Below are 95,187 nucleotides of genomic sequence, written 5' to 3'. Positions count from 1 at the left end.
TGCGGCGCCCGCCAAGGCCGCGCCCGCCGCCGCTGCTCCGGCACCCAAGGCCGCTCCGGCGCAGGCCGCCCCGGCTCCGGCCGCCGCGAAGCTGCCGGGCCGTCCGAAGGCCGGTGAGGTCACGGCGGCTCCCGAGGGCCCCGAGATGATCACGCTGCGCGGCCCCGCCGCCGCGGTCGCGAAGAACATGAACGCCTCGCTGGAGCTGCCCACGGCCACGTCCGTGCGCGCGGTCCCGGTGAAGCTGCTCTTCGACAACCGCATCGTCATCAACAACCATCTGAAGCGTGCCCGGGGCGGGAAGATCTCCTTCACCCACCTCATCGGCTACGCGATGGTGCAGGCCATCAAGGCCATGCCGTCGATGAACTGGCACTACGCGGAGAAGGACGGGAAGCCCACCCTCGTCAAGCCGCCGCACATCAACTTCGGCCTCGCCATCGACCTGGTGAAGCCCAACGGCGACCGCCAGCTGGTCGTCGCGGGCATCAAGAAGGCCGAGACGCTGAACTTCTTCGAGTTCTGGCAGGCCTACGAGGACATCGTCCGCCGCGCCCGCGACGGCAAGCTGACGATGGACGACTTCTCGGGCGTCACGGTCTCCCTGACGAACCCGGGCGGCCTCGGTACGGTCCACTCCGTGCCGCGCCTCATGCCCGGCCAGTCGGTCATCATGGGCGTCGGCTCCATGGACTACCCCGCGGAGTTCCAGGGCACCTCCCAGGACACCCTGAACAAGCTCGGCATCTCGAAGGTCATGACGCTCACGTCGACCTACGACCACCGGGTCATCCAGGGCGCCGCCTCCGGCGAGTTCCTGCGGATCGTCGCGAACCTCCTGCTCGGCGAGAACGACTTCTTCGACGAGATCTTCGAGGCGCTGCGCATCCCCTACGAGCCGGTCCGCTGGCTCAAGGACATCGACGCCTCCCACGACGACGACGTCACTAAGGCCGCCCGCGTCTTCGAGCTGATCCACTCCTACCGGGTCCGCGGCCACGTCATGGCCGACACCGACCCGCTGGAGTACCAGCAGCGCAAGCACCCCGACCTGGACATCACCGAGCACGGCCTCACCCTGTGGGACCTGGAGCGGGAGTTCGCGGTCGGCGGCTTCGCCGGCAAGTCGATGATGAAGCTGCGCGACATCCTCGGCGTGCTGCGCGACTCGTACTGCCGCACCACCGGCATCGAGTTCATGCACATCCAGGACCCGAAGCAGCGCAAGTGGATCCAGGACCGCATCGAGCGCCCGCACTCCAAGCCGGAGCGCGAGGAGCAGCTGCGCATCCTGCGCCGGCTGAACGCCGCGGAGGCCTTCGAGACCTTCCTCCAGACGAAGTACGTCGGCCAGAAGCGCTTCTCCCTGGAGGGCGGCGAGTCCGTCATCCCGCTGCTCGACGCGGTGCTCGACTCGGCGGCGGAGTCCCGTCTCGACGAGGTCGTCATCGGCATGGCCCACCGCGGCCGCCTGAACGTCCTGGCCAACATCGTCGGCAAGTCGTACGCCCAGATCTTCCGCGAGTTCGAGGGCAACCTCGACCCGAAGTCGATGCACGGCTCCGGCGACGTGAAGTACCACCTGGGCGCCCAGGGCACCTTCACGGGCCTGGACGGCGAGCAGATCACCGTCTCGCTGGCCGCGAACCCGTCCCACCTGGAGACGGTCGACCCGGTCATCGAGGGCATCGCCCGCGCCAAGCAGGACATCATCAACAAGGGCGGCACGGACTTCACCGTCCTGCCGGTCGCCCTGCACGGTGACGCGGCCTTCGCGGGCCAGGGCGTGGTGGCCGAGACGCTGAACATGTCGCAGCTGCGCGGCTACCGCACCGGCGGCACCGTCCACATCGTCATCAACAACCAGGTCGGCTTCACGGCGGCGCCCGAGTCCTCGCGCTCCTCCATGTACGCCACCGACGTGGCCCGCATGATCGAGGCCCCGATCTTCCACGTGAACGGCGACGACCCGGAGGCCGTGGTCCGCGTGGCCCGCCTGGCCTTCGAGTTCCGTCAGGCGTTCAACAAGGACGTGGTGATCGACCTCATCTGCTACCGCCGCCGCGGTCACAACGAGTCGGACAACCCGGCCTTCACCCAGCCCCTGATGTACGACCTGATCGACAAGAAGCGCTCGGTGCGCAAGCTGTACACCGAGTCCCTCATCGGTCGCGGCGACATCACCCTGGAAGAGGCCGAGCAGGCCCTCCAGGACTACCAGGGCCAGCTGGAGAAGGTCTTCACCGAGGTCCGCGAGGCCGTCACGGCCCAGCCGGCCGCCGGTCCCGTCTCCGACCCGCAGGCCGAGTTCCCGGTCGCCGTCTCCACCGCGATCTCCTCGGAGACCGTGAAGCGGATCGCCGAGTCCCAGGTCAACATCCCCGACACCTTCCACGTCCACCCGCGTCTGCTGCCCCAGCTGCAGCGCCGGGCGGCGATGGTCGAGGACGGGACGATCGACTGGGGCATGGGCGAGACGCTGGCCGTCGGCTCCCTGCTGCTCGAAGGCACCCCGGTGCGCCTCTCCGGCCAGGACTCCCAGCGCGGCACCTTCGGCCAGCGCCACGCGGTCCTCATCAACCGCGAGACGGGCGAGGAGCACACCCCGCTCCAGTACCTCGCCGAGGACCAGGCCCGCTACAACGTCTACAACTCCCTGCTCTCCGAGTACGCGGTCATGGGCTTCGAGTACGGCTACTCGCTGGCCCGCCCCGACGCGCTCGTGATGTGGGAGGCGCAGTTCGGCGACTTCGTCAACGGCGCGCAGACGGTGGTCGACGAGTACATCTCGGCGGCGGAGCAGAAGTGGGGCCAGACGTCCGGCGTCACCCTGCTGCTCCCCCACGGCTACGAGGGCCAGGGCCCGGACCACTCGTCCGCGCGCGTGGAGCGCTTCCTCCAGCTCTGCGCCCAGAACAACATGACGGTCGCGATGCCGACGCTCCCGTCGAACTACTTCCACCTTCTCCGCTGGCAGGTGCACAACCCGCACCACAAGCCGCTGGTGGTCTTCACCCCGAAGTCGATGCTGCGCCTCAAGGCCGCCGCGTCGAAGACGGAGGAGTTCACGTCGGGTCAGTTCCGCCCGGTCATCGGCGACTCGACGGTGGAGGCGAACGCGGTCAAGAAGGTCGTCTTCTGCGCCGGCAAGGTCTACTACGACCTTGAGGCCGAGCGTCAGAAGCGCGGTGTCACGGACACGGCGATCATCCGCCTGGAGCGCCTGTACCCCCTGCCGGGTGCCGAGGTCCAGGCCGAGATCGCCAAGTACCCGAACGCCGAGAAGTACCTCTGGGCCCAGGAGGAGCCGGCGAACCAGGGCGCCTGGCCGTTCATCGCCCTCAACCTGATCGACCACCTCGACCTGGCGGTCGGCGCGGACGTCCCGCACGGCGAGCGCCTGCGTCGGATCTCCCGCCCGCACGGCTCCTCGCCTGCGGTGGGGTCGGCGAAGCGGCACCAGGCTGAGCAGGAGCAGTTGGTCCGGGAGGTGTTCGAGGCGTAACCGCTCACGCGGATCACGCTCGGCGGCCGGGCCGCACCCCTCTCAGGGGTGCGGCCCGGCCGTTTTCCCCCACATATCCTTGAGGCATGTACTTCACCGACCGAGGCATCGAAGAGCTGGAGAAGCGACGCGGCGAGGAGGAGGTCAGCTTCGAGTGGCTGGCCGAGCAGCTGCGTACGTTCGTCGATCTGAATCCGGACTTCGAGGTGCCGGTGGAGCGGCTGGCCACGTGGCTGGCCCGGCTGGACGACGAGGACGACGACGAGTAGGACGGCGTGACGCGGGGCGCCTCTTCGGGGGCGCCTTTTTGGGTTTCAGTCGCGCGGGCGGGTCGGTCAGTCGTGCGGGCGCGTCGGTCAGTCGGGCAGTCAGTCGCGCAGGCTGGTCTGTCAGTCGCGCGGGCGCGTGAGGTCGTACGCCAGTCCCAGCGCGCCGTGCGCGAGCAGCAGCGCCCCCGCCGTGAGCCAGCCACCGCTGCGGTGTCGTAGGGCCCAGGCGGTCAGGGGGAGGCCGGTCGCCACCTGGGCCAGGGACAGGGTGCGGGCCCTGGGGTCGCCGGACCAGGGGAGCCAGGGGGTCAGGCGGCGGCCTGCCACGGCCTCGAACTCGCCCTGTACGACGTCCCGCCAGCCGTCCGCCTCGACGGACCGGGCGTTCGGCTGGACGCGGGCGACTTCGCGGAGGCGGTCGGCGGGTTCGCCGGGGGTGAGGCCGGCGGGGAGGGTCAGGCCCGCGCGCGTGAGGACCGCCAGCAGGCCGCGGAGGCGGGCCCGGGCGTCGGATGCCGGGTCCGGTTTCGTCAGGTGGTCGAGGGACTGGACGTCCAGCACGGGGTCGAGGGACAGACGGGCGGCGAAGGTGCGCATGGCCTCGTCCTCGCCGGCCGGGGTGCCGTTGGTGAGCCAGACATAGCCGACCGGGCGGCGGAAGCCGGACGCGAGGGTGTAGCCGCCGCGGTCGGCGTCCCACCACAGCGCGAGAACGGGCCAGGGAGCGCCCACGGCCAGGGCGGTGGCCCAGCCGGTGAGGACGCGGTCGACCGGCTCCTCACCGCCCAGCCAGGGCTTCCCCTCCGGTACGAGAACGCTCCACTCGTCACCCGCGCCCGTGAGCAGCATGCGCTCGCGCAGCAGCCGGGCGGCGGGGGCGACGGCGTCCGGTGCGGCCCGGCAGAGCAGCAGGGCACCAGGGGCGGGACCTGCGCGGCCCGAGGGGCCGGTACGGGAGGAGCGTGCCGTGGACATGGTCACACGCTAGGGGCATTTGCCATGCTTCGTCATATTTCCAGCCCCGAGTATCCCTGGAAAGAGTGTCTTGACTTTCGACGTCCACGATATATCGTGAATTGCAGGAGACGCGATATGGCGCGTTGCTACGGGGAGGTCTGCACCATGTCCGAGTGGTCCGTCACTGAGCCCAGGAAGCTCACCTTCGACGAGCCCGTACGCGAACTCCACGTACGCATCGTCAACGGAACGGTGAACGTGGTGGGCACGGACGAAGGTTCCGCGCGCCTGGAGGTCTCCGAGATCGAGGGACCGCCCCTGGTCGTCACCCAGGAGGGCGGCACCCTCACCGTCGCCTACGAGGACCTGCCCTGGAAGGGCTTCCTCAAGTGGCTCGACCGCAAGGGCTGGCGGCGCAGCGCGGTCGTCTCCCTGGCCGTGCCGGCCGAGACCCGCGTCGAGGTGGGCGTGGTCAGCGCCGGGGCCGTCGTGTCGGGGCTGCGCGGCCCGTCGGTGGTGAAGGGGGTCAACGGCGACACGACCCTGGTCGGCGTCTCCGGCACCGTCCGCGCGGACACCGTCTCGGGGAACCTGGAGGCCCAGGCCGTCACCGGCGACCTCCGTTTCAACTCCGTCTCCGGGGATCTCACCGTCGTGGAGGGCTCCGGCCCCTCCGTGCGGGCCGACTCTGTCAGCGGCTCGATGATCGTCGACCTCGACCCGGACGGCCCCACCGACGTACGCCTCACCAGCGTCTCCGGCGAGATCGCCATCCGCCTCCCCCAGCCCGCGGACGCGGAGGTGGAGGCCAACACCGCCAGCGGGACGATCTCCAACGCCTTCGACGGCCTACGGGTACACGGCCAGTGGGGCGCCCACAAGGTCACCGGCCGCCTCGGCGCAGGCACCGGAAAGCTCCGCGCGACCACGGTCTCGGGCTCGATCGCCCTTCTCCGGCGGCCACCTCGGGAGGACGACGAGGAGGAGCCGTGGGAGACGGATCCGTTCGTGAAGGACGGCGGGGCGGACGCGGGTGCGGCTGGCACGAGCGCGGCTAGGGACGCGGGCGCGGGCAGGCCCGCTGGAACGGGGGCTTCCGACCCGGTCGACCCTGTTGATCCGGCAGACCCCGCAGACCCTGTTGATCCCGCAGACCCTGTTGATCCCGCTGACCCGGTCGACTCCCCCGCCCCCTCCGACCCGGCAGACGGCGAGCACCGCACCTCGCGAGACAATCCCGTTTCCGGCCCGACCCCCACCCCGGCCGACGGCACGACCGACAAGAAGGTGCTCTGACATGCCCCCCGTCTTCGCCCACGGCCGCCTCCGCCTCTACCTGCTGAAGCTGCTGGACGAGGCCCCGCGCCACGGCTACGAGGTGATCCGGCTCCTGGAGGAGCGCTTCCAGGGCCTGTACGCCCCCTCGGCGGGCACCGTCTACCCCCGCCTGGCCAAGCTGGAGGCGGAAGGCCTGGTCACCCATACCACTGAGGGTGGCCGGAAGGTGTACGCCATCACCGACGCGGGCCGTGCCGAGCTGGCCGACCGCAGCGGCGAACTGGCCGACCTGGAGCTGGAGATCCGCGAGTCGGTCGCCGAGCTGGCCGCCGAGATCCGGGCCGACGTACGCGGCGCGGCGGGCGACCTGCGGCGCGAGATGCGGGCCGCCGCGACCGAGGCCCGCCGCGGCACCGGCGGCGGCACCAAGGGCACCGGCGGCGGACACGAGGGCCCCTTCGGGGACTTCACGGAGTACGCCGACAACGAGTCCTGGCGCGCCGCCAAGGAGGAGATGCGCCGCGTCAAGCAGGAGTGGAAGGAACAGGCCCGGCGCGCCAAGGACGAGAGCCGCCGCGCCCGCGAGGAGGCCCAGCGGGCCCGCCGCCAGGCCAAGGAGGCCCAGGACCGGGCGAGGGAGCAGGCCCAGGAGGAGGTGCAGCGCATCGCCCGGCGGGTCCAGGAGCAGGTGCAGGACCACTTCGCACGCGGCGACTGGCCTACGGGGGTGCGCGAGGGGCTGACCGAACTGGCCAAGGAGTTCGGCGAGTTCGGGAAGGACTACGGCAAGGAGTTCGGGAAGGACTTCGGCTTCGGCCGGGGCGGCGTGCGGACCGAGGGCAAGACAGGCAAGACGCCACCGGCCCCCGAGTACGCGGACACCCCCGAGGACTTCCCCGGCGAGTACGAACCGTCCTGGGCCCACGAGTACCCGACCGGAAACCCGTCCCGCGACCTGGACCGCCTGCTCGACCGTTTCCGGGACGACATCCGCGACGCGGCCCGCGACCACGGCATCACGGCCGACCAGCTCCGCGACGCCCGCCGCCACCTGTCGACGGCGGCGGCCCACATAGGAGCACTGCTGAGGACACCGAAGGCGTGAGACGACGGGGCGTGGGCAGTACGGCCGGCCCGAGAGCCGGCGATGCCGTACTGCCCCCCCCGGGGGGGAGTGTCCCCCTCCCGTCTCCCGTCCCCTCAGCCCGCCTTCACCTCCCCGCCACCCCCGTAGAGAACACGCATGACCGACTCGTAAGTCACGCCGTGATCCGCGAGCACCTCTCCCGCCACCCCGGGCCTGACCGTCAGGGCGAGCAGGATGTGCTCGTCGCCGACATGGCGGTCGCGCCGGGCCACGGTGATCCGCAGGGCCTTCTCCAGGATCTCCTTGGCGCCCCGCCCGAAGGTGCGCCTCCCGGACCACCACGCCTTGCCCTCGGTGCCACCGGACATCGCACCGACTCCGTGGACCTCCTCCACGCGGGCGACGATCTCCGAGACATCGATACCGAGCCCGGCGAGTGCCTCGGCGTCGGCCTGGGACAGCCCGGCCCGCCGTCGCGCCTCCCCCAGGGCCTCCCGTACAGCGTCCCCTCGCTCGGTGAGCCCGAGGGCGGCGAGTGCGAAGGAGGCGCGGCTGCCCTCGCGTTCGAGGAGGGCGAGGAGCAGATGCTCGGCGTCGACGGACCCGGCCCCCGTAGCCTCCGCGTGCTCGACCGCGCTCATGACCACCGCACGGGCGTCTTTCGTGAACCGCTCGAACATCAATGCCTCCCGTACTTCTTGTGCACGGCCTGCCTGCTCACCCCGAGTTCGGCGGCGATCTCCTGCCACGACCAGCCCTGATGGCGCGCACTGCGCACCTGCACCGCCTCCAACTGCTCCAGCAGCCGGCGCAGCGCGGCGACGGCGCGCAGTCCGATCCGGGGATCGCGATCGCCCGCGCGCTCGGCGAGATCCGTTGCTTCGGTCATGGCGTCAACCTACGTTGACACCCCACCTCCCGTCAACCATAGTTGACAAACGCGGACGGCCGACCCGTACCCGGATCGGCCGTCGACAAGAACAATCAAGACAAGAAGGGCGGAAGATCAATCGTTGGAAAGCACGATCTTCCCGAACAGCTCACCGGACTCGACCCGCTGGAAGCCCTCACGGGCCCGGTCCATCGGCAGGATCTCGTCGATGACGGGACGCACACCCGTGGCCGCGCAGAACGCGAGCAGATCCTCCAGCTCGTCCTTGGTCCCCATGGTCGACCCCACGACCTTGAGCTCCAGGAAGAAGATCCGGGTCAGTTCGGCGTGCGAGGGGCGGTCACCGCTCGTGGCACCCGAGATGACCAACGTTCCACCGGGCTTCAGCGACTTCACCGAGTGCGACCAGGTGGCCGCGCCGACGGTCTCGATGACGGCGTCCACCCGCTGCGAGAGCCGCGCCCCCGACTCCACCGCCTCCACGGCACCCAGCTCCACGGCACGCTTCCGCTTGGCCTCGTCCCGGCTGGTGGCGAAGACCCTCAGCCCGGCGGCCTTCCCGAGCACGATGGCCGCGGTGGCGACCCCACCGCCGGCGCCCTGCACCAGCACGGAGTCCCCGGGCCGTACGCCCGCGTTCGTGAACAGCATCCGGTACGCCGTCAGCCAGGCCGTCGGCAGACAGGCGGCCTCGGCGAAGGACAGCTCCTTCGGCTTGGGCAGGACGTTCCAGGTCGGCACGGTCACCTGCTCGGCGAACGTCCCCTGATAACGCTCGGTCAGGATGGACCGGGGCTCCTTGGGACCCACCCCGTGCCCGCTCTGCCCGATGACGGAGTGCAGGACGACCTCATTGCCGTCCGCATCGACACCGGCGGCGTCACAGCCGAGGATCATCGGCAGGGTGTCCTCCGCGAGGCCGACGCCCCGCAAGGACCAGAGGTCGTGGTGATTGAGAGAAGCGGCCTTGACATCGACGACACTCCAACCCGGCCGGACCTCAGGGGCCGGGCGCTCCCCCAATTCCAGTCCCGAGAGGGGGTTGTCGCGGTCGATTCGGGCGGCGTAGACAGCGAACATGACCTTGACGATAGGGTCCGTCGGCGACACGGGGAACGGGAACGCGTTGTGACACACGCCCTGTTGCGGAGTACGCCTGTTGGGGTGCCGGGTTCGGTTGTGGGGCGGCTGCGGGCGAGTGGGGGCTTGTCGCGCAGTTCCCCGCGCCCCTGAGGAGTTGCAGCCGGCCTGCGCCGATACCCGCCCCCCCCCTCGACCGCGGCGCCCCACGCGCGCCACCACGGGCCGTTGGCCGCCGACGGTGCGCAGGGGACGGGGTGGGGGGTGTCCGCCCGCAGCGGCCGGCGTCCGTTACCGAGACCTGCTCAAGTGGCCGAGCCGCCGGACCGAGGACGGATACCCCCCACCCCGGCCCCGACCCACAACACACCCGCACGCGCTACACACGCCCCCACCGAAGCCGAGCAGGCCGCCGCAGGCACCCCAGGGGCGCGGGGAACTGCGCAAAAACGCCAGCCCCCACGCACCCGCAGACAACCACCCAACGGCCCAAAAACCTCAGCGCCGAGCAACCCCCTCCGCCCGAGCCGCCGCAGCCACCGCCGCAGTAACCGCAGGCGCCACCCGCTCATCGAACGGCGAAGGAATCACATAGTCGGCCGCGAGATCGTCCCCGACCACAGCAGCCAACGCCTCCGCCGCCGCGATCTTCATCCCCTCCGTGATCCGAGAGGCCCGCACCTGAAGCGCCCCCGCGAAGATCCCCGGAAACGCCAGCACGTTGTTGATCTGGTTCGGGAAGTCGGACCGCCCGGTAGCCACCACGGCCGCGTACTTGTGCGCGACATCGGGGTGGACCTCGGGGTTCGGGTTGGCCATGGCGAAGACGAACGCCCCGTCCGCCATGGACGCGACGGCAGCCTCCGGCACCGTCCCGCCGGAGACGCCGATGAAGACGTCCGCCCCGGCCAGCGCGTCCTCCAGGGACCCGGTCAGCCCAGCCTTGTTGGTGAACCCGGCGAGCTCCCGCTTCACGGACGTGAGGTCGTCCCGGTCCCCGGACACGACACCCCGCCGGTCGGCGACGGCGACGTCCCCGATCCCCGCCTCGACGAGCATCTTGGCGATGGCGACCCCGGCCGCCCCCGCCCCGGAGATCACCGCACGAAGATCTCCGATGGTCCGCCCGCTCAGCCGCGCCGCGTTCCGCAGGGCCGCCAGCGTCACGACGGCCGTACCGTGCTGGTCGTCGTGGAAGACGGGAATGTCGAGCCGCTCCTGGAGCCGCTTCTCAATCTCGAAGCACCGGGGAGCCGAGATGTCCTCGAGGTTCACACCGCCGAAGGACGGGGCGAGCCGGACCACGGTCTCGATGATCTCGTCGACGTCGGTGCAGGCCAGCGCGAGCGGAACCGCGTCCACCCCGCCGAACTGCTTGAACAGGATCGCCTTGCCCTCCATGACCGGGAGGGAGGCCTCTGGCCCGATGTCACCGAGCCCCAGCACGGCCGTACCGTCGGTCACGACGGCGACCACGGACGACTTCCACGTGTAGTCGTGGACGAGTTCCGGCTGCTCGGCGATGGCGCTGCACACCTTCGCCACGCCGGGCGTGTACGCGAGGGACAGGTCGTCCTTGTCGCGGACCGGCACGGTGGCCTGCACAGCCATCTTGCCGCCGCGGTGCAGCGCGAACGCGGGGTCGAAGGAGTCGAGGGGCTCCGCCCCGCCGTCCTGGCCCGTATCGCTGTCGCTGCGAGGATTGACGATCTCCGCTGCCACTTTGTCTTACCCCTTAGGTCTTCATGGTTTGAGGGTGGCCGCTCCTGGTTGAGGAGCGGGCGGGCACCGCGCACAGCCCCGGTCGTGGACACATACGTCGTAGACGCGTACGTCGTGGACACATACGCCGTGGACCTATACGGATACGTACGGGCCGATGCGCGACGGGCGCGCCGCACACGCGCCCTGAGCCCCGGATGAGGGGTGTAAAGAACCTTCTTACCGGACGACCGGCTTCGAGGACGAGTCCAATACGTGCAAGGTCACATGCCGGAGCCCAAATCGATCATCGATCACCGGATGCAGGTGACATGAATCATGGGGTCGGTATACGGCCACGTCCTCGCGGCCCCTCGGCAAGGAGTCGACACCGAAGATCTTCCGGCCGGAATGTCAGATTCCCGCAGATGATCCGGTCAGGATGTACGGACATCGGGCGGTTCGGGGGTCACCCGTTATCCGATTTTGACATGACCGTCTCCCTGAATGGTCCAGTCCGAATGGCAAGATGCCGTAATCACACGAGGTCGCGGCGCTCGAAGACGTGTGCTCTCGTCGACCCGAGGACCCACCAGGATCCAAGGCCCCCGCCGAAGCCGTCGGCGACGCCTCCCGCCCATCGGCAACTCCACCCATCCGCCGGAGGAACCCACCATGACCGCACGCTCCACCCGTCGTACGACCGTCGCGCGCACCAGGACAGCCGCGGTAGGTGCGATCGCGGTCGCAGGCGCCCTGCTTCTCACCGGTTGCGGTGACCAGACCAACGACAGCGGCTCGGACAGCTCCAGCTCCGCCGGCACGTCCTCCGCCCCGCTGGCCGACAAGCTGCCCAAGGAGATCCGCGACAAGGGCGTCATCAAGGTCGGCTCGGACATCGCGTACGCGCCGGTCGAGTTCAAGGACGACGCCGGCAAGACGGCCGGTATCGACCCGGACCTCGCCGACGCCATGGGCAAGCAGCTCGGCGTGAAGTTCGAGTTCGAGAACGGCACCTTCGACACCCTGATCACGGGTCTGCGCTCCGACCGGTACGACATCGCCATGTCGGCCATGACGGACACGAAGGACCGCCAGGAGGGCGTCGACTCCGAGACCGGCAAGAAGGTCGGCGAGGGCGTCGACTTCGTGGACTACTTCACCGCCGGTGTCTCGATCTACACCCAGAAGGGCAAGAACACCGACATCAAGTCGTGGTCGGACCTGTGCGGCCGGAAGATCGTGGTGCAGCGCGGCTCGGTCTCCGAGGACCTCGCCAAGGCCGAGGCCAAGAAGTGCACGGGCGGCAAGAAGCTGGCCATCGAGCCCTTCGACACCGACCAGCAGGCCCAGACCCGCCTGCGCGCGGGCGGCGCGGACGCCGGTTCGTCCGACTTCCCGGTCGCCGCGTACGCGGTCGCGCACTCCGGCGGCGGCAAGGACTTCCAGATCGTCGGCGAGCAGGTCGAGGCGGCCCCGTACGGCATCGCGGTCGCCAAGAACGACACCCAGCTGCGCGACGCCCTCCAGGCCGCCCTGGACGCGATCATCGCGAACGGCGACTACGGCAAGGTCCTGAAGAAGTGGGGCGTCGAGGACGGCGCCGTGACCAAGGCCGCCGTCAACGGCGGCAAGTGACCGCGGACCGCGGCACTGAAAGGCAATACCCGTGACTGCTGACATCGACAAGACGGACGGGCCGGCGGACACCCCGCCGGCCGGCCCGGAGGCCATCAAGGCCATCCCGGTCCGTCACTACGGGCGGTACGTCTCCGCCGTGATCGCGCTCGCCCTGCTGGGCGCGATCGTCTACGCGTTCTCCCAGGGCAAGATCAACTGGGGCGCGATCCCGGACTACTTCTTCAATGACCGCGTCCTCAGCGGTGTGGGCAAGACCCTGCTGCTCACGGTGCTGTGCATGCTCATCGGCATCGTCGGCGGCATCCTGCTGGCCGTGATGCGGCTGTCGAAGAACCCGGTGACCTCGTCCATCGCGTGGTTCTACATCTGGTTCTTCCGCGGCACCCCGGTCCTGGTCCAGCTCATCGTCTGGTTCAACCTGGGCCTGGTCTTCGAGTACATCAACCTCGGGCCGATCTACAAGGACGAGTGGTCGCAGTTCATGACCCCGTTCCTGACGGCGCTGCTGGGCCTCGGGCTCAACGAGGCGGCGTACATGGCGGAGATCTGCCGGGCCGGCCTGCTCTCGGTCGACGAGGGCCAGACCGAGGCGTCGCACGCGCTGGGCATGAGCCACGGCAGGACGCTGCGCCGGATCGTCATCCCGCAGGCGATGCGCGTGATCGTGCCGCCCACGGGCAACGAGGTCATCAACATGCTGAAGACGACCTCGCTGGTGTCCGTGGTCCAGTACTCGGAGCTGCTCCGGGTCGCCCAGGACATCGGGCAGACCTCCGGCGCACCGGCCGAGATGCTGTTCCTCGCCGCCGCCTGGTACCTGGTGCTGACCTCGGTCTTCAGCGTCGGCCAGTACTACCTTGAGCGGTACTACGCCCGCGGCTCCAGCCGTATGCTCCCGGACACGCCGTTCCAGAAGATCAAGGCGAACCTGCTGTCCCTGTCGAACCGTTCGTCGGCGGGAGGCACCGCATGACAGCCATGGTGAAGGCCGAAGGCGTCCACAAGTCCTTCGGACTCGTCGAGGTCCTCAAGGGCATCGACCTGGAGGTGAAGTCCGGCGAGGTGTTCTGCCTCATCGGCCCCTCCGGCTCGGGCAAGTCCACCTTCCTCAGGTGCATCAACCACCTGGAGAAGATCAACGCCGGCCGGCTCTACGTCGACGGCGAGCTGGTCGGCTACCGCCAGAAGGGCGACAAGCTCTACGAGCTCAAGGACAGCGAGGTCGCGCTGAAGCGCCGGGACATCGGCATGGTCTTCCAGCGCTTCAACCTGTTCCCGCACATGACGGCGCTGGAGAACGTCATGGAGGCTCCGGTGCAGGTCAAGGGCGTGGCCAAGAGCCAGGCCAGGGACCGTGCGCGGGAGCTCCTGGAGCGGGTCGGGCTGGCCGACAAGGCCGGGAACTACCCCTCCCAGCTCTCCGGTGGCCAGCAGCAGCGGGTGGCCATCGCGCGGGCCCTGGCGATGGACCCGAAGCTGATGCTCTTCGACGAGCCGACCTCGGCGCTCGACCCGGAGCTGGTCGGTGACGTCCTCGACGTCATGCGCGACCTCGCCGAGTCCGGCATGACGATGGTCGTCGTCACCCACGAGATGGGCTTCGCCCGCGAGGTCGGCGACAGCCTCGTCTTCATGGACGGCGGTGTGGTCGTCGAGTCCGGCGACCCTCGCGAGGTCCTGACGAACCCTCAGCACGAACGCACGAGGTCGTTCCTGTCGAAGGTGCTCTGACCCCAGCGAGGACGAGGGGCGGTACGGATCCTGGATCCGTACCGCCCCTCGTTCATGCACGGCCATGTGCCCCTGACTCGCTCCCAGGGTCAGCGCCGCTTCAGGCCGAGCAGCAGTGTGTCCGACGGTGAGCACCACACCGGCCTGGCCTCGTCGAAGCCGTGCTCGCGCAGCACGCGCGCGTGCCACTGGACCGAGGGGGTCTCGCCCTCGGCGTGCTCGCCGTAGATCTCGAAGCGGCGGGCGGTCGGCTCGGCGAGGACCGGGTCCTCGGCGGCGAGCTGCCACCAGTCGGCCCAGTCGAGGGCGCCGTCGCCGCGGGCCCGCTCCATGAGCGCGTGCCGCTGGGCCCGCTCGGCCGCGTTGATGCGGGGCGTGCTGTCGTCGGTCATGTGGTCGGCGTTCATGAACACACCGCCGGGCCGGGCCAGTTCGGAGATCCGGCCGTAGAGTGCGGCGAGGGGGTCACGGCGCAGCCAGTGAAGGGCGGTCGCGGTGAGAATCGCGTCGTACGACTCGTGCGGCAGCCGCGTGGGCCAGTGCGGGTCCGTCAGGTCGGCCTCGACGAAGGTCACCCGGTCGTCGCCCGCGAAGGTGCCGCGCGCGATGGTGAGCAGCGCGGGGTCCAGGTCGACGCCGGTGCTGGTGGCCCCCGGGAAGCGGGCGAGCAGCCGGGCGGTGATGGTGCCGGTGCCGCACGCGAGGTCGAGGACGCGCGGTGCGGGTCCGACGAGGGCCTCCACCATGTCGAGCATGACCCGGAACCGCTCCTCGCGGTCCGGCATGTACCACTCCTGCTGCCGGTCCCAGCTCTCCTGCCAGGCCTGCCAGTCGGTGCCGACACCCGTCGCCATCAAAGCCCCCTGTCCACCCACTGTCGTAATACCCTGGAAGCACGATCAGCTGTTACCCGACCGCACCACGACGATAGAACGCCTCCGTAAGGACTACAAGTGGAACTGGCCTATTACTCGGACTACGCCGTACGTCTGGTCAACAGCGAGGACCCGGCCCGGGGCAAGGACTCCCTGACCTCGGTCGAGGCCGTCCGCGATCTGTTCGGGGTCAGTCAGGAGGCGGGCCGGCGGGCCACCGACGCCGACGTCACCCGCTTCCGCTCGGTGCGGGCGCGGCTGCGGGCGGTCTTCGAGGCGGCGGACGAGGGCGACGAGGAGTCGGCGGTGAACCTGCTGAACTCACTGCTCCTGGAGTTCCCGGTGAGCCCGCAGATCTCCGGGCACGACTTCCGCGACGACGACGGCCGCCCGCTGTGGCACATGCACCTCGCGGACCACCCGTCCAACGCCACCGCCGGGTACGCGGCCATCGCGGCGATGGGCCTGGCCTTCCACCTCACCGAGTACGGCGTGGACCGCCTCGGCCTGTGCGAGGCGGCCCCGTGCCGCAACGCCTACCTCGACACCTCCACCAACCGCTCCCGGCGCTACTGCTCCGACCGCTGCGCCACCCGCGCCAACGTGGCCGCCTACCGGGCCCGCAAGCGCCTGGAGGCCGACCGGTCGGGGAAGACGGGCCGCAGCGCGGACAGCGCCCAGCGCGCGGCGGCCAGCGGCGAGCGCTGATCCGAGGTGAACGGCCGGTACCGCAGCCGGGCCTTCCCCAGCACGAGATCCTCCGGTACGACGCCGTAGTCCGTGCTGTCGCCGCCGGCGAAGGCGTTGTCGCCGAGGACCCACCAGCCGCCCTCGCGCCGCTCCACGGCCCGCTTCACGACGAGCAGGTCCTGCTGGAAGGGATGGCGCAGGATCACGATATCGCCGGGGCCGACCCTGGCCCCCCAGTGCACGACGAGCCGGTCGCCGTGCCGGAGGGTGGGCACCATCGACGGACCGGTCACCTCGGCCACTCCCACGAAGGCCAGCAAGGACCTCCCCCGCTCGGTCTCCTGCGACAGCTCCGGCATCCCCGGCACCTCCCCGGTACGTTCATCCACCAGTCTCAGTCTGACCCCGGACTTTTGTCCTAAGCCCATGGGGGCACTCGCGAATTCGCCTCTCCCAGGGAGTAATGTCGCACCTGAGAAGACGATCACGAGGAAGGAATGCTCCATGCTTTCCCGCCTGTTTGCCCCCAAGGTCAAGGTCAGCGCACACTGCGACCTGCCCTGCGGTGTGTACGACCCGGCCCAGGCCCGCATCGAGGCGGAGTCGGTGAAGGCCGTGCAGGACAAGATGGCCGCCAACGACGACCCGCACTTCCAGGCCCGTGCCACGGTCATCAAGGAGCAGCGCGCCGAGCTCGCGAAGCACCACGTTTCCGTGCTCTGGAGCGACTACTTCAAGCCCCCGCACTTCGAGAAGTACCCGGAGCTGCACCAGCTGGTCAACGACGCCCTCAAGGCCCTCTCGGCCGCCAAGGCCTCGACCGACCCGGCCACGGGCCAGAAGGCCCTGGACTACATCGCCCAGATCGACAAGATCTTCTGGGAGACCAAGAAGGCCTGACTCCCCCGTCAGCCTCCGCCGACCCGCGATCGGTGCACCATCGCAGGTCAACGGGAACCCCGAAGGGGCCCGGTCGCACCGACCGGGCCCCTTCGCCGTGGCGGTGGGCTAGCGGCGGCCCTCGTGGTCGTCCTCGCCCGCCTCCAGCAGGCCCGCCGCCGCGCCCACGATGCGCGGGTCCGGTGTACCGACGACCTCGTCGTCCTTGTCGTGGTAGTCGAAGCGGGCCAGGACGCTGCGCATGGCCTCGACGCGGGCGCGCTTCTTGTCGTTGCTCTTGACCACCGTCCACGGGGCGTGGTCGGTGTCGGTGTCGCGGAACATGGCGACCTTGGCGGCGGTGTAGTCGTCCCAGCGGTCCAGGGACGCGAGGTCCATGGGGCTGAGCTTCCACTGCCGTACCGGGTCGACCTGACGGATCGTGAAGCGGGTGCGCTGCTCGCCCTGCGAGACCGAGAACCAGAACTTCAGCAGGTCCACGCCGTCGTCCACGAGCATCCGCTCGAACGCCGGCGTCTGGCGCATGAAGCGCCGGTACTGGTCGTCGGAGCAGAAGCCCATGACCCGCTCGACGCCCGCCCGGTTGTACCAGGACCGGTCGAACAGCACGATCTCACCGGCCGTCGGCAGATGCTCGACGTACCGCTGGAAGTACCACTGCCCCTGCTCGCGCTCGGTCGGCTTCTCCAGCGCCACCACCCGCGCGCCACGGGGGTTCAGGTGCTCCGTGAAGCGCTTGATGGTGCCGCCCTTGCCGGCCGCGTCCCGCCCTTCGAAGACGATGACGAGCCGACGGCCGGTCTCCTTGATCCAGCTCTGCAGCTTCAGCAGCTCGATCTGCTGGAGCCGCTTGTGCCAGTCGTACTCCTTGCGCTCCATGCGGTGCGCGTAGGGGTAGTTCTCCCGCCAGGTGTCGATCGGGCTGCCGTCCGGACGGATGAGCACGGGATCGTCCGGGTCGGTGTAGTCGACCTTCAGGTCGGTCATCAGGGGCGTCATCCCTGCTCCCCTCTCAGTGGAACTGCGGCACGATCAGATAGATGCCGTACGCCACCACCGCCGCGCAGGCGAGGAAGCACAGGCCGGCCTGGGCGATGCCGAACGTGGACGTGCCACCTCCGCCATCCTCCCTCGCGCCCTCGAATCGGGCGAGACCGAGTACGCCGAGGGCGAAGACGACGACCACGGCGATGGTGACGCCGATGCTCACCGCGGTGACCTGGCCGAGTGCGGTCCAGTCGATGCTCATGACAGGAACTCCTGGGGAGGACTCAGGCGGCCGTACCGACGGGCGTCGGCGGCTCGGTGCGGATGGTGACCTCGTGGGCGTCGTTCACGTTGTGGTGGCTCACCGGGTTGCGGCGGGAGATCAGCACGATGCCCGCGGCCACGGCCGCCCCGATCAGGGCGACGACGACGGTGCCGAAGTTGCCGCCGTGCTTGACCGCGCTCGCGGAGACGCCGCCGACCAGCGCGGCGGCGGGCAGGGTGATCAGCCAGGCGAGCACCATCTTGCCCGCGATGCCCCAGCGGACCTCCGCGAGCCGCCGGCCGAGGCCCGCGCCGAGGATGGAGCCGGAGGCGACCTGCGTGGTGGACAGCGCGAAGCCGAGGTGCGCTGAGGTCAGGATGACCGTCGTGGACGCGGTCTCCGCGGCGAAGCCCTGCGGGGACTGGATCTCCGTGAGCCCCTTGCCCATGGTGCGGATGATCCGCCAGCCGCCGAGGTAGGTGCCGAGACCGATCGCGAGACCCGCGCAGGCGATCACCCAGACCGGCGGACCGGCTTCGTGGCCGAGCGCGCCGGCGGAGATGAGGGTCAGTGTGATGACGCCCATGGTCTTCTGGGCGTCGTTGGTGCCGTGCGCGAGGGAGACGAGGGACGCGGAGGCGATCTGGCCGAGCCGGAAGCCCTTCGTCACCGAGTCCTTGCGGCCGCGGGCGGTGAGCTTGTAGGCGAGGTAGGTGGCGATCAGGGCGGCGACACCGGCCACCAGGGGGGAGGCCACGGCGGGGATCAGGATCTTCTCGACGACCTTGTCGAAGTGCACGCCGTGCTCACCCGCACCGACCCAGACCGCGCCGATGAGCCCGCCGAAGAGGGCGTGCGAGGAGCTGGAGGGCAGACCGATCAGCCAGGTCAGCAGGTTCCACAGAATCGCTCCGACCAGCCCCGCGAAGATCATCCCCGGTGTGACCAGGGTGTCGTCCACGATGCCGCCGGAGATCGTCTTGGCGACCTCGGTCGACAGGAAGGCGCCCACGATGTTCAGGACACCGCTCACCAGAACCGCGGTACGGGGTTTCAGGGCGCCGGTCGCGATGGACGTGGCCATCGCGTTGGCCGTGTCGTGGAATCCGTTGGTGAAGTCGAAGGCCAGGGCTGTGACGATGACGACCGCCACGAGGAACGTGATGTGGTCCATGCCTCTCATGGGAACAAGCGCTTCCATACGGCAGGCGAACGTGAGGCAAAGCCCGTTCCAGGTCCGCGCGCCCAGCTCGTGAGCATCGTGCGATCCTGGCGTGATGGTGAGCATCGAGGACCTCGTACGGCTGCGGCAGGCCCGCGACCGGATGGACCGCGAGTACACCGAGCCCCTCGACGTCACCGCGCTCGCCCGCACCGCGCTGATGTCACCCGGCCACTTCCAGCGCAGCTTCCGCACGGCCTTCGGCGAGACGCCGTACGGCTATCTCATGACCCGGCGCATCGAGCGCGCGAAGGCCCTGCTGCGGCGGGGCGACCTGTCCGTCACCGAGGTCTGCATGGCCGTGGGGTGCACCTCCCTCGGCTCCTTCAGCTCCCGCTTCACCGAGCTGGTCGGGGAGACGCCCAGCGCGTACCGGGCCCGGCCGCACGAGGAGATCGCGGGGATCCCGCCGTGCGTGGTCCGCAGGCACACCCGGCCCCGGCGGGCCTAACGTGAGTCCATGGACATCAAGCTCAAGAACTGTTTCATCGCCGTCGACGACCACGACAAGGCGATCGCGTTCTACCGGGACGTCCTGGGCATGGAGGTGCGGGGCGACGTCGGGTACGAGGGGATGCGCTGGGTGACGGTCGGCTCGCCGCTCCAGCCGGACGTGGACATCGTCCTGGAGCCGCCGGCCGCGGATCCGGACGCTTCGCCCGCGGACAAGGAGGCCATGGCCCGGCTCCTGGCGAAGGGGCTGCTGCGGGGGGTCAACTTCACGACGACCGACTGCGACGCGTTGTTCGCGCGCGTGCGGGAGTCCGGGGCCGACGTGATCCAGGAGCCGATGGACATGCCGTACGGGGTGCGGGACTGCGCTTTCCGGGATCCGGCGGGCAACATGCTGCGGTTCATGGAGGTATCGGAGTAGCGGCGCCTACGATCACCGCATGACTACCCGCTGGACGTACGCCTTCGTCGACCGGCCCGTTCCCCGGTTCGCCCCGGCCTGCGACTTCTGGACCGCTGTCACCGGCTCCCGGCTCTCCGAATTCCGGGGCGAGCGGCGGGAGTTCGTGACACTGCTGCCCTCCGGCGGGGCCGACGCCTGCGTGAAGGTGCAGGCCGTCGCGTCCGGGCCCGGGGGCGCTCATCTCGACTTCTGCGTGGACGACGTACGGAAGTTCGCGAAGGCGGCACAGGCGCTCGGCGCTCATGTGGTCGCCGATCAGGGCACGTTGGTCGTGCTCCGCTCCCCCGCGGGCCAGCTGTTCTGCACCGATCCCTGGCGCGGACAGTCCGAGCGCCCGCCGGTGTTCCGCGGCAGCCGTCTCGACCAGGTCTGCCTCGACGTGCCGCCTTCCCTCTACGACGCCGAAGTCGCCTTCTGGGCCGCCCTGTTGCCCGACTGGGAGTCACTGTCCGGCTCACTCCCCGAGTTCCACGTCCTCAAGCCCCCGCCCGGGCTCCCGGTCCGCATCCTCCTCCAACGACTCGACGAGGAACGCCCCACCGCCGCCCATCTGGACCTCGCCTGCACGGACATCGAGGCGACCCGAGCCGAACACGAGCACCTGGGCGCCGAGTTCGTCGCCCAGCACCCACACTGGACGGTCATGCACGACCCGACGGGCGGCCTGTACTGCCTGACGGGACGCGACCCGGAGACGGGTGGGGTGCCTGGGCGGGGGGGGAGACGGTGAGCGGTGGGGGGCCTGGTCGGGGGTGAGACGGTGAGGGGTGGGGGGCCTGGTCGGGGGTGAGCCGGAGAGCGGTGGGGTGCCTGGTCGGGCGTGCCTCGGAGAACCGTGGGCTACCTGGCCGGGGGGGTGAGCCGGAGAACCGGTGGGGGGTCTGGCCCTGTGCGACCCGGAGACCAGTGGTCTGCCTGGCCGGGCGTGCCCCGGAAGCCGGTGCCCAGCCCAGCCTGGCGCGACCCGAAAACGACGGGCTCCCCAGCCCGGTACACCCCGGAGACGGGCGGGCTGCTTAGCCTGGCGTGCCCCAGAACCCGGTGGGTTCCCTAGCCCGGCGCGATCCGAAAACGGCCGGCTCCCCAGCCCGGTACACCCCGGAGACGGGCGGGCTGCCCAGCCGGGCGCGCCCCGGAAACCGGTGCCCAGCCCACCCCGGCACGCCCCCGAGACCCATGATCTGCCCAGCCGGGCGCGACCCGAAAACCAGTGCCCAGCCCACCCCGGCGCGCCCCGGAACCCGGTGCGCCCCTTACCCCCGCGTGACCCCGCAGACGATGATCACCCGTGTGGTGTCCGGGTCGAGGGACGGTCCCGGGCACGCCGTGGCCCAGCCCTCGGGAAGCGTCGGCTGTGGACCGCTGCGCTGCCAGAGCGCCGGCCCCGGTGGCTCCGAGGAGTCCTGGAGCCAGAGCGTGAGACCGCCCGCGACGGCCACGAGAGCCACCCAGACCGCCGCGGCCCACAGCCAGACCCGGCGACGTCCGCTCACCCCCACGCCTCCACGTCCACCACCGCGTCCACCGGGATCGGCCCGTAGACGTGCGGGAACTCCTCGCCGCCGGGTCGCGCGGCCTCGTACTTCAGCGGTACGCCGAGCCGGTCGGGGTCGATGACGAGGACCACCAGGTCGGCCACCCCGGCGAAGAAACGCCGTGCCGTGCCCGGGAGTTGCGCACGCGTCGAGCAGTGGATGAACCCCTCCTCCTGGAGCGTGCGGCCGCGCGTCGAGATCTCGTACGTGCCCCGGGCCCGGGCCTCCTCCCAGAGGGAGCGCTCGGTGAGGTGCACGATCCGGTTCGGTGTGGACATGCCGACACGCTAACGCCTCAGCCGGGCCGCCCGCGCCTGGAGATACCGCTGCTCGGGACGGCTCAGGGTCTTCCCGGCCGCCGACTCGTAGGCGGCGCGGGCGTCGTCGTAGGACCCGGACCGCTCCAGCAGATGCCCGCGCACGGCGTCCAGGCGGTGCCCCAACTCCTCGGGGAGCGTGTCCAGTTCCGCGAGCCCCGCCGCCGGGCCCGCCACCATCGCGACCGCGACGGCCCGGTTCAGCCGCTCCACGGGCCCGGGAACGAGCCGTACGAGAACGTCGTAGAGCCCGAGGATCTCCCGCCAGTCGGTCTCCGCCGCGGACGGCGCCTCGTCGTGCACGGCGGCGATGGCCGCGCGGATCTGGTACGGCCCGGCACGGCGGCGGGCCAGCGCCCGGGTGACCAGGGCGACGCCCTCGTCGATCGCGGCCTTGTCCCAGCGGGCGCGGTCCTGCTCGTCGAGGGGCACGAGGTCCCCGTCCGGGCGGGTGCGGGCGTCCCGGCGGGCGTCGGTGAGCAGCATCAGGGCGAGCAGGCCCGTGACCTCGCAGTCGTCGGGCAGCAGCCGGTGGACCGTGCGGGTCAGCCGGATCGCCTCGCCGGCGAGGTCGCGCCGCTGGAGGGACGGGCCCGAGGTCGCCGTATGGCCCTCGTTGAAGATCAGGTAGAGGGTGTGCAGGACGGCCGGGAGCCGTTCCGCCCAGTTCTCCGGTCGGCCGAAGCTCACGCCCCGCACCTTCTGCTTGGCCCGGCTGATGCGCTGCGCCATGGTCGCCTCGGGGACGAGATACGCCCGCGCGATCTCCGCCGTGGTCAGACCGCCGACCGCGCGCAGGGTGAGCGCGATCTGCGCGGGCGCCGGGAGTTCCGGATGGCAGCACAGGAACAGCAGGGACAGGGTGTCGTCCGCGCGCGGCGCACGGTCCGCGACGGCCGTGTCCCGCACACTCAGCGCCGCCGCCCGCTCCTCCCGCGCCCGCCGCGCCTCGTCCGCCCGCAGCGCGTCGGTCAGCCGCCGCGAGGCCACCCTGATCAGCCAGCCGCGCGGGTTGTCGGGCAGCCCCTCCGACGGCCACCGCCCGGCCGCGGCGAGCAGCGCCTCCTGTACGGCGTCCTCGGCGAGGTCGAAACGGCCGTACCGCCGGACCAGCGCGCCGAGGACCTGCGGCGCGTGCAGGCGCAGCAGGTCCTCGGTCTCGCTCGTGGGCCGCACGGTCCTCAGATGTCCCCGGCGCCGTCCAGGATGGGCCGGATCACCACCGGGTACTCGGGGGCGCCGGCGGGCTGGGGGCACTGGGCGATGCGTTCGGCGATCTCCGTGACGCGCTCCAGGCTCTCGCACTCCAGCACCCAGTAGCCGCACAGCAGTTCCTTGGTCTCGCTGTACGGCCCGTCGGTGATCACGGCCTTGCCGTCCGCGCCCCGGCTGACGTGCCGGACCTTCGCGGGCTCGGCGAGGCCCTGGCCGTCGACGTACTCGCCGGTCTCGGACAGGTCGTCGTTGACGGCGCCCATGAAGGCGTACATCGCCTGGATCTCCTGCTCGCTCCAGGCGGGCGAGTGCTCGGAAGCCTTGCCGCGCATGGCCTCGTAGTCGACCTGCGCTCCCTGCACCATGACCAGGTACTTCATGATTCCGCTCCTTCGTCGTCTCGTGCTTCTCACAGGGGACGTCGGAGCCGGGACCGGGTTCTCGACATGGTTCTCAGGATTCTTCTCGTGACGGTTCCCAGGATTCCCTCGTGGCCGGTTCACCACCGTGGCCCTCGCCGGACTCGGCCTGCCCGTCCGCACAGGCCGCACACTCCTGATTGCGGCACGGACCGGCCACCCACACCGGCACCCACGCACCGAGCGTCTTGTGACGCCGTACGACCGTCTCGACCGGCTGTCCGCAGGAGGGACAGACGTGTTCGTCGCTGCCCATGTCCTCAGGGTAGGACGAAGGAGCCGCCGGCGCTTCCCCCGGCGCTTGCCTCAGCGCTCCCCTCAGCGCTTCCTGGTGTACGTCCGCACCACCACGCCGTTGTCGAACGCGCGGGTCGCGCCGAGCGTGAACTCGGTGACCGCGAAGCCGGAGCCGAACATCGGCATGCCGGTGCCGAGGACGATCGGGTACGTCTTGACCACCAGTTCGTCGATCTCGTCGCGGAGTTCGCCCGCGATCCCGGCGCCGCCGCACAGGTAGATGCCGAACTCGCCGTCCTCCGCCTTCAGTTCGCGCACCTTGTCGACCAGTCCGGCGCCGATGATCTCGACGTGCGGGTCGGGCGACCCGGTGAGCGTGCGGGAGGCGACGTACTCCCGGAGGTGGGCGAACGGGCTGGTCACGCCCTCCTTCAGCGCCACCTCGTAGCTGCCGCGCCCCTGGACGACGGTGTCGAACTCCTTGAGCGGGACGTCCTCGGTGCCGATGAGCCGGCGCACATGGGTCGGGTTGACGTCGGGGTGCTCCGTCTTGAGGTACTCGGCGAAGTCCCCGACCACGAAGGGGTACATGAACGACGCGTCGCCGCTCTCGTCCCCGATGAAGCCGTCGATCGAGCAGGCGATGAGGTAGGTGAGCTTACGCAAGCGGGTCTCTTCTCGTAGGCTGCGCTCTGTCCGGTGAACCACGTCAGTTGTAGTGCTTCGTTTGTAGTGCTTCAGTTGTAGTGCTTCGTTTGTAGTGGTCGCAAGGGTGTTTTCGGCACCGGACCCAACTGGGAGGGGAGATTCCGCATGGCCAGCAATCCGGAGCGCCGGGCCGCGCTCGTGGACGCGGGGGTCGAGGTGCTCGCCCGCGAGGGGGCCCGGGGGCTGACGTTCCGCGCGGTGGACGCGGAGGCGGGGGTCCCGGTGGGCACGGCCTCGAACTACTTCACCGGCCGCGACGACCTGCTCCGCCAGATCGACACCCGCCTCCACGTACGGCTCGCGCCGGACCCCGAGGTGGTGGCCGACCTGCTGACACGGCCGAAGGACCGCTCCCTGGTCAAGGCCCTCATGCACGACCTGACATCCCGCGCGACCCGTGACCGCACGGGCTACCTGGCCCTCCTGGAGATGCGCCTGGAGGCGACCCGCCGCCCCGAACTCCGCGCCTCCTACACCAAGTCGGTCCGGGCAGACCTGGAGGAGGGCATGCGCTTCCACCGGGAGGCGGGCCTACCGGGCGACGACGGGACGGTCACGGTGCTCTATCTGGCCATGCTGGGGCTGCTGTTGGAGCACTTGACGTTGCCGGGTGTGCTGGAGGGGGTGCTGCCGGGGGTGGGGGTGCCGGACGGTTTGGTGGAGCGGGTGGTGGAGACGGTGGTGCCTCTGGACTGACGGCCGTGGCAACGCCCTTGGGGGGCTGTGTCGATGCGCGGCTCTGTCGTGCAGGCACGTCCAACCCCCGCTCAGGCTCAGCCGCGAGACGCACCCCGTCCCGGCACTATCGCGAAGCGCGCGGTTCGCGCCACATGGGCCACATCAAAGGCCCGTCCGGCAACGCGAGCGGCCCCTCCGCCACGACCTCGAACCCGAGCCGCTCGTACAACTCCCGGCTCCGGTCACTGCTCGCCTCCAGATACGCGGCCACTCCCTCCCGGTCACACCGCTCAAGGACCGCCCCCATGAGGGCCGTCCCCAACCCCTCCCCCTGCCTCCCGGGATGGACGCCGATCAGCCACAGGTACTCGTGCGCCCGCCCCGAGGGGTGCACCTCCGCGGTGAGCCGCCCGATCAACTCGATCCGCTCATTGCCCGGGTCGAGCGCCTCCCGAAGCTGAGCGAACCCATCCTCGTCACCGCCCTCACCGCCCTCGTCGTCCTCGCCGCCCTCGTCGTCGGCAGGCACCGGCAGCCACAGCGCACAGGCGGTTCCGTCCTCGGTGACGTCCACCCGGCCCTCGTCGAGCACGATGTCGAAGAAGGCCGCCATCAGCAGCGGGTGAGTCGTACGCCGCTCCTCCGCCCCCGGAAAGATCCACCCGCTGACCGGATCGTCCTGGAACGCCGCGTCCAACAGCCGCGCGACCAGCTCACGGTCGCCTCTGTCGGCCGTCCGTATCGCCACGCCCATGCCCCACCCCTCGTCTCAACAGCCTCTGATCGCAAGGGCGTTGAGCCTATCCGGTGAACACATGGAAAAGGGCCCCGCACACCGTGGGGATGTGCGGGACCCACCGATACCGGAACCATCGAGGGCCGCGCGGGGTCAGGAACCGCACGATCCAGGCTGCTCCGGCGTCCTCACACGGCGCTCGGCGTCACGCGACGCGCCATGTCACTCGCCACGCCGTGTCACGCGACGCGCCATGTCACACGCCACGCCATGTCACACACCGCACGGCGTCACACACCGCACCGCACCAAGCGCCGCCGGCATCACGCACTGCGCCGCGTCACGAACTCGGCGAGGGAGAGCAGCCCGCCCGCCGCCTCCGGCTCCGGCACGGCCCTGGCCAGCTGTCCCACCGCCCGGGCCATCCGGTCGGCCGCCTGCCCCTGTGCCCAGTCGCGCCCGCCGGCCTGCTCGACGGCGAGGGCCGTACGCGCCAGGTCCTCCCCTTCGTACGGCATCGCGTACAACTCGGCCAGCTCCGCCGCCGCCGGTGTGCCGGAGGCGAGCGCGGCGACCACCGGGAGCGACTTCTTGCGGGCGGCGAGGTCCGCGCCGGCCGGTTTGCCGGTGCGGCTCGGGTCGCCCCATATGCCGATCACGTCGTCGATGAGCTGGAAGGCGAGCCCGGCCTCCCGGCCGAACGCGTCCATCGCCTCGACGTCCTCGCCGGACGCTCCCGCGTACAGCGCGCCGAGTGCGCAGGCGCACCCCAGCAGGGCTCCCGTCTTGGCCTCGGCCATGACGAGCACCCGGTCGAGGGTGACCTCGGCGGGGCCGAGCCCTTCCATGGCGGTGTCCTCGTGCTGGCCCTCGCACAGTTCGACGACACAGGCCGTGAGCCGGGCGGCGGCCGCTGCCGCCGCCGGGTGCGGGTCCTCGGCGAGCAGTTTGAGGGCCAGCGCCTGGAGGGCGTCCCCGGCGAGGATCGCGTCGGCGTCGCCGAACACGGTCCACGCGGTGGGCCGGTGACGGCGGGTGGTGTCCCGGTCCATCACGTCGTCGTGCAGCAACGTGAAGTTGTGGACCAGCTCCACCGCCGCGGCCGCTCGTACGGCCGCCGCGCGGGCCGCAGGTCCGCCCAGGGCGGCGGCCGCGGTGAGGACGAGCGCGGGCCTTATCGCCTTGCCCGCGTTGCCCGCGGCCGGGGTGCCGTCGGCGTGCTCCCAGCCGAAGTGGTAGAGCGCGATCCTGCGCAGGGAGCCGGGCAGCGACTCCAGGGCGGAGCGCAGCTCGGGGTCGACCGACGCCCGGGCCCGCTCCAGGATCACCCCCGCCTCGTGCCCGTCGAGCGGCCGGGCCTCGGCCCCGTGCGGGGGCCGTGCGGGCCCCTCCGTCCCCCCGGCCGCCGGGGCCCGCACCTCCCCTCGCCCGTCGGCCACCCTCGACTCCGTCGCCGTCGCCGTCTCCGTCGCGGTGTCCGTCTCCGTCGTGAACTCGGCCATGGGATCCCCCTCGGTCAGTCCGCGGACGGTGGCGGTTCCGCTGCTGTGGGTGGGCGCGGTCGACCGGAGTGCCCGCACCCCGGCGTCCGAACGGGGAGTCTCCGCCCCGGTGTCCGACCGGGGTCTCTCCGCCCCGGCGTCCGACCGGGGTGTACCCGCCACGGAGGGCGGGGACACGGCTCCCAGGTGCAGAAACGTCACCTCCACCGGCCGATCTCGACGTTCTCCAGGACTCCGAGCGCGTCCGGCACCAGCACGGCCGCCGAGTAGTACGCCGTCACGAGGTACTTGATGATCGACTGTTCGTTGATGCCCATGAACCGCACGGACAGGCTCGGCTCGATCTCGTCCGGGATGCCGGCCTGGCGCAGGCCGATGACACCCTGGTCGTCCTCGCCGGTACGCATGGCGATGATCGAGGTCGTACGGGCCTCGCTGACCGGGATCTTGTTGCACGGGTAGATCGGCACCCCGCGCCAGGTGGGGATGCGGTTGCCGCCGATGTCGAGGGTCTCGGGGACCAGACCGCGCTTGTTGAGCTCACGGCCGATCGCGGAGATCGCGCGCGGGTGGGCGAGCAGCAGCTTGGTGCCCCGGCGGCGGCTGAGCAGCTCGTCGAGGTCGTCCGGGCTGGGCACGCCGTCGTGCGGCTGGAGCCGCTGGTCGTACTCGCAGTTGTTGAGCAGGCCGAACTCGCGGTTGTTGATGAGCTCGTGCTCCTGGCGCTCCTTGAGCGCCTCGACGGTCAGCCGGATCTGCTGTTCCGTCTGGTTCATGGGCTGGTTGTAGAGATCGGCCACGCGCGTGTGGATGCGCAGGACGGTCTGGGCGATGCTCAGTTCGTACTCGCGCGGGCTGGCGTCGTAGTCCACGAAGGTGTGCGGGATGTCGGGCTCGCCGTCATGGCCCGCGGCGAGGTCGATCGCCTTCTCGCCGTATTTGTTGGTGCGCTGCGAGGGAATCGCGCGCTGCTCCTGGAGGTGCTCGCGCAGGGCGTCGGTGCGCTCCGCGATCTGGTCGAGCTCCTGGCGGGGCAGCACGAGGACCGTACAGGCGGTGGCCGCGCGGGCGGTGTACTCCCAGATGGCGTCCGGGTCGAGGAGCGCCTGGTCGCCGAAGTAGGCGCCGTCGGCGAGGACTCCGAGCACCGCGTCGTCGCCGTAGGGGCCGGTGCCGACCTTCTCCACCCTGCCGTGCGCCAGCAGATAGACCTCGTCGGCCTGGGCGCCGAAGGAGGCGATCACCGCGCCGGGCGCGAACTCCCGCTGCTGGCAGCGCCGGGCGAGCTCGGAGAGCACGTCGTCATCGTCGTAGGACCGCAGCGCCGGCAGCTCGCGGAGCTCGGCGGGGATCACCTCGACCCGGTCGCCGGTCTTCACGAACGTCACCCGGCCGTCGCCGACGGCGTAGCTCAGACGTCGGTTCACCCGGTACGTACCACCCTGGACGTTCACCCAGGGCAGCGTGCGCAGCAGCCAGCGGGAGCTGATCTCCTGCATCTGGGGTGCGGACTTGGTGGTGGTGGCCAGGTTCCGCGCGGCCGCCGTGCCAAGGCTCTGCTGCGGCCGGTCCTGCTCGGTGCGGACCTCTTCGCCTACCGACATAAGGAATTGCCCTCCCGATACATGCCCGGCCACGATCTGCGCCCGGGCATCGATGTGCACGCGGCCAGCCTTCCTCACGGAACGTGCCGGTGCTATTACCCGAAAGAGGGGGAATGGATCACTGCGGGACTGGGCATATGAGCGATTCCTGTCCACTCGTGCCCGCTCAAGTCCGTTTCAGCGAGCGGAATTTGACTGTCCGAATCGACTCGCACGCTGTGCGAACGAGGAGTCGGGACCCTCCTCCTTCGGTACTAGCACCGGTACCAGCCGGACGCGCCCCGCGGCCGGCGCGCGAGCACGAAGGAGGCGGCCATGGCCACACCCATGTCCGCGGGCAGGTTCCTGGCCCTTCTGCGGGCGGAGGGCGCCACCGTCGTCGAGGTCGGCGACTGGGAGCACCACAACCGCAATCACGTCGGCGCCTGGGGACCCGTGCACGGCGTGATGATCCACCACACGGTGACCAAGGGCAGCGCGGCGACGGTCGAGCTGTGCCGCAAGGGCTACACCGGTCTGCCGGGCCCGCTGTGCCACGGTGTCATCACCAAGAACGGCACCGTCCACCTCGTCGGCTACGGCCGCGCCAACCACGCCGGTCTCGGCGACGACGACGTCCTGCGCGCGGTGATCGCCGAGAAGGCGCTGCCCCTGGACAACGAGGCCAACACCGACGGCAACCGGCACTTCTACGGCTTCGAGTGCGAGAACCTCGGCGACGGCGAGGACCCCTGGCCGGCAGCCCAGCTGACGGCGATCGAGCAGGTCTCCGCGGCGGTGTGCCGCCATCACGGCTGGACGGAACGGTCGGTCATCGGCCATCTGGAGTGGCAGCCGGGGAAGGTGGATCCGCGGGGGTTCACGATGGCGTGGCTGCGCGGCCGGATCAAGGAGCGCCTGAAGTGACCCCGCGGGTCACAATGGGGACGTGACCGGCCCCGACACCCTGCGCCCCCGTCTCCCCTCGCCCGTGCAGGAGCTGTCGGACCCCCGCTTCACCCGTCACGGCCTGCGTCTCCTGCTCAAGCGCGACGACCTCATCCACCCCGAGCTCATCGGCAACAAGTGGCGCAAACTCGCGCCGAACCTCACCGCGGCCGCCGGCCGTACCGTCGTCACCTTCGGCGGTGCCTACTCCAACCACCTCCGCGCCACGGCCGCCGCGGGCCGTCTGCTCGGCCTGCCCACGGTGGGCGTCGTCCGGGGCGACGAACTGGCCGACCGCCCCCTGAACCCGTCCCTGGCCCGGTGCGCGGCCGACGGCATGCGCCTGCACTTCGTCGACAGGTCGACGTACCGCCGCAAGACCGAACCGGCCACCCTCGCGCGCGTGCTGCACGCCGCGGACGCGGATTCCGCATACGTCGTCCCGGAGGGCGGCAGCAACGCGCTCGCCGTACGAGGGTGCCGGGCGCTCGGCGAGGAACTGTCCGGTCACGCCGACGTCGTCGCCGTTGCCTGCGGCACCGGCGGCACCTTGGCAGGCCTGGCCGCGGGCCTCTCACCGGGCCGACGGGCCCTCGGCGTACCGGTCCTCAAAGGCGGCTTCCTGACAGCCGGCATAGAGACCCTGCAACACGAGGCCTTCGGCGGCCGACGCGGCGACTGGCACCTCGACGACCGGTTCCACTTCGGCGGCTACGCCCGCACCACCCCGGAACTCGACGCCTTCGCCGAGGACTTCGAGCACCGCCACGGCGTGCCCGTGGAGCGTCTCTATGTCGCCAAGTTGCTGTACGGACTCGTCGCGCTGGCGGAAGAGGGCGCCTTCACGCGCGGGACGACCTTGGCGGCGGTCGTCACCGGCCGCCCCTTCCCATAGGCCCCGCGCCCCGATCGGGTCCTCAGCCGGCCGCCTCCCGATAGGCCGCCGCCTCCTCCAGATCCAGCCGTCGCAGCAGTGTCCGCAGCATCTCGTCGTCGATGTAGCGCAGGTCCCGCAGCTTCACGAAGACCGTGCGTTCGGCGCCGATCATCTCGCGGGACAGACGGCGGTAGGTGTCGTCGACCGTCTCACCCGTCAGGGGGTTGGCCTGGCCGAGGCGTTCCCAGACGGCGTTGCGGCGGCGCTCCAGGACCGTGCGCAGGCGGTCGGCGAGGGGTGGCGGGAGGGCGTTGCGCTCGTCGGAGAGGAGTTCGTCCAGGCGCCGTTCGGCGGCCCGGGAGGCCTGGGCCTGGGCGTTGGCCTCGGCGAGGGTCTCGGCCTGCTCGTCGCGGCCCGGCAGCTTCAGCATGCGGATCAGCGGGGGCAGGGTGACGCCCTGGACGACCAGGGTGCCGATGACCGTCGTGAAGGTGAGGAACAGGATCAGGTTGCGGCCCGGGAAGGGCTCGCCGCCGTGCAGGTGCTCGGGGATCGAGAAGGCGATCGCCAGCGAGACCACACCGCGCATCCCGGCCCAGGCGATGACGAACGGCGCCTTCCAGGTGGGGTTGTCCTCGCGTTTGCGGATCCGCGCGGACAGCATGCGCGGCAGGAAGGTCGCCGGATAGACCCACACGAACCGGGAGGCGACGACCACGAGGAAGACGGCCACCGCGTACCAGGCGGCGCGGCCGCCCTCGTACTCCCCGAGGCCCTTCAGTACGACGGGCAGCTGGAGTCCGATGAGCGCGAACACGGCCGACTCCAGAACGAAGGCAACCATTTTCCACACGGCGTCCTCCTGGAGGCGCGTCGCGAAGTCGACCTCCCACGCGCGGTGTCCGAGGAAGAGGGCGACCACGACCACCGCGAGCACCCCGGAGGCGTGGAACTGCTCGGCCGCCGCGTACGCGACGAACGGGATCAGCAGCGAGAGCGTGTTCTGGAGCAGCGGTTCCTTGAGGTGGGTGCGCAGCCAGTGGATCGGCACCATCAGCACCAGGCCGACCGCGACCCCGCCGACCGCCGCGAGCAGGAACTCCCCGATGCCGCCCGCCCAGGTGGCGCCCTCGCCGACCGCCGCGGCGAGCGCGACCCGGTAGGCGGTGATCGCGGTGGCGTCGTTCACCAGGGACTCGCCCTGGAGGATGGTGGTGATCCGCGAGGGCAGGCCCACCCTGCGGGCCACGGCCGTCGCCGCGACCGCGTCCGGCGGCGCCACCACCGCGCCCAGCACGAGCGCCCCGGTCAGCGAGAGGCCCGGCACGATCCGGTACGCCGCCCAGCCGACGACGAAGGTTGCGAAGAGGACGTATCCCACCGACAGCAGCGCCACGGGCCGCAGTTGCGCCCTGAGGTCGAGGTAGGAGCTGTCGGTCGCGGCGGAGTGCAGCAGCGGCGGCAGGATGATCGGCAGCACCACGTCCGGGTCGAGCGTGTACTCCGGGACCCCCGGGACGTACGAGATCACCAGCCCGGCCGCGACCAGCAGCAGCGGTGCCGGCACCGGGGTGCGCCGGGCCGCCGCGGCGATCGCCGCGCTCCCCGCCACCAGCAACAGCAGTGGCATCACGTCCATGACCCTCGCCCGCCCTCGTCCATCGTCAGGTGCCCGCCCTCGATTTTTCCGCGCGGCCGTCCGCGCGGCCGTCGTAACCTGGCAATCATGAAACAGTGCACGCACTCCGACGCGCTGCCGCACCCGGAACCCGAGCCGCTCAGCGACACGTGTCCGGAGTGCCTGAGGGACGGCACCCACCCGGTGCAACTGCGGCTGTGCCTGTCCTGCGGTCACGTCGGCTGCTGCGACTCCTCGCCGGGACAGCACGCGACGAAGCACCACAAGGACTCCGACCACCCGGTCATGCGGACCCACGAACCGGGTGAGAACTGGCGTTGGTGCTTCGTGGACCATGTCCTTGTGTGACCCTGGAGCCCCGGGTTCCCAGGACGGTTCGACCGTCTGACGTCTGGGTACGTCAACCCGGCGCGCGTTCTTCCCAATTGGAGCCGCAAACCCCTAGACACGGAGCGTGTTCACAGTTTTACTGTGAGTAACGGCAAGGGGTTGGGGTCCCGGGGACAGGAAAGTCGAGAGCGCGGTAGCGTCACCGCTGAACCACACGTCGCGTTACCCCGGGGGGCGACCCTCGGCCCCGAAAAGCTTGTACCACCTTGGAGGTGAGGGTGTCCCAGATCGCAGGCGAGCCCGCGACCCAGGACTTCGTGGAAGTCCGGCTGCCGGCCGCGGGTGCCTACCTGTCGGTGCTGCGGACGGCCACGGCCGGCCTCGCGGCCCGTTTGGACTTCACCCTCGACGAGATCGAGGACCTGCGCATCGCGGTGGACGAGGCCTGCGCGATCCTGCTCCAGCAGGCCGTGCCCGGCTCGGTGCTCAGCTGTGTCTTCCGCCTCGTCGACGACTCGCTGGAGGTCACCGTCTCGGCCCCGACCACGGACGGTCACGCACCCTCGCGGGACACCTTCGCCTGGACCGTGCTCTCGGCCCTCGCGGGCAAGGTCTCGTCGGCCGTGGACGAGGACAAGACCGTTTCGATCAGCCTCTACAAACAGCGCGGCGCGGGACCCGGGCCGGCGTGAGGAACGGGGACGGGCCGGTGCGGGACGAAGAGCGCGGCACACGGGAGCTGCCGGCCGAGGGTGGTCACCGCCCTCCCTGCCCGAGCGACGCCGACCGCCTGGACGGCGACGGCCTCGACGGTTCCCGACGCATGGCGGACGGCATCGACGGCATCCCCGAGCAGGCCCGGCCGCACCCGGAGGAGGACGCCGGCGACACGACGGCGGCCGGCTTCCTGGACGACGGACGGCATGATCGGAAAGGTGCCGTGCAGGGCGCGCCTCCGGCAGGGCGGACCGGGGTCTTCCCGGCCCGGACGGAGGCGAGGGCTCGTGGAAGGGCGACGGGCGGGACGATGAGCGAGCACGAGCGAAACGCAGAGGACGGCGCGGCGGGCGCGAACAACACGCCTGCCCCGCAGCACGATCCACAGGACCGCAGCGGGGCACGCGCGCTGTTCGTCGAACTGCGCGCGCTGAAGGACGGCAGCCCGGAGTACGCGGAGCTGCGCAACCGGCTGGTGCGGATGCACCTGCCGCTCGTCGAGCACCTCGCGCGCCGCTTCCGCAACCGCGGCGAGCCGCTCGACGACCTCACCCAGGTCGCCACCATCGGCCTGATCAAGTCGGTCGACCGCTTCGACCCGGACCGCGGCGTCGAGTTCTCGACGTACGCGACCCCGACGGTCGTCGGCGAGATCAAGCGCCACTTCCGCGACAAGGGCTGGGCGGTCCGTGTCCCGCGCAGGCTCCAGGAGCTGCGCCTCGCGCTCACCACGGCGACGGCGGAGCTCTCCCAGCTGCACGGCCGCTCCCCCACGGTCCATGAACTCGCCGAGAAGCTGGGCATCTCGGAGGAGGAGGTCCTGGAGGGCCTGGAGTCCGCCAACGCGTACTCCACGCTGTCCCTGGACGTCCCCGACACCGACGACGAGTCCCCGGCGGTGGCGGACACCCTGGGCGCGGAGGACGAGGCGCTGGAGGGCGTCGAGTACCGCGAGTCCCTCAAGCCCCTGCTCGAGGACCTGCCCCCGCGCGAGAAGCGGATCCTGCTGCTGCGCTTCTTCGGCAACATGACCCAGTCGCAGATCGCGCAGGAGGTCGGCATCTCCCAGATGCACGTCTCCCGCCTGCTGGCCCGCACCCTCGCCCAGCTGCGGGAGAAGCTCCTCGTCGAGGAGTAGGCCCCGGACAGCGGCGGGCCCGGAATCCCGACCGCCGCTTCGGTCCTACGACGGCTGCGGCCGCCCTACGACGACTGCAGCCGCCCTACGGCCACCGCCGCGCCCCCGGGACTGCGGTCGGCCACGGCTACTGTTTGCCGTCCTGGGCCCGGCCCGGTCCCCTGATGCCGAGGGCCTGGGTCGTCGCCGGGTTGACCAGCAGGATCAGCGCGGCCACCGCGACGACCGCGAGGGCGATGCCCGCCGGGATCGCCACACTGTCGGCCTGGAGCAGGTTGTAGGCCACGGGCAGCGCCATGATCTGCGTGATGACGGCCGGGCCCCGGCTCCAGCTGCGCCGGCCGAGCAGCCCGCGCGCGGCGAGCAGCGGCAGCAGCGCGAGGACGATCAGGGTGATGCCGCCGGTGACGGCGGACTGCCGGTCGTCGGGGTCGCCCGCGAAACCCTCCACGAGCATCCAGACGCCCCCGGCGACGAGCGCGAGCCCTTCCAGTCCGGCAAGGGCGGCGGCGTACGTCAGGCGCCGCGGGCGCGGGCCGGCGGTCTCGGAGGTGGTGGGAGTCTGCTCGCTGCTCACCCCTGAAGGGTAGCCCTCGCCCCCGGCGCCCCCGCGGCGAGGAGCGGGCAACGCACGGCACTGCTCACGGGTTGACCCACGCCCCCGTGGCAAGGTTCACGTGCCGAAGTCTTACGTGATCCCTACCTCGGCCTGTGCCCGGTACCACCCAGTAGGTACGCTGCAACCCATGCGTGCACTTCTCGTGGTCAATCCGGCGGCAACCACCACAAGCGCACGTACGCGCGATGTCCTGATCCACGCGCTCGCGAGCGAGATGAAGCTCGAGGCGGTCACCACCGAGTACCGCGGCCACGCGCGCGACCTGGGCCGGCAGGCCGCGGAGAGCAAGGACATCGACCTGGTCGTGGCCCTCGGCGGCGACGGCACGGTCAACGAGGTGGTCAACGGCCTGCTGCACGCCGGTCCCGACCCGGACAACCTCCCCGGTCTGGCCGTGGTCCCCGGCGGCTCCACCAACGTCTTCGCCCGCGCCCTCGGTCTGCCCAACGACGCCGTCGAGGCGACCGGCGCCCTCCTCGACGCCCTGCGCGAGGGCAGCGTGCGCACGGTCGGCCTGGGCATGGCCTCCGGGACACCCGGCACCGAGGACGAAGCCGTGCCGGGACGGTGGTTCACCTTCAACGCGGGGCTCGGATTCGACGCCGGTGTGGTCGGCCGGGTCGAGCAGCAGCGCGAACGCGGCAGGAAATCCACACACGCTCTCTACGTCCGCCAGGCTTTGCGCCAGTTCTTCGGAGAAGCGCACCGCCGGCACGGCACGATCACCCTGGAACGTCCGGACGCGGAGCCGGTGACCGATCTGGTCCTTTCCATAGTCTCGAACACCTCTCCGTGGACCTTCCTGGGCAATCACCCGATGTACGCGTCGCCTAAGGCCTCGTTCGATAAAGGCCTCGACGTACTCGGTCTCAGCCGTATGACGACGACCGCGATCGCCCGATATGGCACGCAGTTGCTCACTTCGTCCCCCGAACGCGGCCCCCAGGGCAAGCACGCGGTGTCCCTGCATGACCTGGACCAGTTCACCTTGCATTCGAAGGTGCCCCTACCCCTCCAGATGGACGGCGACCACCTCGGACTGCGTACGAGCGTGACGTTCACAGGCGTACGCCGTGCACTGCGTGTGATTGTGTGAGCAGAAAGGGCGTAAGTCCTTTCACTCGAACGTTTAGGCCAGGGTCCACCCCATGGAAGTACGGCTGTGACCTAGTCGACACCGAGGAATCAAAAAAAACTTTCCGGAAGGGGTTGTATCCGCCGCTGAGGTTTGCGAGTCTCTACGTGGCGGTCGGGACAGCCCGCAACACCAGCGTCCACCGACCACCGGAACCCCTCTTCAATCCACAGGACCACGCCGGGGAAGACTCGGCGATCGGCCCTTCACTTGTTGAGGGATTCGTGAAAGCGTTCACATTCACAAGCAACTTGCACGTAATACCAAGGAGAGGTAGCAGCCATGGACTGGCGTCACAACGCCGTTTGCCGCGAGGAAGACCCCGAGCTCTTCTTCCCCATCGGCAACACCGGTCCTGCGCTGCTGCAGATCGAGGAAGCCAAGGCCGTCTGCCGTCGCTGCCCCGTTATGGATCAGTGTCTGCAGTGGGCGCTCGAGTCCGGCCAGGACTCCGGCGTCTGGGGTGGTCTCAGCGAGGACGAGCGTCGCGCCATGAAGCGCCGTGCCGCCCGCAACCGGGCCCGTCAGGCTTCTGCCTGACACACCCGCCCCGCAAAACAGCCTGAGCTTGGCGGCGCGTACACCGCGTACGCTTCTCCCGCCCCCGAGCCGCAGCGCGCAGTACCCCCGATGCGCAGCACACGCTGGCAACGAGCATTTGAGCCCCGGACCCCTGAACGGTCCGGGGCTTTTTGCTGCCCACCGGCCTTGGGTACGGCGCCACTTGTCGCCCTACGGCCTTACATGTGGGCCTGCACCGGCTTACTTGCTCGCCCGCACAGGCTCACTCGTGAGCTTGCACCGGCTTACTTGTGAGCCTGCACCGGCACGTCCAGGATCACCCGGGTCCCACCCTCCGGCGCCGGGACCATGTCGAACGTGCCGCCCAACTCCCCCTCCACCAGCGTCCGTACGATCTGAAGGCCCAGGTTGCCCGCGGTGTGCGGGTCGAAGCCCTCGGGCAGGCCGACTCCGTCGTCCTGGACGGTGACGAGGAGGCGGGCCTCCTTCGTCGTACCGCCGCGGACAGCCGAGACCTCGACGGTGCCGGTCTCGCCCTCGCGGAAGCCGTGCTCCAGGGCGTTCTGGAGGACCTCGGTCAGGACCATCGACAGCGGGGTGGCGACCTCGGCGTCGAGGATGCCGAAGCGTCCGCTGCGCCGGCCGGTCACCTTGCCCGGCGAGATCTCGGCGACCATGGCGAGGACCCGGTCGGCGATCTCGTCGAACTCCACGCGCTCGTCCAGGTTCTGGGACAGCGTCTCGTGCACGATCGCGATCGAGCCGACGCGACGGACCGCCTCCTCCAGCGCCTCGCGGCCACGGTCGGACTCGATGCGCCGGGCCTGGAGGCGGAGCAGGGCGGCGACCGTCTGGAGGTTGTTCTTCACCCGGTGATGGATCTCCCGGATGGTCGCGTCCTTGGTGATCAACTCGCGCTCACGGCGGCGCAGTTCGGTGACGTCCCGGAGCAGGACCAGCGAACCGATGCGGGTGCCCTTGGGCTTGAGCGGGATCGCGCGGAACTGGATGACCCCGTCGTGGGCCTCGATCTCGAACTCCCGGGGCGCCCAGCCACTGGCCACCTTGGCGAGCGCCTCGTCCACCGGGCCACGGGTGGGGGCGAGTTCGGCGGTGGTCCGGCCGAGGTGCTGGCCGACGAGGTCGGAGGCGAGACCCATGCGGTGGTAGGCGGACAGGGCGTTCGGGGAGGCGTACTGGACGATGCCGTCGCCGTCGAGGCGGATCAGGCCGTCGCCGCCGCGCGGGGCCGCGTCCATGTCCATCTGCTGGTTGGGGAACGGGAAGGAGCCGGCCGCGATCATCTGCGCCAGGTCCGACGCGCTCTGGAGATAGGTCAGTTCGAGCCGACTCGGGGTGCGGACGGTCAGCAGGTTGGTGTTGCGCGCGATGACACCGAGGACGCGCCCCTCCCGTCGTACCGGAATCGACTCGACGCGGACTGGGACCTCCTCGCGCCACTCCGGGTCGCCCTCGCGCACGATCCGACCCTCGTCGAGCGCCGCGTCCAGCAGGGGGCGGCGGCCGCGCGGGACGAGGTGGCCGACCATGTCGTCCTGGTAGGAGGTGGGGCCGGTGTTGGGGCGCATCTGCGCCACCGAGACATAGCGAGTGCCGTCGCGGGTGGGGACCCACAGGACGAGGTCGGCGAAGGAGAGGTCGGAGAGCAGCTGCCACTCCGAGACCAGCAGATGGAGCCACTCGAGGTCGGAGTCGTCGAGGGCGGTGTGCTGGCGGACCAGTTCGTTCATGGAGGGCACGGATGCGAGCGTACCTGGCGGTATGTGAGTGACCTAAAAACACCGGTCCAGAAAACACCCGCGGGCCGCGGCGCCTGGGAAGGACCCTCAACCTTCCCGGCACCGCAGCCCGGAGCAGCATCGGCCGTGGGGTGTGCGGTCCCGGTCGGCCGAAGGATGAGGACCCGGGGCAGTCAGGGCAGAGAGCTCCGGTTCCTCGGTCCGTCCTCCTGTGCGGGGAGGGCGGAAGTCGCGCTTCAATTGTGGACTAGACCACTAGGTGTGTCCATGCGTTGGAGCCTGTTTGTTGTTGGAGCTTTCCCTCGCGGGAGCCAACTACTCGGACGCCCTAGCAACCATCACGCAGCCTAACGCGTGTGGGTTCATGTGCGGGGCCAGATGGCCATGGCAATTTCGGCGACCGCCTCCAGCTCGGACCGGCTCGCGCCGTCGCGCGCCTGCTGGGACATGCCGTGCACGATCGCACCGCTGTGCCGGGCGAGGGCACCGGCGTCGGTGCCGACGGGCAGGGCACCGGCGGCGATGTCGGCCCGGATACGGCTCTCGAAGGCGGCGATCGTGGCGTTGCGCCGGTCCCGCAGCAGGTCCGCGACCTCAGGGGTCGTGCAGTTGATGGCCGCGTGGGCGAAGAGGCAGCCGTGCGGGCGGTCGGGGTCGGTGTACGCCCGGGCGGCCTCGCGCAGGGTGCGGGCGACGGGGGCGCGGGCGGTGGGCTCCTCGGTGAGCGCGCGGTCGGCGAAGGCGGCGTACCGGGTGCCGTAGACGCTGACGGCCTCCTCGAAGAGGGAGCGCTTGTCGCCGAAGGCCGCGTAGAGGCTCGGGGCGCCGATGTCCATCACACGGGTGAGGTCCGAGACGGAGGTGGCTTCGTACCCACGCTCCCAGAAGGCCAGGATCGCCTTCTCCAGCGCGGTCTCACGATCGAAGGAACGGGGACGGCCGCGCGGCCTGGAGCCCCGGGACCCGGAGTCGACCTGCGCTTTCGTCTCCTCGCTGCTCACCATGGAGTGAATTATATAGCGGGTACTAGAGAAACGCCGGAGGGGTGTTGTACGTTCTTTGTGTAGCGACCGCTAGGAAATTCGAGGGGGGCGTCGACATGGGTGTGCTTGCGGGCAGGACCGCACTGGTCACGGGGGCGAGCAGGGGAATCGGGCGGGCCGTCGCCGAGCGGCTGGCGCGCGACGGGGCGCGGGTCGCCGTGCACTACGGCAGCAATGAGGCGGCGGCGAAGGAGACGGTCACCGCGATCGAGGCGGCGGGCGGCAGCGCGTTCACGATCCGCGCGGAGCTGGGTGTGCCCGGGGACGCGGAGGCGTTGTGGGAAGCCTTCGACCGGCATGCGCAGGGGCTGGACATCCTGGTGAGCAACGCGGGCATGGCGATCTTCGCGTCCATCGGCGAGACGGACGAGGAGATGTACGACCGGACGCAGGCGGTCAACGCCAGGGCACCGTTCTTCATCGTCAAGCACGGCCTGCGCCGGCTGCGCGACGGGGGCCGGATCATCAACGTCACGGCGGCCACGGACGCGGCCATCGCCCCCATCGCCGCCACTCACATGGCCAAGGGCGCGGTCACGACCCTGACCCGCTCCCTGGCGGCCGAGCTGGCGCCGCGCGGCATCACCGCCAACTCGGTCGGCCCCGGCTTCATAGACACCGATCTGACCAGCGCGGCGCTCTCCGACCCGGCGATACGCGCGCACGCCGAGTCCGTGTCGGTCTTCCGACGCGTCGGCACCCCGTCCGAGGTCGCGGACGTGGTCGCGTTCCTGGCATCACCGGACTCCCGCTGGGTCACGGGGCAGCACATCGACGCGACGGGGGGATCGCTGCTGAGCCTGCACTAGCGCGTCGGGGGCTGGAGACCCTGGGGGCGGAGACGGAGGCCTGTGGGGCGCAAGGGCTCCCGAACACCGGCACGGGCACCGGCACCGGTACCGGCACGGTCATCGGCACCGACACCGACACCGGCGCTCAGTGCGTCTCCGTCACCTTCGCCAGTGCGCGTGGGGCGTCCGGGTCCTGGCCGCGGGCGATGGTGACCTCGTAGGCCAGGAGCTGGAGGGGGATGATCTCCAGGAGGGGCTGGACCTCCTCGGCGACGTTCTCGGTGGGCAGCACGAAGCCGGCCGACGCCCGCTCGACCTGGCTCGCGGGGCCGACCACGACGAGGTCGGCGCCCCGGCCGCGCAGTCGGTCGAGGACGGGCTGGAGGGCCTCGCCGCCCTTGCCGTCGGTGACGACCGCGATGACCGGGGAGACGTTGTCGACCATGGCGAGGGGGCCGTGCAGCAGGTCGGCGCCCGAGTAGGCGAGCGCGGGGATGTAGCTGGTCTCCATCAGCTTGAGGGCGGCTTCCTTGGCGGTGGGGTAGCCGTAGCCGCGGGAGGTGATGACCATCCGCTCGGCGAACCGGTAGCGGGCGGCGAGGGTGCGGACCTCGTCCTGGCGGGCGAGGAGGGAGGCGGCCAGCTCCGGCAGCACCTGGGCGGGGGCTCCGTCACCGCCGCGCAGGCCCTCGACGAAGAGATACAGCGCGAGGAGGGAGGCCGTGTAGGTCTTGGTCGCGGGGAGGGCCTTCTCCGGTCCGGCCATGATGTCGACGTGGTACTCGGAGACACCGGCCAGCGGGGAGTCGGGGTTGTTGGTCACCGCGAGGGTGATGGCGCCGGCCTCGCGGGCGGCGCGGGTCGAGGCCACCAGGTCCGGGGAGCCGCCGGACTGGCTGACCGTGACGACCAGGACGTCGGTGAGGTCGGGGCGGGCACCGTAGGCAGTGGTCGTCGACATGGAGGTGAGGCCGCAGGGCAGGCCGAGGCGGACTTCGAGGAGGTACTTGGCGTAGAGGGCCGCGTTGTCGGAGGTGCCGCGGGCGGTCAGCAGCACGAAGCGGGGCGAGCGGGCGGCGATCTCCTGGGCGACCTTGCGGATGGCCGGGGCGCCCTCGTCCAGGATGCGGCGCAGGACAGCGGGCTGTTCGGCCATCTCGCGGGCCATGATCCGGCCGGGGAGTTCGTTCTGGGGGTCGGGTGTCGTGACGGTGGTCATGGGCTCTATTCCACTCCTCGTTCGGCTCCCCCGCGCGAAATGGCGGCTGTCCAGGATGTGGCGCTGTGATGGCTTTCGTGGACCTGGGCCGGGAGACCCGATTCTGTTAGATTGGTCTAAACCACATGGGCTGTACCGGGTCCGGTCGAGCCCTCCTGGTTCAGACCGTTTGTAGAGATCAGACCGTTTCTACAGTCAGACCGTTTCCTCAGATCGGCAGGCCCAGCGTGGAAGTTGTCATCGTCCCGGACGCCAAGGCGGGTGGCGAGCTCATCGCCGAGGCCATGGCGCAGCTGCTGCGACGCAAGCCCGACGCCCTGCTCGGGGTGGCGACCGGCTCGACCCCGCTGCCCATCTACGAGGCGCTGACGGCGAAGGTGCGGTCCGGTGCGGTGGATGGATCGCGGGCGCGGATAGCCCAGCTCGACGAGTACGTGGGGCTGCCGGCCGAGCATCCGGAGTCGTACCGCTCGGTGCTGCGGCGGGAGGTGCTGGAGCCGCTGGGGGTGCCGATGTCCTCGTTCATGGGGCCGGACGGGACCGCGGAGGACATTCCCGGTGCGTGTGCGGAGTACGACTCGGCGCTGGCCGAGGCCGGGGGCGTGGATCTGCAACTGCTCGGGATCGGGACGGACGGGCACATCGGGTTCAACGAGCCGTGTTCATCGCTGGCGTCCCGGACGCGGATCAAGACGTTGACCGAGCAGACGCGGGTGGACAACGCGCGGTTCTTCGACGGGGACATCTCGCAGGTGCCGCACCATGTGATCACGCAGGGGATCGGGACGATTCTCGAGGCTCGGCATCTGGTGCTGCTCGCGACGGGCGAGGGCAAGGCGGACGCGGTGGCGGCGACGGTGGAGGGGGCAGTTGCCGCGGTGTGTCCGGCGTCGGCGCTTCAGTTGCATCCGCATGCGACGGTGGTGGTGGACGAGGGGGCCGCGTCCAAGTTGAAGCTGGCGGACTATTTCCGGCACACGTTTGTCAACAAGCCTGACTGGCAGGGGATCTAGGGTCTCGTCCGCCGGGTGCGGTGCGCGGCCGGGTGCGGGTGCGTTGTGGCTGGTCGCGCAGGTGCCCGCGCCCCTGGGAAGAACAGGTGCCGGCTCCCGTCCACGGGAACCGGCACCTGTCCTGTCGTAACCCCTACTCCCCCGCGATGACCTCCGCCGCCGCCCTGCCGCACACCCTGGCCGCGCCCTGGGTGGCGATGTGGAGGGCGCCTCGGGCGGGGGCCTGGGGGAGGCCCATCTCGACCACGACGGTGTCGGGGCGGGTGCGGAGGATGGTGTCCAGGGCCGCCGTCATCCAGGGGTGGCGGTGTTCGTCGCGGACCACCGCGACGATGCGGCGGGGGCCGGCCGCGGCCAGGGTCGCGAGGCCCGCGTCCTCGCCCGCGAAGGTGCCCGTCTCCGTGCCCGGGAACCGGCGGAGGAGTTCGGCGGCGACGCCCCAGGGGGTCTCGTCGCCGACGGCGATGTTGGCGACGGGGGTGAGGGCGGCGACGTAGGGCGCTTCGGTGAGGGGGGTGAAGGCGTCGGCGCCGGTGATGCGCAGCGCGCGTCGGGCCGCTCGCAGTCCCACCTCCTCGTCGGCCGGCAGTTCTGTGCCGGCCGCGCTCGCCGCCGTCCAGTGGGCCAGGGTGCGGACGCGTTCCGCCGCCTGGGCCAGGCGTTCCTCGGGGAGTTCGCCCGAGCGGACCGCCGAGACCAGGGCGTCGCGCAGGCGCCGTACCGTCTCGTCGTCGGCGAGGCCGCCGCCCACGCAGATCGCGTCGGCGCCGGCGGCGATGGCCAGGACACTGCCGCGTTCGATGCCGTAGGTGCCGGCGATGGCCTGCATCTCCATGCCGTCGGTGACGATGAGGCCGTCGTAGCGGAGTTCGCCGCGCAGCAGGTCGGTCAGGATCCGCGGGGACAGGGTCGCCGGGCGGTCCGGGTCCAGGGCCGGGACCAGGATGTGGGCGGTCATCACCGCGCGGGTGCCGGCGGCGATGGCCGCGCGGAAGGGCCGCAGTTCCCGCTCAAGGAGCACCGGCAGGTCCGCGTCGATGCGGGGCAGGGCGTGGTGGGAGTCGATCGCGGTGTCGCCGTGGCCGGGAAAGTGCTTGGTGCAGGCGGCGACGCCCGCCGACTGCAACCCCGTGACATAGGCGGCCGTGTGCTTGGCGGCCAGTTCCGCGGAGGCGCCGAAGGAGCGGACGCCGATCACCGGGTTGGACGGGTTGGAGTTCACGTCCGCGGACGGGGCCCAGTTGAGGTTGACCCCGCAGGCGGCGAGTCGGCGACCCAGTTCGGCCGCCACCTGCCTGGTGAGTTCCACGTCGTCCACCGCGCCGAGCGCGTGGTTGCCAGGGAAGGACGAGCCGGTGCGGACCTCCAGGCGGGTGACGTCACCGCCCTCCTCGTCGATGGCGACCAGGACGTCGTCGCGTTCGGCGCGCAACTGGGCGGTGAGGGCGGCGAGTTGCTCCGGTGAGGCGATGTTGCGGCCGAACAGGCCGACCGAGGCGAGGCCCTCGCCGAGGCGGCGCAGCAGCCAGTCGGGGGCGGTGGTGCCGGTGAAGCCGGGTTGGAGGACGGTGAGGGCGTCCCGTGTCAGGGTGTCTGTGCCGCTGGCGAATGTCGTCATCGGGGGGCGTTATCCCTTCACGGCGCCCGCGGTGAGGCCCGCGGCCATCTTGCGCTGGACGAGGAGGAAGAGGACCACGATCGGCACGGCCATCATGGTGGAACCGGCCATCATCGGGGCGTATTCGGTGCCGTGTTTGGTGGTGAAGTTGCCGAGCCACACGGTCGCGGTCTGGTTCTTCTGGCTGAGCAGCATGAGGGCGTAGAGGTACTCGTTCCAGGCCTGGATGAAGGCGTAGACCGAGGTGGCGACCATGCCGGGGGCCAGCAGCGGGAAGACCACGCGCAGGAAGGCGCCGGTGGGCGAGCAGCCGTCGACCATGGCCGCCTCCTCCAGTTCCTTCGGGATGTTGACGATGAAGCCGCGCAGCGTCCAGACCGTGAAGGGGAGGATGAAGGTCAGATACGTGATGATCAGGCCGGAGAGCTTGTCGTACTGGTCGAGGTCGTTCAGGAGCAGGAAGACCGGGATGATCATCGCGACCAGCGGGACCATCTGGACCGCGAGGATGCCCACGATCACGACCTTGCGGCCGCGGAAGGCGAAGCGGGAGATGGCGAGGGCGGCCAGGGTGCCGACCACGATGCCGATCGCCACGACCGAGAGGGAGACGATCAGGCTGCGGCCGACCGGGCCCCAGAAGTCGGCGATGTCCAGCGCGCGGCTGAAGTTGGACAGGGTGATGCCGGTCGGCAGCAGGCTCGGGTCCGGGTCGATGGCGTCCTTGGCCGGCTTGAACGCCGTGTTGAGCATCCAGTAGACGGGGAAGCCGGCGGTGAGGAAGACGAGCAGGCCGAGGAGGTTCCAGCCGGCCTTCGACTTGCGGCGCGCTCCGGGAGCAAGCGTGCTCATTCGACCTCTCCGATCTTCAGCATCTGACGCATGTAGACGGCGACCACGCCGAGCAGCAGCAGCACGGTCAGCAGGGCGATGGCGGAGCCCTGCGCGTAGTCGTTGACCACGAAGGCGCGGTCGTAGGAGTACGTGGGCAGGATCTGGAACTCCGGCTCCGGGTGGCCGTTGCGCATGACGAACACCTGGGGGAAGACGCCCATGTCCCAGATGACCGACAGGGTCGTGAGCATCACGATGATCGGCTTGAGGATGGGCAGGGTGACATACCGGAAGACGCCCCAGGCGCCCGCTCCGTCCAGCCGGGCCGCCTCCTCCAGCTCGGCCGGGACCTGGGTGAGTCCGGCGCTGAGGGTGATGACGACGAAGGGCACCGCGCCCCACACCACGAGCAGGGTGATGACGGCGAGGCCCTGGGGTCCGCTGGCGAACCAGTTGTGGCCGATCATCTCGACCCCGGGCAGCTTGCTGAGCAGCGCGTTGAGGATGCCGTAGTCGGCGTCGAACAGCCACTTGAAGACCGTGGTGGCGACGATGATCGGCATGCCCCAGCTGGCCACCAGCGCGATGTTGACGAGGGTCTTCACCCAGCCGGAGACCCGCTGGAGCAGCAGGGCGATGAGCATGCCGGAGACCATCGTGAAGATCACGCAGCCGGCCGCGAAGACGACGGTCCGCAGGACGACCGTCCAGAACTCGCCGTCGCCCAGCACGGCGGTGAAGTTGTCGAAGCCGACCCACTGGGCGGGCAGGAAGCCCCACAGCTGGGACTGCCCGAACTTCTGGAACGACAGGGTGACCAGGCGGACCAGCGGATAGCCCATGACCAGGCCGAGGATGAGCAGGCAGGGCGCGAGCAGCAGCCAGGGGGTGGCGCCGGAGCTCCGCCTTCTGCGGGGCGCCGTCGGCGTGGGCGGCGGCGGTACCGACATCGGCGGCGGCACCTCGGTGGGGGTGGTGGTGTCTGCGGCACTCATGGCGCGCTCCTCAAGCGGTCACTCAAGTCGTACGAGTCGTACGAAAGCCGTACGAGCAGCAGGGCCCCGTCCCTCGCGACGGGGCCCTGCCCTTGCTCACTTCGTGTTGATGACCTTGTCGATCGCGGCGTCCGCGTCCTTCGCGGCGGCCTCGACCGACTGCTTGCCGGTGCCGATGCTCTGCAGCATGTTCTGCAGGACCTGCGCCTTCTCGACCTGGCCCCAGCCGGGCGCCATGGGCACGAACCAGTTGGACTCGGCCGCGGTGGCGGGGACCGCGGTCGCCGGGTCGTTCTTCAGGGTGGCGAGGTCGGTCTTGTTGTTGGGCAGGTTGCCCTTGGCCATCAGGCCCTTCTGGCCGGAGGGACCGGTGAAGGCGTTGATCCACTCGGCGGCGACGGCCTGCGCCTTGGACTTCACCGGGACCGCGAGGTCCGAACCGCCCAGGAAGACGGGCATGTTCTTGCCGGACGGACCCGGCATCACGAAGTTCTCGAGGTTGTCCTTGAGCTTGCCGGTCTTGTCGTTCTTCGGGTCGGCGGAGGTAGCGCCCTCCCAGGCCGCGCCGAAGATCATGCCGGACTTGCCCTGGCCGTAGACGATGTAGCGGTCGGACTCGTCCTTGGTCTTGTCGCCGTGCATGTACTTGTCGACGACGTTCTTGAACTCGGTGAGGCCCTTGACGGACTCCGGCGAGGAGAGGTTGGCCTTCCAGGTGCCGCCCGAGTCGACGGCGATGGAGCCGCCGGCGTCGTAGACGAAGGACATGGCCGCGTACCAGTCACGGGTGGGCTGGTACCAGGCGGAGAACTTGTCGCCCTCCTTCTTCTGGACCTTGTCGAGGGCGGAGGTCAGCTCGGCGTAGGTCTTGGGGGTGGACTTGACGCCGACCGAGGCGAAGACGTCCTTGCGCCAGTTCCCGACGCGGCCGCCCGCGTAGTAGGGGACGCCGTAGGTCTTGCCGTCGTAGGTCACCGAGGCCTTGAGGCCGTCGAGCCAGGCGGACGAGTTGGTGAACTTCGAGGCGTCGAGGGGGGCGAAGGCGCCCTTGACCATGTAGCCGAGCATCTCGGTGTTGCCCATCTCGACCACGTCGGGGGCCTTGTCGGTGGCGAGGACCGCGTCGAGCTTGGTGTTCTTGTCCGGCCAGCCGTAGTACTCGTGGTTGATCTTGATGCCGGGGTGCTTCTTCTGGACTGCGGCGTCCGCGGCCTTCACCAGGTCGGGCCAGTTGTTCTGGGCGTCGACCGTGAGCCAGACGGTCAGCTCCTTGGCGTCGGCGCCGCTGTTGTCCGAACTACCGCTGTCGCTGTCCCCACACGCCGCGATGGAGACCATCATGCCCGCGATACCGATCGCGGCTATCAGCTTGCGCTTCACGCCACCCTCCTCAGGGATGCCCACACCTCCCGCCCATGGGCCGGGACCTGGACCAATGGTGTAGACCAGTAGGGGGAGCTTGGACCAGACCAGGAAGCCTGTCAAGAGTGTGCGAAACGGCTCTGACCAGCCGTTATGCGAGCTACATATACAAGAACCATTAGTAAAGAAGCCAGCGAAAACACCGGTGCCGGAGTACTCTCGTCCGCTAGACCACTCACCTCTGTGGACTAGACCAAAAGAGGCGGCGACGGTATACAGAAGGGATCACGATGTGACCCGCATCCGGAGCCGGGAAGGCAGACCATGACCACCGACGTCAGCAGTGCGGAGAACGAGGGCGGGGCAGGCGTCCGCACCGCGCGCGTGCCCAAGTACTACCGCCTGAAGAAGCACCTGCTCGACATGACGGAGACGCAGTCGCCCGGTACACCCGTACCGCCCGAGCGCACGCTCGCCGCCGAGTTCGACACCTCGCGCACCACCGTGCGCCAGGCCCTCCAGGAGCTGGTGGTCGAGGGCCGCCTGGAACGCATCCAGGGCAAGGGCACCTTCGTCGCCAAGCCGAAGGTCTCCCAGGCCCTCCAACTCACCTCGTACACCGAGGACATGCGCGCCCAGGGCCTCGAACCCACCTCGCAGCTCCTGGACATCGGCTACATCACCGCCGACGACCGCCTCGCCGAGCTCCTCGACATCACGGCCGGCGGCCGGGTGCTGCGCATCGAGCGCCTGCGCATGGCGAACGCCGAGCCGATGGCCATCGAGACGACCCACCTCAGCGCCAAGCGCTTCCCGGCCCTGCGCAGGTCGCTCGTCAAGTACACGTCCCTCTACACCGCGCTCGCCGAGGTCTACGACGTCCATCTCGCCGAGGCCGAGGAGACCATCGAGACCTCGCTGGCCACCCCGCGCGAGGCGGGCCTGCTCGGCACCGACGTCGGCCTGCCGATGCTGATGCTGTCCCGGCACTCGTTCGACAAGACGGGCGAGCCGGTGGAGTGGGTGCGGTCGGTGTACCGGGGGGACCGGTACAAGTTCGTGGCCCGCCTCAAGCGGCCGATCGACTAGGGCCCTTTTCGGTACCGCACGCGGTGTAGCGCAACCACCCGTCCTGCTCTACGGTCCTCCCGACTCCGTCTGGACGGGAGGACCGCCTCGTGCGTACCGCGAACGTCCGAACCATCGTCATCTGGACCCTCGTCGCGCTGATCGGCGCCGCCGGGTGGGCCGTGCTCGCGCTCGCCAGGGGCGAGGACGTCTCGGCCGCCTGGATGGTCGCCGCCGCCCTCGGGTCGTACGCGATCGGGTACCGCTTCTACGCGAAGTTCATCGCGCACAAGGTGCTGAAGGTCGACGCGACCAGGGCCACCCCCGCCGAACGCCTCAACAACGGCATCGACTTCCACCCCACCGACCGTCGGGTGCTGCTGGGCCATCACTTCGCGGCGATAGCCGGTGCCGGACCGCTGGTCGGCCCGGTGCTCGCCGCGCAGATGGGCTACCTCCCCGGGACCATCTGGATCATCGCCGGTGTCATCTTCGCGGGCGCGGTCCAGGACATGGTGGTGCTGTTCTTCTCCACGCGCAGGGACGGCCGTTCACTCGGTCAGATGGCCCGCGAGGAGATCGGCCCCTTCGGCGGCGCGGCCGCGCTGATCGCCGCCTTCGCCATCATGATCATCCTGCTCGGGGTGCTGGCCCTGGTGATCGTCAACGCCCTCGCCGCCTCCCCCTGGGGCACCTTCTCCATCGCGATGACCATCCCGATCGCCCTGCTGATGGGCTTCTACCTGCGCGTCCTGCGCCCGGGACGGGTCAGCGAAGTGTCGTTGATCGGCGTAGGGCTGCTGCTGCTCGCGCTGGTCGCGGGCCGCTGGGTCGCCGAGTCGTCGTGGGCCGACACCTTCACCCTCGCGCCCTCGACGCTGGTCGTCTGGCTGGTGGCGTACGGATTCATCGCCTCGATCCTGCCGGTGTGGATGCTCCTTGCGCCCCGCGACTACCTGTCCACCTTCATGAAGATCGGCACGATCGCGCTGCTCGCCCTCGGGGTCGTCGTCGCCCTGCCGACGCTGAAGATGGACGCGGTGACCGACTTCGCCTCGCGCGGGAACGGCCCGGTGTTCGCGGGCTCGCTCTTCCCCTTCGTCTTCATCACCATCGCGTGCGGCGCGCTGTCCGGCTTCCACGCGCTGATTTCGAGCGGTACGACGCCGAAGATGATCCAGAAGGAGACGCAGGTCCGGATGATCGGCTACGGCTCCATGCTGATGGAGTCGTCGGTCGCGATCATGGCGCTGGTCGCGGCGAGCATCATCGACCCGGGGCTGTACTTCGCGATGAACGCGCCGGCCGGGGTCATCGGGACCACGGTGGACAACGCCTCGCAGGTGGTGACCAGTTGGGGCTACTCCATCTCCCCCGCCGACCTCGCGCAGGCCGCGAAGAACGTCGAGGAGGCGAGCCTGCTCTCCCGCACCGGCGGCGCCCCGACCCTCGCGGTCGGTGTCTCGGAGATCTTCTCCAAGGTCACCGGCGGGAGCCTCAGGGCCTTCTGGTATCACTTCGCGATCATGTTCGAGGCGCTGTTCATCCTGACCGCGCTGGACGCCGGCACGCGCGTGGGCCGGTTCATGCTCCAGGACATGCTGGGCAACGTCTACCGGCCCTTCAAGAACATCAGCTGGAAGCCGGGGCTCGTCCTCACCAGCGCGATCGTGTGCGCGCTGTGGGGCTACTTCCTCTGGGTCGGCGTCCATGAACCCCTCGGCGGGATCAACCAGCTCTTCCCGATCTTCGGCATCTCCAACCAGCTGCTCGCCGCCGTCGCGCTCGCCGTCTGCACCACGCTGCTGGTGAAGTCGGGACGCCTCAAGTGGGCCTGGATCACCGGGATCCCGCTCGCCTGGGACGCGACCGTGACCCTCACGGCCAGCTTCCAGAAGGTGTTCTCCGGCGACCCCAAGGTGGGCTTCTTCAAACAGCGTTCGGTGTTCCAGGACGCCATCGACGACGGCAAGGTCCTGCCGCCCGCCAAGAGCATGGACGACATGCACACCGTGGTCACCAACTCCACGGTCGACGGCGTCCTCACGGCGGTCCTCGCCCTGCTGATCGTGGTGGTGATCGCCGACGCGCTGCGGGTCTGCGTCCGGCACGTCCGGCGCCCGGCGCTGTCCACGCTCAGCGAGGCGCCGTACGTCGAGTCGAGGATCCTGGCCCCGGCCGGGCTGATCCCGACCCGGGCCGAGAAGGAGGAGGCGCGGGATGCGATCACTGCGGCGCGCTCTTAGGGGGGTGCGCTGGTACGTCCGTGAGCTGACCGACGAGTCGGCGTACGACCGCTATGTCGCGCATGTGCGCCGGGAGCACCCGCAGGCCCCGGTGCCGACGCGACGGGCGTTCGAGCGAATGCGGACGGAACGTCAGGAAGGGGACCCGCGCCAGGGGTTCCGGTGCTGCTGAACGGGTGCTTCCACGGGGCTTCACAGAATCGACATACCGATATGCGGACGAGGTCTTCCGCTGTCGCGACACCAGCGCCTAGATTGCCTGCGCGTTACAGGTGATCAACGCCGATCGGTTAGGGGTAGGAGTCGCGACATGTCGGATGCGCCTGAAGTGAGACCACCGGTGGTGACACCGGTGCGGGTGGTCATCGCCCTCTGCCTGATCGCGCCGTTCGTGGCGATGCTGTGGGTCGGCTCGTACGCCAAGGTCGACCCCACGTTCATCGGCATCCCGTTCTTCTACTGGTACCAGATGCTGTGGGTGCTGATCTCCACCGCGCTGACGATGACCGCGTACAAGCTCTGGCAGCGTGACCAGCGCGCCCGCCACGGAGGTGCCAAGTGAACGACGGCGTCAACGGCGTGGCACTCACCGTCTTCATCCTCTTCTTCCTGGCCGTCACGGTCATGGGCTTCCTGGCCGCGCGCTGGCGCAAGGCCGAGAACGAGCACAGCCTCGACGAATGGGGCCTGGGCGGACGGTCGTTCGGCACCTGGGTCACCTGGTTCCTGCTCGGCGGCGACCTGTACACGGCGTACACCTTCGTCGCGGTGCCCGCGGCGATCTACGCGGCGGGCGCGGCCGGCTTCTTCGCGGTGCCGTACACGATCCTGGTGTACCCGCTGATCTTCACGTTCCTGCCCCGCCTGTGGTCGGTCTCGCACAAGCACGGATACGTGACGACCTCGGACTTCGTGCGCGGCCGCTTCGGCTCGAAGAGCCTGTCCCTCGCGGTGGCCGTCACCGGCATCCTCGCGACCATGCCGTACATCGCGCTCCAACTGGTCGGCATCCAGGCGGTCCTGGACGTCATGGGCGTCGGCGGCGGCGAGAACACCAACTGGTTCGTGAAGGACCTCCCGCTGCTGATCGCGTTCGGTGTCCTCGCGGCCTACACGTACTCCTCGGGTCTGCGCGCCCCCGCGCTGATCGCGTTCGTGAAGGACACGCTGATCTACATCGTCATCGCGGTGGCGATCATCTACATCCCGATCAAGCTGGGCGGCTTCGACGACGTCTTCGCGGCGGCCGGCGAGAAGTACACGGCGGCCAAGGCGGGCGGGCTGGTGCCACCCGAGGCGGGCCAATGGACGTACGCCACACTGGCGTTGGGCTCCGCGCTCGCGCTCTTCATGTACCCGCACTCGATCACCGCGACGCTCTCCTCCCGCAGCCGAGAGGTGATCCGCCGCAACACCACGATCCTGCCGCTGTATTCGCTGATGCTCGGCCTGCTGGCCCTGCTCGGCTTCATGGCGATCGCGGCCGGAGTCAAGGTCACCAACCCGCAGTTGGCGATCCCGCAGCTGTTCGAGGACATGTTCCCGGACTGGTTCGCGGGCGTCGCCTTCGCGGCGATCGGCATCGGCGCCCTCGTCCCCGCGGCCATCATGTCGATCGCGGCCGCGAACCTCTTCACCCGCAACATCTACAAGGACTTCATCAAGCCGGACGCGACCCCGGCCCAGGAGACGAAGGTCTCCAAGCTGGTGTCCCTGCTGGTGAAGGTGGGTGCCCTGGTCTTCGTCCTGACCATGGACAAGACGGTGGCCATCAACTTCCAGCTCCTGGGCGGCATCTGGATCCTCCAGACCTTCCCGGCCCTGGTCGGCGGCCTCTTCACCCGCTGGTTCCACCGCTGGGCCCTGCTCGCCGGCTGGGCGGTCGGCATGATCTACGGCACAGTCGCCGCGTACGGCGTCGCCTCGCCGACCCAGAAGCACTTCGGCGGCTCGGCGAAGGAGATCCCGGGCATCGGCGAGATCGGCTACATCGGCCTGACCGCGTTCATCCTCAACGTAGCGGTCACCGTCGTCCTGACCTTCATCCTCAAGGCGGCCAAGGCCCCCGACGGCATCGACGAGACCAGCCCGGAGGACTACACGGCGGACGCGGGCGACCCGGGTGTGGAAGTGGAGCTTCCCCCAGCTACCGCAGGAACATCTCACTAACCCACCCAGGGGCGCGGGGAACTGCGCGAGCAACCACACACAACCGGCAGCGGGCCGCCGAGAGCAACCACCCTCGGCGGCCCGCTTTCGTGCACACTCCCCCCATGACCATCGTGATCCGCCCCGCAGACCCCACCGACTACGAACCCCTCGGCGACATCACGGCAAGGGCCTACCTGAACGACGGCCTCCTCGCCTTCGGCGACGAAGACGACTGGTACCTCGAAGAACTCAAGAACGTGGCCAAGCGAGCGGCACACGCCGAAGTCCTGGTCGCCGTCTCCGGATCAGATCTGCTCGGCGGAGTCACCTACGTCCCCGACGGCGGCCCCCTGTCGGAGATAGCCCGCCCCGGAGAGGCGGAGATCCGCATGCTCGCCGTGTCCCACGAGGCTCGCGGCAGAGGCGTCGGACAAGCTCTCGTCCAGACCTGCATCGACCGCGCAAGCGCCGCAGGCAACCGCACCGGCGTCGTCCTGTGCACCCAGCCCACCATGCGCTCGGCCCACCGCATCTACGAACGCCTCGGCTTCACCCGCGCCCCGGAACGCGACCTGCGCCCCGTACCGGAGGCCCCGGAGTTCACTCTCCTCACCTATCAGTTGACACTCTGAAACCGCCGCGACACAACATCTGGGGGTGCCACCCGAACCCGGCACAAGATGTATGCTCATGCTCGCTGTCGCCGCAGGGGAATCCGGTGTGAATCCGGAACTGTCCCGCAACGGTGTACTCATGCGTGCATAAGCGCACATGGGAGTCAGTCCGAGGACCTGTCGACAGTACGCCCGGCCACCGTGGCCCGGGTGTGATGACGTCCGGGCCTCGTGGAATGGGCCGGTGGACGCGACGCCGTGCGCGCTCGTGTGCTGCCCCCTGCCCTCAAGGCCCCGTGCCCAGCGAGGGAGAGCCCCACGTGACCATCGCGCCAGCCGACCCGGCTTCAGCGACCATCGGTGTGGAAGAGGACGGTCCCGGAACCGCGTTGCTGCGGACCCTGACCGCGCTGACCGCCGACCTCCCCGACGCCGACCCCGGCCGGGTCGCCGCCGCCGCGCTCCGCGGCCGGTCCGCGCGGGCCGACGAGTCGGAGTTGCGCGAGCTGGCCACCGAGTCGGCGGCCGGGCTCATCTCCGAGGACCCGGCGTACAGCCGGCTGGCCGCGCGGCTGCTGACGATCTCCATCGCCGCCGAGGCCGCCTCGCAGGGTGTGACCTCGTTCACCGGCTCGGTCGCCGTCGGCCACCGCGAGGGCCTCATCGCCGACCGCACGGCGGAGTTCGTACGGATCCACGCCGACCGTCTCGACACGCTCATCGACCCTCAGGGCGACGACCGCTTCGGCTACTTCGGCCTGCGCACCCTGCACTCCCGCTATCTCCTCCGGCACCCCATCACCCGCAAGGTGATCGAGACGCCCCAGCACTTCATGCTCCGGGTGGCCTCGGGGCTCGCGGAGGACGACACATCGAGGGCACTCGACGAAGTCGCCGCGCTCTACGCCCTCATGAGCCGCCTCGACTACCTCCCCTCCTCCCCCACCCTCTTCAACTCCGGCACCCGGCACCCCCAGATGTCGTCCTGCTACCTCCTCGACTCCCCGGTCGACGAGCTGGACTCCATCTACGACCGCTACCACCAGGTCGCCCGGCTCTCCAAGCACGCCGGTGGCATCGGCCTCTCGTACTCCCGCATCCGCAGCCGCGGTTCGCTGATCCGGGGCACCAACGGGCACTCCAACGGCATCGTCCCGTTCCTGAAGACGCTGGACGCGTCCGTCGCCGCCGTGAACCAGGGCGGCCGGCGCAAGGGTGCCGCCGCGGTGTACCTGGAGACCTGGCACTCCGACATCGAGGAGTTCCTGGAGCTGCGGGACAACACCGGTGAGGACGCCCGTCGTACGCACAACCTGAACCTCGCGCACTGGATCCCGGACGAGTTCATGCGCCGGGTGAACGCGGACGCCGAGTGGTCGCTGTTCTCCCCCGCCGACGTGCCCGAGCTGGTCGACCTGTGGGGCGAGGAGTTCGACGCGGCGTACCGCAAGGCCGAGGAGCGGGGGCTCGCGCGCAAGACCATCCCCGCCCGTGACCTCTACGGCCGCATGATGCGCACCCTCGCGCAGACCGGCAACGGCTGGATGACCTTCAAGGACGCGGCCAACCGCACCGCCAACCAGACGGCCCTGCCCGGCCACACCGTCCACTCCTCCAATCTCTGCACGGAGATCCTGGAGGTCACGGACGACGGCGAGACGGCGGTCTGCAACCTGGGGTCCGTGAACCTCGGCGCGTTCGTGGACCCGCGGACGAACGACATCGACTGGGAGCGGCTGGACGCCACCGTCCGCACCGCCGTCACCTTCCTCGACCGGGTCGTCGACATCAACTTCTACCCGACCGAGCAGGCCGGGCGGTCCAACGCCAAGTGGCGCCCGGTGGGCCTGGGCGCGATGGGCCTCCAGGACGTCTTCTTCAAGCTGCGGCTGCCCTTCGACTCCCCCGAGGCCAAGGCCCTGTCCACCCGGATCGCCGAGCGCATCATGCTCGCCGCGTACGAGGCCTCCACCGACCTCGCCGAGCGCTACGGCCCGCTGCCCGCCTGGGAGAAGACCCGTACCGCGCAGGGTGTCCTGCACCCCGACCACTACGACGTCACATCGAACTGGCCCGAGCGCTGGGCCGCGCTGCGCGAGCGGATGGCCACCACGGGCCTGCGCAACAGCCTGCTCCTCGCCATCGCGCCCACCGCCACCATCGCCTCGATCGCGGGCGTGTACGAGTGCATCGAGCCGCAGGTCTCCAACCTGTTCAAGCGCGAGACGCTGTCCGGCGAGTTCCTCCAGGTCAACTCCTATCTGGTGAACGACCTCAAGGCACTCGGCGTCTGGGACGCCCGCACCCGTGAGGCGCTGCGCGACTCCAACGGCTCGGTGCAGGACTTCGCGTGGATCCCCGAGGACGTACGGGCGCTGTACCGCACGGCGTGGGAGATCCCGCAGCGCGGCCTGATCGACATGGCGGCGGCGCGCACCCCGTACCTCGACCAGTCCCAGTCCCTGAACCTCTTCCTGGAGACGCCGACCATCGGCAAGCTCTCCTCGATGTACGCGTACGCCTGGAAGTCCGGGCTGAAGACGACGTACTACCTGCGCTCGCGCCCGGCGACCCGTATCGCCCGCGCCGCCCAGGCGACGATCCCCGTCCAACAGGCGGACCCCCAAGACGCCGTCGCCTGCTCCCTGGAAAACCCCGAGTCCTGCGAGGCCTGCCAGTAATGTCCACCACCCAGAACCTGCTCGACCCCGGCTTCGAGCTGACTCTGCGCCCCATGCGCTACCCGGACTTCTACGAGCGCTACCGGGACGCCATCAAGAACACCTGGACCGTCGAGGAGGTCGACCTCCACTCGGACGTCGCCGACCTCGCGAAGCTGTCCGAGGGTGAGCAGCACATGATCGGCCGGCTGGTCGCGTTCTTCGCGACGGGCGACTCGATCGTGGCGAACAACCTGGTGCTGACCCTCTACAAGCACATCAACTCCCCCGAAGCGCGCCTGTACCTGAGCAGGCAGCTCTTCGAGGAGGCGGTGCACGTGCAGTTCTATCTGACGCTGCTCGACACCTACCTCCCCGACCCGGAGGACCGGGCCGCCGCCTTCGACGCCGTCGAGAACATCCCCTCCATCCGCGAGAAGGCGCAGTTCTGCTTCAAGTGGATGGACTCGGTCGAGAAGCTGGACCGCCTGGAGACCAAGGCCGACCGCCGCCGCTTCCTGCTGAACCTCATCTGCTTCGCCGCGTGCATCGAGGGCCTCTTCTTCTACGGCGCCTTCGCGTACGTCTACTGGTTCCGCAGCCGGGGTCTGCTGCACGGTCTGGCCACCGGCACCAACTGGGTGTTCCGCGACGAGACCATGCACATGTCCTTCGCCTTCGACGTGGTCGACACCGTCCGCAAGGAGGAGCCGGAGCTCTTCGACGACCAGCTGGAGCAGCAGGTCACCGACATGCTGAGGGAGGCCGTCGAGGCCGAGCTCCAGTTCGGGCGCGACCTGTGCGGGGACGGGCTGCCGGGCATGAACACCGAGTCGATGCGCCAGTACCTGGAGTGCGTGGCCGACCAGCGCCTCACCCGCCTCGGCTTCGCCCCGGTGTACGGCTCGGAGAACCCCTTCTCCTTCATGGAGCTCCAGGGCGTCCAGGAACTGACCAACTTCTTCGAGCGGCGTCCGTCCGCGTACCAGGTGGCCGTGGAGGGCACGGTCGACCTGGACGAGGACTTCTAGACGGGGATCCGGGCACGTGGGTGGTACGTCCAAGGGGGAAGGAGGCCACCCATGCGCCCGATCCGTACGACGATCCCCGCTCTCGTGACGCTGACGCTGCTCCTCGCGGGCTGCGGCGGCGAATCCGGGGCCGGAAAGGCCGGAGAGGAAAGGGGAGGCGGCGCCAGTGTGACGCCGTCCTCCCCCGCGCCCGCCCCGACCGGTTGCCGGTCCCCGGCGGAGCTCGGCGCCACCGACAGCGGGGACACCGTGTGCCTGGCGGTGGGCGGTACGGTCCGGATCAGCCTCGACGGGACCAAGGGCCGTCCGTGGAAGCCGGTCGCCGTGGACGGCTCCGGGCTGGAGGCCGCCAACAGCGGTGTCGTCCTGCTCCCCGGTGACGCGAGCGCCGCGTACACGGCGGTCTCGGCGGGCCGGGTGCGGCTGAGTTCGTCGCGCCCGCTGTGCGCCACCGAGACCGGTCGGGTGTCGTGCAAGGGGATTCAGGAGTGGTGGGTCACCGTGGAGGTGAAGTAACGCCTCTGCGCTTCCCGGATCTGGCGGTCGACGCGCTTGTCGTGCACGAGCCCGATCACCGAGGGGAGCACCAGCAGGACGAGGATTCCGAGCACGGTCAGCATTCCGATCAGTCCTTCTGTCTGTGCGGTCGTCATGTCACTACTGTCGCGCCGAGTACTCCTTACAAACAGTGGCAGGACTGCCGCACACCCTCGATTTACTGCCAACTCTGCGGCACACTGGCAGCATGCTGACAAACGTGGCCGCCGTCGTCCTGGACGGCGTGAACCCCTTCGAACTCGGCGTCGTCTGCGAGGTCTTCGGCACCGACCGCAGTGACGACGGACTGCCGGTGTACGACTTCGCGGTCGCCTCGGCCGAGGGCCCGAGCCTGGCCTCCCGCGCGGGCTTCGCCATCCAGGTCGAGCACGGTCTGGAGCGCCTGGAGTCGGCCGACCTGATCGCCGTACCGGCCGGCGCCTGCTACGAGACCCGGGACTTCCCGCCCGAGCTGCTGGACGCCCTGCGGCGCGGGGTCGAGCGCGGGGCCCGGGTGCTGAGCGTGTGCTCCGGCGTCTTCGTGCTGGCCGCCGCCGGGCTGCTCGACGGACGGCGCTGCGCCGTGCACTGGCACCACGCCGACGAGCTGTCGCTGGCGTACCCGCGGCTCACGGTCGAGCCGGACGTGCTCTACGTCGACGAGGACCCGGTCATCACCTCCGCGGGCACCGCCGCCGGGATCGACGCCTGTCTGCACATCGTGCGCAAGGAGCAGGGCCCGGAGGTGGCCAACAAGATCGCCCGCCGGATGGTCGTACCGCCGCACCGGGACGGCGGACAGGCGCAGTACATCGAGCGGCCGCTGCCGAGGCACTCGGGCGACAGCCTCGGCGAGGTGCTCGTGTGGATGGAGCGGCATCTCGACGAGGAGGTCACCGTCGAGCAGCTCGCCGAGCGCGCCCACATGTCCCCGCGCACCTTCGCCCGCCGCTTCCAGCAGGAGACCGGCACGACTCCGTACCGCTGGATCCTGCGCCAGCGGGTGCTGCTGGCGCAGCGGCTGCTGGAGGCGACCGACGAGACGGTGGACGCGATCGCCGGCCGAACCGGGTTCGGCACGGCGGCCGCGCTGCGCCACCAGTTCCTGCGCGCGGTGGGCACCACCCCGCACGCCTACCGGCGCACCTTCCAGGGCCCAGAGGCCGCCTGAGCTACCGCCTCGGCACCGGCCTCAGCAGCAGCCGGTGGGGCTTCAGCGTGATCCCCACCCTGGGTTCGTCCCTGGACCCGGGCACCTGCTCGAAGCGGTACTTCCGGGCCAGCTCCGCCGTGATCAGCGTCAGCTGGGCCATAGAGAAGTGGTCGCTCGGGCACTTGCGGTTGCCGGTGCTGAACGGACTCATGGCGTGTTTCGGCACCGACCCGGCCCGCTCCGGACTCCAGCGCCCGGGATCGAACTCCAGGCTGTCGTCGTACGACTTCGGATCGCGCTGGATCGCATACGGGCTGTAGACGATGTCGGCCCCGGCCGGAATGCGATAGCCACCGAGTTCCGTGTCGCGGATCGCCCGCCGCGTCAATATCCACACGGCCGGCCGCAAACGCATGACCTCGATCACCACGCGGTTCGTATGCGTGAGCGACCGGACGTCCTCGAATGCCACGGGACCACCCCCGGTGACCGATTCGACTTCCGCGCACACCTTGTCCGCGTGTTCCGGGTGTTCGGCGAGAGCCTGAAGCAACCACATGACGGTGGCCGCGACCGTTTCGCTGCCCGGGGTGAGTATCGCGACCACCTGGTCGTGGATCTCCTGCTCCCCGATGGGTTCGCCATTCTCGTCCCGGGCGGCCAGCAATGCCGTCAGCAAATCGTCCGGTTTTTGACCGGATGCCCTGCGCTCGGCGACGATCTCGTCGACGAGGAGATGCAAATCGGCCAGGGCCCGATTGAATTTACGGTTGGGCGGCAGGGGCAGCCGGTACAGCGGCCCCGCGGGTATCACCATCCGCCGGTACATGCCCCGGAAGACGGTGGCGAGCGCGACGCACAGCCGCTCGGCGCGCTCGTCCATGAAGTCCCCGCGCAGCAGACAGCGGGCGGCCACCCGCACGGCGACCCGGAACGCCTCGGAGGTGCAGTCGACGGTCTCCCCCGGCTGCCAGCGCTCGGCGAGCGCGCGGGCCTCCTCCTCCATGATCGGCCCGTACGCCGGGATGGCGTCGAGCCGGAACGCGGGCTGGATGACCCGCCGCTGGCGCCGGTGCTGAGGGCCGTTCGCGGTGGCCACGCCCTCCTTGCCGACCAGCCCCTCCAGGGACTCCCACAGCGGCCCGGCGATGATGAAGTCCGGGTTGAGCGCCACCGCGCCGGTGAGTTCCGGGGTGGTCGGCGCGTACACGGTCTTGGGGCCGATCCTGAGGCGTACGACGTCGCCGTGGCGCCTGAGTCCGGACATGAAGGTCAGCGGATCGCGGACCATCCGCCAGCCGTGGCCGAGGACGGGGACCCGTCCGCCCGCGAACGGCGGCTCACCCGACTCGGGAGCCGCCGCGGCTTCGGGTTTCACGGATTCGACGGTCATTTCTCACCTGCCGCTTCGTTGTTGACGTACGGGGGCGTGGACCGGTCGTCCCAGCTGTCGACCATGTAGCGGCCGGACTCGTGGTGAAACCAGTAGACGGTGCTGAACCAGTTGCGCATATTGCCGACGCAGGACCTGACGGCGGACTTCAGTTCCTTTCCGCGCGCGGTGCCGTCGTCGAGCCCCTCGGCGAATCGGAGGGCTTCCGCCTCGGCGATCAGAAAGGCGTCCACACACTTCACGACCACGCGCCGTAATTCCCGGATCGACTCCTCCAGGGTCAGCCCCTTGTGTTTGATGAGGCTGAGTCCGAGATTGTGGACCTCGTCGCCCGCGATTTCCTTGGGCAGCGAGCACAGGTCGTTGTACCAGGCGGCGAATTCCTGACTCAGCAGAGCCGCCCTGCGATATGCGGGTTCCTTCCTTATCCGGTCCGGGAGTTCACAGCCGGCGGTCAGTTCCAGCAGATCCGTCCAGATCCAGTGCGCGAAGGTGAGCCGGCGCAGTGCCAGATATTCCTCGACCGTGGGAATGACTCCCGCGGTGCGATTGCGGAATTCCTGGTCGTACGCCTCGATCACCTGGTGGAAGTGCCGGGCGAACCGGAGGTTCCAGGTCCGCGGCAGGAACGAGTACAGCCGCAGCACGCTGTCCGCGAACGCGGCGACCAGCGCGTCCTCGTGGTGCAGATGCTCCCGGGGGGAGTCGAGCGCCGCGTGCAAGCGGAACCTGAGCCGCCGCCAGGCGGCGGGACGGCGGTGGACGATGTCGCGGTCGTGCCGGTCGTCCCAGACGAAGAACCACGCGCTGTAGTCCGCTATCGCCTGGAGGACCTCGTCGGGTGCGCCGAGGTAGTACCCCGCCATCAAGTCCGTATAGCACAGTCCGTCGGCATATTCCGCCACCTTGTCCGCCGGCATGAGCCGCTTTTCCAGGAGCCAGGTCCGGGTCTTCTCCTGGAGCCTGGGCCAATACGGGTGCAGTTGCCTGGGAAACGCTGCCTCGATCACCGGGAGAGAGAGCGACGGTGGAACCGCGATCGCCGACGGCAACGGCGACGACGACGTGATGCTGTGTGAAAAAGCAGGCACGAACAAACCCCTTCCAGCCGCCAGTTGACGCACGCCCTCCCGCTGAACCGGGCGTGCGCCGTTGCGTATCCCCGCACTTCCCATTCAGCACCACAACTGACCGTTCTGGGAACGGATTTGCTCCATTCACTACCCCATGGTGCCTAGATTCTCCCCTTGCGTGACCGGAATCGGATCACTACATGAGCACATCCGATCGAACGTGCGACGCACATGCGAACGGCGCCTGTTCGGGGAGTGATTCCCGGACAGGCGCCGTGCGGAGGTGGGCGGTGCGACGTCAGTCGTTGGCGACCACGGGGTAGCGAGGCTCGTTCTCGGCCATCTGCCGCAGCGCGTCCTTGCGTTCGCGCTTGGAGAGCCGGTCGATGTACAGGTAGCCGTAGAGATGGTCGGTCTCGTGCTGCAAACACCGGGCGAAGTAGCCGGTGCCGCGGACCTTGACCGGGTTGCCCTTCTCGTCCTGGCCGGTCACCTCGGCGTAGTCCGGGCGGGCGAGCGGGGCGTACGCGGTGGGCACCGACAGACAGCCCTCGTTGCTCTCGTCCAGCTGGCGCCGGTCGGCGGGCAGGTCCACGAGCTTCGGGTTGCAGACGACACCCACGTGCCGACGGCCCTCGTCGTCCTGGCAGTCGTAGACGAAGACCTTCAGGTCGACACCGATCTGGTTGGCGGCGAGACCCACGCCCTCGGCGGTGCGCTGCGAGGCGAACATGTCCGCGACCAGCTGGTCCAGCTCCGCACCGAACTCGGTGACGTCCTTGCACTCCTTGTGCAGTACGGGGTTCCCGACGACGGTGATGGGCCGCGAGGTGCCGCGCTCACGCCAGGCGTTCTCCCGCTCCTCGGTCTCCTCGATGTCGACGACGAACCCCTCGTCGTCGACGGGGAGCACGCCCGCGTGCTGCTGATCGGTGTCCTGCTGGGCCATGACCTACGGATGCCTTCCTGCACAAACAAAAGAACCAAAGGGGGGTGTGACGCTGCTACAGCCTACGGCGAATGTTCAGCAGACCTCTTCGAGATCCCGCCAGTCCCTGGAGTCCGGGCTGTCCGCCACCCACCCGTCCAGCAGTCCCCGGACCAGCGAGGCAGGCGCAGCCACCCCGCACTCCCGCTCCGGCACCCACAGCTGACCGTCGGTCCGGTGCCCCAGCGGGCCCGGGTGTCCCGGCTCACTGTGGTCGTGCGGATCGAGATGCTCCCCGTCGCCCTCGTCGGACGGCATCCGCGACTCGGAACACATCCGGCACAGCAGCCGTACCGACGACGACCAGTCCTCCGCCGCGAACCCGGCGTCCGCCGCCAACTGCTCCAGCGCGTCCCGGTCCGCCTCGGTGGCGGCTTCCAGCAGCACCACCCACGTCGGCACCGGCGAGGGCGCCCACAGCTCGATCTCGTCGAAGACGGGGTACGCGTGCCCGGACGCCGTGGTCCGCTCGCCGTGCGGCACCCCGTCGTGCAGTACGACCTCGCCCCAGCGCCGCCCCGAGGACGGCAGCGGGATCGACAGCACCTCGATGCGGGCGGGGTCCAGCCGCCGCCCCCAGACCACCTCGGCCTCGCCCTCGGGAGACAGCCGTACGGCCGCGCTGCCCAGGTCCATCCCCAGCGGCTCGCCCGAGGCGGTGGCGCCGCCCGGCACCCGCAGCCCGTACGCCTGCCAGGCCCGCCGGGCGAGCGGCCAGTCCTGGAGCGCGGTCGCGGCGATGCCGACGTTCCACCAGTCGGGCGCCCCGGTCTCCCGGTCGAGCAGCGCGACGGCACGCAGGCCCGCGGCCCGCGCCTGCTCCCAGTCGTGCCGGAACTTGTGCAGGAGGGCGAGGTTGAACCAGGACTCGGACAGCCACGGCTCCAGGTCCGCGGCACGTGTCAGCAACGCGCCCGCGTCCTCGTAGCGACCGTCGCCGATCAGGGTGAACGCGCGGTCCGTGGCCTGCCGCCAGGAGGCGGAGGGCCGGTGCCGTCCCTTGCCGAAGATCCTCACGATTCCCGCCTGCCAGTTCCGTCGAGTGGGCTGGCTGTGCCCCCGGACACCCTCTCTCTCGCATCCAACCACGTGTGGTCGGAAGGGCGCTCATTACCCATGGGTTACCCACCCATGGGCGAGGTCAGACAGTCTCTTGACAGCACTCTGGCCAGCGCCTCCACGACCTCCGGAGCGTAGTCCCCCGCGGTGGCCAGGCGCAGCTCCTCGAGCGCGGTCAGCGGCCCGCCGGGCCCGGCGTCGCGCGCCTTCTCCTCGTACGCGTTCACCGCCCGCACGATCCGCGCGGCGAGCGGCTGCTCCCGGAAGGGGTCCGCCTGCCGCTCCACGACCACGGCGACGGCCGCGTCCACCCCCGTCTGCCGTACGACGGCCCCACCGAGCAGGGCGATCCGGCGCTGTTCGGCGACGGGCAGACCCGCGGTGGCACCCGCGGGCACCGGGTCGACGAGGCTGAGCTGGCCGATGTCGTGCATGAGGGCGGCGTACTCCAGGACGGTGAGTTCGGGCCGGGAAAGGCCCAGGTCGCGCCCGACCTCGCGGCTGAGCGCGGCGACCCTGCGGGCGTGCCCGGCGGGGGTGTACCCGGCGATCTCGGTGGCCCGGGCGAGGGAGGCGATGGTCTGCCGGTAGGTGGAGCGCACGGCCGCGTACCGGCGCACGGAGAGCTGGGTGAGCAGCAGCGGCACGGAGAACACCGGCAGCGCCCACAGCCCTACGACGGCCACCGCGAGCGCCATCACCGCGCCGGTGGCGACCACGGCGGACCCGATGCCGAGCAGGGCCCGCAGCTCGTCCCTGAGCAGCGGGCCGAAGGGCCAGCGGGTCCGGGAGTGCGCGAGCGCGGCGGCGAGCACGGCGTCGCACAGCGCGGTGAGCGAGAGCAGGGCGAGCAGCAGCAGGGCGTAGGCGGGGCCGCGCCACTGCGCGAACGCCCCCTGGTTGTAGAGAGGTTGGAAGCACACGGCCGCGAACCCGACGGTCAGGACACGGCGGGCGAGCTGGTCGGCGGTGGGGCCCTGGCCGCGCGCGATGTGCGGCACGCAGCCGACGAGAAAGGCGGCGAGCACGACGGCGACGACCTGGGCGACGCCGTGATGCGTGGGTTGACCCGCGTTCTCGCCGAGCAGCGCGTACGACAGCGCCCCGGCGGCACCGAGCGGCGCGGCCTCCCTGGCATGCGGGCCACTGCGCCGGTTGAGCTCACCGACGGTGATCAGCACCCCGAACGCGAGAGCGGTACCGCGCTCCTCCAGCCCGGTCCGGAGCACGGCGGCGAGACAGCCGAGGGCGAGGAGGGCGGCGGAGGCGTGGACGAGGGTGAGCGGGAGGGGCGACCGGGGAACCCGCCTGGGCGTACGGGGTTCCGGCCGCGGGGACCGCTTGGGCCTCCCGTGTTCCGGCCGAGGCCCAGGCTCCGGCGCACCGGGGACAGGTCGAGGCCCCGCGCTCACCGCCGCGCTCCCGGCCGCCCCACGACTCCCGGCCGGGGCCGGGGGAGATCGGCCTCACCGGTCCCGTCCGCCTCGCCCGTCTCCTCCGTCTCGTCCGCCGTGACCGCCGGATGCCAGCCATGCCGGGACAGCGCCCGGACCAGGGCCGTCACCATCCGTGGGTCGAACTGGCTGCCCGCACACCGCTCCAGCTCCTCCAGCGCGGCACCCACCGGTCGGGCCCGCCGGTAGGAGCGGGTGGACGTCATCGCGTCGAAGGCGTCGGCGACGGCCACCACTCGCGCGGACTCCGGGATCTGCGCCCCCAGCAGCCCGTACGGATACCCGCTCCCGTCCAGCCGCTCATGGTGGTGGAGCACGGCGGCCCTGGCCTCCCCGAGGAAGGAGATGCCCCGCACCATCTCGTGCCCGTACTCCGGGTGCAGCTCGATGATCCGGCGCTCCTCGGGCGTCAATGGCCCGTCCTTCCTGAGCAGCCGCGTCGGCACCCCGAGCTTGCCCACGTCGTGCAGGATCCCGGCGAACCGCAGCACCTCGGTCCTGGTGTCGTCCATGCCGAGCTCCCGCGCGATCATCATCGACGCCTGCCCGACCCGCTCGCTGTGCCCGCGCGTGTACTCGTCCTTGATGTCGACGGCCTGCACGAGAGCGCGGATGGTGGCCTGATGCGCGGCCCGCTCCCGGTGGTACTGCGCGAACACCCACCACGACACGCACATCGGCAACAGCACGAGCAACGCGGCGCCGGGGCCGTAGGGACTGCGCCACAGCACGGCCATCATCAGCCCGGCCAGTCCGTGTACGGCGACGGGGGCGAGGGAGCGGAGAAAGAGACCGCGCCAGGCCCGCCGTACGGGAATCCGCTCGGCCAGCGCCAGGATGCCGCCGTCCAGCAGGCTCAGCAGCAGGCAGAACGCGAGCACCGCGACGCCGGCCGGGACCAGGGCGTAGGGGAAGTCGGAGGCCACGACCGCGTTCCGGCCTCCCATCGCCCAGTGGACGCGGGCAGCGACCCAGACGCCGACGGCGAGCTGTGCGGCGCGCCAGACCCGGCGCAGCAGCCGGGGTCCGTGGTCGACGCGGGACAGCAGCGCCCCCGGCAGCGCCACGAGGGCGGCGGCGGGCGGCGGGAGGAGGAAGGCGCCGGCCAGCAGGACGGGGTGGAAGGTGCCGGCGAGGCGCCAGCGGGCGGCGATCCGCTCGCATCCGGCGTACAGGGCGGCGAGCAGGGCGACGGCCCACCAGGGGGCGCGGATGCCCGGCAGCGGCAGCAGACAGACCAGGGCGACGAGGGCCACGCCGGCGACGTACGCGCGCGCCCGTGCCGGTACCGCCTCCACGCCAACGTCCTCCCCGGCCGCGCCTGTTCCGGCTCCGGAGCCTAGGACCAGGGGTGGGGCGCGTGGACCGCATATCGGGGAATCGACGAGCCCACGGGCTCCGGATTAGCCCGATCGAGTGACCATCGACCGAACGTTCCTGCGCGTGTCCGTGCGGTCAGCGGTCAGCGGTCAGCGGTCAGCGTGCGACGTCCGCGGCGAGCACCTTGCTCAGTTCCTCGACGGCGGCCGGTGACTCGCGCTGGAACGCGGCGAGGTCGAGACCCTCGTCGCCCATGACGGTGAGCAGTGCCCGATCGCCGACGGCCGTCACCACGACGTGTCCCGAACCGCCCCGCACGACCACTTCCCGCAGCGCTCCGGCACCGGCCTGGTCGGCCATCCGGCGGCCGACGCCGAGGGTCGCGGCGGCGAGCGCGGCGACCGACTCCGGGTGCACGGAGTCGACGTCCGCGACGACGAGCAGTCCGTCCGCGGTGGACAGGACGCTCTCGCTGACGCCCATCACCCGGTCCCGCAGCGAGGCCAGGATGTCGGTGAGGGAGGAGGCGGAGTCGTGCGGCTCGGGGGACGGCATTTCGGTCATGGACACGTGCTCCTTGGTCCGGACGTCGGCGGTTCGGTCGGACTTCTGCTGTCGGGAAGCGCCCGCAACCCCTGCCGGACGCGACGCAACGTCTCGACGGAGGGCTGGTCCGCGGCCAGTTCCTCGGGTGTGGGGGTGGGATACGCGAAGGGCGGGGACGAATCGGAGGGGACGGCTCCGCGGATGGGGAGGGCGGGGGGTGCGGAGGAGGGGGCGGGGCGGCTGGGTCCGGAGGTGGCTGAGGTGTCTTTGGTGCCTGAGGTGTCTTTGGTTCTCGCGTTTCCTGTGGTGCCTAAGGGCTTCTGCCCCGTGGGCTTTTCGGGTCTTCGGCTCACCGGTCGCCCCTCTCTCCGCGATCCCGTGCAGCGGATCTGCCGGGCCGGCGCTTGGGCAGCGGGCCGCCGCCGGGCGGGGCGGGCCCGGGGTCGGCGGAGGGGCCAGGTGTCACCCGGGGCGCGGTGCTGGGCCGTTCACCGGGGGCGGTCCTGCCCTCCCACCGGATCAGTCCCAGCGTCTCCAGACGCTTGAGGTCCAGCATCACGGCGTAGAGCCCCCGTCCGAGCGCGAAGGCGAGATCCCGTGGCGTACGACGGCCGTTGACGCTCCCGAGCAGCTCCTGGAGCCGCGACGACAGCCACGCGCCGGGCCCGAGTTCCGCCACCGACTCCGGCCTGGCACGGGCCAGTTCGCCCACCGAGCTGCCCGCCCGGCCACGGCCGAGCACCCCGGTCCGCCGGGCGATCTCCTCGGTCAGCGACCGCGGTTCCACGCCGGCCGCCACCAGCGCGGGCTCCCGCTCGCCCGTCTCCCAACCGCCCGGCGCGCTGAGCGCCATGGCGAAGGCGCCGTCGAAGACGGCCGCCGTGCAGACGATCTGGAGCTCCGCCGCGCCGATCAGCCCGGCCGACACCAGATGTCCGCCCAGCCGGTCGGCGTCGGGTTCGGTGGCGCAGGCCGTCAGCCACGCCTCGTCGTCGATGCGGCCGGTGGTGAGGAGGGCCGAGGTGGCCGTCGGCGCGCCGGGTGTCTCGATCGCGCCGACCAGGCCGTCCCGGAGGTGGATCGTTCCGCCGGGTGCCCCGGAGACCCGGACCGTCCCGGTGAACTCCTCCTCGCGCAGCGCCTGGAGGAGCGCGGGGACGTTACGGGCCGCGGGCGCTCTCACGCCAGCACCTCGGCCACCTGGTCGCCGAGACTGCGCAGAGCGAGCGCCACGTTGGCCCGGTCGCGGTCCAGTCCGGCCGCGAGGAGCAGAGGGTCACCGGTGGGCCGTACGACGGAGAACAGCATCTGGTGCCGGCGCCGGCTGGTCAGCACCACGCTCTCCAGCTCGCCCTCCGCGCCGGCCGCACCGAGCCGGTCGACGATGAGAGCGGCGAGTTCGCAGGCCTCCGGGCCGTCCCCGGCCTCGGTGACGTCACCGGCGGCGCCGTAGACAAGCCCGGTCACCGCGTCGACGAGGGCGACACCGGTGACTCCGGGGGCGTCGAGCAGCCGGTCCAGGGAGGTCTGGAGCGCCGTCGCCTTTTCCCCCATTGGCCCTCCACGGTCAGACACCACGCACTACTTTGAACGACAAGTTCCGTCACAAACACCAAAGTTGGCGTTAAGTGACTCACGAGTCGCTTCGCGTCGATCGTAGTTGGCCGAGCATCGACCGGTCAGCAGCACGGAAGAATTGAGGAAACCCGTGAACATCGAGACCGCGCTCAAGGAAGCCATGGGTCTGGACGGCGCGATCGGCGCCGCGATCGTGGACTATGACAGCGGCATGTCGCTCGGCGCCCTCGGCGGCGGTCAGGGCCTCGACCTGGAACTCGCGGCGGCGGGAAACACCGAGGTGGTGCGCGCGAAGATGCGCACCCTGGCCTCGCTGGACATGGACGACGTGATCGAGGACATCCTGATCACGCTCGGGAAGCAGTACCACCTGATCCGCCCGCTCACCAGCAGCAGCGGCGCGCTCTTCTTCTACGTCGCCCTCGACCGGGCCCGCAGCAACCTGGCGCTGGCCCGGCACGGACTCAAGCGGATCGAGAACGGTCTGGAGATCTGATCCCGCGGTACCCCGCGGGACCGGCGGCACGGCGGCCGGTGACGCTCAGGACCGGTCAGGACTCCTGCGGTGTCACCGGCGCGGCCGTCACGTCGTGATCCGGCACGGCCTGTCCCGAGCGGATCAGGTCGAGCCGCCCCAGGACCTTGGCGCGCAGGTCGGTCGGCACGTCGTCCTGACCGCAGCACCGCTTGACCAGCTTCTTCACGGCCTCTTCCAGGCCGTACTTCTCCAGGCACGGCGAGCACTCCGTGAAGTGCTGCTTGAACTTGGCGCGGTCGACGTCCGGCATCTCACTGTCGAGGAACTCGTAGAGATGATCGAGCACCTCAGTGCAGTCCGTCTCGTGGTGCTCTCCGCAGCTCATGAGACCGAGCCTTTCGCTTCGTCCGACTCTCCGGCACCGGCCGGGACGAGCCCGCGCTCACGCGCGTAGTCCTCCAGCATGCCGCGCAGTTGACGGCGGCCGCGGTGCAGGCGGGACATCACCGTACCGATGGGTGTCCCCATGATGTCGGCGATCTCCTTGTACGCAAAGCCCTCTACGTCAGCGAGGTAGACGGCAATGCGGAACTCCTCGGGGATCGCCTGGAGCGCTTCCTTCACGTCCGAGTCGGGCAGGTGGTCGAGCGCCTGCGACTCGGCGGAGCGCAGACCGGTCGACATGTGCGACTCGGCGCGGGCGAGCTGCCAGTCCTCGATCTCCTCGGCCGCGGAGCGCTGGGGCTCACGCTGCTTCTTGCGGTACGAGTTGATGAACGTGTTGGTGAGGATCCGGTACAGCCACGCCTTGAGGTTGGTGCCCTCACGGAACTGGTGGAAGGACGCGTACGCCTTGGCGTACGTCTCCTGCACCAGGTCTTCGGCGTCGGCCGGGTTGCGCGTCATGCGCAGGGCGGCCGAGTACATCTGGTCGAGGAATTCGAGCGCGTCCCGCTCGAAGCGCGCCGTGCGCTCCGCGTCGGTCTCCGTGCTCGTGCCCTGGCCCTCGGGCTGCTCCGCCTGGCCGTTGTCGGTCCCTGCGTCGATCCCAGTGACCGGACCCACCTCCTCAAGATTCCGGGCAGCATCGAAACCGGTGCCACCGGAATTGGAGGATAGACGACTACCCACCCCGGCCGCCCCTCGAATCGGGGTGGCCTTGGTCGCGCGCAGCACCGTCCAGTCCAGGTCAGCGCGGCTGCTGCGGCTCGGGCAGAAGGTCGAACCCATGCGGCGGACTTCCTCTCTACGACGGTCGGTGCTGGTTTCTCAGCACTTCTGTCCGCCTCAACAGAGGTCCACCGCTCAACATTCCCGGGCCGTCACCCCAGTGACCCGCTCCACTTCACGCCAGTGACCCGCTCCACTTCACGACCGCGTCCGTGATGACCGTCACGGCCTCCTCCTGGGTGATCTCCGCCCGCTTCGGCACCGCGAAGCCGTGATCGCCGTAGGGCACTTCGACGAGTTCGAAGGCTCCGTCCGGGAACTCCTCGGGCTTCCCGAACGGATCGTTGCCTCCCTGGACGACCAGGGTGGGCACCCCGGATCCGAGCAGTTCGTCGGCGCGCGACTTCTCCGGCTTGCCGGGCGGGTGCAGCGGGAAACTGAGGGCGAGCACGGCGGCGGCGCCCAGCTCCACGGCCGTACGGCAGGCGACCCGGGCCCCCGCGCTGCGGCCGCCGGAGATCACCGGCAGACCGGGCTTCACCAACGCGGGCCAGATCCCGCGCCACCCCACGTCGAGCGTCTTCGGCGCGGGCGCGAGCTTCTTGCCGGCCACCCGCCAGGGCTGCTCCACCAGGGCCACGGTCACCCCGTGGTCCGGCAGCACCCGCGCGAGCGCCTGGAGGTCCCGCGCCTCGACGCCCCCGCCCGCCCCGTGGCTCACAGCCAGGACGAACCGTGCCCGCTTCGCCTTGTGCCAGGTGACGCGGGCGTCCCCCGCGTCCGTGCCGATGATCTCGAAGGTCATGTCAGAAGAGTGTGCCCTCTTCGGGTCCTTCGAGTTCCTTCAGCAGCTCCGGGCCGTTGTTGCGGACATTGCTGACGGCGGTGGAGACCGGGTAGGCGCGCATCAGCCCCTCGGGCGGCGGCGCGAGCAGCGAGCGCAGGTCCTCCACGTCGGTGCGGGACGGGTCGAGCCAGGTGTCCCAGCGGTCCGGGGTGAGCATGAGCGGCATCCGGGGGTGGATGTCGGCGAGGGCGCGCGGTCCGTCGGCCGGGGAGACGGCCAGCGGGCTCGTCTCGGCCTCGGTGGTGATCACGGAGCAGGTCACCCACCAGGCCAGCGGGTGGTCGTCGGGCAGGGTCCTGTCCCGCCAGAACTCGTACAGCCCGGCCATCGCGAAGACCGAGCCGTCGGCGGGCAGCACGAAGTAGGGCTGCTTGCGCGGCCGCTTCTTCTTCCCCTCGACCTCCAGATCGCGCTCCTGGGTGCCGGTGACCCACTCGTAGTAGCCGTCGGCCGGGATGACGCACCGGCGGGTGGCGAAGGCCCTCTTGAACGACGGCTTCTCGTGCACGGTCTCCGCGCGGGCGTTGATCATCCGGGCGGCGCCCTCGGGGGTCTTCGACCAGCTCGGGACCAGTCCCCACTTCAGCTTCCGCAGCTGCCGAACCGGCCGCGGGTCGTCGGCGTCCTTAAGAGGGCGGTCCAGGACGGCATAGACCTCCTTGGTCGGGGCCACGTTGTAGTCGGGCTCCAAGGACTCCTCGGGTTCCCACTTCTCGATCTCAAAGATTCCTGCGAGATCCTCGGGCCTACGACTGGCCGCATACCGTCCGCACATACGTGCCACACTGCCAGACTCCGTACGAGGAGAGGGAGCCACCCGGAAACATGGACACCAGCACAGCGACCTCTCTGTGGGACGAGCTCATCGGCACCCAGCCCGACCCGGATCTGTGGGTGGTGCTGGCCACCATGGTGGCGTCGCTCGCGATAGTGATCCCGCATCCGCTGTGGCGGCTCTCGCGCAACGCGATCACCATCGCCCACGAGGGCGGCCACGGACTGATCGCCCTGTGCACCGGCCGCCAGCTGACCGGCATCCGGCTGCACTCCGACACCAGCGGCCTCACCGTCAGCCGGGGCAAGCCGCACGGCATCGGCATGATCCTCACCGCGGCCGCCGGCTACACCGCTCCCCCGCTGCTGGGCCTGGGCGGCGCGGCCCTCCTGGCGGCCGGCCGCATCACCCTGCTCCTCTGGCTGGCCACCATCCTCCTCGTGGCGATGCTGGTCATGATCCGCAACGCCTACGGCGCCCTGACGGTCATCCTCGCCGGCGGCACCTTCGTGGTGGTCTCCTGGCTCGCCGGCCCCCAGGTCCAGGCGGCCTTCGCCTACGCCGTGGTCTGGTTCCTGCTGCTGGGCGGAGTCCGCCCCGCCTTCGAGCTACAGGCGAAGCGGTCGAGGGGCGGCGCGGGCGACTCGGACGCGGACCAGCTCTCCCGCCTGACCCACGTCCCGGCGGGTCTGTGGCTGTTCCTGTTCCACGCGGTGTCGCTCTGTTCGCTCATAGGTGGAGGCCGGTGGCTCCTGGAGGTATGACGCGCCCCGAAGGGGCAGGCGTCAGGGGCGCGGGGCTGTATCCATCAGCGGCTCCGCCGCGGGGCGCGACCAGCCACGACGGCGCAGCACTCAACCCACAACCCCCTACTAAAGTGACCCTATGGCTTTGAACCCCGCAGAAACCGCCCTCTGGCCCGCCCCCCACGCAAGCGGAGCCGTCGACGCGACAGTCCACGTCCCGGGGTCGAAGTCGGTCACCAACCGCGCACTCGTGCTCGCGGCCCTGGCGTCAGAACCGGGCTGGCTACGCCGCCCCCTCCGCTCCCGAGACACCCTCCTCATGGCGGCAGCCCTCCGCGAGATGGGCGTGGGCATCGAGGAGGGAGTGGGCCCCACCGGCACCGGCGAGACCTGGCGCGTCCTGCCGGCAGGCCTCCGCGGCCCCGCCACCGTGGACGTCGGCAACGCCGGCACCGTCATGCGCTTCCTCCCCCCGGTCGCCGCCCTCGCCGACGGCCCCATCCGCTTCGACGGCGACCCGAGGTCGTACGAGAGGCCCCTGAACGGCGTCATCGACGCCCTCCGCGTCCTCGGCGCCCGTATCGACGACGACGGCAGGGGCGCCCTCCCCCTGACGGTCCACGGCGGCGGCGCGCTGGACGGCGGCCCGGTGGAGATCGACGCATCGAGCTCGTCCCAGTTCGTGAGCGCCCTCCTGCTCAGCGGCCCGCGCTTCAACCAGGGCGTCGAGGTCCGCCACATCGGCGGCTCGCTGCCCTCCCTGCCGCACATCCGGATGACCGTCGACATGCTGCGCGCGGTCGGCGCCCAGGTGGACACCCCGGAGTCGGGCGGCGAGCCGAACGTCTGGCGGGTCACGCCGGGCGCCCTGCTGGGCCGGGACCTCACGGTCGAGCCGGACCTCTCCAACGCCCAGCCGTTCCTGGCGGCGGCCCTGGTGACCGGCGGCAAGGTGGTGATCCCGGACTGGCCGGCCCGCACCACTCAGCCCGGCGACCGGCTGCGGGAGATCTTCACCGAGATGGGCGGCTCCTGCGAACTCACCGAGTACGGCCTGGTGTTCACCGGTTCGGGTGGCATCCACGGCATCGACGTCGACCTGAGCGAGGTCGGCGAGCTGACCCCCGGCATCGCGGCCGTGGCGGCCCTCGCGGACTCCCCGTCCACCCTGCGCGGGGTGGCGCATCTCCGGCTGCACGAGACGGACCGGCTGGCCGCGCTCACCAAGGAGATCGACGAACTCGGCGGTGACGTCACCGAGACCGCCGACGGCCTGCACATCCGCCCGCGCACCCTGCACGGCGGGACCTTCCACACCTACGAGGACCACCGGATGGCCACGGCGGGCGCGATCATCGGCCTCGCGGTGGAGGGCGTACGCATCGAGAACGTCGCGACGACGGCCAAGACCCTGCCGGACTTCCCCGACCTGTGGGCCGGGATGCTCGGGAGCGACAGGCCGTAGGGACGTAGACGATGCGCCGCTACGGCAAGCACACCGACGAGGACGACATCCGCAGCCGCCCCAACCGCAAGGGCAACCGGCCGCGCACCCACATCCGCCCCAAGCACGAGGACGCGTCCTGGGGCATGGTCCTGACCGTCGACCGGGGCCGGCTGACCTGCCTGGTCGAGGACCGGGTCGTGATGGCGATGAAGGCCCGCGAACTGGGCCGCAAGGCCGCGGTGGTGGGCGACCGGGTGGCGATCGTCGGCGACCTCTCCGGCCAGAAGGACACCCTCGCGCGGATCGTCCGCATCGAGGAGCGCACGTCGGTCCTGCGCCGTACGGCCGACGACGACGATCCGTTCGAGCGGGTGGTCGTCGCCAACGCCGACCAGCTCGCCATCGTCACCGCCCTCGCCGACCCGGAACCCCGCCCGCGTCTCATCGACCGCTGCCTGGTCGCGGCCTACGACGGCGGTCTGACCCCGCTCCTGGTCATGACCAAGTCGGACCTCGCCCCGCCGGACAAGCTCCTGGAGCTCTACGGCGACCTGGACATCCCCTACGTCGTCACCAGCCGCGAGGAGCTGGAGAACGGCGACGCGGCGGGCCGGGTGCGCGAGCAACTGGACGGCAGGGTCACGGCGTTCGTCGGCCACTCGGGCGTCGGCAAGACGACTCTGGTCAACGCCCTGGTCCCCGAGGACCGGCGCCGGGTGACGGGTCATGTGAACGCGGTGACGGGCCGCGGCCGGCACACCACGACCTCGGCCCTCGCGCTGCCCCTGGAGGGCGACGACGGCTGGGTCATCGACACGCCGGGTGTACGGTCGTTCGGACTGCACCACGTGGACCCGTCCCGGGTGATCCACGCGTTCCCCGACCTGGAACCGGGAACCGAGAACTGCCCCCGCGCGTGCAGTCATGACGAACCGGACTGCGCGCTGGACGAGTGGGTGGCCGAGGGCCACGCCGATCCGGCCCGGCTGTACTCCCTGCGGCGGCTGCTCGCCACGCGGGAGCGGACGGAGGGGGACTGACGGAGGATCACGGGCGACGTGCGGAGGATCACGGGCGACTGACCTCCGCGTTGTTTGGCTGTACGCGAGTTCGGTAAGTGCATAATCGCACCGAGCCGGACATACGGGAGGACAGCACATGGCGTGGCTGCTGGTGGTGGTGGCCGGGTTGCTCGAGACCGGTTTCGCCGTGTGTCTGAAGCTCTCCCACGGGTTCACCCGGCTGTGGCCGACGATCGCGTTCTGCATCTTCGCGCTCGGCAGCTTCGGCCTGCTGACCCTGTCCCTGAAGAAGCTGGACGTCGGCCCGGCGTACGCGGTGTGGACCGGCATCGGCGCGGCGGGCACCGCCATCTACGGAATGATCTTCCTGGACGACCTGGTCTCGACGCTGAAGATCGTCTCGATCAGCCTGGTGATCATCGGCGTGATCGGCCTCCAGCTGTCGGGCTCGTCGCACTAGCCGGGCTCGTCGCAACAGCCGCGCTGGTCGGGCCCGTCACAACAGTCGCGCCAGCCGGGCTCATCGCACCGGCCCCGGTCAGGCTCCGGGCGTGCCGCTCACACCGCCGGCTGCCGGTACAGCGCGCTCCGCACCAGCTCGCCGACCCCGCCCTCACCCGGCGGGGCGGCCACACAGGACAGGGCGAGCCGGACGGCCAGCTCGCAGGAGCGGGCGAGGTCGGCGGCGTCCGCCTTGTGCGCGCCGGGTCCGGAGAGCACGGAGACGGCACGGTCGCGCACCAGCGCCACGAAGTCACCGGGCGACGGCAGCGGTCCGTCCGCCCGGCGCTGTGCCGGTACGGCGGAGGAGGACGGCACGGCGGAGAGCGTCGGCGAGGGCAGCCGCTCGCTCCAGCAGCCGGTGAGCATGGCCCGTACGAGCGCGTTCTCCCGGGCGGAGACGGTGGTCCACTCGGCGGTGGCGGTCAGCCGGTCCCGCGCGTCGCCGTGCACGGTGAGCGCCCGGTCGACGCCGACGAGATAGCCGTCGGCCTCTCTGCGCACCAGCGCCCGGGCCAGCCCTTCCTTGCTCCCGAACTCGTTGTACAGGGTCTGCCGGGACACCCCGGCCGCCGCCGCGACATCCACCATCCTCACGGCGGACCACGGCCGGCGCGCCAACGCCGTGTAAGCGGCGTCCAGCAGCGATTCCCGCGCAGCAGGCATCATCGCCTCCCAGGGAGCAGGCAGCTCTGCGCCCAGATTTGACGCGCACGCGGGCACTGTCAAGGGTTCGCGGGGGCACGAGGGAGCGCGCGGGCTCGGCCGGCTCCTCGGCCGCCGCCGTACGACCTGACCCGGCACCCCGTGAGGCGTCCGCACTGCGACCCGTATAGCACCGCACGGACACCGGCAGATACCGTTCGCCACATGCCGGACTACCTCGACGACCTCCGCCTCGCCCACGTCCTCGCGGACGCCGCCGACGCGACCACCATGGACCGCTTCAAGGCACTGGACCTCAAGGTCGAGACCAAACCGGACATGACCCCCGTCAGCGAGGCGGACAAGGCCGCGGAGGAACTGATCCGCGGCCATCTCCAGCGCGCCCGCCCGAGGGACGCCGTGCTCGGCGAGGAGTACGGGGTACAGGGCACCGGCCCCCGCCGCTGGGTCATCGACCCGATCGACGGCACCAAGAACTACGTACGCGGTGTCCCCGTCTGGGCCACCCTGATCTCCCTGACGGAGGCGTCGGAAGGCGGTTACCAGCCCGTCGTCGGCGTGGTCTCCGCCCCCGCCCTCGGCCGCCGCTGGTGGGCCGCGAAGGGCCACGGCGCGTTCACCGGCCGCAGTCTCTCCTCCGCCTCCCGGCTGCACGTCTCCCGGGTCGGCAAGCTCTCGGACGCCTCGTTCGCGTACTCCTCGCTGACCGGCTGGGAGGACCTGGGTCGGCTCAACGGCTTCCTGGACCTCACCCGCGAGGTCTGGCGCACGCGCGCGTACGGCGACTTCTGGCCGTACATGATGGTCGCCGAGGGCTCGATCGACATCTGCGCCGAACCGGAGCTCTCCCTCTGGGACATGGCCGCGAACGCGATCGTCGTCACGGAGGCCGGCGGCACCTTCACCGGCCTCGACGGCCGCCCCGGCCCACACAGCGGCAACGCGGCCGCCTCGAACGGCATCCTGCACGACGAACTGCTCGGGTATCTCAACGAACTCCACTAGGAAGCACAGATGAGCGCGCACGCCCTCAATCGGCGGCGCGCGCCCCCTTGTTGACCCCCGCTTTACCTGCGACTCTGAGAGGACCCTCGTTTGTGAACTTGTGAACCGGTGAACTAACACCGGCTCCCAGGAGGTGACTCCGAACCCATGCTCGTCCGCGACGCCATGAGCACGGTGGTCCTCACCATCGGCCCCGCCCACACCCTCCGCCAGGCCTCCGCCCTGATGTCCGCCCGCAGAGTGGGCGCGGCCGTGGTCCTCGACCCCGACGGCACCGGCATCGGCATTCTGACCGAGCGCGACATCCTCAACTCCGTGGGCCTGGGCCAGAGCCCGGACACGGAACACGCCCACGCCCACACCACCACCGACGTCGTCTTCGCCGCCCCGACCTGGACCCTGGAGGAGGCCGCGCACGCGATGACACACGGCGGCTTCCGGCATCTGATCGTCCTCGACCGCGGAGAGCCCGCGGGGATCGTCTCGGTCCGCGACATCATCCGCTGCTGGGCGCCCGATCGGCAGCGCGTACCCGCCTAGACCCGGAGGAAAGAGCAGGCTACGACAAGCGGTCCAGTGCCGGAGGCGATCCGCGAAGGGCCTGGAACCGCGGACCTCCAGCCGCCTGCCGTAGCCTGCGCCCACTCTACATTAGACTTAATCCAACTCCGGCAGTGCTCCAAACTCACACCCATTCGGAATCTGGTCGCCTGCTGTTAAGCTGGACGCATGAGCGACCTTTTGGAACGACTGCGCGGCCGCGGCTGGCGGATGACCGCGCAGCGGCGCGTCGTGGCCGAGGTCCTCGACGGCGAACACGTCCATCTGACGGCCGACGAGGTCCACGCGCGCGCGGTGGCCAAGCTGCCCGAGATCTCCCGGGCGACCGTCTACAACACGCTGGGCGAGCTGGTCTCCCTGGGCGAGGTGCTCGAGGTCGCCACCGACAAACGCGCGAAGCGGTACGACCCCAACGCCCACCGTCCGCACCACCACCTGGTGTGCGCGCAGTGCGGCGCGATCCGGGACGTCCACCCGACCGGCGACCCGCTGACCGACCTCCCCGACTCGGAGCGCTTCGGCTTCACCGTCTCGGGCGTCGAGGTGACGTACCGCGGCATGTGCCCGAACTGCGCGGCGGCGTAACGACCTTCACCGAAGCCCCGGCCTCCTCAGGGAAGCCGGGGCTTCGTGCTGCGTACAGGCATTCGTGCGGTCCACGGGCTTCCTGAATCTGACGGACCGTCATATCGTCGTGCGGCCACCCCTCTCCGTACCGAACTCCGCAAGGAGCAACCGTGGGAGATCCGCACCCCGAACCCACCCCGGGAGAAGTCCACCCCGACGCCCGCACCCCGCGACACCCGCGCCCCACCCCCCGACAGCCGCACCCCGACCCGCACTCCTCGGCACCACACCCGCGCCCCAAGCTCCACGCCACCGCCCTGACCCGCACCTTCGGCCGTCCGCCCCGCGCCGTCGACGCCCTCGGCCCGCTCGACCTCACCGTCGCGCACGGCGAGTTCGTCTGCCTGGTCGGCCCCTCGGGCTGCGGCAAGTCGACGCTCCTGCGCATCGCGGCGGGCCTGCTCCGCCCCAGCACGGGCACCCTGGAGATCCGCACCGCGGCACCCCGCCCGGCCGCCATGATCTTCCAGGACTACGGCATCTACGACTGGAAGTCGGTCCGCGCCAACGTCCGCTTCGGCCTGGACATCCAGCGCGTCCCGCGCCGCGAGGCGAACGCCCGCGCCGACGAGTGGCTGGCCCGCATGGGCCTGACCGACTTCGCGGACGCGTACCCGGCGACCCTCTCGGGCGGTATGCGCCAGCGCGTGGCCATCGCCCGCGCCCTCGCCGTGGAACCCGAACTCCTCCTGATGGACGAGCCGTTCGCCGCCCTGGACGCCCAACTCCGAGTGATCCTCCAGGACGAGCTGCTGGAGATCACCCAGTCCCTGCGCACCACCACCCTGTTCATCACCCACAGCCTGGAGGAGGCGATCGTCCTCGGCGACCGCGTCCTGGTGATGTCCGCCCGCCCGGGCCGGCTGATCGCCGAACACCGCCCGCCGTTCCCCCGCCCCCGCACCGGCGACATCCGCTCCACGCCCGAATTCACGTCCCTGAAGAGCGAGTTGTGGGACCTGCTGCGCAAGGAGGCGGTGCCGACATGACGACGGTGGCCCCCGAGAAGCCGGAGTCCGTCCTGGTCCGCCGCCCGGGCCCGGAGGAGCTGCACCCCGTACGCACCCACCGCCGCAGACGGGCCCTGGAGCTGACCCTGGCGACAGCCGTCCCCCTGCTTCTGGTCCTGCTGTGGCAACTGGCCGCCGCCCAGGGCTGGATCGACCACCGCGTCTACCCGGCCCCCTCCACGATCCTGTCCGACGGCTGGGACCGCGCGGCCGCCGGCGAGCTGTGGCCGGACGTCTCGGCCACCCTGAGGCGCGTCCTCGCGGGATACGCGATCGGCACGGCGACGGGCTACGCCCTGGGCCTCCTCATGGGCTCACTGCGCCTGGTTCGAGCAGCTCTGGAACCCCTCCTGGACGCCCTGTACGTGGTCCCGAAACTGGCCCTGCTCCCGGTCTTCCTGAACATGTTCGGCCTGGGCGAGGGCCCCCAAGTGGCCCTGGTGGCGACGACGGTCTTCTTCTTCGTCTGGATCCAGACGATGTCGGCGGTCGTGGCGATCCCCTCCGGCCACCGCGACGCCGGCCAGGTCTTCGGCGCCTCCCCCTGGCAGACCTTCCGCCACATCCTCCTCCCCGCCTCCCTCCCCTCCGTCCTGGTGGGCGCCCGGATCGCGGCGGGCGTGGCGGTCCTGGTGATCGTCGCCTCGGAGCAGATAGCGGCGACCGACGGCCTGGGCCACCTCATCTTCGACTCCCGCGCCCTCTTCCAGAACGACGTCATGTTCGTGGGAATCGTCTGCGTGGCCGCCCTGGGCGTCCTCTTCTCCGAACTGGTCCGCACCCTGGGCCGCCTGCTCACCCCTTGGGCCCCCAGAGACCGAGGAAGAGGCCAGTCATGAGAACACGGCTCTACGGCGCAGTGCTCACCGCGACAGCCCTGCTGACGACAGCCTCCTGCACGGCGCCACACGACTCGACGAGCTCGGAGTCGAAGGCGGGCGGGGGCGGCACCAGGACCGTCCGCCCGGTCGCGGGCTGCGGCACGGGCTCCTGGACGGACCCGGCGGACCTCTCCCCGACCCGCACCCCGGCCCGCTGCGAGCCCGGCACCCCGGCCCCCGTCCCCCTGGCCGAGCCCCGCAAGCTGACGATCGCGACGGGCACGCTCAGCGCGGAGTACGTGGCCCCTCTGGAAGTCGCCCTGGGCAAGGGCGAGTTCAAGAAGGAGGGCCTGGACGTCACCCTGAAGGTCCTGCCCACCCCGGACTCGCTCCCCCTCCTCGCCAAGGGCGACATCGACGCGCTGTGGGCGGCCCCCGAGGCGGCGGTGATGAACGGCATCCGGGGCGGCTTCGACATCCGCTGGGTCGCCGCGAACTTCTCCCCCGACCCGAAGTCCAGGAGCGGCCTGTGGGTGCGGCTGAAGGACGGCGAGAACTCCGGTCAGGTGAAGATGGCCGGCCGCAGGATGGGCACGATGATCGGCAAGGGCTCGGTGATCGCGTACCCCATGGAGAAGGCGCTGGAGAATCACGGCGGCGGTCTCGACCGCATCCAGTACCAGCAGCTCGGCTCGGCCGACGTCCTCACGGCCCTCCAGAACGGCGGCGTCGACTCGGCCTGGCTCCTGGACCCGGTCTGGCGCAGGGTCGACGGCGAGCCCGGGTACGCCTTCCTGGGCGGCCAGCCCCTCGGCGAGCCCCTGGGCGGCATGCTCTACGGCCCGGGCCTGCTGAACGACGACGTGGACGCGGGCGTGGCCCTCCTCAGGGCCTACATCCGCACGGTGAACACCTACTTCGCGGCGGACTACAAGGCGGACGCGGCCTTCGTCACCTACCTGGCGAAGCTCCTGAAGACGGACGAGGAGATCCTGAGGTCCACCCCGTCCCTCCGCATGGACTGGGAGATCAGATCAGGAACGACGACCCGGCTCCAGGCCGCGTACCAGGCCCAGGGCGTGACGGAGGGCACACCGCTGCCGGAGTCGAAGACGGTGAACAGATCCCTCTACGAGGAAGCGGTGGGCCACAGACCCTGAAAACACCGAGGGCCGGAACCCTGAATCGGATTCCGGCCCTCGGCCTTCAGTAGCGGGGACAGGATTTGAACCTGCGACCTCTGGGTTATGAGCCCAGCGAGCTACCGAGCTGCTCCACCCCGCGGCGATGAATGCAACGTTACGTGAAGGAGCAGACCAGAGGCAAATCGTTTGGCCGGGGACGCCCAGGGGGCGCGACGAGCCGGCCCGGCACCCCGCGGAGCGCTACGCGGACAGCTCTTCCCGCAGCGCGTCCCGCAACCGGGCCGCCCGCTCGGAAACCTCCGCGGGCCCCGAGGCCACCGCGCGGTCGGCCCACCGCTGCCCCTCCGCCAACTCCCCCCGACGCGCGTAGACCAGGGCCAGCCGCAGCGCCGCCCGACCGTGCCCCGCGTCGGCGGCCCGAGTCCACCACACGGCGGCCTCCGGCTCGCTCCCCTCCCGGGCCAGCAGCAGCCCCAGGTTGAACGCGCCGTTCCGGGACCCCGCCTCCGCGGCCTCCCGGTACCACCGAGCCGCCTCGACGACATCGCCCCGGGCCGCGGCGAGCATGCCCACCCGCACCTGGGCGCGGCGGTGCCCCTGGGAGGCGGCCCGCTCGTACCACTCCTCGCACTCGCTCTTCTCCGCGTGCACGGGCTCGCCGAGGGAGTGCGCGGGCACCGGCGGGCGCCGGGCGTCGAGCACGGTCGCCAGCCGGTACGCGGCCTCCGCGCTCCCGCCTCCCGCCGCGCACCGCAGATGCCGCTCGGCGGCGGGCTCGTCCCCTTCCCGCAGCCGGACGATCCCCACCTGGAGGGCGGCCTCGGTGTGCCCCGCGGCGGCGGCCCGCTCGTACCACCGCACGGCGACCTCCTCCTCGCCCCGCCCGGCGAACAGGATCCCGAGGTTGAACGCGGCGTCCACGCTCCCGGCCTCCGCGGCCTTGGAGAACCACGGCTCCGCTCCGGCGGTGTCCCCGCCCTGGAGCAGCAGGATCGCCAGCGCGTTGGCCGCCTCCCGGTGCCCCGCGTACGCGGCCCGCCGGTACCACTGCTCGGCCTGCGCGGTCCGCCCCTGCTCGGCGCAGAGCAGCCCGAGGTTGTACGCGCCGTTGTCGTCGCCCGCGTCCATCGCCGCCCGGTACCAGCGCTCGGCGGTCTGCGGCTCGCCGCGCTCGGCGTGCAGCGCGCCGAGCGCGTTGGCCGCGTTGCCGTCGCCGTCCTGGGCGGCGCGCAGCCACCACACGGCGGCGCTCTCGGTGTCGCCGGCGTCCCGCAGCAGGAAGCCGAGGGCGCAGGCGGCCCGGGCCTCGCCGTCCTTGGCGGAGGTCAGGTACCAGCGCCCGGCCTCCTTGAGCGCGCCGCGCCGCTCCAGGATCGCCCCGAGGTGCAGCGCGGCCCGCCGGTGTCCGCGCGCGGCGGCCTGGCGGTACCACTGCTCGGCCTCGGCCCCGGCGCCGGTGTCCTCCCCTATGTCCCCTTCGGGCATCAGTCGGCGGTCGAGCGCGCGGGCCAGCCGGTAGGCCGCCTCGCGGTGTCCCCGCTCGGCGGCGGTCCGCATCCAGCGCTCGGCGCCCGCGTCGCCGCGGTGCTCCAGCAGGTCGGCGAGCGCGTAGGCGCCCAGCGCGTGGCCCTGCTCGGCGGACTGGCGCAGCCAGTACTCGGCGGCGGGCTCGTCGCCCCGCTCCCGGTGGTGGCGGCCCAGCGCGTGCGCGGCGGCCGCGGATCCGGCGACGGCGGCGATCCGCCACCAGCCGGCGGCGTCGTCGGCGTAGCCGCGCTGGTGCAGCAGGACACCCAGGTTGTTGGCGGCGGCACGGTCACCGGCTGCGGTGGCGGCACGCAGATGGGGCTCGGCTCCGTCGAGATCACCGCGGCGCAGCAGGAGGGCGCCGAGGACGCTCATCGCCTCGACGTCGCCGGCCTCCCCGGCGAGACGCTGCCGAAGCTCCTCGGCGGCGTCGTCAGCCGCCTCCCCGGCCCCGTCCCGCCCGGAAGGTTGCACAAAACGCCCTGTCTCGAACAGAGTTGCCTTGTCCCCCATAACGTCCATCGTCGCACCACCTGCAACCTGGGTACACCTGGTATACCGCAGCCAGTGAGGTCACTTCAGCGTTTTGTCGACTTGCCCACAGAACGACAAGTCAAACACAGTTCCCTCCAACTGCCCCCGGCGGCACGGCCATCGCCTTCGGCGGCACATGCGTTCGCACATCACGAAGGCCCGGATCCTCAAGAGGATCCGGGCCTTCGTTTCAGTAGCGGGGACAGGATTTGAACCTGCGACCTCTGGGTTATGAGCCCAGCGAGCTACCGAGCTGCTCCACCCCGCGCCGTTGTGTCGCAACCATATCACGGCGCGGGGGTGGGCATTTGATCAGCCGCTGGGGCTGCCGCTCGGACTCGGACTGCCGCCGGGACTCGGACTGCCGCTCGGCTTCGCACTGGTGCTGGGTTTCGGGCTGCTGCCGCTGCTCTTGCCCGCCTCCGCCTGCGCGTCCTCGGCCCGCTTGAGCGCGTCCTCCAGATCCGTCTGGGCCTTTCCGTACGCCTCCCAGTCGCCCTTCTTCAGGGCTTCCTGGCCGGCGTCGAAGGCCTTCTGGGCGTCGTCCAGGGCCTGTTGGACCGTCGGGTTGCTGGACGTCGGTGGCGGAGTGGTGGTGTCCCCGCCGTCGTCCTCCGGTGGCGGGGTCGTCGACTCCGCTCCGAAGACCTTGTCGAGGGCCTGGTCCAGGGTGTCCTCGAAGGCGGTGTTGCCTCCGTAGGTCACCAACACCTTCCGCAGCAGCGGGTACTTGAGTCCACCACCGCGTACGTAGACCGGCTCCACGTAGAGCAGTCCTCCGTCGAGCGGCACCGTCAGGAGATTGCCGTACTCCACATTGGAGTCGCCTCTGTTGAGAAGGCTGATGGTCTCGGCGATGTCCTGTTCGGAGTTGAACTGGCTCTGCACCTGTTTGGGCCCGTTGACCGTCGTGTTGGTCGGCAGTTTCAGGATTCTGATCTTGCCGTAGTCGCTGGTGCCCGCCTCGGCGTCGACCGTCATGAACGCGCTGAGGTTGTCACGGCCGTTGGGCGTGAACGTCGTGGTGAGCGAGAACGCCTGTTGCGCCTGGTCCGGCATCTTCATGCTCAGGTAGTACGGCGGCACCGCGTCGCCCGACTTGTTGGTCGGGTCGTCCGGCACCTGCCACACCTCGCTGCCGCTGAGGAAGGTGTCGGCGTCCTCGACGTGGTAGCGGGCGAGCAGTTCGCGCTGGACCTTGAACAGGTCCTGCGGGTACCGCAGATGGGCCATGAGGTCGGTGGAGATGTCCTTCTTCGGCTCCACCGTGCCCGGGAACGCCTTCATCCAGGTCTTGAGGACCGGGTCCTCGGTGTCCCACTGGTAGAGCTTGACCTCGCCGGTGTACGCGTCGACGGTCGCCTTCACCGAGTTGCGGATGTAGTTGACCTGGTTCTGCTGGGCCACCACCGCGCGCTGGTTGTTGGTCGCGGTCAGCGAGTCGGCTGTGGTGTCACCGAGGGTCGTACGCGAGGAGTACGGATAGCCGTTGGTCGTCGTGTAGGCGTCGACGATCCACTGGATCTTGCCGTTCACCACCGCCGGATAGGCGTCGCCGTCGATCGTCAGCCAGGGGGCCACCGCCTCGACACGCTGCTTGGGCGTGCGGTTGTACAGGATCCGCGAGCCCTCGCCGATCGCTCCGGAGTAGAGGATCTGCGGCTCGCTGAAGGCCACCGCGTACGCGGCCCGGTTGACCGGGTTGGAGAGGTTGACCCCGCTCTTGGCCTCGTAGCTGTAGGTCTTCTCGCCGTCGTCGTCGGAGTAGTCGATCTCCTTCTGGGGACCGCCGACGATCGAGTACTCGGTGGTCTTCTCGCCGTAGTAGATCCGCTGCTGGTACGTCCCGAGGTCGCCCTGGGACGGCAGGTTGGACTCGGTGAAGACCGGGCGGCCCTCGGCGTCGGCCTCGGTGCCCTTCGCCGCCACCACGCCGTAGCCGTGGGTGTAGCGGAAGTGGTCGTTGATCCAGTTGTTCTTCGGGATGCCGGCGAGGTTCAGCTCACGCAGACCGATGACCGTGTCCTGGTCCTTGCCGTCCTTGCTGTAGCGGTCGACGTCCAGGTTGGTCGGGAACGCGTAGTAGTTCCGCATCTGCTGGAGCTGCTGGAACGTCGGCGAGACGATGTTGGGGTCCATGACCCGGATGCTGGCCGCGTCGGCGACGTCGTCCCGCAGCTTCGTCTTGTCCGTGGTCGTGGCCTTGCCGGAGTAGTCCGTGACCTTGGCGTCGTCGATGCCGTACGCGTCACGCGTCGCCTTGAGGTTCTTCTCGACGTACGGCGCTTCCTTGGCCTGCTCGTTCGGCTGGACCTGGAACTTCTGGACGATCGCCGGGTAGAGCCCGCCGATGAGGATCGCCGAGAGCACCATCAGGCCGAAGCCGATCACCGGCAGCTGCCAGGTGCGCCGCCACAGGGTGGCGAAGAACAGCAGGGCGCAGATGACCGCGATGCAGAACAGGATCGTCTTGGCCGGCAGATAGGCGTTGGCGTCGACGTACCTGAGGCCGGTCCAGCTGTCGGTCGCCTTGAAGTCGCTGGACTTCACCGCGAGGCCGTACCGGTCGAGCCAGTACGCGACCGCCTTGAGGGCGACGAAGATGCCGAGCAGCACCGAGAGGTGTCCGGTCGCGGCGGCCGTGGCCCGCGCGCCCGGGGAGGTGATCCGCAGACCGCCGTAGAGGTAATGGGTGAGCGCGGCGGCGATGACCGACAGGATCGCGGCGGCAAAGCCGAAGCCGAGCAGGAACCGGTACCAGGGCAGGTCGAAGGTGTAGAAGGAGATGTCGAGGTGGAACTGCGGGTCCTTCTGGCCGAAGGACACGCCGTTGACCCACATCAGCCAGGTCCGCCACTGGCTCGACGCCGAGGCACCCGCGATCAGGCCCACCAGGGAGACGATCCCGAGCAGCAGCCACCTCTTGTACGGCGCGATGCCCATCCGGTAGCGGTCGAGGTTCTGCTGCTCCATCGACATGGCGCTCAGCGGCGGGCGCAGCCGGTGGGCCAGCCAGATGTTGAAGCCGACCGCGAGCGCCATCAGCAGACCGAAGACGAAGAACAGCCCGATCTTGGTCCACAGGGTGGTGGTGAACACCGACGAGTAGTTCACCGAGCGGTACCAGAGCCAGTCCGTCCAGAAGCCCGCGAACATGGTGAACGCCATGCCGAGGACGGCAAGGACGCCCAGCGTCATGAGCAGGGTCCGGGCGCGCCGGGACGGGCGGCCCACTCTCATCCGCGGCCCCGTCGGGCCTCCGCCGCGGTCCGGCATCTGGAAAGCCAAGGTGCGCACCTCGAAGTTCGCTGTCGATCCGTCAGGCCCTCGTGTTCGCGGGCCCCTGGGTGGCCCCCCGTGATCGCGGGCCCACACCTATGCAACTTACTCACCGTTTACTCGGTTCCCGATTCCGGTGACTAACGAGGCAGGATTGTGACCATGTCCAACACTCCCATGGCGGCGAGCCCGCTCACCCGGGCCGTACTCGAGATCGACGAGTACGCCTCCGGCCTCGGCTGGGACCAGCCCGCTCGCCTCTTCGCCCTCGTAGACACCGCCCGGCTGCGCACCCAGGAACCCGCTCTCGCGAGCCAGCTCGGTCTGGAGGACGGGCAGGAGTCCTCGGCCCTGACCCCCATCGAGCAGGACGAGATTCCCGCGGGCAAGGCGCTCGACGAGTTCCTCGGCACCATCGCCTGGCCCGACGCGGTCGTCGGCTGCGCGCTCACCGTGGAGCGCCTGATGCTGCCGCCGTCCGCCGAGGCGACCGTCCCGCAGGGGCTGAGCGAGGCCAGGCTGGCGAAGTGGGTCGCCGAGCACCCGGACCGCCAGGAGGTCCGGATGACGGTCGCGGTGCTGCGCGACGGCGCCCGCGACTCGGCCCTGCGGCTGCGCGAGAAGGACTCCCCGACGGAGGTCCTCACGGGCCGCGATCTGGTCCCGGGTCTCGCGGAGGCACTGTCGGCGACCTTCGAGGAGTAGCCCTCGCGGCTAGGGCCTGTCGTTTGGATCAGTCCGGCCTCGCGGGCCCTGGCACGCACTCCCCCACAGCCTTAAAGGCGCGGGGGGACCCCCAGCCGCGTTGTCGTCACTCGCCGACGCTCCGCGTCGACTCCCTCCTCCGCCTTGCAGCTGCACGCACCAGACCCCGCTCAGGTTGGCCAGGACACACCGCTTCTCACAGCCGGCCTGATCCAAACGACAGGCCCTAGCTCTTCGTGCACTTCGGCAGGTCGGAGGTCTTCCCCTCGCGGATGTCCTTGAGCGCGCCGAGGGCGTCGTCGATGGTGTTCACCTTGACCAGGGTGAGCCCGCTCGGGGTGTCCTCGGCGGCGGCCGCGCAGTTGTCGGCGGGCGTCAGGAAGTACTGCGCGCCCTTGTCGCGCGCTCCGACCGTCTTCATCTCGATGCCGCCGATCGGGCCGACCTTGCCGTCGTCGTCGATCGTGCCGGTGCCGGCGACGAACTTGCCGCCGGTCAGGCTGCCCGGGGTGAGCTTGTCGTAGATGCCGAGCGCGAACATCAGGCCGGCGCTCGGGCCGCCGACGTCGGCGAGCTTGATGTCGATGGTGAACGGGAAGGTGTGGTCGGTCCCGGCGGCGATCCCGACGATGGCCCGCTTCTCACCGGTGTCGTCGGACGTCCTGGTGGTGATCGTGATCTTCTCGGTCCTGGTCGCCGCCCGGTTCGCCTTCTCGGCGGCGGCCTGCTCCTTGGCGGGCACGATCGTGAAGACGACGTCCTCGCCGGGCTTGTGCTTGGTCACCAGCTTGGCGACGTCCTCCGGCGCCTTCACCGTCGTACCGTCGACGTCCTTGATCACGTCACCGGCGTGCAGCTTGCCCTCGGCCGGGGAGTCCTTGACGACGGTCGAGACGATCACCCAGGACTGCACCGGGACCTTCAGCTCCTTCAGGGCGGCGACCTTGGCGCTCTCCTGGGACTGGCTGAACTCCTCGGCGTTCTCCTGGGTCGACTGCTCCTCGGTCTTGCCGTCCGGGTAGAGCGTGTCGTGCGGGACGACCTTGTTGTCGTGCGCGAGCCAGCCGTAGACGGCCTCGACGAGGTTCATCTTGTAGTCGGCGCTGGTGACCCGGACGGTGGTCATGTTCAGGTGACCGCTCGCCGGATACGTCTTGCGCCCGGAGATCTGGAGCACCGGCTCGCCGCCGTGGTCCCCGAGGGTGTTCACCGTGGGGCCCGGTGACATCTCGGAGTAGGGGACGTTGATGAGGACTCCCGCGCACAGGAGCGCGATCAGCATCAGGGTCGAGGCGAGCATCGTCGCGGTGCGGCGTGGCATGGCACGACAGTACGGGACGCTCCTGTCAGACCATCGTCAGGAGTGCGACTTCTCCATGGCGGCGCGGAACCGGGCGTATCCGTCGAGTTCGGGGCCGTCGCTGCGGACCTTGCGGGTGCGGTTGGCCCAACTGCCCCACAGACCGGCGGCGACCGCCGCCAGGAACGGAATCAACAACCAGACGAGCGCCCCCATGACGACCTCCGACCCCACGCACGAGCGACCGCTGGGCGACCGCGAAAATCTGACTGATCAGCAGATTAACCATCCGCACTGACAACGCTCGTACCAGGGGTGCGGTTACGCAACCGGAGGGGTGGAGGAAGGGTTCAGCAGGCGCCGACCCATTCCTCCGTACCGTCAGAGAACGTCTGGTGCTTCCAGATCGGCACCTCATGCTTGAGATCGTCGATCAGCTTCCGGCAGGCCTCGAACGCCTCTCCCCGATGAGGGCAGGAAACGGCGACGACCACGGCCAGGTCCCCGACCTCGAGATCCCCCACCCGGTGCACGGCGGCGAGCGCCCGCACCGGGAACTCCGCGACGACCTTCTCGGCGACCCGCCGCATCTCGGCCTCGGCACTGGGGTGGCACGAGTACCCGAGCCTGTCGACGTCGGCTCCCCCATCGTGATTGCGCACGGTCCCGACGAACAGCGCGGTCCCACCGGCGGCGTCGTCCCCGACCGCCCGGAAGACCTCGTCGAGGGAGAGCGGGGTCTCACGGATGCCGATGAGCTTGATGGGATCCTGCGCGGCCTGCTCGCCGGGATGGTCGTTGGTGGGTGCCATGCGTCCATCGTGCCGCAATCCCGCTGTCGGTCGGAATAGCGCTATCGCCCGGCACACGCGTGTGCGCGTTTGGAGACTCGCACAGTGGGCCCACCAGCTGTACCGATTCACGGCTCCGCCGCGCGGGCGCGACCAGCCCCCACGGGCCCGCAGCCGCCGTACGACCGTCTCAGATCCGCCGCCGCGCCTTCCGAGCCCGCCGTACGACCGCCGCCGCACCCAGCAGCGCGACCGTAGCTCCGGCCGCACCCGCCGCCGTCGCGTCCTTCCGCCCCAGCCGCCGCCCGGCGACGGTGTGCCGCCCGGAGACCTCCTCCAGCAGCTCGGCGAGCACTTCCTCGTTGCTCCACCGCGGCCGCCACCCGGCGTCGTGCAGCCGGCTCCCGCTCACCACCCAGGGATACATCGTGTACGCGAGGTCGCCCGCGGGAGACGGCGTCAGGCCGATCCGGTGCAGCCGGGCCGCCGCCCCCAGCGCGACCGCCGACGGCAGCTCCATCCGCCGGATCCCGCTGAGCTCCTCGATCTCCTCCTGCTCCAGCCACCCGTCGCACCCGACGGCCAGCTCCCCGTCGACCTTCTCGAGAACGGCGTACTCCAGAGCGCTGCACAGGTCCTCGACGTGGCAGAACTGCCAGGCGGGCCGGGACCCGGCCACCACCAGCAGCCGGGGCGACTCGAAGTACCGGGTCAGAGCGGTGTCGGTGCCGCCGCCGACCAGCACACCGGGGCGCACCACGGTGACGTTGAGCCCCGGATGCGCCCTGGGCGCCCGGCGGGCCAGCCGCTCGATCTCCAGCAGGTCGCCGACCCCGGTCGCCTCCGCGGTGGCCCGCAGCTCGGCGTCCTCCGAGAGCGGCAGTTCGTTGTCCGGCAGCGCGCCGTAGACCATGGCCGACGTGCACAGCACGACCCGGTGCACCGCCGCGGCCGCGGCGGCGGTCAGCACGGTCTGCGTCCCGCGGACGTTGTACGCCGTGCGGGCGGCCGGGTCGGTCTCCAGATCGAGGTCGAGCGCCAGATGCACGACGACGTCGGCGCCGCGCAGCTTCTCCGCGATGGCCGGATCCCGCACGTCCAGGATGTGCCACTGCGCCGCGGCGCACTCGCCCCGCCGCTCGTCCAGCGCGATGACCTGCTTGATCTCCTCCGACGCGGCGAGCCGCTCGGTGAGCAGTGCGCCGATGCCCGACGCGGCACCGGTCACCGCGACGACGGGCCCGCGCACTCCGGGACCGGTTGACTGGTTTCGCGCTGCGCGAACCTGTGGATCAGGGGAACTCACCGGGCGTCTCCAGCGGTTGTCTTCAGTAGAACGCGAGTGACGCGTACGTACCAGGTGGCATCCATCCTGCCGCAGGCCGCGAGTCGGCGGAGCACCGAGGCCCGAACCGCCCGCGGTGTCTACGCTGGGTGGTGTTATCGGGCAGCCGCGCCACCGGAGGCAACCGGTGGCCTTACCAGCCGAGGAATCCCGTGAGTGACACCCCATTCGGATTCGGCCTTCCGCCGGAGGAGCCGGACGACGGCGACGAGGGCAAGAAGAAGGACCAGCAGAGCGGTGGTGGTCAGGGACCGAACAACCCGTTCGGTTTCGGCGGGCTGCCCGGCGCCGGAGGCTTTGGCGGCCCCGGCGCGGACAATCCGCTCGCCGCCATGTTCGGATCACTGAACCCCAACGACCTGGGCGCCGCCTTCCAGCAGCTGGGCCAGATGCTCTCGTACGAGGGCGGCCCGGTGAACTGGGACATGGCCAAGCAGATCGCCCGCCAGACGGTGTCCCAGGGCACCTCGGACGGCACCAAGGACGCGAGCGTCGGTCCCGCCGACCGCACCGCGGTCGAGGAGGCCGTACGCCTGGCGGACCTGTGGCTCGACGACGCGACGTCCCTGCCGTCCGGCGCGGGCTCCGCGGTGGCGTGGTCGCGCGCGGAGTGGGTCGAGGCGACCCTGCCCGCGTGGAAGGAGCTCGTCGACCCGGTCGCCGAGCGGGTCGGCACCGCCATGGGCGATGTGCTGCCCGAGGAGATGCAGGCCATGGCGGGCCCGCTGATCGGCATGATGCGCTCGATGGGCGGCGCCATGTTCGGCTCCCAGATCGGGCAGGCCGTCGGCACTCTGGCGGGCGAGGTCGTCGGCTCCACCGACATCGGCCTGCCGCTGGGCCCGGCCGGGCGGGCCGCCCTGCTGCCGGCGAACATCGAGGCGTTCGGCAAGGACCTCGGCGTGTCCAAGGAGGAGGTGCGGCTGTATCTCGCCCTGCGCGAGGCCGCCCACCAGCGCCTCTTCGCGCACGTGCCGTGGCTGCGCTCGCACCTGTTCGGCGCGGTCGACGGCTACGCGCGCGGGATCAAGGTCGACACCGCCAAGCTGGAGGACGTGGTCGGCCAGTTCGACCCGCAGAACCCCGAGCAGCTCCAGGACGCCCTTCAGCAGGGCATGTTCCAGCCGGAGGACACTCCCGAGCAGAAGGCGGCCCTGGCCCGTCTGGAGACGGCTCTGGCGCTCGTGGAGGGCTGGGTGGACGCGGTGGTGCACGCGGCCGCGAAGCCCCGTCTGACGTCCGCCGACGCGCTGCGCGAGACCCTGCGCCGACGGCGCGCCTCGGGCGGCCCCGCCGAGCAGACCTTCGCCACCCTGATCGGCCTGGAGCTGCGTCCGCGCCGGCTGCGCGACGCCTCCCGCCTGTGGGCCTCGCTCACCGACGCGCGCGGTGTCGACGGCCGCGACGGCCTGTGGGCCCACCCGGACATGCTGCCGACCGCCTCCGACCTGGACGACCCGGACGGCTTCGTGCACCGCGAGCAGCTGGACTTCTCGGAGCTGGACAAGATGCTCGGGGAGGCGGCGGACGGCTCCGCCGGGAAGCCCGACCTGAAGAAGGACGACGACACCGAGTGAGCCTGCGTGACGACGCGGTCCTTGTGCTGAAGGGGTACGAGGGCCAGGACGAGCTGTGCCAGGCCTATCTGGACCATCTCGCCGCACACCCGGACGGCGTGTGGAAGGCGTGCCACGCGGGCCATGTCACCGCCAGTGCGCTGGTGATCGACCCAGAGCGCGGCCGAGTACTGCTGACCCTCCACAAGAAGCTGCGCATGTGGCTCCAGATGGGTGGCCACTGCGAGTCGGCCGACTCCTCCCTGGCGGCCGCGGCTCTGCGCGAGGCGACCGAGGAGTCCGGTATAGCGGGGCTGACCCTGCTGCCGGGCGGCCCGGTGCGCCTTGACCGGCACCCGATCCCGCCGCCGTGCAACTGCCACTTCGACGTCCAGTACGCGGCTCTCGCCCCGCCCGGCGCCGTGGAGTCGATCAGCGACGAGTCGCTGGACGTCCAGTGGTTCGCCTACGACGAGGTGGCATCCGTGGCGGACGAGTCGGTCGTACGACTGCTGGAAGCGACGCGCGCGAGGCTGTGAGCGCATGGGTAAGGGGCGCCCTGCAACAGTGGGCGCCCCTTACCCATGGCTAGCTGTTGCTGCCCCCGAGGGAGTTGCCGCGCATGCCGAACTGGCCGAGCATCCCGCCGTTGCGCATGCCCTGCGGCGGAAGGAGTTCGCTGGGCTGGACCAGGACGTGGCCGGTGCCGCCGAAGTGCATCTCCCAGCCCTCGCCGGTGGTGCCCCGCCGGCGCCAGACTCCGGAGGTGGAGGTGGGCGCCTGGAGCTGGGTGCGCAGGGACGTGGACCAGGCGATGACGGCGTCGGAGTCGACACAGACGTTCTTGTCCGGTCCCACCTCCAGGACCAGCGGTTCGCCCGAGGTCATCAGGACGACCTGCCCGGAGCCGGACAGCTCCAGGTTGTAGGCGCCCGCGGCGGCCACCTCGACGGCGCTGTCCACCGCGACGATGCCGACGCCGAGGGAGCCGTCGAAGGCCAGGACGTAGGAGCTGTCGACGGTGATCCCGCTGCCGACCTCCATGATGTGCAGATGCTGGGCGACGTTGGCCAGGTAGACGATGCCGTTGCCCTTACAGCGCATGAGGTCGAGGCCCTCGCCGGTCATCCGCTCGACGTTGCGCCAGCTGCGGTTGCGGTACTGGCTGTCGAACTCGACCTGGCCCTCGAAGGCCACCATGGCGCCCTGCCGGGCCAGCACCGGGCTGCTGCCCTGGGTGACGTCGGTCTTCAGGAGCTGCGGGTTCTGGAGGGTGTAGCGCCCGGTCGACTCGACCGGGACGTGTGCGAAGAGTGTGCTGTGCATGATGTGCCTGGTGCTCCCCTCAGCCCCGGATCTTGAATCGGTCGCCGGTGTCCTCGCTCGGCTGGACGACGACGAAGCCCTGCCCCTTGAAGCCGATCTGGAAGGCCTCGCCGCTGCCCCGGCCGATGAGGGCGCTCGCCTTGATGGTGCGGCGGGCCTTCATCTCCATGCCGGTGGTCCAGGCGACGAGGGCGTCCGGGTCGACGTAGGTCTCGCGCTCGGCGCAGTCCAGGGCCATCGGGATGCCCCGGCTGACCAGCGCGACCCAGCCGGTGCCCTTGACGACCAGGTTGGTCAGTCCCGAGCCGGACAGCTTGGCGAGGCCCTTCACGGGCTCGATCTTCAGTTCCAGCGAGGCGTCGCAGGCGAGGAGCGTGGCGCCGTTGACCGACAGCGCCTCGCCGTTCAGGTGCAGGACGAGGATGTCGCCGCCGTAGTCGGCCAGGTAGAGGTCGCCGTCACCGCGGGCCAGCATCAGCCGGCCGCCCTCGCCGGTGACCATCTCCTCGGCGGAACGGCGGACGCTCGCGGGCGCCCCGTCGAACTGCACATAGCCGTCGTAGGCGATCATCGAGCCGGCCTTGGCGATCAGATCCTGGCCGGTGACCATGGTGACCTTGAGCGTCTTGGAGCTGTGCACACTCATGCGGACGCCGGTCGCGGCGGCGCGGTGCGCACTCAGAGTCTGGGAGTCCATGGCCTCACACCTCGAAGGGCTGTACGACGACGAAGTTGCCTGGCGCGCCGCGGAACTGGAGGTTCACGGCCTCGGTGGTCTGCCGGGCGTACCCGGAGCGACGCAGCCTGAGCGAGGTCGTGGTGACCGCCTGCGCACCGGCGGACCAGGCGATCACGGCGTTGCCGTCGACATAGGTGGCCGCGCCGACCGGGAGGACGACCGGCACACCGCGCGTCTTGACGACGACCGCTCCGGTGCCGGAGAAGAGCATGCTGAAGAAGCCCCCGCCGGGCAGTCCCGCCCCCTCGATGCGGCGGACCTCGGTCTCCAGGGTCTCGTCGAAGGCCAGCACACCCTGGGCGCTGGTGTAGAGCTGCTCGCCCTGGAGGCGGATCACGAAGACCCGGCTGGCCTCGTCGGCGAGGAACACCTCGCCGTTGCCGGTGCAGCGCATCAGGGACATGCCCTGGCCGGTGAGGGCGCCGGTGAGCTTGCCGAGCAGGCCCGAGCCCTTGTGGGCGAAGTCGATGTCGCCCTGGTAGGCGACCATGCTGCCCTGCTTGGCGAGGATGGGCGCGTCCTTGGTGAGGGTGGCCCGCACCAGGTTGGCGTTCTGCTCCGTCCAGCGGTCGCCGACGGGGGCTTCCGCGTACTTCGTCAGCACGACCCGGACGTTCGCCTCCGGCGGCACGGGGGCGAGCTGGGTGCCGCCGCCGAAGGGCTGCGCCTGACCGGGGAAGGCACCGGGCGCGCCGGGGGGCGCGAACTGTCCGGGGACGGCGCCCGGGGGCGTGAACTGGCCCGCGGGTGCGCCCGGGGGCGTGAACTGGCCCGCGGGTGCGCCGGGGGGTGCGTACTGGCCCCCCGCCGGGGGCGCTCCGGGTGGGGTGAACGTCTGCGGGCTCGTCGGCGCGGCGGGCGCGGGCGGAGTGGCCCCGGCGACCGTCGGAGCGGCGTGGACCGAGGG

At 70.3% G+C, this 95,187-nt stretch carries 98 protein-coding genes, 2 tRNA genes and 1 riboswitch; of the genes, 46 read left to right on the top strand and 54 right to left on the bottom strand.

The features are described 5' to 3' along the window. Together G3I78_RS41975 and G3I78_RS41970 are read left to right on the top strand one after the other, a co-directional pair. On the top strand, window positions 1-3,505 hold a 3,505-nt coding region (locus G3I78_RS41975), incomplete at its 5' end, for a multifunctional oxoglutarate decarboxylase/oxoglutarate dehydrogenase thiamine pyrophosphate-binding subunit/dihydrolipoyllysine-residue succinyltransferase subunit (RefSeq protein WP_164434835.1). A gap of 86 nt (window positions 3,506-3,591) precedes the next feature. After that, window positions 3,592-3,774 carry a DUF6104 family protein gene (locus G3I78_RS41970; RefSeq protein WP_164434833.1) on the top strand — a complete coding sequence of 61 codons (183 nt, stop codon included), beginning with the start codon at window positions 3,592-3,594 and terminating at the stop codon, window positions 3,772-3,774. Between the two features lie 120 nt (window positions 3,775-3,894). Here G3I78_RS41970 and G3I78_RS41965 read toward each other — a convergent pair whose 3' ends face one another. Further along, window positions 3,895-4,749: a hypothetical protein gene (locus G3I78_RS41965; protein ID WP_164434831.1), complete on the bottom strand. Its 855-nt coding sequence runs from the start codon at window positions 4,747-4,749 to the stop codon at window positions 3,895-3,897. A 147-nt stretch (window positions 4,750-4,896) separates the two neighbouring features. On the opposite strand from G3I78_RS41965, the gene G3I78_RS41960 reads away from it, so the two are divergent. After that, window positions 4,897-6,027, top strand: a complete 1,131-nt coding sequence (locus tag G3I78_RS41960) for a DUF4097 family beta strand repeat-containing protein (RefSeq protein ID WP_164434829.1) — start codon at window positions 4,897-4,899, stop codon at window positions 6,025-6,027. Window position 6,028: 1 nt separating this feature from the next. Continuing rightward, window positions 6,029-7,114 carry a PadR family transcriptional regulator gene (locus tag G3I78_RS41955; RefSeq protein ID WP_164434827.1) on the top strand — a complete coding sequence of 362 codons (1,086 nt, stop codon included), beginning with the start codon at window positions 6,029-6,031 and terminating at the stop codon, window positions 7,112-7,114. Between the two features lie 95 nt (window positions 7,115-7,209). On the opposite strand, the gene G3I78_RS41950 is transcribed toward G3I78_RS41955, so the two are convergent. The 4 genes from G3I78_RS41950 to G3I78_RS41935 all read right to left on the bottom strand — a co-directional run bounded on the left by G3I78_RS41950 (window position 7,210) and on the right by G3I78_RS41935 (window position 10,790). Then, complete coding sequence (locus tag G3I78_RS41950; RefSeq protein ID WP_164434825.1) at window positions 7,210-7,776, bottom strand: Clp protease N-terminal domain-containing protein; 567 nt, start codon at window positions 7,774-7,776, stop codon at window positions 7,210-7,212. After that, entirely contained in the window at window positions 7,776-7,985 is a 210-nt protein-coding gene (locus G3I78_RS41945; RefSeq protein ID WP_164434823.1) for a helix-turn-helix domain-containing protein, read from the bottom strand. Before G3I78_RS41945 ends, G3I78_RS41950 begins: the two co-directional genes overlap by 1 nt. 117 nt (window positions 7,986-8,102) lie before the next feature. Continuing rightward, window positions 8,103-9,068, bottom strand: a complete 966-nt coding sequence (locus G3I78_RS41940; RefSeq protein ID WP_164434822.1) for a zinc-binding dehydrogenase — start codon at window positions 9,066-9,068, stop codon at window positions 8,103-8,105. Between the two features lie 498 nt (window positions 9,069-9,566). After that, window positions 9,567-10,790, bottom strand: a complete 1,224-nt coding sequence (locus G3I78_RS41935; protein ID WP_164434820.1) for an NADP-dependent malic enzyme — start codon at window positions 10,788-10,790, stop codon at window positions 9,567-9,569. A gap of 654 nt (window positions 10,791-11,444) precedes the next feature. Between G3I78_RS41935 and G3I78_RS41930 the strand changes: the two genes are divergently transcribed. The 3 genes from G3I78_RS41930 to G3I78_RS41920 are packed head-to-tail and all read left to right on the top strand — an operon-like array spanning window position 11,445 to window position 14,141. After that, entirely contained in the window at window positions 11,445-12,407 is a 963-nt protein-coding gene (locus G3I78_RS41930; RefSeq protein ID WP_164434818.1) for an ABC transporter substrate-binding protein, read from the top strand. A 31-nt stretch (window positions 12,408-12,438) separates the two neighbouring features. Beyond that, window positions 12,439-13,383, top strand: a complete 945-nt coding sequence (locus tag G3I78_RS41925; protein WP_164434816.1) for an amino acid ABC transporter permease — start codon at window positions 12,439-12,441, stop codon at window positions 13,381-13,383. Further along, the gene (locus G3I78_RS41920) at window positions 13,380-14,141 is read left to right on the top strand and encodes an amino acid ABC transporter ATP-binding protein (protein ID WP_164434814.1); all 762 of its coding nucleotides are present in this window, start codon (window positions 13,380-13,382) and stop codon (window positions 14,139-14,141) included. Before G3I78_RS41925 ends, G3I78_RS41920 begins: the two co-directional genes overlap by 4 nt. Before the next feature lie 89 nt (window positions 14,142-14,230). Here G3I78_RS41920 and G3I78_RS41915 read toward each other — a convergent pair whose 3' ends face one another. Then, the gene (locus G3I78_RS41915) at window positions 14,231-14,995 is read right to left on the bottom strand and encodes a class I SAM-dependent methyltransferase (RefSeq protein ID WP_164434812.1); all 765 of its coding nucleotides are present in this window, start codon (window positions 14,993-14,995) and stop codon (window positions 14,231-14,233) included. A 99-nt stretch (window positions 14,996-15,094) separates the two neighbouring features. Here G3I78_RS41915 and G3I78_RS41910 point away from each other — a divergent pair, with 99 nt between their 5' ends. Beyond that, the gene (locus G3I78_RS41910; protein ID WP_164434810.1) at window positions 15,095-15,724 is read left to right on the top strand and encodes a CGNR zinc finger domain-containing protein; all 630 of its coding nucleotides are present in this window, start codon (window positions 15,095-15,097) and stop codon (window positions 15,722-15,724) included. On the opposite strand, the gene sodX is transcribed toward G3I78_RS41910, so the two are convergent. Then, on the bottom strand, window positions 15,628-16,065 hold the full coding sequence (gene sodX / locus G3I78_RS41905) for a nickel-type superoxide dismutase maturation protease (protein WP_164434853.1): 438 nt from the start codon (window positions 16,063-16,065) through the stop codon (window positions 15,628-15,630). The two genes, G3I78_RS41910 and sodX, sit on opposite strands and share 97 nt — an antisense overlap. 145 nt (window positions 16,066-16,210) lie before the next feature. Here sodX and sodN point away from each other — a divergent pair, with 145 nt between their 5' ends. Then, a complete protein-coding gene (gene sodN / locus G3I78_RS41900) occupies window positions 16,211-16,606 on the top strand; it encodes a superoxide dismutase, Ni (protein ID WP_005480378.1) in 396 nt (131 codons plus the stop codon). 108 nt (window positions 16,607-16,714) lie between these two features. Here the strand turns inward: sodN and ppk2 are convergent, their stop codons facing one another. Genes ppk2 through G3I78_RS41885 form a run of 3 tightly spaced genes read right to left on the bottom strand, consistent with a single transcriptional unit; the run spans window position 16,715 to window position 19,032 of the window. Continuing rightward, window positions 16,715-17,605, bottom strand: a complete 891-nt coding sequence (ppk2, locus tag G3I78_RS41895) for a polyphosphate kinase 2 (protein ID WP_164434808.1) — start codon at window positions 17,603-17,605, stop codon at window positions 16,715-16,717. 13 nt (window positions 17,606-17,618) lie between these two features. Then, window positions 17,619-17,855, bottom strand: coding sequence for a hypothetical protein (locus G3I78_RS41890; RefSeq protein ID WP_164434806.1), 237 nt, complete (start codon window positions 17,853-17,855; stop codon window positions 17,619-17,621). A gap of 22 nt (window positions 17,856-17,877) precedes the next feature. Next, entirely contained in the window at window positions 17,878-19,032 is a 1,155-nt protein-coding gene (locus G3I78_RS41885) for an inorganic phosphate transporter (protein WP_164434804.1), read from the bottom strand. 103 nt (window positions 19,033-19,135) lie between these two features. Between G3I78_RS41885 and G3I78_RS41880 the strand changes: the two genes are divergently transcribed. Genes G3I78_RS41880 through G3I78_RS41870 form a run of 3 tightly spaced genes read left to right on the top strand, consistent with a single transcriptional unit; the run spans window position 19,136 to window position 20,726 of the window. Next, entirely contained in the window at window positions 19,136-19,531 is a 396-nt protein-coding gene (locus G3I78_RS41880) for a helix-turn-helix transcriptional regulator (RefSeq protein ID WP_164434802.1), read from the top strand. Window positions 19,532-19,540: 9 nt separating this feature from the next. Beyond that, window positions 19,541-19,954, top strand: coding sequence for a VOC family protein (locus tag G3I78_RS41875; RefSeq protein WP_164434800.1), 414 nt, complete (start codon window positions 19,541-19,543; stop codon window positions 19,952-19,954). 19 nt (window positions 19,955-19,973) lie between these two features. Beyond that, window positions 19,974-20,726 carry a VOC family protein gene (locus tag G3I78_RS41870; protein WP_164434798.1) on the top strand — a complete coding sequence of 251 codons (753 nt, stop codon included), beginning with the start codon at window positions 19,974-19,976 and terminating at the stop codon, window positions 20,724-20,726. Window positions 20,727-21,249: 523 nt separating this feature from the next. Here the strand turns inward: G3I78_RS41870 and G3I78_RS41865 are convergent. The 6 genes from G3I78_RS41865 to G3I78_RS41840 form a co-directional block, all read right to left on the bottom strand. Beyond that, complete coding sequence (locus G3I78_RS41865; RefSeq protein ID WP_343243977.1) at window positions 21,250-21,489, bottom strand: hypothetical protein; 240 nt, start codon at window positions 21,487-21,489, stop codon at window positions 21,250-21,252. Beyond that, window positions 21,486-21,809, bottom strand: a complete 324-nt coding sequence (locus G3I78_RS41860) for a DUF952 domain-containing protein (RefSeq protein ID WP_164434794.1) — start codon at window positions 21,807-21,809, stop codon at window positions 21,486-21,488. The genes G3I78_RS41865 and G3I78_RS41860 overlap by 4 nt, the downstream gene beginning before the upstream one ends. Window positions 21,810-21,818: 9 nt before the next feature. Beyond that, entirely contained in the window at window positions 21,819-23,024 is a 1,206-nt protein-coding gene (locus G3I78_RS41855) for a sigma-70 family RNA polymerase sigma factor (protein WP_164434791.1), read from the bottom strand. Window positions 23,025-23,029: 5 nt separating this feature from the next. Beyond that, window positions 23,030-23,443, bottom strand: coding sequence for a YciI family protein (locus tag G3I78_RS41850; protein ID WP_164434789.1), 414 nt, complete (start codon window positions 23,441-23,443; stop codon window positions 23,030-23,032). Window positions 23,444-23,516: 73 nt separating this feature from the next. Then, window positions 23,517-23,738 carry a hypothetical protein gene (locus G3I78_RS52450; protein WP_164434787.1) on the bottom strand — a complete coding sequence of 74 codons (222 nt, stop codon included), beginning with the start codon at window positions 23,736-23,738 and terminating at the stop codon, window positions 23,517-23,519. Window positions 23,739-23,800: 62 nt separating this feature from the next. Continuing rightward, a complete protein-coding gene (locus G3I78_RS41840) occupies window positions 23,801-24,385 on the bottom strand; it encodes a dihydrofolate reductase family protein (protein WP_164434785.1) in 585 nt (194 codons plus the stop codon). Window positions 24,386-24,532: 147 nt separating this feature from the next. Here G3I78_RS41840 and G3I78_RS41835 point away from each other — a divergent pair, with 147 nt between their 5' ends. Next, window positions 24,533-25,123 (top strand): TetR family transcriptional regulator, encoded by a 591-nt coding sequence (locus G3I78_RS41835; protein WP_164434783.1) that lies wholly within the window; start codon window positions 24,533-24,535, stop codon window positions 25,121-25,123. A 106-nt stretch (window positions 25,124-25,229) separates the two neighbouring features. Here G3I78_RS41835 and G3I78_RS41830 read toward each other — a convergent pair whose 3' ends face one another. The 3 genes from G3I78_RS41830 to G3I78_RS41820 all read right to left on the bottom strand — a co-directional run bounded on the left by G3I78_RS41830 (window position 25,230) and on the right by G3I78_RS41820 (window position 28,947). Beyond that, window positions 25,230-25,859 carry a GNAT family N-acetyltransferase gene (locus G3I78_RS41830; protein WP_164434781.1) on the bottom strand — a complete coding sequence of 210 codons (630 nt, stop codon included), beginning with the start codon at window positions 25,857-25,859 and terminating at the stop codon, window positions 25,230-25,232. Window positions 25,860-26,164: 305 nt separating this feature from the next. After that, the gene (locus G3I78_RS41825) at window positions 26,165-27,343 is read right to left on the bottom strand and encodes a family 2 encapsulin nanocompartment cargo protein polyprenyl transferase (protein ID WP_239158369.1); all 1,179 of its coding nucleotides are present in this window, start codon (window positions 27,341-27,343) and stop codon (window positions 26,165-26,167) included. 197 nt (window positions 27,344-27,540) lie between these two features. Continuing rightward, window positions 27,541-28,947 (bottom strand): family 2B encapsulin nanocompartment shell protein, encoded by a 1,407-nt coding sequence (locus tag G3I78_RS41820; RefSeq protein WP_164434779.1) that lies wholly within the window; start codon window positions 28,945-28,947, stop codon window positions 27,541-27,543. 315 nt (window positions 28,948-29,262) lie between these two features. Between G3I78_RS41820 and G3I78_RS41815 the strand changes: the two genes are divergently transcribed. Both G3I78_RS41815 and G3I78_RS41810 read left to right on the top strand, forming a co-directional pair. Then, window positions 29,263-29,853, top strand: coding sequence for an N-acetylmuramoyl-L-alanine amidase (locus G3I78_RS41815; protein WP_164434777.1), 591 nt, complete (start codon window positions 29,263-29,265; stop codon window positions 29,851-29,853). A gap of 22 nt (window positions 29,854-29,875) precedes the next feature. After that, on the top strand, window positions 29,876-30,769 hold the full coding sequence (locus tag G3I78_RS41810; protein ID WP_164434775.1) for a pyridoxal-phosphate dependent enzyme: 894 nt from the start codon (window positions 29,876-29,878) through the stop codon (window positions 30,767-30,769). A 22-nt stretch (window positions 30,770-30,791) separates the two neighbouring features. Here G3I78_RS41810 and G3I78_RS41805 read toward each other — a convergent pair whose 3' ends face one another. Then, window positions 30,792-32,390, bottom strand: a complete 1,599-nt coding sequence (locus tag G3I78_RS41805; RefSeq protein WP_164434773.1) for a Na+/H+ antiporter — start codon at window positions 32,388-32,390, stop codon at window positions 30,792-30,794. 87 nt (window positions 32,391-32,477) lie between these two features. Here G3I78_RS41805 and G3I78_RS41800 point away from each other — a divergent pair, with 87 nt between their 5' ends. The 3 genes from G3I78_RS41800 (at window position 32,478) to G3I78_RS41790 (ending at window position 34,575) form a co-directional block, all read left to right on the top strand. Next, complete coding sequence (locus G3I78_RS41800) at window positions 32,478-32,738, top strand: UBP-type zinc finger domain-containing protein (protein ID WP_164434771.1); 261 nt, start codon at window positions 32,478-32,480, stop codon at window positions 32,736-32,738. A gap of 260 nt (window positions 32,739-32,998) precedes the next feature. Next, complete coding sequence (locus G3I78_RS41795; protein WP_004925829.1) at window positions 32,999-33,412, top strand: anti-sigma regulatory factor; 414 nt, start codon at window positions 32,999-33,001, stop codon at window positions 33,410-33,412. Window positions 33,413-33,429: 17 nt separating this feature from the next. Beyond that, the gene (locus G3I78_RS41790) at window positions 33,430-34,575 is read left to right on the top strand and encodes an RNA polymerase sigma factor SigF (protein ID WP_164434769.1); all 1,146 of its coding nucleotides are present in this window, start codon (window positions 33,430-33,432) and stop codon (window positions 34,573-34,575) included. A 127-nt stretch (window positions 34,576-34,702) separates the two neighbouring features. Here G3I78_RS41790 and G3I78_RS41785 read toward each other — a convergent pair whose 3' ends face one another. Continuing rightward, the gene (locus G3I78_RS41785; protein WP_164434767.1) at window positions 34,703-35,152 is read right to left on the bottom strand and encodes a hypothetical protein; all 450 of its coding nucleotides are present in this window, start codon (window positions 35,150-35,152) and stop codon (window positions 34,703-34,705) included. A 169-nt stretch (window positions 35,153-35,321) separates the two neighbouring features. Here G3I78_RS41785 and G3I78_RS41780 point away from each other — a divergent pair, with 169 nt between their 5' ends. Together G3I78_RS41780 and G3I78_RS41775 are read left to right on the top strand one after the other, a co-directional pair. Then, window positions 35,322-36,290 (top strand): diacylglycerol kinase family protein, encoded by a 969-nt coding sequence (locus tag G3I78_RS41780; protein ID WP_164434765.1) that lies wholly within the window; start codon window positions 35,322-35,324, stop codon window positions 36,288-36,290. 321 nt (window positions 36,291-36,611) lie between these two features. After that, on the top strand, window positions 36,612-36,869 hold the full coding sequence (locus G3I78_RS41775; protein WP_006142322.1) for a WhiB family transcriptional regulator: 258 nt from the start codon (window positions 36,612-36,614) through the stop codon (window positions 36,867-36,869). Window positions 36,870-37,135: 266 nt separating this feature from the next. Here G3I78_RS41775 and G3I78_RS41770 read toward each other — a convergent pair whose 3' ends face one another. Beyond that, window positions 37,136-38,611 (bottom strand): PAS domain-containing sensor histidine kinase, encoded by a 1,476-nt coding sequence (locus G3I78_RS41770; protein WP_343243976.1) that lies wholly within the window; start codon window positions 38,609-38,611, stop codon window positions 37,136-37,138. 362 nt (window positions 38,612-38,973) lie between these two features. Next, a complete protein-coding gene (locus G3I78_RS41765) occupies window positions 38,974-39,615 on the bottom strand; it encodes a TetR/AcrR family transcriptional regulator (protein ID WP_164434763.1) in 642 nt (213 codons plus the stop codon). Between the two features lie 95 nt (window positions 39,616-39,710). Between G3I78_RS41765 and G3I78_RS41760 the strand changes: the two genes are divergently transcribed. Next, window positions 39,711-40,463: an SDR family oxidoreductase gene (locus G3I78_RS41760; RefSeq protein ID WP_164434761.1), complete on the top strand. Its 753-nt coding sequence runs from the start codon at window positions 39,711-39,713 to the stop codon at window positions 40,461-40,463. 127 nt (window positions 40,464-40,590) lie between these two features. Here the strand turns inward: G3I78_RS41760 and G3I78_RS41755 are convergent, their stop codons facing one another. Next, window positions 40,591-41,664, bottom strand: coding sequence for an SIS domain-containing protein (locus tag G3I78_RS41755; protein ID WP_164434759.1), 1,074 nt, complete (start codon window positions 41,662-41,664; stop codon window positions 40,591-40,593). A 227-nt stretch (window positions 41,665-41,891) separates the two neighbouring features. Between G3I78_RS41755 and nagB the strand changes: the two genes are divergently transcribed. Continuing rightward, complete coding sequence (gene nagB, locus G3I78_RS41750) at window positions 41,892-42,677, top strand: glucosamine-6-phosphate deaminase (RefSeq protein WP_164434757.1); 786 nt, start codon at window positions 41,892-41,894, stop codon at window positions 42,675-42,677. Between the two features lie 133 nt (window positions 42,678-42,810). Here nagB and G3I78_RS41745 read toward each other — a convergent pair whose 3' ends face one another. The 4 genes from G3I78_RS41745 to G3I78_RS41730 form a co-directional block, all read right to left on the bottom strand. After that, complete coding sequence (locus G3I78_RS41745; protein WP_164434755.1) at window positions 42,811-44,295, bottom strand: glycoside hydrolase family 3 protein; 1,485 nt, start codon at window positions 44,293-44,295, stop codon at window positions 42,811-42,813. Between the two features lie 9 nt (window positions 44,296-44,304). Continuing rightward, window positions 44,305-45,147, bottom strand: coding sequence for a carbohydrate ABC transporter permease (locus G3I78_RS41740; RefSeq protein ID WP_164434753.1), 843 nt, complete (start codon window positions 45,145-45,147; stop codon window positions 44,305-44,307). Then, window positions 45,144-46,124, bottom strand: coding sequence for a sugar ABC transporter permease (locus G3I78_RS41735; RefSeq protein WP_164434751.1), 981 nt, complete (start codon window positions 46,122-46,124; stop codon window positions 45,144-45,146). Before G3I78_RS41735 ends, G3I78_RS41740 begins: the two co-directional genes overlap by 4 nt. A gap of 96 nt (window positions 46,125-46,220) precedes the next feature. After that, entirely contained in the window at window positions 46,221-47,504 is a 1,284-nt protein-coding gene (locus G3I78_RS41730; RefSeq protein ID WP_164434749.1) for an extracellular solute-binding protein, read from the bottom strand. A 306-nt stretch (window positions 47,505-47,810) separates the two neighbouring features. Between G3I78_RS41730 and G3I78_RS41725 the strand changes: the two genes are divergently transcribed. From G3I78_RS41725 to G3I78_RS41685, 9 genes are all read left to right on the top strand, one after another. Continuing rightward, entirely contained in the window at window positions 47,811-48,575 is a 765-nt protein-coding gene (locus tag G3I78_RS41725; RefSeq protein ID WP_164434747.1) for a GntR family transcriptional regulator, read from the top strand. Window positions 48,576-48,664: 89 nt separating this feature from the next. Next, entirely contained in the window at window positions 48,665-50,800 is a 2,136-nt protein-coding gene (locus G3I78_RS41720) for a carbon starvation CstA family protein (protein ID WP_164434745.1), read from the top strand. Further along, on the top strand, window positions 50,775-50,972 hold the full coding sequence (locus tag G3I78_RS41715; RefSeq protein ID WP_164434742.1) for a YbdD/YjiX family protein: 198 nt from the start codon (window positions 50,775-50,777) through the stop codon (window positions 50,970-50,972). The genes G3I78_RS41720 and G3I78_RS41715 overlap by 26 nt, the downstream gene beginning before the upstream one ends. A gap of 138 nt (window positions 50,973-51,110) precedes the next feature. Next, the gene (locus tag G3I78_RS41710; RefSeq protein ID WP_164434740.1) at window positions 51,111-51,362 is read left to right on the top strand and encodes a DUF3311 domain-containing protein; all 252 of its coding nucleotides are present in this window, start codon (window positions 51,111-51,113) and stop codon (window positions 51,360-51,362) included. Then, window positions 51,359-52,969, top strand: a complete 1,611-nt coding sequence (locus G3I78_RS41705; protein ID WP_164434738.1) for a sodium:solute symporter — start codon at window positions 51,359-51,361, stop codon at window positions 52,967-52,969. The genes G3I78_RS41710 and G3I78_RS41705 overlap by 4 nt, the downstream gene beginning before the upstream one ends. A 104-nt stretch (window positions 52,970-53,073) precedes the next feature. Beyond that, window positions 53,074-53,583, top strand: coding sequence for an N-acetyltransferase (locus G3I78_RS41700; protein ID WP_164434736.1), 510 nt, complete (start codon window positions 53,074-53,076; stop codon window positions 53,581-53,583). A 77-nt stretch (window positions 53,584-53,660) separates the two neighbouring features. Next, window positions 53,661-53,743, top strand: a riboswitch (cobalamin riboswitch). 142 nt (window positions 53,744-53,885) lie between these two features. Next, complete coding sequence (locus G3I78_RS41695; protein ID WP_164434734.1) at window positions 53,886-56,246, top strand: ribonucleoside-diphosphate reductase subunit alpha; 2,361 nt, start codon at window positions 53,886-53,888, stop codon at window positions 56,244-56,246. After that, window positions 56,246-57,256, top strand: coding sequence for a ribonucleotide-diphosphate reductase subunit beta (locus G3I78_RS41690; protein ID WP_164434732.1), 1,011 nt, complete (start codon window positions 56,246-56,248; stop codon window positions 57,254-57,256). Before G3I78_RS41695 ends, G3I78_RS41690 begins: the two co-directional genes overlap by 1 nt. 51 nt (window positions 57,257-57,307) lie before the next feature. Further along, complete coding sequence (locus G3I78_RS41685) at window positions 57,308-57,772, top strand: hypothetical protein (protein ID WP_164434729.1); 465 nt, start codon at window positions 57,308-57,310, stop codon at window positions 57,770-57,772. Here G3I78_RS41685 and G3I78_RS41680 read toward each other — a convergent pair. After that, entirely contained in the window at window positions 57,739-57,909 is a 171-nt protein-coding gene (locus G3I78_RS41680; RefSeq protein ID WP_164434666.1) for a hypothetical protein, read from the bottom strand. The two genes, G3I78_RS41685 and G3I78_RS41680, sit on opposite strands and share 34 nt — an antisense overlap. 92 nt (window positions 57,910-58,001) lie before the next feature. Here G3I78_RS41680 and G3I78_RS41675 point away from each other — a divergent pair, with 92 nt between their 5' ends. Further along, window positions 58,002-58,964: a helix-turn-helix domain-containing protein gene (locus tag G3I78_RS41675; RefSeq protein ID WP_164434727.1), complete on the top strand. Its 963-nt coding sequence runs from the start codon at window positions 58,002-58,004 to the stop codon at window positions 58,962-58,964. Between the two features lies 1 nt (window position 58,965). Here G3I78_RS41675 and G3I78_RS41670 read toward each other — a convergent pair whose 3' ends face one another. From G3I78_RS41670 to G3I78_RS41630, 9 genes are all read right to left on the bottom strand, one after another. Next, complete coding sequence (locus tag G3I78_RS41670) at window positions 58,966-60,339, bottom strand: cytochrome P450 (RefSeq protein WP_164434725.1); 1,374 nt, start codon at window positions 60,337-60,339, stop codon at window positions 58,966-58,968. Next, the gene (gene cyc1, locus G3I78_RS41665; protein ID WP_343243978.1) at window positions 60,336-61,430 is read right to left on the bottom strand and encodes an epi-isozizaene synthase; all 1,095 of its coding nucleotides are present in this window, start codon (window positions 61,428-61,430) and stop codon (window positions 60,336-60,338) included. Before cyc1 ends, G3I78_RS41670 begins: the two co-directional genes overlap by 4 nt. 280 nt (window positions 61,431-61,710) lie before the next feature. Continuing rightward, window positions 61,711-62,361, bottom strand: a complete 651-nt coding sequence (def, locus tag G3I78_RS41660) for a peptide deformylase (RefSeq protein WP_164434723.1) — start codon at window positions 62,359-62,361, stop codon at window positions 61,711-61,713. Between the two features lie 75 nt (window positions 62,362-62,436). Next, complete coding sequence (locus tag G3I78_RS41655; RefSeq protein ID WP_020119821.1) at window positions 62,437-63,417, bottom strand: hypothetical protein; 981 nt, start codon at window positions 63,415-63,417, stop codon at window positions 62,437-62,439. Between the two features lie 104 nt (window positions 63,418-63,521). After that, window positions 63,522-64,688 (bottom strand): HD domain-containing protein, encoded by a 1,167-nt coding sequence (locus G3I78_RS41650; protein WP_343243975.1) that lies wholly within the window; start codon window positions 64,686-64,688, stop codon window positions 63,522-63,524. Window positions 64,689-64,867: 179 nt separating this feature from the next. Further along, window positions 64,868-66,211 (bottom strand): HD-GYP domain-containing protein, encoded by a 1,344-nt coding sequence (locus G3I78_RS41645; protein ID WP_164434720.1) that lies wholly within the window; start codon window positions 66,209-66,211, stop codon window positions 64,868-64,870. A 178-nt stretch (window positions 66,212-66,389) separates the two neighbouring features. Continuing rightward, the gene (locus tag G3I78_RS41640; RefSeq protein ID WP_164434718.1) at window positions 66,390-66,797 is read right to left on the bottom strand and encodes a roadblock/LC7 domain-containing protein; all 408 of its coding nucleotides are present in this window, start codon (window positions 66,795-66,797) and stop codon (window positions 66,390-66,392) included. A 331-nt stretch (window positions 66,798-67,128) separates the two neighbouring features. Next, window positions 67,129-67,962 carry a hypothetical protein gene (locus G3I78_RS41635; RefSeq protein ID WP_164434716.1) on the bottom strand — a complete coding sequence of 278 codons (834 nt, stop codon included), beginning with the start codon at window positions 67,960-67,962 and terminating at the stop codon, window positions 67,129-67,131. Continuing rightward, window positions 67,959-68,333 (bottom strand): hypothetical protein, encoded by a 375-nt coding sequence (locus G3I78_RS41630; protein ID WP_203616236.1) that lies wholly within the window; start codon window positions 68,331-68,333, stop codon window positions 67,959-67,961. Before G3I78_RS41630 ends, G3I78_RS41635 begins: the two co-directional genes overlap by 4 nt. Window positions 68,334-68,487: 154 nt before the next feature. On the opposite strand from G3I78_RS41630, the gene G3I78_RS41625 reads away from it, so the two are divergent. Next, complete coding sequence (locus tag G3I78_RS41625) at window positions 68,488-68,853, top strand: hypothetical protein (protein WP_164434714.1); 366 nt, start codon at window positions 68,488-68,490, stop codon at window positions 68,851-68,853. Window positions 68,854-68,908: 55 nt separating this feature from the next. On the opposite strand, the gene rsrA is transcribed toward G3I78_RS41625, so the two are convergent. The 4 genes from rsrA to G3I78_RS41605 form a co-directional block, all read right to left on the bottom strand. Then, window positions 68,909-69,220: a mycothiol system anti-sigma-R factor gene (rsrA, locus tag G3I78_RS41620; protein WP_164434712.1), complete on the bottom strand. Its 312-nt coding sequence runs from the start codon at window positions 69,218-69,220 to the stop codon at window positions 68,909-68,911. Next, window positions 69,217-69,900, bottom strand: a complete 684-nt coding sequence (gene sigR / locus G3I78_RS41615) for an RNA polymerase sigma factor SigR (protein WP_343243974.1) — start codon at window positions 69,898-69,900, stop codon at window positions 69,217-69,219. Before sigR ends, rsrA begins: the two co-directional genes overlap by 4 nt. 280 nt (window positions 69,901-70,180) lie before the next feature. After that, a complete protein-coding gene (locus G3I78_RS41610; protein ID WP_164434708.1) occupies window positions 70,181-70,810 on the bottom strand; it encodes an alpha/beta family hydrolase in 630 nt (209 codons plus the stop codon). A 1-nt stretch (window position 70,811) separates the two neighbouring features. Then, entirely contained in the window at window positions 70,812-71,627 is an 816-nt protein-coding gene (locus G3I78_RS41605) for an SOS response-associated peptidase (protein ID WP_164434706.1), read from the bottom strand. 50 nt (window positions 71,628-71,677) lie between these two features. On the opposite strand from G3I78_RS41605, the gene G3I78_RS41600 reads away from it, so the two are divergent. From G3I78_RS41600 to G3I78_RS41585, 4 genes are all read left to right on the top strand, one after another. Next, entirely contained in the window at window positions 71,678-72,391 is a 714-nt protein-coding gene (locus G3I78_RS41600) for a M50 family metallopeptidase (protein WP_164434704.1), read from the top strand. Between the two features lie 121 nt (window positions 72,392-72,512). Continuing rightward, complete coding sequence (aroA, locus tag G3I78_RS41595) at window positions 72,513-73,838, top strand: 3-phosphoshikimate 1-carboxyvinyltransferase (RefSeq protein WP_164434702.1); 1,326 nt, start codon at window positions 72,513-72,515, stop codon at window positions 73,836-73,838. 11 nt (window positions 73,839-73,849) lie between these two features. After that, window positions 73,850-74,860, top strand: coding sequence for a ribosome small subunit-dependent GTPase A (gene rsgA, locus G3I78_RS41590; protein ID WP_164434700.1), 1,011 nt, complete (start codon window positions 73,850-73,852; stop codon window positions 74,858-74,860). Between the two features lie 118 nt (window positions 74,861-74,978). Then, a complete protein-coding gene (locus tag G3I78_RS41585; RefSeq protein WP_125189792.1) occupies window positions 74,979-75,302 on the top strand; it encodes a multidrug efflux SMR transporter in 324 nt (107 codons plus the stop codon). Between the two features lie 98 nt (window positions 75,303-75,400). Here G3I78_RS41585 and G3I78_RS41580 read toward each other — a convergent pair whose 3' ends face one another. Beyond that, window positions 75,401-76,012 (bottom strand): TetR/AcrR family transcriptional regulator, encoded by a 612-nt coding sequence (locus G3I78_RS41580; protein ID WP_164434698.1) that lies wholly within the window; start codon window positions 76,010-76,012, stop codon window positions 75,401-75,403. Between the two features lie 201 nt (window positions 76,013-76,213). Here G3I78_RS41580 and hisN point away from each other — a divergent pair, with 201 nt between their 5' ends. The 6 genes from hisN (at window position 76,214) to G3I78_RS41550 (ending at window position 81,193) form a co-directional block, all read left to right on the top strand. Next, on the top strand, window positions 76,214-77,014 hold the full coding sequence (gene hisN / locus G3I78_RS41575; RefSeq protein ID WP_164434696.1) for a histidinol-phosphatase: 801 nt from the start codon (window positions 76,214-76,216) through the stop codon (window positions 77,012-77,014). A gap of 147 nt (window positions 77,015-77,161) precedes the next feature. Next, window positions 77,162-77,554: a CBS domain-containing protein gene (locus G3I78_RS41570; protein WP_164434694.1), complete on the top strand. Its 393-nt coding sequence runs from the start codon at window positions 77,162-77,164 to the stop codon at window positions 77,552-77,554. Between the two features lie 189 nt (window positions 77,555-77,743). Beyond that, window positions 77,744-78,160 (top strand): Fur family transcriptional regulator, encoded by a 417-nt coding sequence (locus G3I78_RS41565; RefSeq protein WP_164434692.1) that lies wholly within the window; start codon window positions 77,744-77,746, stop codon window positions 78,158-78,160. Window positions 78,161-78,459: 299 nt separating this feature from the next. Beyond that, window positions 78,460-79,191 (top strand): ABC transporter ATP-binding protein, encoded by a 732-nt coding sequence (locus tag G3I78_RS41560; protein ID WP_164434837.1) that lies wholly within the window; start codon window positions 78,460-78,462, stop codon window positions 79,189-79,191. Further along, window positions 79,188-80,051 carry an ABC transporter permease gene (locus G3I78_RS41555; RefSeq protein ID WP_164434690.1) on the top strand — a complete coding sequence of 288 codons (864 nt, stop codon included), beginning with the start codon at window positions 79,188-79,190 and terminating at the stop codon, window positions 80,049-80,051. The genes G3I78_RS41560 and G3I78_RS41555 overlap by 4 nt, the downstream gene beginning before the upstream one ends. Beyond that, entirely contained in the window at window positions 80,048-81,193 is a 1,146-nt protein-coding gene (locus G3I78_RS41550) for an ABC transporter substrate-binding protein (protein ID WP_164434688.1), read from the top strand. Before G3I78_RS41555 ends, G3I78_RS41550 begins: the two co-directional genes overlap by 4 nt. A 50-nt stretch (window positions 81,194-81,243) precedes the next feature. On the opposite strand, the gene G3I78_RS41545 is transcribed toward G3I78_RS41550, so the two are convergent. The 4 genes from G3I78_RS41545 to G3I78_RS41530 all read right to left on the bottom strand — a co-directional run bounded on the left by G3I78_RS41545 (window position 81,244) and on the right by G3I78_RS41530 (window position 86,479). Continuing rightward, window positions 81,244-81,317: transfer RNA gene (locus G3I78_RS41545), tRNA-Met, on the bottom strand. 101 nt (window positions 81,318-81,418) lie between these two features. Further along, a complete protein-coding gene (locus G3I78_RS41540; protein WP_164434686.1) occupies window positions 81,419-83,227 on the bottom strand; it encodes a tetratricopeptide repeat protein in 1,809 nt (602 codons plus the stop codon). A 206-nt stretch (window positions 83,228-83,433) separates the two neighbouring features. Beyond that, window positions 83,434-83,507, bottom strand: a tRNA-Met gene (locus G3I78_RS41535). 44 nt (window positions 83,508-83,551) lie between these two features. Beyond that, window positions 83,552-86,479: a UPF0182 family protein gene (locus tag G3I78_RS41530; protein WP_239158367.1), complete on the bottom strand. Its 2,928-nt coding sequence runs from the start codon at window positions 86,477-86,479 to the stop codon at window positions 83,552-83,554. 201 nt (window positions 86,480-86,680) lie between these two features. Between G3I78_RS41530 and G3I78_RS41525 the strand changes: the two genes are divergently transcribed. Further along, window positions 86,681-87,223 carry a PPA1309 family protein gene (locus tag G3I78_RS41525; RefSeq protein WP_164434682.1) on the top strand — a complete coding sequence of 181 codons (543 nt, stop codon included), beginning with the start codon at window positions 86,681-86,683 and terminating at the stop codon, window positions 87,221-87,223. Between the two features lie 226 nt (window positions 87,224-87,449). Here G3I78_RS41525 and G3I78_RS41520 read toward each other — a convergent pair whose 3' ends face one another. From G3I78_RS41520 to G3I78_RS41510, 4 genes are all read right to left on the bottom strand, one after another. Next, the gene (locus G3I78_RS41520; protein WP_164434680.1) at window positions 87,450-88,544 is read right to left on the bottom strand and encodes a PDZ domain-containing protein; all 1,095 of its coding nucleotides are present in this window, start codon (window positions 88,542-88,544) and stop codon (window positions 87,450-87,452) included. A 36-nt stretch (window positions 88,545-88,580) separates the two neighbouring features. After that, window positions 88,581-88,739 carry a hypothetical protein gene (locus G3I78_RS51390; RefSeq protein ID WP_203616235.1) on the bottom strand — a complete coding sequence of 53 codons (159 nt, stop codon included), beginning with the start codon at window positions 88,737-88,739 and terminating at the stop codon, window positions 88,581-88,583. 134 nt (window positions 88,740-88,873) lie between these two features. Next, the gene (locus G3I78_RS41515) at window positions 88,874-89,335 is read right to left on the bottom strand and encodes a molybdenum cofactor biosynthesis protein MoaE (RefSeq protein WP_164434678.1); all 462 of its coding nucleotides are present in this window, start codon (window positions 89,333-89,335) and stop codon (window positions 88,874-88,876) included. Window positions 89,336-89,504: 169 nt separating this feature from the next. Beyond that, the gene (locus G3I78_RS41510) at window positions 89,505-90,620 is read right to left on the bottom strand and encodes an SDR family oxidoreductase (protein WP_164434676.1); all 1,116 of its coding nucleotides are present in this window, start codon (window positions 90,618-90,620) and stop codon (window positions 89,505-89,507) included. A 191-nt stretch (window positions 90,621-90,811) separates the two neighbouring features. Here G3I78_RS41510 and G3I78_RS41505 point away from each other — a divergent pair, with 191 nt between their 5' ends. Together G3I78_RS41505 and G3I78_RS41500 are read left to right on the top strand one after the other, a co-directional pair. Beyond that, window positions 90,812-92,236: a zinc-dependent metalloprotease gene (locus G3I78_RS41505; protein WP_164434674.1), complete on the top strand. Its 1,425-nt coding sequence runs from the start codon at window positions 90,812-90,814 to the stop codon at window positions 92,234-92,236. Continuing rightward, a complete protein-coding gene (locus G3I78_RS41500) occupies window positions 92,233-92,754 on the top strand; it encodes an NUDIX hydrolase (RefSeq protein ID WP_164434672.1) in 522 nt (173 codons plus the stop codon). Before G3I78_RS41505 ends, G3I78_RS41500 begins: the two co-directional genes overlap by 4 nt. Window positions 92,755-92,803: 49 nt before the next feature. Here G3I78_RS41500 and G3I78_RS41495 read toward each other — a convergent pair whose 3' ends face one another. The 3 genes from G3I78_RS41495 to G3I78_RS41485 all read right to left on the bottom strand — a co-directional run. Next, window positions 92,804-93,541 (bottom strand): AIM24 family protein, encoded by a 738-nt coding sequence (locus tag G3I78_RS41495; RefSeq protein WP_164434670.1) that lies wholly within the window; start codon window positions 93,539-93,541, stop codon window positions 92,804-92,806. A 19-nt stretch (window positions 93,542-93,560) separates the two neighbouring features. Next, window positions 93,561-94,238 carry an AIM24 family protein gene (locus tag G3I78_RS41490; RefSeq protein WP_164434668.1) on the bottom strand — a complete coding sequence of 226 codons (678 nt, stop codon included), beginning with the start codon at window positions 94,236-94,238 and terminating at the stop codon, window positions 93,561-93,563. Window positions 94,239-94,242: 4 nt separating this feature from the next. Beyond that, a partial coding sequence (locus G3I78_RS41485) for an AIM24 family protein (protein WP_203616234.1) occupies window positions 94,243-95,187 on the bottom strand: 945 nt, incomplete at its 5' end.

Origin of the sequence: Streptomyces sp. SID13726 (assembly GCF_010548375.1) — a bacterium.
Classification (GTDB): Bacteria; Actinomycetota; Actinomycetes; order Streptomycetales; family Streptomycetaceae; genus Streptomyces.
Note: the sequence above shows the minus strand (reverse complement) of the source record. Positions and strands in the feature narration are given on the sequence as shown.

Bases quoted from the DNA above. Each gene is read 5' to 3' on its own strand.
- G3I78_RS41970 (WP_164434833.1), top strand. From the start codon at position 3,592: ATGTACTTCACCGACCGAGGCATCGAAGAGCTGGAGAAGCGACGCGGC.
- G3I78_RS41965 (WP_164434831.1), bottom strand. From the start codon at position 4,749: ATGTCCACGGCACGCTCCTCCCGTACCGGCCCCTCGGGCCGCGCAGGT.
- G3I78_RS41960 (WP_164434829.1), top strand. From the start codon at position 4,897: ATGTCCGAGTGGTCCGTCACTGAGCCCAGGAAGCTCACCTTCGACGAG.
- G3I78_RS41955 (WP_164434827.1), top strand. From the start codon at position 6,029: ATGCCCCCCGTCTTCGCCCACGGCCGCCTCCGCCTCTACCTGCTGAAG.
- G3I78_RS41950 (WP_164434825.1), bottom strand. From the start codon at position 7,776: ATGTTCGAGCGGTTCACGAAAGACGCCCGTGCGGTGGTCATGAGCGCG.
- G3I78_RS41945 (WP_164434823.1), bottom strand. From the start codon at position 7,985: ATGACCGAAGCAACGGATCTCGCCGAGCGCGCGGGCGATCGCGATCCC.
- G3I78_RS41940 (WP_164434822.1), bottom strand. From the start codon at position 9,068: ATGTTCGCTGTCTACGCCGCCCGAATCGACCGCGACAACCCCCTCTCG.
- G3I78_RS41930 (WP_164434818.1), top strand. From the start codon at position 11,445: ATGACCGCACGCTCCACCCGTCGTACGACCGTCGCGCGCACCAGGACA.
- G3I78_RS41920 (WP_164434814.1), top strand. From the start codon at position 13,380: ATGACAGCCATGGTGAAGGCCGAAGGCGTCCACAAGTCCTTCGGACTC.
- G3I78_RS41915 (WP_164434812.1), bottom strand. From the start codon at position 14,995: ATGGCGACGGGTGTCGGCACCGACTGGCAGGCCTGGCAGGAGAGCTGG.
- sodX (WP_164434853.1), bottom strand. From the start codon at position 16,065: ATGCCGGAGCTGTCGCAGGAGACCGAGCGGGGGAGGTCCTTGCTGGCC.
- sodN (WP_005480378.1), top strand. From the start codon at position 16,211: ATGCTTTCCCGCCTGTTTGCCCCCAAGGTCAAGGTCAGCGCACACTGC.
- ppk2 (WP_164434808.1), bottom strand. From the start codon at position 17,605: ATGACGCCCCTGATGACCGACCTGAAGGTCGACTACACCGACCCGGAC.
- G3I78_RS41890 (WP_164434806.1), bottom strand. From the start codon at position 17,855: ATGAGCATCGACTGGACCGCACTCGGCCAGGTCACCGCGGTGAGCATC.
- G3I78_RS41885 (WP_164434804.1), bottom strand. From the start codon at position 19,032: ATGGACCACATCACGTTCCTCGTGGCGGTCGTCATCGTCACAGCCCTG.
- G3I78_RS41880 (WP_164434802.1), top strand. From the start codon at position 19,136: ATGGTGAGCATCGAGGACCTCGTACGGCTGCGGCAGGCCCGCGACCGG.
- G3I78_RS41875 (WP_164434800.1), top strand. From the start codon at position 19,541: ATGGACATCAAGCTCAAGAACTGTTTCATCGCCGTCGACGACCACGAC.
- G3I78_RS41870 (WP_164434798.1), top strand. From the start codon at position 19,974: ATGACTACCCGCTGGACGTACGCCTTCGTCGACCGGCCCGTTCCCCGG.
- G3I78_RS41860 (WP_164434794.1), bottom strand. From the start codon at position 21,809: ATGTCCACACCGAACCGGATCGTGCACCTCACCGAGCGCTCCCTCTGG.
- G3I78_RS41850 (WP_164434789.1), bottom strand. From the start codon at position 23,443: ATGAAGTACCTGGTCATGGTGCAGGGAGCGCAGGTCGACTACGAGGCC.
- G3I78_RS52450 (WP_164434787.1), bottom strand. From the start codon at position 23,738: ATGGGCAGCGACGAACACGTCTGTCCCTCCTGCGGACAGCCGGTCGAG.
- G3I78_RS41835 (WP_164434783.1), top strand. From the start codon at position 24,533: ATGGCCAGCAATCCGGAGCGCCGGGCCGCGCTCGTGGACGCGGGGGTC.
- G3I78_RS41830 (WP_164434781.1), bottom strand. From the start codon at position 25,859: ATGGGCGTGGCGATACGGACGGCCGACAGAGGCGACCGTGAGCTGGTC.
- G3I78_RS41825 (WP_239158369.1), bottom strand. From the start codon at position 27,343: ATGGCCGAGTTCACGACGGAGACGGACACCGCGACGGAGACGGCGACG.
- G3I78_RS41820 (WP_164434779.1), bottom strand. From the start codon at position 28,947: ATGTCGGTAGGCGAAGAGGTCCGCACCGAGCAGGACCGGCCGCAGCAG.
- G3I78_RS41815 (WP_164434777.1), top strand. From the start codon at position 29,263: ATGGCCACACCCATGTCCGCGGGCAGGTTCCTGGCCCTTCTGCGGGCG.
- G3I78_RS41805 (WP_164434773.1), bottom strand. From the start codon at position 32,390: ATGGACGTGATGCCACTGCTGTTGCTGGTGGCGGGGAGCGCGGCGATC.
- G3I78_RS41800 (WP_164434771.1), top strand. From the start codon at position 32,478: ATGAAACAGTGCACGCACTCCGACGCGCTGCCGCACCCGGAACCCGAG.
- G3I78_RS41780 (WP_164434765.1), top strand. From the start codon at position 35,322: ATGCGTGCACTTCTCGTGGTCAATCCGGCGGCAACCACCACAAGCGCA.
- G3I78_RS41775 (WP_006142322.1), top strand. From the start codon at position 36,612: ATGGACTGGCGTCACAACGCCGTTTGCCGCGAGGAAGACCCCGAGCTC.
- G3I78_RS41765 (WP_164434763.1), bottom strand. From the start codon at position 39,615: ATGGTGAGCAGCGAGGAGACGAAAGCGCAGGTCGACTCCGGGTCCCGG.
- G3I78_RS41760 (WP_164434761.1), top strand. From the start codon at position 39,711: ATGGGTGTGCTTGCGGGCAGGACCGCACTGGTCACGGGGGCGAGCAGG.
- G3I78_RS41755 (WP_164434759.1), bottom strand. From the start codon at position 41,664: ATGACCACCGTCACGACACCCGACCCCCAGAACGAACTCCCCGGCCGG.
- G3I78_RS41745 (WP_164434755.1), bottom strand. From the start codon at position 44,295: ATGACGACATTCGCCAGCGGCACAGACACCCTGACACGGGACGCCCTC.
- G3I78_RS41740 (WP_164434753.1), bottom strand. From the start codon at position 45,147: ATGAGCACGCTTGCTCCCGGAGCGCGCCGCAAGTCGAAGGCCGGCTGG.
- G3I78_RS41735 (WP_164434751.1), bottom strand. From the start codon at position 46,124: ATGAGTGCCGCAGACACCACCACCCCCACCGAGGTGCCGCCGCCGATG.
- G3I78_RS41725 (WP_164434747.1), top strand. From the start codon at position 47,811: ATGACCACCGACGTCAGCAGTGCGGAGAACGAGGGCGGGGCAGGCGTC.
- G3I78_RS41715 (WP_164434742.1), top strand. From the start codon at position 50,775: ATGCGATCACTGCGGCGCGCTCTTAGGGGGGTGCGCTGGTACGTCCGT.
- G3I78_RS41710 (WP_164434740.1), top strand. From the start codon at position 51,111: ATGTCGGATGCGCCTGAAGTGAGACCACCGGTGGTGACACCGGTGCGG.
- G3I78_RS41700 (WP_164434736.1), top strand. From the start codon at position 53,074: ATGACCATCGTGATCCGCCCCGCAGACCCCACCGACTACGAACCCCTC.
- G3I78_RS41690 (WP_164434732.1), top strand. From the start codon at position 56,246: ATGTCCACCACCCAGAACCTGCTCGACCCCGGCTTCGAGCTGACTCTG.
- G3I78_RS41685 (WP_164434729.1), top strand. From the start codon at position 57,308: ATGCGCCCGATCCGTACGACGATCCCCGCTCTCGTGACGCTGACGCTG.
- G3I78_RS41680 (WP_164434666.1), bottom strand. From the start codon at position 57,909: ATGACGACCGCACAGACAGAAGGACTGATCGGAATGCTGACCGTGCTC.
- G3I78_RS41675 (WP_164434727.1), top strand. From the start codon at position 58,002: ATGCTGACAAACGTGGCCGCCGTCGTCCTGGACGGCGTGAACCCCTTC.
- G3I78_RS41670 (WP_164434725.1), bottom strand. From the start codon at position 60,339: ATGACCGTCGAATCCGTGAAACCCGAAGCCGCGGCGGCTCCCGAGTCG.
- def (WP_164434723.1), bottom strand. From the start codon at position 62,361: ATGGCCCAGCAGGACACCGATCAGCAGCACGCGGGCGTGCTCCCCGTC.
- G3I78_RS41640 (WP_164434718.1), bottom strand. From the start codon at position 66,797: ATGACCGAAATGCCGTCCCCCGAGCCGCACGACTCCGCCTCCTCCCTC.
- G3I78_RS41630 (WP_203616236.1), bottom strand. From the start codon at position 68,333: ATGGGGGAAAAGGCGACGGCGCTCCAGACCTCCCTGGACCGGCTGCTC.
- rsrA (WP_164434712.1), bottom strand. From the start codon at position 69,220: ATGAGCTGCGGAGAGCACCACGAGACGGACTGCACTGAGGTGCTCGAT.
- G3I78_RS41610 (WP_164434708.1), bottom strand. From the start codon at position 70,810: ATGACCTTCGAGATCATCGGCACGGACGCGGGGGACGCCCGCGTCACC.
- G3I78_RS41605 (WP_164434706.1), bottom strand. From the start codon at position 71,627: ATGTGCGGACGGTATGCGGCCAGTCGTAGGCCCGAGGATCTCGCAGGA.
- G3I78_RS41600 (WP_164434704.1), top strand. From the start codon at position 71,678: ATGGACACCAGCACAGCGACCTCTCTGTGGGACGAGCTCATCGGCACC.
- aroA (WP_164434702.1), top strand. From the start codon at position 72,513: ATGGCTTTGAACCCCGCAGAAACCGCCCTCTGGCCCGCCCCCCACGCA.
- rsgA (WP_164434700.1), top strand. From the start codon at position 73,850: ATGCGCCGCTACGGCAAGCACACCGACGAGGACGACATCCGCAGCCGC.
- G3I78_RS41585 (WP_125189792.1), top strand. From the start codon at position 74,979: ATGGCGTGGCTGCTGGTGGTGGTGGCCGGGTTGCTCGAGACCGGTTTC.
- G3I78_RS41580 (WP_164434698.1), bottom strand. From the start codon at position 76,012: ATGATGCCTGCTGCGCGGGAATCGCTGCTGGACGCCGCTTACACGGCG.
- hisN (WP_164434696.1), top strand. From the start codon at position 76,214: ATGCCGGACTACCTCGACGACCTCCGCCTCGCCCACGTCCTCGCGGAC.
- G3I78_RS41570 (WP_164434694.1), top strand. From the start codon at position 77,162: ATGCTCGTCCGCGACGCCATGAGCACGGTGGTCCTCACCATCGGCCCC.
- G3I78_RS41565 (WP_164434692.1), top strand. From the start codon at position 77,744: ATGAGCGACCTTTTGGAACGACTGCGCGGCCGCGGCTGGCGGATGACC.
- G3I78_RS41555 (WP_164434690.1), top strand. From the start codon at position 79,188: ATGACGACGGTGGCCCCCGAGAAGCCGGAGTCCGTCCTGGTCCGCCGC.
- G3I78_RS41550 (WP_164434688.1), top strand. From the start codon at position 80,048: ATGAGAACACGGCTCTACGGCGCAGTGCTCACCGCGACAGCCCTGCTG.
- G3I78_RS41540 (WP_164434686.1), bottom strand. From the start codon at position 83,227: ATGGACGTTATGGGGGACAAGGCAACTCTGTTCGAGACAGGGCGTTTT.
- G3I78_RS41530 (WP_239158367.1), bottom strand. From the start codon at position 86,479: ATGAGAGTGGGCCGCCCGTCCCGGCGCGCCCGGACCCTGCTCATGACG.
- G3I78_RS41525 (WP_164434682.1), top strand. From the start codon at position 86,681: ATGTCCAACACTCCCATGGCGGCGAGCCCGCTCACCCGGGCCGTACTC.
- G3I78_RS41520 (WP_164434680.1), bottom strand. From the start codon at position 88,544: ATGCCACGCCGCACCGCGACGATGCTCGCCTCGACCCTGATGCTGATC.
- G3I78_RS51390 (WP_203616235.1), bottom strand. From the start codon at position 88,739: ATGGGGGCGCTCGTCTGGTTGTTGATTCCGTTCCTGGCGGCGGTCGCC.
- G3I78_RS41515 (WP_164434678.1), bottom strand. From the start codon at position 89,335: ATGGCACCCACCAACGACCATCCCGGCGAGCAGGCCGCGCAGGATCCC.
- G3I78_RS41495 (WP_164434670.1), bottom strand. From the start codon at position 93,541: ATGCACAGCACACTCTTCGCACACGTCCCGGTCGAGTCGACCGGGCGC.
- G3I78_RS41490 (WP_164434668.1), bottom strand. From the start codon at position 94,238: ATGGACTCCCAGACTCTGAGTGCGCACCGCGCCGCCGCGACCGGCGTC.